This window comes from Dactylosporangium thailandense (assembly GCF_059739745.1).
Genome location: NZ_AP029195.1, coordinates 5,237,993 through 5,350,144, shown reverse-complemented (window position 1 = coordinate 5,350,144; position 112,152 = coordinate 5,237,993). Strand labels below are relative to the sequence as shown.

The 112,152-nt window shown below is 72.9% G+C and carries 112 protein-coding genes (3 of these 112 cut by a window edge); 66 read left to right on the top strand and 46 right to left on the bottom strand.

The annotated features are described in order from the left end of the window. From AC6JBM_RS23265 to AC6JBM_RS23235, 7 genes are all read left to right on the top strand, one after another. Positions 1–1,270: the 3' portion of a hypothetical protein gene (locus AC6JBM_RS23265; RefSeq protein ID WP_497985683.1), read on the top strand. It extends 134 nt beyond the left edge of the window; the window shows 1,270 of its 1,404 coding nt (coding positions 135–1,404); the start codon falls outside the window, past its left edge; its stop codon occupies positions 1,268–1,270. A gap of 121 nt (positions 1,271–1,391) precedes the next feature. Then, entirely contained in the window at positions 1,392–2,675 is a 1,284-nt protein-coding gene (locus AC6JBM_RS23260) for an ABC transporter substrate-binding protein (protein WP_497986515.1), read from the top strand. A 77-nt stretch (positions 2,676–2,752) separates the two neighbouring features. Next, entirely contained in the window at positions 2,753–3,637 is an 885-nt protein-coding gene (locus AC6JBM_RS23255; RefSeq protein ID WP_497985682.1) for a carbohydrate ABC transporter permease, read from the top strand. A 3-nt stretch (positions 3,638–3,640) separates the two neighbouring features. After that, complete coding sequence (locus tag AC6JBM_RS23250; RefSeq protein WP_350610481.1) at positions 3,641–4,543, top strand: carbohydrate ABC transporter permease; 903 nt, start codon at positions 3,641–3,643, stop codon at positions 4,541–4,543. Then, positions 4,540–5,391: an amidohydrolase family protein gene (locus tag AC6JBM_RS23245; protein ID WP_497985681.1), complete on the top strand. Its 852-nt coding sequence runs from the start codon at positions 4,540–4,542 to the stop codon at positions 5,389–5,391. Before AC6JBM_RS23250 ends, AC6JBM_RS23245 begins: the two co-directional genes overlap by 4 nt. Then, the gene (locus tag AC6JBM_RS23240) at positions 5,388–6,455 is read left to right on the top strand and encodes a hydroxyacid dehydrogenase (protein WP_497985680.1); all 1,068 of its coding nucleotides are present in this window, start codon (positions 5,388–5,390) and stop codon (positions 6,453–6,455) included. Before AC6JBM_RS23245 ends, AC6JBM_RS23240 begins: the two co-directional genes overlap by 4 nt. 22 nt (positions 6,456–6,477) lie before the next feature. Continuing rightward, complete coding sequence (locus AC6JBM_RS23235) at positions 6,478–7,512, top strand: LacI family DNA-binding transcriptional regulator (protein ID WP_497985679.1); 1,035 nt, start codon at positions 6,478–6,480, stop codon at positions 7,510–7,512. Positions 7,513–7,533: 21 nt separating this feature from the next. Here AC6JBM_RS23235 and AC6JBM_RS23230 read toward each other — a convergent pair whose 3' ends face one another. The 5 genes from AC6JBM_RS23230 to AC6JBM_RS23210 are packed head-to-tail and all read right to left on the bottom strand — an operon-like array spanning position 7,534 to position 12,178. Next, a complete protein-coding gene (locus AC6JBM_RS23230) occupies positions 7,534–8,391 on the bottom strand; it encodes a phosphogluconate dehydrogenase C-terminal domain-containing protein (protein WP_497985678.1) in 858 nt (285 codons plus the stop codon). Then, a complete protein-coding gene (locus AC6JBM_RS23225) occupies positions 8,384–9,196 on the bottom strand; it encodes a sugar phosphate isomerase/epimerase family protein (protein ID WP_497985677.1) in 813 nt (270 codons plus the stop codon). The genes AC6JBM_RS23230 and AC6JBM_RS23225 overlap by 8 nt, the downstream gene beginning before the upstream one ends. Beyond that, positions 9,193–9,972, bottom strand: a complete 780-nt coding sequence (locus AC6JBM_RS23220) for a triose-phosphate isomerase (RefSeq protein ID WP_497985676.1) — start codon at positions 9,970–9,972, stop codon at positions 9,193–9,195. The genes AC6JBM_RS23225 and AC6JBM_RS23220 overlap by 4 nt, the downstream gene beginning before the upstream one ends. Continuing rightward, positions 9,969–10,439 carry a ribose-5-phosphate isomerase gene (locus tag AC6JBM_RS23215; RefSeq protein ID WP_497985675.1) on the bottom strand — a complete coding sequence of 157 codons (471 nt, stop codon included), beginning with the start codon at positions 10,437–10,439 and terminating at the stop codon, positions 9,969–9,971. The genes AC6JBM_RS23220 and AC6JBM_RS23215 overlap by 4 nt, the downstream gene beginning before the upstream one ends. Then, entirely contained in the window at positions 10,436–12,178 is a 1,743-nt protein-coding gene (locus tag AC6JBM_RS23210) for a dihydroxyacetone kinase family protein (protein ID WP_497985674.1), read from the bottom strand. The genes AC6JBM_RS23215 and AC6JBM_RS23210 overlap by 4 nt, the downstream gene beginning before the upstream one ends. Before the next feature lie 100 nt (positions 12,179–12,278). Here AC6JBM_RS23210 and AC6JBM_RS23205 point away from each other — a divergent pair, with 100 nt between their 5' ends. The 10 genes from AC6JBM_RS23205 (at position 12,279) to AC6JBM_RS23160 (ending at position 22,073) form a co-directional block, all read left to right on the top strand. Further along, positions 12,279–13,034, top strand: coding sequence for a FadR/GntR family transcriptional regulator (locus AC6JBM_RS23205; RefSeq protein WP_497985673.1), 756 nt, complete (start codon positions 12,279–12,281; stop codon positions 13,032–13,034). Between the two features lie 93 nt (positions 13,035–13,127). Continuing rightward, a complete protein-coding gene (locus tag AC6JBM_RS23200) occupies positions 13,128–14,012 on the top strand; it encodes an SMP-30/gluconolactonase/LRE family protein (RefSeq protein ID WP_497985672.1) in 885 nt (294 codons plus the stop codon). Positions 14,013–14,067: 55 nt separating this feature from the next. Then, complete coding sequence (gene aceB / locus AC6JBM_RS23195) at positions 14,068–15,669, top strand: malate synthase A (RefSeq protein ID WP_497985671.1); 1,602 nt, start codon at positions 14,068–14,070, stop codon at positions 15,667–15,669. Positions 15,670–15,747: 78 nt separating this feature from the next. Further along, on the top strand, positions 15,748–17,061 hold the full coding sequence (locus tag AC6JBM_RS23190) for an FAD-binding oxidoreductase (RefSeq protein WP_497986514.1): 1,314 nt from the start codon (positions 15,748–15,750) through the stop codon (positions 17,059–17,061). Beyond that, a complete protein-coding gene (locus AC6JBM_RS23185) occupies positions 17,058–18,326 on the top strand; it encodes an MGH1-like glycoside hydrolase domain-containing protein (protein WP_497985670.1) in 1,269 nt (422 codons plus the stop codon). The genes AC6JBM_RS23190 and AC6JBM_RS23185 overlap by 4 nt, the downstream gene beginning before the upstream one ends. An 88-nt stretch (positions 18,327–18,414) precedes the next feature. Beyond that, positions 18,415–19,698: a Tm-1-like ATP-binding domain-containing protein gene (locus tag AC6JBM_RS23180; RefSeq protein WP_497985669.1), complete on the top strand. Its 1,284-nt coding sequence runs from the start codon at positions 18,415–18,417 to the stop codon at positions 19,696–19,698. 2 nt (positions 19,699–19,700) lie between these two features. Further along, on the top strand, positions 19,701–20,540 hold the full coding sequence (locus tag AC6JBM_RS23175) for a phosphoenolpyruvate hydrolase family protein (RefSeq protein ID WP_497985668.1): 840 nt from the start codon (positions 19,701–19,703) through the stop codon (positions 20,538–20,540). Further along, positions 20,537–20,956: a cupin domain-containing protein gene (locus AC6JBM_RS23170; RefSeq protein ID WP_497985667.1), complete on the top strand. Its 420-nt coding sequence runs from the start codon at positions 20,537–20,539 to the stop codon at positions 20,954–20,956. The genes AC6JBM_RS23175 and AC6JBM_RS23170 overlap by 4 nt, the downstream gene beginning before the upstream one ends. 67 nt (positions 20,957–21,023) lie before the next feature. Beyond that, positions 21,024–21,503, top strand: coding sequence for a GNAT family N-acetyltransferase (locus AC6JBM_RS23165; protein ID WP_497985666.1), 480 nt, complete (start codon positions 21,024–21,026; stop codon positions 21,501–21,503). A gap of 30 nt (positions 21,504–21,533) precedes the next feature. Next, the gene (locus AC6JBM_RS23160) at positions 21,534–22,073 is read left to right on the top strand and encodes a hypothetical protein (protein WP_497985665.1); all 540 of its coding nucleotides are present in this window, start codon (positions 21,534–21,536) and stop codon (positions 22,071–22,073) included. Positions 22,074–22,151: 78 nt separating this feature from the next. On the opposite strand, the gene AC6JBM_RS23155 is transcribed toward AC6JBM_RS23160, so the two are convergent. Beyond that, positions 22,152–22,481, bottom strand: coding sequence for a carboxymuconolactone decarboxylase family protein (locus tag AC6JBM_RS23155; RefSeq protein WP_497985664.1), 330 nt, complete (start codon positions 22,479–22,481; stop codon positions 22,152–22,154). Between the two features lie 165 nt (positions 22,482–22,646). Here AC6JBM_RS23155 and AC6JBM_RS23150 point away from each other — a divergent pair, with 165 nt between their 5' ends. Then, entirely contained in the window at positions 22,647–23,543 is an 897-nt protein-coding gene (locus AC6JBM_RS23150; RefSeq protein WP_497985663.1) for a helix-turn-helix transcriptional regulator, read from the top strand. A 21-nt stretch (positions 23,544–23,564) separates the two neighbouring features. Here the strand turns inward: AC6JBM_RS23150 and AC6JBM_RS23145 are convergent, their stop codons facing one another. Next, positions 23,565–24,125 carry a MarR family winged helix-turn-helix transcriptional regulator gene (locus AC6JBM_RS23145; protein ID WP_497986513.1) on the bottom strand — a complete coding sequence of 187 codons (561 nt, stop codon included), beginning with the start codon at positions 24,123–24,125 and terminating at the stop codon, positions 23,565–23,567. Between the two features lie 136 nt (positions 24,126–24,261). Between AC6JBM_RS23145 and AC6JBM_RS23140 the strand changes: the two genes are divergently transcribed. Both AC6JBM_RS23140 and AC6JBM_RS23135 read left to right on the top strand, forming a co-directional pair. Beyond that, positions 24,262–25,233, top strand: a complete 972-nt coding sequence (locus tag AC6JBM_RS23140) for an aldo/keto reductase (protein ID WP_497985662.1) — start codon at positions 24,262–24,264, stop codon at positions 25,231–25,233. Positions 25,234–25,250: 17 nt separating this feature from the next. Then, entirely contained in the window at positions 25,251–26,348 is a 1,098-nt protein-coding gene (locus tag AC6JBM_RS23135) for a Gfo/Idh/MocA family protein (RefSeq protein WP_497985661.1), read from the top strand. Positions 26,349–26,497: 149 nt separating this feature from the next. On the opposite strand, the gene AC6JBM_RS23130 is transcribed toward AC6JBM_RS23135, so the two are convergent. The 6 genes from AC6JBM_RS23130 to AC6JBM_RS23105 all read right to left on the bottom strand — a co-directional run bounded on the left by AC6JBM_RS23130 (position 26,498) and on the right by AC6JBM_RS23105 (position 34,143). Beyond that, positions 26,498–28,153 (bottom strand): cellulase family glycosylhydrolase, encoded by a 1,656-nt coding sequence (locus tag AC6JBM_RS23130; protein WP_497985660.1) that lies wholly within the window; start codon positions 28,151–28,153, stop codon positions 26,498–26,500. A gap of 132 nt (positions 28,154–28,285) precedes the next feature. Continuing rightward, positions 28,286–30,676: an FtsX-like permease family protein gene (locus tag AC6JBM_RS23125; RefSeq protein WP_497985659.1), complete on the bottom strand. Its 2,391-nt coding sequence runs from the start codon at positions 30,674–30,676 to the stop codon at positions 28,286–28,288. Further along, complete coding sequence (locus AC6JBM_RS23120; protein ID WP_497985658.1) at positions 30,673–31,401, bottom strand: ABC transporter ATP-binding protein; 729 nt, start codon at positions 31,399–31,401, stop codon at positions 30,673–30,675. Before AC6JBM_RS23120 ends, AC6JBM_RS23125 begins: the two co-directional genes overlap by 4 nt. A gap of 115 nt (positions 31,402–31,516) precedes the next feature. Continuing rightward, positions 31,517–32,179: a response regulator gene (locus AC6JBM_RS23115; protein ID WP_497985657.1), complete on the bottom strand. Its 663-nt coding sequence runs from the start codon at positions 32,177–32,179 to the stop codon at positions 31,517–31,519. Continuing rightward, entirely contained in the window at positions 32,176–33,354 is a 1,179-nt protein-coding gene (locus AC6JBM_RS23110) for a sensor histidine kinase (RefSeq protein ID WP_497985656.1), read from the bottom strand. Before AC6JBM_RS23110 ends, AC6JBM_RS23115 begins: the two co-directional genes overlap by 4 nt. A gap of 48 nt (positions 33,355–33,402) precedes the next feature. Then, the gene (locus tag AC6JBM_RS23105) at positions 33,403–34,143 is read right to left on the bottom strand and encodes an SDR family oxidoreductase (RefSeq protein WP_497985655.1); all 741 of its coding nucleotides are present in this window, start codon (positions 34,141–34,143) and stop codon (positions 33,403–33,405) included. Between the two features lie 28 nt (positions 34,144–34,171). Here AC6JBM_RS23105 and AC6JBM_RS23100 point away from each other — a divergent pair, with 28 nt between their 5' ends. Beyond that, positions 34,172–34,750 carry a TetR/AcrR family transcriptional regulator gene (locus AC6JBM_RS23100; protein WP_497985654.1) on the top strand — a complete coding sequence of 193 codons (579 nt, stop codon included), beginning with the start codon at positions 34,172–34,174 and terminating at the stop codon, positions 34,748–34,750. 15 nt (positions 34,751–34,765) lie between these two features. Here the strand turns inward: AC6JBM_RS23100 and AC6JBM_RS23095 are convergent, their stop codons facing one another. Continuing rightward, the gene (locus tag AC6JBM_RS23095; RefSeq protein WP_497985653.1) at positions 34,766–35,728 is read right to left on the bottom strand and encodes an SDR family oxidoreductase; all 963 of its coding nucleotides are present in this window, start codon (positions 35,726–35,728) and stop codon (positions 34,766–34,768) included. A gap of 85 nt (positions 35,729–35,813) precedes the next feature. Between AC6JBM_RS23095 and AC6JBM_RS23090 the strand changes: the two genes are divergently transcribed. Together AC6JBM_RS23090 and AC6JBM_RS23085 are read left to right on the top strand one after the other, a co-directional pair. Then, entirely contained in the window at positions 35,814–36,647 is an 834-nt protein-coding gene (locus AC6JBM_RS23090; RefSeq protein WP_497985652.1) for a helix-turn-helix transcriptional regulator, read from the top strand. Positions 36,648–36,656: 9 nt separating this feature from the next. Next, positions 36,657–37,085: a hypothetical protein gene (locus AC6JBM_RS23085; RefSeq protein WP_497985651.1), complete on the top strand. Its 429-nt coding sequence runs from the start codon at positions 36,657–36,659 to the stop codon at positions 37,083–37,085. A 39-nt stretch (positions 37,086–37,124) separates the two neighbouring features. On the opposite strand, the gene AC6JBM_RS23080 is transcribed toward AC6JBM_RS23085, so the two are convergent. Then, complete coding sequence (locus tag AC6JBM_RS23080) at positions 37,125–37,868, bottom strand: FadR/GntR family transcriptional regulator (protein WP_497985650.1); 744 nt, start codon at positions 37,866–37,868, stop codon at positions 37,125–37,127. A 246-nt stretch (positions 37,869–38,114) separates the two neighbouring features. Between AC6JBM_RS23080 and AC6JBM_RS23075 the strand changes: the two genes are divergently transcribed. The 15 genes from AC6JBM_RS23075 (at position 38,115) to AC6JBM_RS23005 (ending at position 57,210) form a co-directional block, all read left to right on the top strand. After that, positions 38,115–39,152 (top strand): 2-hydroxyacid dehydrogenase, encoded by a 1,038-nt coding sequence (locus AC6JBM_RS23075; protein WP_497985649.1) that lies wholly within the window; start codon positions 38,115–38,117, stop codon positions 39,150–39,152. Further along, the gene (locus tag AC6JBM_RS23070) at positions 39,149–40,516 is read left to right on the top strand and encodes an ABC transporter substrate-binding protein (RefSeq protein WP_497985648.1); all 1,368 of its coding nucleotides are present in this window, start codon (positions 39,149–39,151) and stop codon (positions 40,514–40,516) included. Before AC6JBM_RS23075 ends, AC6JBM_RS23070 begins: the two co-directional genes overlap by 4 nt. Further along, entirely contained in the window at positions 40,516–41,520 is a 1,005-nt protein-coding gene (locus tag AC6JBM_RS23065) for a carbohydrate ABC transporter permease (protein ID WP_497985647.1), read from the top strand. Before AC6JBM_RS23070 ends, AC6JBM_RS23065 begins: the two co-directional genes overlap by 1 nt. Beyond that, entirely contained in the window at positions 41,517–42,449 is a 933-nt protein-coding gene (locus AC6JBM_RS23060; RefSeq protein WP_497985646.1) for a carbohydrate ABC transporter permease, read from the top strand. Before AC6JBM_RS23065 ends, AC6JBM_RS23060 begins: the two co-directional genes overlap by 4 nt. A 5-nt stretch (positions 42,450–42,454) precedes the next feature. Next, complete coding sequence (locus tag AC6JBM_RS23055) at positions 42,455–44,491, top strand: glycoside hydrolase family 31 protein (protein WP_497985645.1); 2,037 nt, start codon at positions 42,455–42,457, stop codon at positions 44,489–44,491. Next, positions 44,488–45,336, top strand: coding sequence for an NAD-dependent epimerase/dehydratase family protein (locus tag AC6JBM_RS23050; RefSeq protein ID WP_497985644.1), 849 nt, complete (start codon positions 44,488–44,490; stop codon positions 45,334–45,336). The genes AC6JBM_RS23055 and AC6JBM_RS23050 overlap by 4 nt, the downstream gene beginning before the upstream one ends. Before the next feature lie 63 nt (positions 45,337–45,399). Then, complete coding sequence (locus AC6JBM_RS23045; protein ID WP_497985643.1) at positions 45,400–48,054, top strand: glycosyl hydrolase family 28-related protein; 2,655 nt, start codon at positions 45,400–45,402, stop codon at positions 48,052–48,054. A 29-nt stretch (positions 48,055–48,083) separates the two neighbouring features. Further along, positions 48,084–49,229, top strand: coding sequence for a galactonate dehydratase (dgoD, locus tag AC6JBM_RS23040; protein ID WP_497985642.1), 1,146 nt, complete (start codon positions 48,084–48,086; stop codon positions 49,227–49,229). Next, positions 49,223–51,046: an exo-alpha-sialidase gene (locus AC6JBM_RS23035; RefSeq protein WP_497985641.1), complete on the top strand. Its 1,824-nt coding sequence runs from the start codon at positions 49,223–49,225 to the stop codon at positions 51,044–51,046. Before dgoD ends, AC6JBM_RS23035 begins: the two co-directional genes overlap by 7 nt. Further along, on the top strand, positions 51,047–51,964 hold the full coding sequence (locus AC6JBM_RS23030; protein ID WP_497985640.1) for a sugar kinase: 918 nt from the start codon (positions 51,047–51,049) through the stop codon (positions 51,962–51,964). Position 51,965: 1 nt separating this feature from the next. Further along, positions 51,966–52,556, top strand: a complete 591-nt coding sequence (locus AC6JBM_RS23025) for a bifunctional 4-hydroxy-2-oxoglutarate aldolase/2-dehydro-3-deoxy-phosphogluconate aldolase (RefSeq protein WP_497985639.1) — start codon at positions 51,966–51,968, stop codon at positions 52,554–52,556. A gap of 26 nt (positions 52,557–52,582) precedes the next feature. Continuing rightward, a complete protein-coding gene (locus AC6JBM_RS23020; RefSeq protein ID WP_497985638.1) occupies positions 52,583–54,757 on the top strand; it encodes an alpha-galactosidase in 2,175 nt (724 codons plus the stop codon). Positions 54,758–54,914: 157 nt separating this feature from the next. Then, complete coding sequence (locus AC6JBM_RS23015; protein ID WP_497985637.1) at positions 54,915–56,006, top strand: glycoside hydrolase family 19 protein; 1,092 nt, start codon at positions 54,915–54,917, stop codon at positions 56,004–56,006. A 150-nt stretch (positions 56,007–56,156) separates the two neighbouring features. Continuing rightward, positions 56,157–56,663, top strand: a complete 507-nt coding sequence (locus AC6JBM_RS23010; protein ID WP_497985636.1) for an RNA polymerase sigma factor — start codon at positions 56,157–56,159, stop codon at positions 56,661–56,663. After that, positions 56,650–57,210 carry a permease-like cell division protein FtsX gene (locus AC6JBM_RS23005; protein ID WP_497985635.1) on the top strand — a complete coding sequence of 187 codons (561 nt, stop codon included), beginning with the start codon at positions 56,650–56,652 and terminating at the stop codon, positions 57,208–57,210. The genes AC6JBM_RS23010 and AC6JBM_RS23005 overlap by 14 nt, the downstream gene beginning before the upstream one ends. Positions 57,211–57,300: 90 nt before the next feature. Here AC6JBM_RS23005 and AC6JBM_RS23000 read toward each other — a convergent pair whose 3' ends face one another. Together AC6JBM_RS23000 and AC6JBM_RS22995 are read right to left on the bottom strand one after the other, a co-directional pair. Next, positions 57,301–57,771, bottom strand: a complete 471-nt coding sequence (locus AC6JBM_RS23000) for a hypothetical protein (protein WP_497985634.1) — start codon at positions 57,769–57,771, stop codon at positions 57,301–57,303. 120 nt (positions 57,772–57,891) lie between these two features. Further along, on the bottom strand, positions 57,892–58,539 hold the full coding sequence (locus tag AC6JBM_RS22995; protein WP_497985633.1) for a TetR/AcrR family transcriptional regulator: 648 nt from the start codon (positions 58,537–58,539) through the stop codon (positions 57,892–57,894). A gap of 119 nt (positions 58,540–58,658) precedes the next feature. Between AC6JBM_RS22995 and AC6JBM_RS22990 the strand changes: the two genes are divergently transcribed. The 3 genes from AC6JBM_RS22990 to AC6JBM_RS22980 all read left to right on the top strand — a co-directional run bounded on the left by AC6JBM_RS22990 (position 58,659) and on the right by AC6JBM_RS22980 (position 64,504). Next, a complete protein-coding gene (locus tag AC6JBM_RS22990; protein WP_497985632.1) occupies positions 58,659–59,231 on the top strand; it encodes a hypothetical protein in 573 nt (190 codons plus the stop codon). Positions 59,232–59,750: 519 nt separating this feature from the next. Continuing rightward, positions 59,751–63,119, top strand: coding sequence for a ThuA domain-containing protein (locus AC6JBM_RS22985; RefSeq protein ID WP_497985631.1), 3,369 nt, complete (start codon positions 59,751–59,753; stop codon positions 63,117–63,119). Between the two features lie 80 nt (positions 63,120–63,199). Next, the gene (locus AC6JBM_RS22980; RefSeq protein ID WP_497985630.1) at positions 63,200–64,504 is read left to right on the top strand and encodes a sugar phosphate isomerase/epimerase family protein; all 1,305 of its coding nucleotides are present in this window, start codon (positions 63,200–63,202) and stop codon (positions 64,502–64,504) included. Between the two features lie 86 nt (positions 64,505–64,590). Here the strand turns inward: AC6JBM_RS22980 and AC6JBM_RS22975 are convergent, their stop codons facing one another. Further along, positions 64,591–65,778 carry an ABC transporter permease gene (locus tag AC6JBM_RS22975; RefSeq protein WP_497985629.1) on the bottom strand — a complete coding sequence of 396 codons (1,188 nt, stop codon included), beginning with the start codon at positions 65,776–65,778 and terminating at the stop codon, positions 64,591–64,593. Then, on the bottom strand, positions 65,765–66,835 hold the full coding sequence (locus tag AC6JBM_RS22970; RefSeq protein ID WP_497985628.1) for a peptidoglycan-binding protein: 1,071 nt from the start codon (positions 66,833–66,835) through the stop codon (positions 65,765–65,767). Before AC6JBM_RS22970 ends, AC6JBM_RS22975 begins: the two co-directional genes overlap by 14 nt. Before the next feature lie 99 nt (positions 66,836–66,934). Here AC6JBM_RS22970 and AC6JBM_RS22965 point away from each other — a divergent pair, with 99 nt between their 5' ends. Beyond that, positions 66,935–67,678, top strand: a complete 744-nt coding sequence (locus AC6JBM_RS22965) for a response regulator (protein WP_497985627.1) — start codon at positions 66,935–66,937, stop codon at positions 67,676–67,678. On the opposite strand, the gene AC6JBM_RS22960 is transcribed toward AC6JBM_RS22965, so the two are convergent. Beyond that, positions 67,649–68,245, bottom strand: coding sequence for a class I SAM-dependent methyltransferase (locus tag AC6JBM_RS22960; protein WP_497985626.1), 597 nt, complete (start codon positions 68,243–68,245; stop codon positions 67,649–67,651). The genes AC6JBM_RS22965 and AC6JBM_RS22960 overlap by 30 nt on opposite strands. 130 nt (positions 68,246–68,375) lie before the next feature. Here AC6JBM_RS22960 and AC6JBM_RS22955 point away from each other — a divergent pair, with 130 nt between their 5' ends. Genes AC6JBM_RS22955 through AC6JBM_RS22935 form a run of 5 tightly spaced genes read left to right on the top strand, consistent with a single transcriptional unit; the run spans position 68,376 to position 72,312 of the window. Further along, entirely contained in the window at positions 68,376–69,581 is a 1,206-nt protein-coding gene (locus tag AC6JBM_RS22955; protein ID WP_497985625.1) for a sensor histidine kinase, read from the top strand. Beyond that, positions 69,581–70,258 (top strand): response regulator, encoded by a 678-nt coding sequence (locus AC6JBM_RS22950; protein WP_497985624.1) that lies wholly within the window; start codon positions 69,581–69,583, stop codon positions 70,256–70,258. The genes AC6JBM_RS22955 and AC6JBM_RS22950 overlap by 1 nt, the downstream gene beginning before the upstream one ends. Before the next feature lie 51 nt (positions 70,259–70,309). Beyond that, a complete protein-coding gene (locus tag AC6JBM_RS22945) occupies positions 70,310–70,891 on the top strand; it encodes a dihydrofolate reductase family protein (RefSeq protein ID WP_497985623.1) in 582 nt (193 codons plus the stop codon). Between the two features lie 58 nt (positions 70,892–70,949). After that, a complete protein-coding gene (locus tag AC6JBM_RS22940; protein WP_497985622.1) occupies positions 70,950–71,495 on the top strand; it encodes a DUF4760 domain-containing protein in 546 nt (181 codons plus the stop codon). A gap of 34 nt (positions 71,496–71,529) precedes the next feature. Further along, positions 71,530–72,312 (top strand): hypothetical protein, encoded by a 783-nt coding sequence (locus AC6JBM_RS22935; protein ID WP_497985621.1) that lies wholly within the window; start codon positions 71,530–71,532, stop codon positions 72,310–72,312. An 84-nt stretch (positions 72,313–72,396) separates the two neighbouring features. Here the strand turns inward: AC6JBM_RS22935 and AC6JBM_RS22930 are convergent, their stop codons facing one another. The 3 genes from AC6JBM_RS22930 to AC6JBM_RS22920 all read right to left on the bottom strand — a co-directional run bounded on the left by AC6JBM_RS22930 (position 72,397) and on the right by AC6JBM_RS22920 (position 74,788). After that, positions 72,397–72,888 carry a GNAT family N-acetyltransferase gene (locus AC6JBM_RS22930; protein WP_497985620.1) on the bottom strand — a complete coding sequence of 164 codons (492 nt, stop codon included), beginning with the start codon at positions 72,886–72,888 and terminating at the stop codon, positions 72,397–72,399. A gap of 681 nt (positions 72,889–73,569) precedes the next feature. Beyond that, the gene (locus AC6JBM_RS22925) at positions 73,570–74,397 is read right to left on the bottom strand and encodes a carbon-nitrogen hydrolase family protein (protein ID WP_497985619.1); all 828 of its coding nucleotides are present in this window, start codon (positions 74,395–74,397) and stop codon (positions 73,570–73,572) included. Between the two features lie 22 nt (positions 74,398–74,419). Then, positions 74,420–74,788: a nuclear transport factor 2 family protein gene (locus AC6JBM_RS22920; protein WP_497985618.1), complete on the bottom strand. Its 369-nt coding sequence runs from the start codon at positions 74,786–74,788 to the stop codon at positions 74,420–74,422. 95 nt (positions 74,789–74,883) lie between these two features. On the opposite strand from AC6JBM_RS22920, the gene AC6JBM_RS22915 reads away from it, so the two are divergent. Both AC6JBM_RS22915 and AC6JBM_RS22910 read left to right on the top strand, forming a co-directional pair. Continuing rightward, positions 74,884–75,489 carry an ArsR/SmtB family transcription factor gene (locus tag AC6JBM_RS22915; protein WP_497985617.1) on the top strand — a complete coding sequence of 202 codons (606 nt, stop codon included), beginning with the start codon at positions 74,884–74,886 and terminating at the stop codon, positions 75,487–75,489. Beyond that, complete coding sequence (locus AC6JBM_RS22910; protein ID WP_497985616.1) at positions 75,486–76,217, top strand: SRPBCC family protein; 732 nt, start codon at positions 75,486–75,488, stop codon at positions 76,215–76,217. The genes AC6JBM_RS22915 and AC6JBM_RS22910 overlap by 4 nt, the downstream gene beginning before the upstream one ends. A 28-nt stretch (positions 76,218–76,245) precedes the next feature. On the opposite strand, the gene AC6JBM_RS22905 is transcribed toward AC6JBM_RS22910, so the two are convergent. Beyond that, a complete protein-coding gene (locus AC6JBM_RS22905; RefSeq protein ID WP_497985615.1) occupies positions 76,246–76,911 on the bottom strand; it encodes an ABC transporter ATP-binding protein in 666 nt (221 codons plus the stop codon). A 108-nt stretch (positions 76,912–77,019) separates the two neighbouring features. On the opposite strand from AC6JBM_RS22905, the gene AC6JBM_RS22900 reads away from it, so the two are divergent. Continuing rightward, entirely contained in the window at positions 77,020–78,561 is a 1,542-nt protein-coding gene (locus AC6JBM_RS22900) for a HAMP domain-containing sensor histidine kinase (RefSeq protein ID WP_497985614.1), read from the top strand. Here the strand turns inward: AC6JBM_RS22900 and AC6JBM_RS22895 are convergent. The 4 genes from AC6JBM_RS22895 to AC6JBM_RS22880 are packed head-to-tail and all read right to left on the bottom strand — an operon-like array spanning position 78,528 to position 81,717. After that, the gene (locus AC6JBM_RS22895; protein ID WP_497985613.1) at positions 78,528–79,004 is read right to left on the bottom strand and encodes a hypothetical protein; all 477 of its coding nucleotides are present in this window, start codon (positions 79,002–79,004) and stop codon (positions 78,528–78,530) included. The two genes, AC6JBM_RS22900 and AC6JBM_RS22895, sit on opposite strands and share 34 nt — an antisense overlap. A 57-nt stretch (positions 79,005–79,061) precedes the next feature. Continuing rightward, positions 79,062–80,015, bottom strand: coding sequence for a UDP-glucose 4-epimerase GalE (gene galE, locus AC6JBM_RS22890; protein WP_497985612.1), 954 nt, complete (start codon positions 80,013–80,015; stop codon positions 79,062–79,064). Continuing rightward, positions 80,012–80,713 carry a polysaccharide deacetylase family protein gene (locus AC6JBM_RS22885; protein WP_497985611.1) on the bottom strand — a complete coding sequence of 234 codons (702 nt, stop codon included), beginning with the start codon at positions 80,711–80,713 and terminating at the stop codon, positions 80,012–80,014. The genes galE and AC6JBM_RS22885 overlap by 4 nt, the downstream gene beginning before the upstream one ends. Next, the gene (locus tag AC6JBM_RS22880; RefSeq protein WP_497985610.1) at positions 80,710–81,717 is read right to left on the bottom strand and encodes an MGDG synthase family glycosyltransferase; all 1,008 of its coding nucleotides are present in this window, start codon (positions 81,715–81,717) and stop codon (positions 80,710–80,712) included. Before AC6JBM_RS22880 ends, AC6JBM_RS22885 begins: the two co-directional genes overlap by 4 nt. Positions 81,718–81,815: 98 nt before the next feature. On the opposite strand from AC6JBM_RS22880, the gene AC6JBM_RS22875 reads away from it, so the two are divergent. From AC6JBM_RS22875 to AC6JBM_RS22865, 3 genes are read left to right on the top strand one after another with little or no spacing between them, the layout of a single operon-like run. Further along, complete coding sequence (locus AC6JBM_RS22875) at positions 81,816–82,649, top strand: alkaline phosphatase family protein (RefSeq protein WP_497985609.1); 834 nt, start codon at positions 81,816–81,818, stop codon at positions 82,647–82,649. A 47-nt stretch (positions 82,650–82,696) separates the two neighbouring features. Beyond that, positions 82,697–84,493: an iron uptake system protein EfeO gene (efeO, locus tag AC6JBM_RS22870; RefSeq protein ID WP_497985608.1), complete on the top strand. Its 1,797-nt coding sequence runs from the start codon at positions 82,697–82,699 to the stop codon at positions 84,491–84,493. A gap of 15 nt (positions 84,494–84,508) precedes the next feature. Beyond that, the gene (locus AC6JBM_RS22865) at positions 84,509–85,120 is read left to right on the top strand and encodes a DedA family protein (RefSeq protein ID WP_497985607.1); all 612 of its coding nucleotides are present in this window, start codon (positions 84,509–84,511) and stop codon (positions 85,118–85,120) included. Between the two features lie 58 nt (positions 85,121–85,178). On the opposite strand, the gene AC6JBM_RS22860 is transcribed toward AC6JBM_RS22865, so the two are convergent. The 5 genes from AC6JBM_RS22860 to AC6JBM_RS22840 form a co-directional block, all read right to left on the bottom strand. Continuing rightward, positions 85,179–85,367 (bottom strand): hypothetical protein, encoded by a 189-nt coding sequence (locus tag AC6JBM_RS22860; RefSeq protein ID WP_497985606.1) that lies wholly within the window; start codon positions 85,365–85,367, stop codon positions 85,179–85,181. A gap of 283 nt (positions 85,368–85,650) precedes the next feature. Further along, positions 85,651–86,196 carry a hypothetical protein gene (locus AC6JBM_RS22855; protein WP_497985605.1) on the bottom strand — a complete coding sequence of 182 codons (546 nt, stop codon included), beginning with the start codon at positions 86,194–86,196 and terminating at the stop codon, positions 85,651–85,653. After that, complete coding sequence (locus AC6JBM_RS22850; protein WP_497985604.1) at positions 86,193–87,311, bottom strand: hypothetical protein; 1,119 nt, start codon at positions 87,309–87,311, stop codon at positions 86,193–86,195. Before AC6JBM_RS22850 ends, AC6JBM_RS22855 begins: the two co-directional genes overlap by 4 nt. 21 nt (positions 87,312–87,332) lie before the next feature. Next, a complete protein-coding gene (locus AC6JBM_RS22845; RefSeq protein WP_497985603.1) occupies positions 87,333–87,722 on the bottom strand; it encodes a hypothetical protein in 390 nt (129 codons plus the stop codon). Then, positions 87,719–89,158, bottom strand: a complete 1,440-nt coding sequence (locus AC6JBM_RS22840; protein WP_497985602.1) for a DUF8832 domain-containing protein — start codon at positions 89,156–89,158, stop codon at positions 87,719–87,721. Before AC6JBM_RS22840 ends, AC6JBM_RS22845 begins: the two co-directional genes overlap by 4 nt. A 120-nt stretch (positions 89,159–89,278) precedes the next feature. Between AC6JBM_RS22840 and AC6JBM_RS22835 the strand changes: the two genes are divergently transcribed. Together AC6JBM_RS22835 and AC6JBM_RS22830 are read left to right on the top strand one after the other, a co-directional pair. Further along, entirely contained in the window at positions 89,279–90,454 is a 1,176-nt protein-coding gene (locus AC6JBM_RS22835; protein ID WP_497985601.1) for a sensor histidine kinase, read from the top strand. Further along, complete coding sequence (locus AC6JBM_RS22830; RefSeq protein ID WP_497985600.1) at positions 90,451–91,134, top strand: response regulator; 684 nt, start codon at positions 90,451–90,453, stop codon at positions 91,132–91,134. Before AC6JBM_RS22835 ends, AC6JBM_RS22830 begins: the two co-directional genes overlap by 4 nt. Positions 91,135–91,222: 88 nt before the next feature. On the opposite strand, the gene AC6JBM_RS22825 is transcribed toward AC6JBM_RS22830, so the two are convergent. The 5 genes from AC6JBM_RS22825 to AC6JBM_RS22805 form a co-directional block, all read right to left on the bottom strand. Further along, a complete protein-coding gene (locus AC6JBM_RS22825; protein WP_497985599.1) occupies positions 91,223–92,107 on the bottom strand; it encodes an ABC transporter permease in 885 nt (294 codons plus the stop codon). Then, complete coding sequence (locus AC6JBM_RS22820; RefSeq protein ID WP_497985598.1) at positions 92,104–93,015, bottom strand: ABC transporter ATP-binding protein; 912 nt, start codon at positions 93,013–93,015, stop codon at positions 92,104–92,106. The genes AC6JBM_RS22825 and AC6JBM_RS22820 overlap by 4 nt, the downstream gene beginning before the upstream one ends. A 234-nt stretch (positions 93,016–93,249) precedes the next feature. Beyond that, on the bottom strand, positions 93,250–94,479 hold the full coding sequence (locus tag AC6JBM_RS22815) for a COG4705 family protein (protein ID WP_497985597.1): 1,230 nt from the start codon (positions 94,477–94,479) through the stop codon (positions 93,250–93,252). A 33-nt stretch (positions 94,480–94,512) separates the two neighbouring features. Continuing rightward, entirely contained in the window at positions 94,513–95,388 is an 876-nt protein-coding gene (locus AC6JBM_RS22810; protein ID WP_497985596.1) for a COG4705 family protein, read from the bottom strand. A gap of 59 nt (positions 95,389–95,447) precedes the next feature. Next, complete coding sequence (locus tag AC6JBM_RS22805; RefSeq protein WP_497985595.1) at positions 95,448–96,239, bottom strand: COG4705 family protein; 792 nt, start codon at positions 96,237–96,239, stop codon at positions 95,448–95,450. 94 nt (positions 96,240–96,333) lie between these two features. Here AC6JBM_RS22805 and AC6JBM_RS22800 point away from each other — a divergent pair, with 94 nt between their 5' ends. Further along, positions 96,334–97,476 carry a hypothetical protein gene (locus AC6JBM_RS22800; RefSeq protein WP_497985594.1) on the top strand — a complete coding sequence of 381 codons (1,143 nt, stop codon included), beginning with the start codon at positions 96,334–96,336 and terminating at the stop codon, positions 97,474–97,476. On the opposite strand, the gene AC6JBM_RS22795 is transcribed toward AC6JBM_RS22800, so the two are convergent. The 4 genes from AC6JBM_RS22795 to AC6JBM_RS22780 are packed head-to-tail and all read right to left on the bottom strand — an operon-like array spanning position 97,454 to position 101,868. Beyond that, positions 97,454–100,042, bottom strand: a complete 2,589-nt coding sequence (locus tag AC6JBM_RS22795; RefSeq protein WP_497985593.1) for an ABC transporter permease — start codon at positions 100,040–100,042, stop codon at positions 97,454–97,456. The genes AC6JBM_RS22800 and AC6JBM_RS22795 overlap by 23 nt on opposite strands. After that, positions 100,039–100,683: an ABC transporter ATP-binding protein gene (locus AC6JBM_RS22790; protein ID WP_497985592.1), complete on the bottom strand. Its 645-nt coding sequence runs from the start codon at positions 100,681–100,683 to the stop codon at positions 100,039–100,041. Before AC6JBM_RS22790 ends, AC6JBM_RS22795 begins: the two co-directional genes overlap by 4 nt. Beyond that, a complete protein-coding gene (locus tag AC6JBM_RS22785) occupies positions 100,676–101,341 on the bottom strand; it encodes an ABC transporter ATP-binding protein (protein WP_497985591.1) in 666 nt (221 codons plus the stop codon). Before AC6JBM_RS22785 ends, AC6JBM_RS22790 begins: the two co-directional genes overlap by 8 nt. After that, positions 101,338–101,868, bottom strand: a complete 531-nt coding sequence (locus tag AC6JBM_RS22780; RefSeq protein WP_497985590.1) for a hypothetical protein — start codon at positions 101,866–101,868, stop codon at positions 101,338–101,340. The genes AC6JBM_RS22785 and AC6JBM_RS22780 overlap by 4 nt, the downstream gene beginning before the upstream one ends. A gap of 86 nt (positions 101,869–101,954) precedes the next feature. On the opposite strand from AC6JBM_RS22780, the gene AC6JBM_RS22775 reads away from it, so the two are divergent. After that, entirely contained in the window at positions 101,955–103,277 is a 1,323-nt protein-coding gene (locus AC6JBM_RS22775; protein ID WP_497985589.1) for a HAMP domain-containing sensor histidine kinase, read from the top strand. Here the strand turns inward: AC6JBM_RS22775 and AC6JBM_RS22770 are convergent. Beyond that, positions 103,216–103,920 carry a response regulator transcription factor gene (locus AC6JBM_RS22770; protein WP_497985588.1) on the bottom strand — a complete coding sequence of 235 codons (705 nt, stop codon included), beginning with the start codon at positions 103,918–103,920 and terminating at the stop codon, positions 103,216–103,218. The two genes, AC6JBM_RS22775 and AC6JBM_RS22770, sit on opposite strands and share 62 nt — an antisense overlap. A 66-nt stretch (positions 103,921–103,986) precedes the next feature. Here AC6JBM_RS22770 and AC6JBM_RS22765 point away from each other — a divergent pair, with 66 nt between their 5' ends. Genes AC6JBM_RS22765 through AC6JBM_RS22755 form a run of 3 tightly spaced genes read left to right on the top strand, consistent with a single transcriptional unit; the run spans position 103,987 to position 105,635 of the window. Beyond that, a complete protein-coding gene (locus AC6JBM_RS22765) occupies positions 103,987–104,292 on the top strand; it encodes a hypothetical protein (protein ID WP_497985587.1) in 306 nt (101 codons plus the stop codon). 60 nt (positions 104,293–104,352) lie between these two features. Continuing rightward, complete coding sequence (locus tag AC6JBM_RS22760) at positions 104,353–104,727, top strand: BlaI/MecI/CopY family transcriptional regulator (RefSeq protein WP_350610572.1); 375 nt, start codon at positions 104,353–104,355, stop codon at positions 104,725–104,727. Then, a complete protein-coding gene (locus tag AC6JBM_RS22755) occupies positions 104,724–105,635 on the top strand; it encodes a M56 family metallopeptidase (RefSeq protein WP_497985586.1) in 912 nt (303 codons plus the stop codon). Before AC6JBM_RS22760 ends, AC6JBM_RS22755 begins: the two co-directional genes overlap by 4 nt. On the opposite strand, the gene AC6JBM_RS22750 is transcribed toward AC6JBM_RS22755, so the two are convergent. Both AC6JBM_RS22750 and AC6JBM_RS22745 read right to left on the bottom strand, forming a co-directional pair. Then, entirely contained in the window at positions 105,621–106,322 is a 702-nt protein-coding gene (locus AC6JBM_RS22750) for a hypothetical protein (protein WP_497985585.1), read from the bottom strand. The two genes, AC6JBM_RS22755 and AC6JBM_RS22750, sit on opposite strands and share 15 nt — an antisense overlap. Beyond that, a complete protein-coding gene (locus tag AC6JBM_RS22745) occupies positions 106,319–106,630 on the bottom strand; it encodes a PadR family transcriptional regulator (protein ID WP_350610575.1) in 312 nt (103 codons plus the stop codon). Before AC6JBM_RS22745 ends, AC6JBM_RS22750 begins: the two co-directional genes overlap by 4 nt. A 79-nt stretch (positions 106,631–106,709) precedes the next feature. Here AC6JBM_RS22745 and AC6JBM_RS22740 point away from each other — a divergent pair, with 79 nt between their 5' ends. The 6 genes from AC6JBM_RS22740 to AC6JBM_RS22715 all read left to right on the top strand — a co-directional run. After that, positions 106,710–107,573, top strand: coding sequence for a hypothetical protein (locus AC6JBM_RS22740; RefSeq protein ID WP_497985584.1), 864 nt, complete (start codon positions 106,710–106,712; stop codon positions 107,571–107,573). Then, on the top strand, positions 107,570–108,505 hold the full coding sequence (locus tag AC6JBM_RS22735) for an ABC transporter ATP-binding protein (RefSeq protein ID WP_497985583.1): 936 nt from the start codon (positions 107,570–107,572) through the stop codon (positions 108,503–108,505). Before AC6JBM_RS22740 ends, AC6JBM_RS22735 begins: the two co-directional genes overlap by 4 nt. Beyond that, the gene (locus AC6JBM_RS22730) at positions 108,492–109,301 is read left to right on the top strand and encodes a DUF2705 family protein (RefSeq protein WP_497985582.1); all 810 of its coding nucleotides are present in this window, start codon (positions 108,492–108,494) and stop codon (positions 109,299–109,301) included. Before AC6JBM_RS22735 ends, AC6JBM_RS22730 begins: the two co-directional genes overlap by 14 nt. 65 nt (positions 109,302–109,366) lie before the next feature. Further along, a complete protein-coding gene (locus AC6JBM_RS22725) occupies positions 109,367–110,329 on the top strand; it encodes a lysylphosphatidylglycerol synthase transmembrane domain-containing protein (RefSeq protein ID WP_497985581.1) in 963 nt (320 codons plus the stop codon). 51 nt (positions 110,330–110,380) lie between these two features. Further along, complete coding sequence (locus AC6JBM_RS22720; RefSeq protein ID WP_497985580.1) at positions 110,381–111,055, top strand: response regulator transcription factor; 675 nt, start codon at positions 110,381–110,383, stop codon at positions 111,053–111,055. Next, positions 111,048–112,152 carry the 5' portion of a sensor histidine kinase gene (locus tag AC6JBM_RS22715; protein ID WP_497985579.1) on the top strand. Its footprint extends 17 nt past the window's final position, so the window shows 1,105 of its 1,122 coding nt (coding positions 1–1,105); it begins with the start codon at positions 111,048–111,050; its stop codon lies off the right edge, out of view. The genes AC6JBM_RS22720 and AC6JBM_RS22715 overlap by 8 nt, the downstream gene beginning before the upstream one ends. Beyond that, positions 112,145–112,152, bottom strand: partial view of a D-Ala-D-Ala dipeptidase VanX gene (gene vanX, locus AC6JBM_RS22710; protein WP_497985578.1) — the final stretch only. The gene runs 601 nt beyond the window's last position; 8 of the gene's 609 nt are visible here — the last part of the coding sequence; the start codon falls outside the window, past its right edge; the stop codon is at positions 112,145–112,147. The genes AC6JBM_RS22715 and vanX overlap by 25 nt on opposite strands.

Here is a 112,152-nt window from a genome sequence, read left to right as displayed (position 1 = left end):
CCGCGGGCTGGCCGGACGCCAGACGTGGTACCGGCCGTGGCCGGGGCACGGCCCGGAGGAGAAGGACGACGTCCACGTCGGCGGGTCGTTCGTCGAGCAGCACGCCGAGTTCTACGGCGGCACCCTCCTCGGCCCGCACCGGGCCCAGGACGCCGAGGTCGTCGGGTTCGACGCGCTCGGCGACGTGATCCCGGCGGCGCGGGAACGTGGCATCGCCGTCTACTCCTTCGTCCTGGAGAACACCCACTCCGGCCTGACCAGGCACGTGCCCAACTGGCCGAAGGTGCTCCAGGTCGATGCCTGGGGCCGCGCCGACGCGTACGCGTGCCTGCGCAACCCGGACTACCAGAACTGGTGGCTCTCGCTGGTCGAGGACCAGGTTAAGAGCTATCAGCTGGATGGCATCATGTGGGGGTCGGAGCGCAACGGCCCCCTGGACAACGCGCTCGGCGACGGCGGGTTCGCCCGCAACGGCAACCCGTACTGTTTCTGCCGTTGGTGCACCGAGGCCGGCGAGCGCGAGGGCATCGACGTGCGGCGGGCCCGCCAGGGGTACCTGGAGCTCGACCGCCTGCTCAACGACGAGGCCCCGGACGTGCCGGTCGGCGACTCGTCCTTCATCCGCTTCCTGCGGCTGCTGGGCACCTGCCCGGAGATCGTCGCCTGGGACGCGCTCTGGCACCGCGGGTACGAGGAGTTCCAGGCCCGGCTCTACGGGGCTGTCAAGTTCCTCAACCCCGAGGTCCGGGTCGGCTGGCACATCTGGCACCACAACTCGTTCTCACCCTGGTACCGGTCGCAGCTGGACTTCGCGAAGATGTCGTCCTATTCGGACTTCGTCAAGCCGGTGCTGTACAACAATTGCGCCGGCTACCGGCTGCACCATTACATCCGGACCGTCGCGGGCCGTCTCTTCCGCGGCGTGCCGGAGCAGACCGTGTACGACCTGTTCCGGACCTCGCTCGGCTACGACGAGGCCATCGCGTTCGAGGACCTGCCGAGCGTCGGGCTCTCGCCGGACTACGTCCTGCGGGAGACCCGGCGCACGGTCGCGGCCACCGCCGCCCGGGTGGCGGTGTACCCAGGGCTCGACATCAACATCCCCACCCCGGATCACGTCCGGCAGACGACGCCGGACGAGGTCCGCAAGTCGGTCCGGGCCGCGCTGGACGGCGGTGCCGACGGCGTTCTGTTGTCCCGGAAGTACTCAGAGATGACCTTCGCCAATCTCGAGGCGGCGGGCGAGGAATTGCGCTCGCGCAACGCCTGATTGCGAATCGGCCGAGGTTGTTGACCGGACCGAAACTTGCTTGTAACGTTTCATCACCCCACGCGCCCCCCGAGTTGCTCCGCTGGGCGCGGATCTTGAAGGAGCCCTGAACGTGAATCTGATGATGCGCACCATGCCCCGCCGGGCGAGCGTTCCCATCGCGTTCGCCGCCGTGACGAGCCTGCTCCTGGCCGGCTGCTCGGGGGGGAAGGACGACGCCCCCGCGGGCGGCGCCAAAGAGTTCTCCGTGCTGGTCACGACCGAGAACACCCAGACCGGCAAGATGTTCGACGACCTGAAGGCCAACCAGTGCTCCGACGCGCAGAAGCAGCTGCCGTACACGCTGTCGCAGACTCCCAGCTCGGAGATGCAGTCGAAGGTGCAGCTGCTCGGCGGCCAGAACGCGCTGCCGGTGATGTACGCCGGAACCCAGTCGCTGATCGCCCCCAAGGGTGACCTGCAGGTGTCCGGCCAGGTTCTGGACCTGAAGGAAACGTTTCAAAAGCTCGGGGTGCTGGACCAGGTGACCCCGGCCGCGCAGTCGGTGATCGAGCAGCTCTACGCCGGCAGCTTCCCGACGGTGCCGCTGCAGTTCAACATCGAGGGCATCTTCTACAACAAGAAGATCTTCGCCGACCACAACATCGCGATCCCGACCACGCTCGACGAGCTCACCGCCGCCGCCGCGAAGCTGAAGTCCGAGGGCGTCACCCCGTTCGTCGCCTCCGGCAAGACCGGCTGGACGATCAGCCGGTGGCTGGGCGCGATCCTCTACAGCCAGCTCGGGCCGGACGCGCTGCAGAAGGTCAAGGACAAGAAGGCCAAGCTCACCGACCCGCAGTACGTCGCCGCCGCCCAGAAGCTGCAGGAGCTGGGCAAGTACTTCATCGACGGCATCACGAACCTGGACTACGACACCATGAACGCGCAGATGCTCAACGGCAACGCGGCCATGATGTACATGGGCACCTGGTTCCTCGCCGCGGTCAACGACCCCAAGCAGAACAAGGTCGGCGACAACATCGGCTTCTTCGGCGTCCCCGGCATCAAGGGCTACCCGGCGAACGTCGGCTCCCCGAACGCCGTCAACGCCAAGCTGTACAACGACGGCGTCGGCTCGTGGCTGACCTGCATCGCCAAGAACTGGGGCTCGGAGTCGCTCAAGAAGCAGGGCACGTTCTCCGGCTTCAAGGTGAACACCCCGGTCGACAGCCTGCCGGCGCTCACGGCCGACATCCAGAAGAAGATCGACAACGCGCCGGCCAGCGTGCTGTGGTTCGAGGGCCTCTTCACCCCGAAGGCCAACAACGACTCCAGCGCGAACGCGGCGCCGCTGCTCACCGGCGCGATGTCCGCCAAGGACTTCATGACCCTCATCCAGTCGGACCTCGACGCCGAGTCGTAATCCGCCCGGTCCATGCCCCGGGGTGGCGGCGTCCGAGCCGGGCGCCGCCACCCCGCCCTCAACGGAGAGGACCTCCCGTGAAGCACGTCTTCGGGAACAAGAAGGCCATCGTGACCTTCCTGCTTCCCGCGCTTCTGATCTATCTGGGAGTCATGGTCGTCCCGGCGGTCTGGTCCCTCTTCCTGGCCTTCATGCACGGCAACCCGGTCCGCGGGTTCGAGTTCACCGGCATGAAGAACGTCGACCGGCTGTTCAGCGATCCCCAGGCGGGGCACGCGCTGTGGTTTACGCTCAAGTACGCGATCGTCATCACCGTGGGCCAGATCGTGCTCGGCTACGCCCTGGCGCTGCTGTACGTCTTCGTCCTGCGCAAGGCCTCGACGTTCGTCCGCACGCTGGTGTTCTTCCCGGTGGTGGTGCCGACCGTCGCCGTCGCCCTGCTGTTCAACCGCATGTTCGCCTCCTCGCCGCAGGAGGGGCCGGTCAACGCGCTCCTCGGCCTCGTCGGGCTCGGCGGCACCGACTGGTTCGCCGACGGTAACAAGGCCTTCATCGTCATCGTGATCATGGATCTGTGGCGCACCATGGGCTTCTTCGCCGTCCTGCTCTACGCGGGGCTGATCGAGATCCCGGAGGAGATCATGGAGTCGGCCCGCCTGGACGGCGCCGGCACCTGGCGGCTCGTGCGGCACATCGTGCTGCCGCTGTCGATGCCCGTGCTGCTCGCGACCGTCATCTTCAGCCTCAACGCGTCGCTCAAGGTCTTCGACTCGATCGTCGCACTCAACAACGGCGGCCCCGGCTACCAGACGACGCCGCTGAACCTGCTCATGTTCAAGACGGCCTTCAGCTTCGGTGACTTCGGCTACGGCAGCACGCTCGCGCTCGTCATCACCCTGGTGTGCCTGACCGTGACCCTGTTCGTCTTCCGCTCCTCCCGGCGCGACCTCACGAAGGACTGAACCGTGACCGCGATCAATGTCGAAACGGCTCCGCGTCCGCGGACGGGGGCTCCGCGCCGGGAGTCCGGCACGCTCGCCGGCCGGCTCACCGGCGGCCTCCTCGTGAAGCTCCTCATCGCGGTGATCGTGATCGCGGAGATCTACCCGATGTTCTGGATCCTGACCAACTCGTTCAAGACGAAGAGCGAGATCGTCGACGAGCCCCTGTGGTCCCTGCCGGGCGGGCTGCAGTGGCACAACTACGTCGACGCCTGGACGACCGGCAGCCTCGGGCACTACGCCCTCAACAGCCTCATCGTCACGGTGCCGTCCCTGATCCTCATCCTCCTGCTGGGCGCCGCGGCCGGCTTCGCCCTCGAGGTGATGGTCTGGAAGGGCCGCAACGCCGTGCTCTTCCTGATCGTCGGCGGCATGATGGTGCCGCTGCAGATGGTGCTGCTGCCGCTGTTCACCATCTACTTCAACCTCAACATCTCCGACAGCTACCTGCCGCTGATCATCACGTACGTCGGCCACGGGCTCCCGCTGACCGTCTTCATGATGGCCACCTATTTCCGGGCCGTGCCCCGGGAGCTCTTCGAGGCGCTGGCGATCGAGGGCGGCGGGCCGTTCCGCGCGTTCTTCTCCATCGGGCTGCCGCTGATCCGCAACGGCCTGTTCACGATCGGGCTCCTGCAGTTCTTCTCGGTCTGGAACGACCTGCTCATCGCGCTGACGTTCAACGTGGACTCGAAGCTGTCGACGGTCCAGGTCGGCCTGCTGCACTTCAGCGACGAGTACGGCTCCGTCGACTACGGCCCCCTGTTCGCCGCCATCAGCATCACGGTGTTCGGCACCCTCGCCGTGTACCTCATCCTCAACCAGCAGGTCATGCGGGGCCTGACGGCCGGGTCGGTGAAGGGGTGATCGTCGACGCGCACACCCACATCTGGCCGCGCTGGCCCTACCGGCCCGACGTGCCCGACTCCGAGTCCCGCGGCCGGGCGGAGAACCTGCTGCTGGAGATGGACCGGGCCGGGGTCGGCGCCGCGCTCGTGGTGAACGCGCGCATCGAGCACGCCGAGGACAACAACGACTACGGCGCCGAGGTCGCGGCCGTCCACAGGGGACGGTTGCTGCAGGTCGCCGACATCGACAGCCGGTTCGGGCCGGACTACCACCGGCCCGGCGCGGCCGACCGCCTCCGCGCGACCATCGAGCAGTATCAGCCGGTCGGCGTGTCCCACTACCTCGCACCCGACAACGACGGTTGGTTGCTGTCGGACGAGGGGCGGGAGTTCTTCCGGGTCGCGCAGGACGCGCGACTGCTGGTGACCCTCGCGGCCCCGCCGAACTGGTACGACGACCTGCGCGAGGTCGCCCGCCGGTTCCCCGGCCTGCCGATCATGGTCAACCATCTCGCGGTCGTCATGCTGCATCCGGACGGGATCGACGCGGGCCTCCGGCTGGTCCTCGACCGCGAGGACCTGCCGAATCTGCTGGTGAAAGTTTCCGGGTACTACTACGGGCACGAGCGGCCCTGGGACTACCCGTATCTCGACCGGCTCCCCATCGTCAAGGCGTTCGCCGAGCACTGGGGTGTGGGCCGGATGGTGTGGTCGTCCGACTGGCCGTCGCTGCTGCCGCACCACAGCTACCGGCAGGCGCTGCAGGTGCTGCGGGACCACGCGGACTTCCTGAGTGCGGACGACGTCGCCCGGATCCAGGGCGGCACGCTGGAGACACTGCTACGCGAACGGGGACATCTGCGATGAGCGCGCCGAAGCCACGGGTCGGGATCGTCGTGACCGGGGCGGGCCGCCGCCGGTACTTCTTCCCCAGGGACGTCGAGCGGATGGAGCGCTTCGCCGACGTCGTCTGGCTCGAGCTCGACGGCCCCGACCGGGTGTTCGGGCCTCCGGCGGAGGACCCGGCGCTCACCGCGCGGGTCGCCGAGTTCGCCGCCGACCTCGACGCGCTCGTCGTGAGCTACGGCTGCCCGCGGATCACCGACGCGGTCATGGCCGCGGCCCCGCGCCTGCGCATGATCGGCGACACCCACGGCGACCGCTTCGGGTTCCGGGTGGACGTGGAGGCCGCGCACCGCCGCGGGATCGTGGTGTCCGACACGACCAACGGCTCGTCGGACCCGGTCGCCGAGTGGGCCCTCGCGCTGGCGATGATCGGCCTGCGCAACGCCGGCGCGCTGTTCCGCCGGCTGATCGCGGGGGAGCTGCTCTGGCCCGACCGGACCGTGTTCCTCGAGGACCCCGGCTACCTGCGCGGCGAGCTCACCGGCAAGACGGTCGGTCTCATCGCCCTCGGCAACATCGGCCGCCGGCTGCTGGAGCTGCTCCGGCCGTTCCACGTGCGGGTGCTCGCCCACGACCCGGGCGCCCCGGACGTGCTCGCCAACGCCTACGACATCGACCTGACGAGCCTGGACAACGTGCTCGAGCGCTCCGACGTCGTCATCTGCCTCGTGCCGCTGACGCAGGCGACGGCCGGCCTGGTCGGGCCGGAGCAGATCGCCCGGCTGCGCCCCGGGGCGGTGTTCGTCAACGTTTCGCGCGGCGCGGTGGTGCATACTGAGGCCTTGGTGGACCGGCTGCGCCGGGGCGACATCATCGCCTGCCTCGACGTCGTCGAGCCCGAGCCCTTGCCGACCGACTCGCCGCTGCGCACAATGCCTAACGTGTTCCTGAGCCCGCACATCGCCGGCGTGACGGACGCCGCGGAGCCGAGGTTCTTCGAATATATGGTGGACGATGTCGAGCGTGTCCTCGCCGGGGTGCGCCCGCGCTACCGGCTGGTGCCGCGCGAGCCCAGTTCCGCGTGAGACGTTGTGGAGTAGTCCGACAGTGAGTGAACGAGGCAACGGCGCGGCGAACAAGGCCGGCATTCGCGAGGTGGCGCAGCACGCGGGTGTCGCGCTGGGCACGGTGTCGCACTTCCTCAACCATCCGGAGCGGGTGTCGGAGGAGAAGGCCGAGCGCATCCGCCGGGCCATCCAGGAGCTCGGGTTCGTCCCCAACATCGTCGGCCGCCAGCTGCGCCTCGGCGAGAGCAACGCCATCGCCTACATCGCGCCCGACTTCAGCAACCCGTTCTTCTTCACCCTCGTCGAGGGCGTGGAGGCGCGGGCGGCGGAGCACGGGCTGGCGGTGTTCGTGGTCAACGCGCACGGCAACCGCGAGCGGGAGGACCAGTACATCGGGCTGTTCGAGCGCTACCGGGTGCGCGGCATGCTGGTGGCGTCGTTCGAGCGGCTGGAGGACCGGCTGGCGGAGGTGCGCCGGCGCGGCACGCCCAACGTGCTGATCGGCGGCCGTGCCGTCTCCGAGCAGCAGCCGTCGGTCTCGGTGGACGAGGTCGTCGGCGGGCGGCTCGCGGGGGAGCACCTGCTGTCGATCGGGCGCCGGCGCCTGACCTTCGTGGGCGGGCCGCTGTCGATCCAGCAGGTCGCCGGGCGGCTGCAGGGGGCGAGCCTCGCGGTGCGGGAGGCCGGGACGGCCACCCTCGAGGTGGTCGACATCGCCGAGCGCACGATCCGGGCCGGGCGGGCCGTCGGGCACCGCATCGTGGCCCGCGACCCGGCGCTGCGGCCCGACGCCGTGTTCGCGGTCAACGACCTGCTCGCCATCGGCATCATGCACGCCTTCGTCATGGCCGGCCTGCGGATCCCGGAGGACATCGCCGTCATCGGCTATGACGACATCGAATATGCCGAGTCGTCGATCGTCCCGCTCTCCTCGATCCGCACCCCGCACGAGGATTTCGGCTCGGTGGCGGTGGACCTGCTGCTGAAGAACATCGAGTCGGGTGCGGTACAGCACGAGGTCTTCACGCCCGAGCTCGTCATCCGTGCCAGCACGAGCGGCCCGGCTCCCGCCTGATCCGGGCCGCTCGGCCGTCGCTTATCGGGCGATCTCCTTCAGGTGCAGCATGCGGGCCAGCACGTGGTCGAGCTCGTCGTCGCGGAAGACCTTCTTCCAGTCGTCGCGCAGGATCGACTCGCGGCCGTAGTCCATCGCGATGAGGCAGGCGTCGCTGAACGGGTTGTCACCCTTCAGCGTGTTCGCCAGCGCGACCTGGGTGTGCCCGAGCAGGATCGCCCGGGCCGCCGGCTCCGGGACACCGAGCTTCACCGTCTCGTCCAGCGCCTCCTTCAGCAGCGAGCCGACCATGCAGGCGATGGTCTCGACCAGGGTCGGCTCCAGCTGGGCGAGCTGCTTGACCGTCACCCAGTGCACGTCGCCGACCGGGGCGAAGATGGCCCGCACCACGGTCTCCACCCGGTCCTTGACGGCAGGGTCGTCCGACTCGACCGCGGCGATCGCGTCCTGGAGGGCCGCGATGCCGCCGAACGTGTCCGCGTACTCCTCGGGCGTGTGGCGCTGCACGAAGACCGAGGGGTGACACGGGTGCGTGACCGCCTGGACGATCTCGTCGCGGCGGGTGAGCAGGCCGGCGTAGGCGGCCGCCGGGTCGAGCGTGAGCACGACGCCGCCCGGCTTCATCAGCGCGACCAGCTCGGCCGACACCGACTCCAGCGCCAGGTCGGGCACGGCCAGGATCACGACGTCGGCATCGGCGACGGCGGCGGGGGAGTCGGTGAGGGTGCGGCCGGCCGCCGTCACGCGGTCCCGCCCGGCGGGGGAGTTCTCGCTGTACCACACCTGGTGGGCCGTCTTGACGAGGTTGTCGGAGACCCGCATCCCCATCTTCCCGCCCGCCCCGATCACCGCGATCTTCAGCGCCTCGGTGTCACTCATGGTCGTGCTCCTTCTGGTAGTCGCGGAGGTATTCGAGCGCGACGGCCGTCCACCGCTGCTCTTCGGCCGCGGTCGCCGCGGGGTCGCCCTGCCAGGGCAGCCAGTGCTCGACGATCTGGGAGATGCCGTTGGGCTCGGACCGCACCGCGCGCTCGAGGTGCGCGTAGTCCAGCAGCCCGGTGCCGAGCGGGGTGCCGGTGTACTGGAACCCGACCCAGCCCTCGCTGCGGGTGAACGCGAAGTCCTTGACGTGGACGTCCTTGACGTACGGCGCGCACCGCTCGACGGTGTCGCGGGGCAGGTCGAGCGCGGCGACCCCGTTGCCCGGGTCCAGGCAGATGCCGAGCCGGTCCGAGCCGACCGCCTCGACGAGTCTCCGCAGATTCCGCACGGGTACCCGCTCGTAGGTCTCCAGCGCGATCGTCACCCCGGCCCGGTCGTAGTCCGGCAGCACGGCCCGCAGCCGCCCCTCGGACTCCTCCAGCGGTGCGTCGTCGCCCACCGGGTTGAGCATCGTGCGCACGACCGCGGCCTCGAGGACGTCGGCGAGGCGCAGGAACGCGGTCAGGTGGTCGGTCGTCGTGCCGCGGGTGCCCAGCTCCAGCCGCAGGGCGAGGTCGTCCGCCCGGCGGCGCAGGTCGCGCAGCTCGCCCTGGCCGAACGTGAGGATCTTCGGGTAGTCGCAGATCTGGAACATGCCGACGCCCTGGGCCGCCGTGCGCTCCAGGGCCTGGGCGAGCGTGAGCGGCCGCGGCATCCGGTCGGACAGCTGCCAGAAGAACGCGTAGGTGCCGAGCCCGATCATGCCCGCGCCTCCGATGCCTCGTCGAATGCCTCGTCGAATGCCTCGTCTAGTGCCTCGTCCGATGCCTCGTCCAGGACCTTCGCCAGGTTCGCGGGATCGTGGGCGAAGCGGCCGAGGAACAGGCCGTCCACGCCGTCGCCGAGCTCGCCGAGCAGGCCCGGGCCGGCGCTGCCGCCGTAGAGCACGGCCCCGCCCGGGGCCACCTCGGCGAGCACCCGGCGCAGGTGCCGGGTCACCGACGTGATCTCGGCGGCCGGCGCGGGCCGCGCGGCGCCGATGGACGCGAGCGGCTCGTAGGCGACCCACACCGGTCCGGCGGGTGCCTGTGGCAGGGCCGCGCGGAGCTGGGCCTCGGCGACGGCCGCCGCGTCCTCGTCCGGCCGCGCGCCGACGCAGATCAGCGGGGTGAGACCGTGCCGGGCGGCGACCGCGACCTTGGCGGCCACCGTCTCGTCGGTCTCGCCGTACAGCCGGCGCCGTTCGGCGTGCCCGATCTCGACCACGGCGACGCCGGCCTCGGCGAGCTCGGCCGCGCTGACCTCGCCCGTGTACGGCCCCGGCTCGCCGGCCGCCACGTCCTGGGCGGCCAGCCGGACCGGCGTGCCCGCGAACGCCGCGGCGGCGCCCGGGATGGCCAGGTGACTGGGCGCGACGAACAGCACCGTGCGCCCGTCCTCGAGCTCCGGCCGGTCCGCGGCCAGCGCGGCCACGGCCCGGCACCAATCGTGGGCGGCGCGCAGCCCGAAGTACATCTTCAGGCTCACCCCGACGATCAACAGGCTTCCTTCATCTCGTACCGGCCCAGCACGGCGAGCTTGTCGGAGCTCGCGCTGGTGGGGTCGAAGCGGTACCCGAGCCACTCGCGGACGAGCCGACGGGCCAGCTCGATGCCGATGACCCGCTGGCCCAGGCACAGCACCTGGGCGTCGTTGCTCAGCACGGACCGCTCGACGGAGAAGCTGTCGTGCGCCGTCACGGCCCGGATGCCGGGCACCTTGTTGGCCGAGATCGCCACGCCGAGCCCGGTGCCGCAGACCAGCAGGGCCCGGTCGGCCTCGCCGCGGGCGATCATCTCGGCGGCCTCGATGGCGACGCGCGGGTACGGCGTGTGGCCGTCGGACCCCACCCCGACGTCGACGACGGAGGCGACGAGATCGCTCGCCTCGAGGTCGGCTTTGAGCAGCTCCTTGTAGCGGTACCCGGCGTCGTCGCCGCCGACGACGATCCGCAGGCGATCGGTCACGATGTCTCCTCGAGTTGCGTCAGGCGATCGGCGGCGGCCGTCATGGCGATGGCGAAGGACCGCGCACCCGGGTCGGGGGTGCCGAGGCTGCGCTCGGCGTGCGGCCGGGCGCGGCCGAGCCGTGGCAGCAGGTCGGCGGTGGCGTCGGCCGCCTCGGTGGCCGCCCGGGCCGCCGCGCGCCAGGCCGCCGCGAGCGAGCCGCCGCCGACCGTCCTGGACAGCTCTTGCGCGAACGGTGCGAAGGCGTCCACGAGCGTCTTGTCGCCCGGAGCCGCGCCGCCTTGGTGCCGCACGGCGGCCAGTGCGTCGGCTACCGCCGCGGCCATGGCGCTCGGCGTCGGCGCGTCCACGTCGCCCAGGCGGTGGCCGGCGGCGCGCAGCGCGGTACCCCAGAGCGCTCCCGAGGTACCGCCGCCCTTGTCCGCCCAGGCGTCGCCGGCAACGACCAGGACCGCCCCGCAACCCAGGTCCCGAGCGTGGCCGGCGCGGGCCGCCGCGGCCGCGGCCAGCGACCCCCGGCGCATGCCGATGCCGTGGTCGCCGTCGCCGGCGACCGCGTCGAGACGGCCCAGCTCGTCGGCCGAGCCGTCCAGCGCCGCGGCGACGGCGTCGAGCACCGTGCAGGCGGTCGCGGCGGCCGCGCGCGACGCCTCGGACCCCGGCTCGGGCCCGGCGGCGGCCGGCTCGGCCGTCGTCGCACCGGCCGGCGCGTGTTCCCGCCGGGTCAGCGCCTGTGGGGCCTTGCGGTAGGCGGGCGTGTCCGCGGGGGACCGCCAGAGCTCCTCGAGCTCGTCGTCGAGCCAGGTCAGCGTGAGCGAGGCGCCGGCCATGTCGAAGCTTGTGCAGAACTCGCCGACATCGGGGTCGACGGCCGTCAGTCCGGCTGCGGCGAGGCGGCGGGCGATTTCGCGGTACACCACGAAAAGCTCTTCGTATTTGACCGAGCCGAGACCGTTGAGGATCACGGCCACCCGCCCGCCCGCCGGCGCGGCGACGTCGCCGGGCAGTTCCTGGAGGAGGCGGTCCACGAACAGGGCGGCCAGCTCGTCGGCGCTCGGCAGGCCGTCGTCGGAGATCCCGGGCTCGCCGTGGATGCCCATGCCGACCGCCATGCGGCCCGCGGGGACCCGGAACAGCGGCGCGGATGCGCCGGGCAGCGTGCAGCCGGAGAACGCGACCCCGAGCGTGCGGGTGCGATCGTTGGCCCGCCGGGCGACCCGCTCCACGTCGTCGAGCGAGTCGCCCCGGGCCGCGGCCGCGCCGGCCAGTTTGAACACGGCCAGATCGCCGGCGATGCCGCGGCGGCGCCCGGACGATTCGGGCGGCGCGCTGGAGACGTCGTCGGTGACGAGCACGGTCCGGACGTCGACGCCGTCGGCCCGCAGCCGCTCCTGGGCCTCGGTGAAGTTCAGGACGTCGCCCGCGTAGTTGCCGTAGCAGAACAGGACGCCGGCGCCGCCGTCGGCGGCCTGCGCGACCGAACGCACGCGGGCGGCGGACGGCGAGGCGAACAGGTCGCCCATGGCGGCGCCGTGGGCCAGGCCGGGGCCGACGAGGCCCGCGAACGCCGGGTAGTGCCCGGAGCCGCCGCCGACGACGAGCGCCACCTCCCCGGCGGCGGTGCCTTCGCGGCGGACCACGCCGCCGGGGACGCGGTGGACGAACCGGGCGTAGGCCGCGGCGAAGCCGTCGGTCATCTCGTCGGCGAAGTCGGCCGGATCGTTGAACAGCAGGGTCACGGACCCTCCTCAAGCAGGGGTGGGCCCGATCATAGCAACCGGTTGACCGGTTTTGGGAAGGGCTGATGGGTGCCGTTCCGCGCTCGGCTATCGTGTTGGGATGCCCGCGTACCGCGATGACCGCTCGGCGGAGATCGGTGCCGCACTCGGCACGCTGCCGTCGGGGAGCGCGGTGTCCGCGGTGGCGACGAGCCTGCTCGACCTGTTCACCGGCGGCAGCCTGGAGCCCGGCACCCGCCTGCCGCCCGAACGGCAACTCGCGGCGACGCTGGGCGTTGGCCGGTCGGCGGTCCGCGAGGCCCTTGCCGCCCTCGAGATCCTCGGCATCGTCGAGGTGCGCGCGGGGGCCGGCACGTTCCTGCGCGGCAGCACCAGTGAGCTGCTGCCGCAGAGCCTCAGCTGGGGCATGCTGATCGGGCGGCGCAGCACCGAGGACCTGGTCGAGCTGCGCGGGGCGCTCGAGATTTACGCGGCCCGGCTGGCCGCCGAGCGGATGAGCCCGGAGAGCGTCGCCCGGCTCGGTGCCCATCTGGAGCGGATGCGTTCGTCGCGGGCGGACGTTCCGGCCTTCGTCGAGGCGGACCAGCGCTTCCACCAGGAGCTGGCCGACGCGACCGGCAACGCGACGCTGATGGACCTGCTCCGGATCATCCGCTCGTTGCTGCGCGTGTGGGTGGACCGGGCGGTGCACGAGCCCGAGCAGATCGATGTCGCCATCGCCGAGCATGTCGCGGTGCACGACGCGATCGTGGCCGGCAACGGCGACACGGCCGCGTCGGCGATGGCGGTGCACATGGTCACCGCGGGCCGGCGGCTGCTGGCCGATGCGAGCACCGCGGAGTCCCCGGCCCGCTGACGCCGCCGGCCGGTCGGCCGGCGCGAATGAAACGTGTCAAAATCTCGGGCGAGTGGCTTTTAAAACGTATCAACGGCCTGTACGGTCACCAGCGTGACGGACCTTTTCCCGCCAGATGCGGTCCTCGAGCGCCTGTTCACCGGGGCCACCTGGAGCGAGGGTCCCGTCTGGCTGCCGTCGCCGCGCCGGCTGCGCTGGAGCGACATCCCCGCGAACCGCATCCTCGAGTACGACGAGGCGACCGGCGCCACAAGCGTCTTCCGGGCCGAGGCCGAGTTCCCCAACGGGCGGACCCTCGACCTCCAGGGCCGCGTCGTGCAGTGCAGCCACGGCCGGCGGGCGGTCGAGCGGGAGTCGGAGGACGGCCCGCGGACGCTCGTCGACCGCTGGGCCGGCGGGCGGTTCAACTCGCCCAACGACGTCGTGGTGGCGAGCGACGGCGCGATCTGGTTCACCGACCCGCCGTACGGCATCCACGAGAGCGGGCGCGAGGGTCATCCGGGCCGGCCGGAGTACGGCGGCTGCTTCGTCTTCCGCTTCGACGAGGCCGCGGGCACGATCGAGCCGGTCGTCACCGACATGGTGCACCCCAACGGTCTCGCGTTCTCGCCCGACGAATCGATCCTGTACGTGGCCGACACCGGCTACCTGCAGGTCCCCGGCGCCCCCGGCGGCATCCGCGCCTATGACGTCGTCGGCGGCACCCGTTGCACCGGCGGCCGGGACCTGGTCGAGGTGCGCCCGGGCGCGACCGACGGCCTGCGGGTGGACGTCGAGGGCCGCATCTGGAGCTCCAGCGCCGACTCGGTGCAGGTGTTCACGCCGTCCGGCGAGCGGCTGGCCGTGGTGCCGGTGCCCGAGAAGGTGGCGAACCTGTGCTTCGGCGGCGACGACGCCCGGACGCTGTACATCACCGCCTCGACAAGCCTCTACCGAATCCGGACCACCACGACGGATGCGCGCCGAGCGGCCCGATGAGGCCACCGCGCGAAGCGCCCCGCGAGCGGTCACACAACAGCAAAGGAAGAGCCACATGGCAGGGTTGCAGACCACGGCCGGCGACGTCGCGGGAAGCGAATCGGTCCTGACTTCCGAGGCCCTCGAGTTCGTCGCGGGGCTGCAGCGGACCTTCGGCGAGCGCCGGACGGCGCTGCTGGCCGAGCGCCCCACGCGCCGGCAGAGGATCGCCGCGGCCGGCCGCGACGGGGCCCGATGGCGCGCCGACACACAGGCCATCCGCGACGACCCGAGCTGGCGGGTCGCGCCGATCCCGCCCGCCCTGCGCCGCCGGCGGGTGGAGATCACCGGGCCGACCGAGCGGAAGATGGCGATCAACGCGCTCAACTCCGGTGCCGACGTGTGGCTGGCCGACCTCGAGGACGCGAACACCCCGCACTGGGACAACGTGGTGAGCGGTCAGGTCAACCTGCGCGACGCGGTCCGGCGGACGATCGCCTTCCGCGCGCCGGACGGGCGCGAGTACGCGCTGCGCCAGGACGAGGCCGGACGGCTGCCCGTCATCGTCGTGCGGCCCCGCGGCTGGCACCTCGACGAGCGGCACGTCCAGGTCGACGGCCGGCCCGCCGCCGGTGCGCTCGTGGATTTCGGCCTGTTCTTCTTCCACAACGCGCACGTGCTGGCCGAGCGGGGCGACGGACCGTTCTTCTACCTGCCCAAGCTGGAGAGCGCGGACGAGGCCCGCCTGTGGGCCGACGTCTTCCGCCACGCCGAGGAGGCGCTCGGCGTGACCGCCGGGACCGTCCGGGCCACCGTGCTCATCGAGACGCTGCCGGCGGCGTTCGAGATGGAGGAGATCCTCTACGAGCTGCGGGAGTACATCGCGGGTCTGAACGCCGGCCGCTGGGACTACCTGTTCAGCATGATCAAGGTGTTCAAGGACTCGGGGGCCGAATACGTGCTGCCGGACCGCAACGCGGTCACGATGACGGCCCCGTTCATGCGGGCCTACACGGAGCTGCTCGTCTCGACCTGCCACCGGCGGGGCGCGATGGCGATCGGTGGCATGGCCGCCTTCATCCCGAGCCGCCGCGACGAGGCGGTCAACGCGACGGCGCTCACGAAGGTCCGCGACGACAAGCGGCGCGAGGCGGGCGACGGGTTCGACGGCTCCTGGGTCGCCCACCCGGACCTGGTGCCGCTGTGCGCCGCGGAGTTCGCGGCCGTGCTCGGCGACCGCGACAACCAGCTCGACCGGCAGCGCCCCGATGTGGACGTCAAGCCGGCCGAGCTCGTGACCATCGCCGGGACCGGGGCCGAGGCCACCGAGGCGGGCCTGCGCAACGACATCTCCGTGGCGCTGCGGTACCTCGCGACCTGGCTCGCGGGCAACGGCGCGGTGGCCATCTACAACCTCATGGAGGACGCCGCGACCGCCGAGATCGCCCGGTCCCAGGTCTGGCAGTGGCGGCGCAACACTGTGGTGCTGAACGACGGCCGGCCGGTGACGGCCGAGCTGGTGCGCCGCTGCATCGCGCAGGAGGCGGCGGCGGCCCGGGCCGAGCTCGCCGGCGGTGCCGCCGCGAAGATCGATCAGGCGGTCGCCGTCGTCGAACGGCTCGTGCTCGACGAGGAGCTCGCCGACTTCCTCACCGTCGCGGCCCTCGAGCTGATCTGATCCACAGTGGACACCGCAGACTTTCCGGCGCTCACCCGGGCGCTCCCCGAGGGCGCGGTCATCGTCGACCCGGACGTCATGGAGCGCTACCGCCAGGACTGGGCCCGGGACCGCTCGGCCGGAAGGCCCCTCGCGGTCGTGCGCCCGGCCGGCACGCAAGACGTCCAGTCGGTCCTGCGCTGGGCCACGGCCGCGCGCGTCCCGGTCGTGCCGCGCGGCGCGGGCACCGGCCTGTCGGGCGGGGCCACGGCGGTGGACGGCGGGCTGGTCCTGTCGCTGGAGCGGATGCGGGCCGTCGCCGTCGACCCGGTGGCCCGGGTGGCGGTGGCCCAGCCGGGCGCGCTGAACGCCGACGTGAAGCGGGCGGCCGCCGCGGCCGGGCTGTGGTATCCGCCCGACCCGTCCTCGTTCGAGTCGTGCTCGATCGGCGGCAACGCGGCCACCAACGCGGGCGGGCTGTGCTGCGTGAAGTACGGCGTCACGGCCGACTACGTGCTGGGCCTGGAGGTCGTGCTGGCCGACGGCACCGCGGTGCGGCTCGGCGGCCCCCGCCTGAAGGACGCCGCCGGGCTGTCGCTCACCAAGCTCTTCGTCGGCTCGGAGGGCATTCTCGGGGTGATCACGGAGCTCACCCTGCGCCTGCTGCCGGCCCCGCCGCCCGCGTCGACGCTCGTCGCGACGTTCCCGACGGTCGAGGCGGCGGCCGCCGCCGTGCTCGGCATCACCGCGCGACTGCGCCCGGCGATGCTCGAGCTCATGGACCGGACCGCCATCAACGCCGTCGAGGACCACACGGCCATGGGCCTGGACCGGACCGCCCGCGCGCTGCTGCTGGCCCGCAGCGACGCGCCCGGCCGCGCCGCCGCCGAGGAGATCGCCGCGATGGAGGCCGCGTGCGCCGACCATGCGGCGACGGAGATCTTCACGACCGACGACCCCGACGAGGGCGAGGCCTTCGCCGCTGCCCGGCGGCTGGCCTTCCCGGCGCTGGAGCGCCGCGGTGAGCTCCTGCTGGAGGACGTCGGCGTCGCCCTGCCCGACCTGCCGCGGCTGGTGAGCGGCATCGAGGCGATCGCGGCCGCCCACGACGTGACCATCGCACTGGTGGCCCACGCGGGCGACGGCAACACCCATCCGGTGATCGTCTACGACGGCCGCGACCCCGCCCACGCGGCCCGCGCCGAGCGGGCGTTCGCGGCGGTGATGGACCTCGCGCTCGCCCTCGGCGGCACCATCACCGGCGAGCACGGCGTCGGGCGGCTGAAACGGCCCTGGCTGCCGGAGTACCTCGGGGACGGCGCCCTCGCCCTGACCCGCCGGGTGAAGCGGGCCCTGGACCCGCTCGGCATCCTGAACCCCGGGGCTATGCTCCCGATGGAAGGAACACGATGATCGACCGCTACGCGGAACTGCTGAGCGCGCACGTCCTCTCCAAGAGCGGCGAGATGATGCGTGAGCCGGTGGGCATCCTCCGGCACCCCTTCCTCGTCCCGGCCAGCCCGGACTCGCCGTACTACAGCGGCCACCTGTGGGACTGGGACTCCTGGTGGGTGAGCGTCGTGCTCGCCCAGGTCGAGATCGAGACCGGGCAGCGCGGCCGGTACGCGCAGTACGAGGAGGGCAGCATCCTCAACTTCCTCGACCACAGCACCGACGGCTCCGTGCCGATCCAGCTCAACCCCGAGGGCAGCCTCCGGCACGGCGACTTCGGCAGCGACGAGGAATACGCCCGCCAGCAGAACACCCACAAGCCGGTGTTGGTACAGCACGCCGCCCTCCTGGCCCGCCGGCGCGGAGACGCCGAGTGGCTGCGCCCGCACCTCGGCAAGCTCGAGGCGTTCCTCACCGGGTACCTCACCCGCCACCTCCACGCCGAAACCGGCCTCCTGTACTGGCAGACCGACTTCGCGGTCGGCGTCGACAACGACCCGTCGGTGTACTACCGCCCGGCGAAGAGCACCGCCGCCATCTATCTCAACAGCCTCATGTACCGCGAGCTGCTGGCGTACGGCGAACTGCTGGAGCGGCTCGGCGAGGTGAAGGAGTCGGTGCGGTGGAGGCGCCGTGCCCAGGACCTCGCCGATGCGATCAACCGTCACTGCTGGGACGAGCGCGACGGCACCTTCTACAGCGCCGACCTCGCGCTGCGCCCCGTCGACCCGGCCGACTGGCTCCACAGTGGAGCGCCGCGGGCCTGGTCGTCACTGCTGCTGCGGATCGACAGCTGGTCGAGCTTCCTGCCGATGTGGGCCGGGTTCGCGTCCCGGGAACAGGCGGAGCGGATGGTCGAGCGGATCCGCGACCCCCGCACGTTCGCCGCGAGCTACGGCATCCGGTCGCTGTCGCGGCTGGAGAAGATGTACGACCTGCGCGCGTCCAACAACCCGTCGAACTGGCTCGGCCCGGTCTGGGGCATCAGCAACTACATGGTGTTCCGGGGGCTGGTGAAGTACGGCTTCACGGAGGACGCCCGCGACCTGGCCGAGAAGACGGTCCGGCTGTTCGGCCACGATCTGGAGACCAACGGCTGCCTGCACGAGTTCTACCACCCGGACAGCGGCGAACCGATCATGACGCGGAACTTCCAGAACTGGAACTTCCTGGTCCTGCAGATGATCGCGTTCCTGGCCGGCCGCCCGATGGCGACCGAGTTCTGAGGGCCGCGCCGATGGTTGACACGTTTCAAAAGCGGATCCAGGATGGGCGAGTGAGCCTATGCATACCGCCGACACCCCAGGCCCGGACATGACCGAAACCGCCGACAAGCCGACCGTCGCCCTGGTCGGCACGCTCGATACCAAGGGCGCCGAATACGAATGGGTGGCCGAGCGCCTGGCCGCCCACGGCGTGGGCGTGCTCGTGCTCGACGTCGGAATCCGCCCGCCCGCCGGCCTGCCGGCGCCGCTGACGCCCGGGGCGCCGCCGGTCGTGATCGGGCAGGACGAGGTGGCGGCCGCCGCCGGCACCAGCATCGCCGCGCTGCGCGACGGCAACGACCGCGGCGTCGCGGTCACCGCGATGGGGGAGGGGGCGGCCGCCGTCCTCGGCCCGCTCGTCGCCCGGGGCGCAGTGCACGGCGTGCTCGCCCTCGGCGGCAGCGGCGGCTCCTCGATCGCCGCCCGGGCCGTGCGGGACCTGCCCGTCGGCCTGCCGAAGCTCATCGTGTCCACGATGGCGGCCGGCGACGTGTCGCCGTACGTGGGCGCCGCCGACGTCACCATGATGTACAGCGTCGTGGACATCTCCGGCATCAACCAGATCTCCCGCGCCATACTCGGCAACGCCGCCGCCGGGATCGCCGGCATGGCGACGGCCTACGCGCGGCGGGCGCCCGTCGCCGGCGACCGTCCGCTGATCGCCGCGTCGATGTTCGGCGTCACCACGCCCGCCGTCGAGGCCGCCCGGGCGCGGCTGGAGGAGCTCGGATACGAGGTGCTGGTGTTCCACGCCACCGGCTCCGGCGGCCGGGCACTGGAGGGCCTCGCGCGGTCCGGCCTGCTCGCCGGGGTGCTCGACCTGACGACCACGGAGCTCGCCGACGACCTCGTCGGCGGCGTCCTCACGGCCGGGCCGGACCGGCTCACCGCCGCGGGTGCGAACGGGACACCCCAGGTGGTCAGCCTCGGCGCATTGGACATGGTGAACTTCGGGCCGGCGGACACGGTACCCCCGAAATTCGCCGATCGGCAGTTCTTCGTGCACAACCCGACCGTCACCCTGATGCGCACCACCCCGGAGGAGAACGCCGAGCTCGGGCGCCGGATCGGCGGCAAGCTCGCGAACGCCGCCGGCCCGACCGTGCTCGCGGTGCCGCGCGGCGGGGTTTCCGCGCTGGACGCGCCCGGCATGCCATTTCATAATCCAGAGGCATCGACGGTACTGTTCGAGGCCGCGCTCGCCGCGGTCGCGCCGAGCGGCGTCGAGGTCGTCGATTCGCCGTTGCACATCAACGATCCGCAGTTCGCCGTCGCGGCCGCCGACCGGCTGCACGCGCTCGTCGCGGCCCGGCACGCGGCGGCGGTGAGTTGAGCATGGACCGCACCACCGCGCTGGCCCGGCTCCGGGCCACCGTTGCGGCCGGCAGACCGGTGATCGGTGCGGGCGCCGGCACCGGCATCTCCGCCAAGGCCGCCGAGGCCGGCGGGGCCGACCTGATCATCATCTACAACTCGGGCCGCTACCGGATGGCCGGCCGCGGCTCGCTCAGCGGCCTGCTCGCCTACGGCGACGCCAACCAGATCGTCGTGGACATGAGCCGCGAGGTGCTGCCGATCGTGCGGGACACCCCGGTCCTGGCCGGCGTCAACGGCACCGACCCCTTCCGGGTGATGGGCCGCTTCCTGGACGAGCTCAAGGCCCTCGGCTTCGCCGGGGTGCAGAACTTCCCGACCGTGGGGCTGATCGACGGGGTCTTCCGGCAGAACCTGGAAGAGACCGGCATGAGCTTCCGGCTCGAGATCGACATGGTCCGGCTGGCCCGCGAGCGGGACCTGCTCACCGCGCCCTACGTGTTCGACGTGGAGCAGGCCGCGGCCATGGCCGACGCCGGCGCCGACGTGCTCGTGCCGCACATGGGACTGACCACCAGCGGCTCGATCGGCGCACAGACGGCGCTGAGCCTGGATGAGTCGGCCGAACGGGTGCAGGCCATGCGCGACGCCGCGACGGCCGTCAACCCGGACATCATCGTGCTCTGCCACGGCGGCCCCATCGCCGAGCCGGCCGACGCCCGGTACATCCTCGCCAACACCACCGGCATCGTCGGCTTCTTCGGCGCCTCCTCGGTCGAGCGCCTGCCCACCGAGCGGGCCATCGAGGCCCAGATGGTCGCCTTCAAGAACATCACCGCCACCGATCAGGAGCCCGCATGACGACCTTCCGCCGCCCCGACGAGAACCCGACCCGCGTCTTCGACTGGGGCACCATCAAGTGGCTGGTCACCCCGCACCTCGACGAGGGCGCCGGGCTGACCACCGGCGAGGTGATCGTCTACCCGGCGCAGGGCCACGCGCCGCACGTGCACCCGAACGAGGAGGAGGTCATCTACGTGATCTCCGGCGAGGGCGAGCAGACCGTCGGCGACGGCCCGGCGTTCCCGATCCGCGAGGGCGACGCCGTGTACATCCCGGCCAACACGCTCCACTCGACCTACAACACCACGTGGCGTCCGCTGCGGCTGGTGGTCGTCTACACCCCGGGCGGCGCCGAGACCGGCCTCGACGGCCTGCCCGACGCCCGCGTCATCGAGCCCGGGGTCGCCCCGGCCTGGAGCCAGGTGCGCCAGTAACCGGACCGAGGGTCCCCGCGCCCGGGGACCCTCGGCTCTTGCCGGGAGCGCTGGCAGACTGTCCGCCATGAGCGAAGTGCTGTTGCGGGACCTGGTCGAGGCCGACCTCGAGGTGCTCTACGAGCAGCAGCGAGAGGAGGAGGCGGTGCGCCGGGCGCAGTTTCCCGCCCGTGAGCGGGAGCCGTTCATGACGCACTGGCGCACCAAGGTGCTTGCCGACCCCGCCAACCACGTCCAGATCGCCGTGGCCGGCGGCGAGGTCGCCGGCAGCTTCATGGCCTGGTGGAGTGACGATCGGCGCTTCATCGGCTACTGGCTCGGCCAGCGTTTCTGGGGACGGGGCATCGGCACGGAGGCCCTGCGCGAGTTCCTGCGGCGCGAGCAGATCCGGCCGCTCTACGCCGACCCGTTCATCGGCAACACCGCCTCCGTGAAACTCCTGGAACGGTGCGGCTTCCGCCAGGTGGGCACCGACCACGAGGGTGATCTCGAGTTCGCGGTGCTCATGCTCGCCGACTCCGCCCTCGCGGACATGCCGGAGGCGTAGCGGTTCGCGGCGGCGTGGCAGAGTGATCCCGTGCGTGCCGTCGACGTCGCGGTGGTGAGCGCGGCGCCCGCCCTCCTGAGGCTGCTGCCCGGTGACCGCGAGACGGTCCACCATCCGGGCGGCTCCGCCGTCGTCGTGCCCATCGGCCCGCTGCTCGTCGCGGTCGAGCCGCCGCCGGCGTCGTCACCGCCCAGCGGCGTCCCGTACGCGCGTCACCGGCTGTTCGCCGGCGTGGCCCGCGGCTTGCCACCGGTGCGCCCCGGCGACGTCCTGGTCCCCTCCGAGGTCGTCGGACGGCCGGCGTACCGGCCCGACGCCGGGCTGCTCGCCCTGGCCCGAGCGATGCGGCCCGACGACTGGATTCCGGACCACTTCGCCCACAGCCCGGCCGTGCACCTCGGATCCGTGCTGGGCCGGTCCGAAGAGCGGTCCCTACCGGCCGGCGGCTTCTCGCTCATCGTGCTCGGCGCGCTCGATGCCGGCACCGACCCGGTGCCGCGGGCGGACGCGCTCGACGCGGCGGCGGCTTTCACACTCGCCCTGTTGCGCCGCCTGGCCGGCCTCGGCTGAGCAGCGGCAACGAGCAAAACCACATCCGCAAGCCGGAGTCCGAACCGGAGGGGCTCCGGCACTTGATCGGACCGCGTGTCAGGTGTCTCCTCGGAAGATCTTCTTGGCGACGGTCATCGCGGACATGGCCTTGGGCCAGCCGGCGTAGAAGGCGAGGTGGGTGATCGCCTCGATGAGCTCGGTCTCGGTCAGGCCGTTGTCGCGGGCCTTGGCGAGGTGGAAGGTGAGCTGTTCGGTGCTGCCGCTGGTGAGGAGGCTGGCCACGGTGATGAGGCTGCGGTCGCGCGGGGCGAGCTCGGGTCGTTCCCAGACCTGCCCGAACAGGACGTCGTCGGTGTAGTCGACGAGCGCCGGGGCGAAGTCGCCGAACATGCGCTCGGCGCCGGACGGCGCGGTGTTCTCTGTCATGATCGCTGGTGTCCTTTCGTGGGTCAGCGGACCCGAGCGGCCGGCTCGGGACGCATCGCTCATGCCACCCATACAAGCCGCGGCTCCGGGCAGGCGGGAGGGTTTGCCGAAGCAGGTAATGCCAGCACCCCTTTTCACCCGGGGCCGGGGTCGTACGGTGATGGCATGGACAACCGGGCCGAAGTGCGGGAGTTCCTGGCCAGCCGCCGGGCCCGGCTCACGCCGGAACAGGCCGGGCTGCCGCAGTACGGGGGCGCCCGCCGGGTCCCCGGACTCCGCCGGGCCGAGGTCGCGCTGCTGGCCGGGGTCAGCCCCGACTACTACGTCCGCCTCGAGCGCGGCAACCTCAGCGGCGTCTCCGACAGCATCCTCGAAGCGATCGCCCGCGCGCTGCGGCTCGATGACGCTGAACGCGCCCACCTGCACGACCTCGCCCGCGCCGCCAACACCACCCCACGCGCCCGCCGGCGCCCGGCCCGGCAGCAGATCCGGCCCGCCGTACGGCGGCTGCTCGACGCGATGACCGACGCCCCCGCCTTCGTCCGCAACGGCCGCCTCGACATCCTCGCGATCAACTCACTCGGCCAAGCGCTGTACAGCCCGGCGTTCACCGGCCCGGACCGGCCGGTCAACCTGGCCCGGTTCTGCTTCCTCGACCCCGCCGCCGGGACCTTCTATCCCGACTGGGACGACGCCGCCAACACCACCGTCGCGCTGCTGCGCACCGAAGCCGGACGCGACCCCTACGACAAGGCCCTTACCGACCTCGTCGGCGAGCTGGCCACCCGAAGCGACGACTTCCGAACCCTCTGGGCCGCGCACAACGTCCGGCTGCACCACACCGGCGTCAAACACTTCCACCACCCCGTCGTCGGCCCGCTCAGCCTCGGCTTCGAAGCCATGCCCATGCCCGCGGACCCCGGCCTCACGATGACCGCCTACCACGCCGAACCCGCCGACCCCTCCCACGACGCCCTCCGTCTCCTCGCCAGCTGGGCCGCCACCAACACCCGCACCCAACCCCCGGACCAGACGCAGCAGCGCCGAACGCAGCGGCGATGACACCTGATGCGGGCTGGGCCCTCACGCGCTGTCGTCCACGTCGGAACTCCCGCGGTTGATGGCGGCGTTGACCGCGGTGCCGATGCGGCGCAGTGCTGCCAGGTCGCGGGGTTCGAGTCCGTCTATCAGGTACTCGCGGACCGCTGCGACGTGCCCCGGTGCCGCCGCCACGACCACCTGGTAGCCGGCCTCGGTCAGCTTCGCGACGGTGCGTCTGCCGGCGCCGGGAATTCGGGCCCGCTCGAGCAGGCCGCGTACCTCCAGCCGTCCGACGACATGTGAGAGCCGCGACAGCGACGCCGATGTCCGGGTGGCCAGATCGCTCATCCGCAGCGTGCGTTCCGGCTCCTCGGAGAGCACCGAGAGCACCATGTACTCGAAGAACGTCAGGTGCGCCTCGCGCTGCATCCGCGCGTCCAGGGCGGCCGGCAGGCTGATCATGATCGCCGAGTTCGCCAGCCACGCCGCCAGCTCATCGCGGCTCAGCCAGCGCGTTTCGGCTACGGGTTCAGCGGACCGCGCCGCCGCGGACGCGTTCGCGCCGGCGCCCGGGTCCTTCGCTCCTGCTGTGGTCCTCGCCATGCTGCCCACCCTATCGCACGTTGTTGACGCATCAAGTTCGGGCATGTTTTGATGTTGACGCGTCAAGTTCGAGACCTTCCTGTGCGCCGGCGCGGTGACGTGCGGCGCAGGCGGTCGATCTGAAGGAGGACCAAGGATGCGAGTCACACGCCTGGGCGGGCTCGAGGTCTCGCGCATCGGCCTCGGGGTCATGGGGATGTCGGCGTTCTACACCGGCGCGGGCCGCGACGACGGCGAATCGATGCGCACCATGCGGCGCGCCCTGGATCTCGGCGTCACGCATCTGGACACCGCCGAGGTGTACGGGCCCTATGCCAACGAGGAACTGGTGGGTCGCGCCGTCAGGACCCGGCGGGACGAGGTCGTCATCGCGACCAAGTTCGGCCTCGTCTCCCACACCGGTCGGCCGGGCCCGGACAGTACACCCGCCAACATCCGCGCGTCCGTCGACGGCTCCCTGCGGCGGCTCGGAACCGACCGCATCGACCTGTACTACCAGCACCGGGTCGACCCCGGCACGCCCATCGAGGAGACGGTGGGAGCGCTGAGCGACCTGGTGGCCGCCGGAAAGGTGCGCCACATCGGACTGTCGGAGGCGGCTGCGGCGACGATCCGCCGGGCCCATGCGGTGCACCCGCTGGCCGCCGTCCAGAGCGAGTACTCGCTGTGGACCCGCGATCCCGAGGCCGACGTCCTGCCCACGCTGCGGGAACTGGGGATCGGCTTCGTTCCCTACTCGCCGCTCGGGCACGGCTTCCTCACGGGCCGCATCCGCTCCCTCGACGGCCTGGACGCCGGCGACTGGCGCCGTAGCAACCCCCGGTTCACCGGCGACAACCTCACCCGGAACTTGCGCATCGTCGACGAGGTACGCGAGATCGCCGGCGAGGCCGAGGCGACACCCGCGCAGGTCGCTCTGGCCTGGCTGCTCGCTCAGGGGGACGGCATCGCGCCCATTCCGGGCACCAGGCGCGCCGACCGGCTCGAGGAGAACAGCGCCGCCGACGACATCCGGCTCACCGCCGATCAGATCACGCGCCTGAACAACCTGACACCGGCGTCCGGCGATCGCCACGCCGAGGCCGACATGGCCGCCATCGACCGCTGAGAACGGAGCAGTACAGCATGACAAGCAATCCGATTCGCGTCGGCATCATCGGTGCCGACACACAAGCGAGCTGGGCCGGTGCGTCGCACATCCCCGCGCTCGCGGCGCAACCGCAGTTCACCCTCGCGACGGTGGCGACCCGGCACGCGGACAGCGCCCGGCGCGCTGCCGAGACCTTCGGCGCCGGGCGCTGGTTCGCCGATCCCCTCGCGCTCATCCACGAGCCGTCGATCGACCTCGTCACCGTCGCGGTCAAGGTCCCGGCGCACCGCGAGCTCGTGCTCGCGGCCCTCGCGGCGAACAAAGCCGTCTACTCGGAGTCCCCGCTCGGCGCGACCCTCGCGCAGACGGAGGAGATGGCGGCCGCGGCCGGTGCACTGCACACGGCAATCGGCCTGCAGGGCCGGCTGAACCCCTCGGTACGCCGCGCGGCCGAGATCATCGCCCAGGGCCGGCTCGGCCGGCTGCTCTCGGCCCGGGTCGCCGCGACGACCTTCGGCAACGGCCCGGAGTCGACGAGCGCATACGAGTACTTCGACAAGGCGGCGGCCGGGGCCGGCTTCCTGCCGATCGCGGCGGGGCACGTGCTGGATGTGGTCGAGGCGGTCCTCGGCGACATCACCGAGATCGACGCGCGCACCGAACTCCTCTGGCCCCGGGTGAAGCTGGTGGACACCGGTGCGACGTCCGTCCGGGAGGTCCCGGACCACCTCGACGCCATCGTCAAGACCGCATCCGGCGCCCCGGCCGGGGTGCAGATCCTGGCCGGCGTGCCCGTGCCCGATGCCCACTTCAGCCTGGAGGTCCGCGGATCGGACGGCTGGCTGAAGCTGACCGGCAACCACCCCGCGGGCGTCCAGGTCGGCGACCTCACACTCTCGTCCAATGTGGACTTCACGGCACCCGACCGCCCCGTCGCCACCGGCACCGGCACCGGCCCCACCGCCGCCGAGATCTGGACGGGCGCGTCCATCAACGTGGGCGAGGTCTACGCCAGCCTGGCCCGCGACATCACGAACGGGACCCACCACACCCCCGGATTCCAGCTCGCCGTCCACAACGGCCGCCTGATCGCGCGAGTGGAACAGGCCGCCAGAACCGGCGTCCGGCACTGATGCGGCGGACCAGGCCGCCGGCCTCGAGCGCGTCGCTGACAACCTCGCCGCTGTCAGGCGGGGACCGCAATCGGTGCTCGACGACTTCAACGCCGAGGCCCGGCGCGGCCGACCGCGAGGGTCGGCCGCACCGGGCCCGTGAGGGTTGATCAGGCGGTGCAGGTCAGCGTGGGGACGGCGTTCGTACCGCTCCACGTGCCCGTGAACCCGAACTCGGTCGAGCCGTTCGCGGGGATCGTGCCGTTGTACGCCGCGTTCGTGACCGTCACCGCGGAGCCGGACGTGCTCAGCGTGCCGTTCCAGAGCTGGCCGATGGTCTGGCCGTTGGCGAACGTCCACTTGACCGTCCACTTGGAGATGGCCGAGGTGCCGGCCTTCACCGTCACCGAGCCCTGGAACCCGCCCGGCGAGCCCGGCCACTGGCTCGTGACCGTGTACGTCGCGGTGCAGGCCCCCGTCGCCGGCGGCGGCGAGCTGGTCGGCGGCTGCGAGCTCGTCGGCGGGCGGGAGCTGGTCGGCGGGTTGGAGGTGGGGCCGCCGGTCGATCCGCCGCCCCCGGCGGGTGGGTTGAGGTACGGGCCGATGATGTTCATCTTCGCCTGGTTGACCGTGTTCCAGTCGTCGCCGACGATGCCGCCGGTGTCGCCCGAGTCGGGGTTCCAGGACCAGTACGTGAACGACATCCCGTTCGTGCCGGTGCCCATGTACGCCATCAGCTTCGTCATCCACTGGGTGTCCAGCGGGTTGGCGAGGGTGCTGCCGAACTCGCCGACGAGGATCGGGGCGACGTTCTGCTTGTACAGGTAGCCCCAGAAGTGGTCCCACACGTCGGGCAGGTTGTTCGGGAAGTTCGAGTCCTTGAACCACGGCTGGCGGTCGTACACCGAGATGCCGTAGTCGTGGGCCGAGTACACGAGCCGGTTGGCGACGTTGAGCCGCACGGGGTACGTGCCCGCCTTCGACAGGTTGCCGCCCCACCAGTCGCAGGCCATCGGGTCGTCGGGGATGTTGTCGTACGGGTTCGGCGAGCCGCCGTTGCCGTCGCAGCTGACGCCCTCGACGAAGATGAGCCAGTTGGAGTTGGTGCCGAGGATCGCGTTGCCGATGCGCTCGGCGGCCAGGCGCCAGTCCTTCGTAGTGTCGCCGCAGCCCCAGCAGGAGCCGGTGCCGTTGGGCTCGGTCCCGTCGGCGTGCGGCTCGTTGAACAGGTCGGCGCCGACGACCGTCGGGTTGTTCGCGTACCGCGTCGCCAGCATCTGCCAGTCGGCGATCTCGCTGGCCTCGGTCGCGGTCCCGCTGTACCAGAGCGCGGTCTGGCCGGAGGCGGTCGGGCGGTGGCGGTCGAGGATGATGCGCATCCCCTTGCCGCCCGCGTAGTTGATGACCTTGTCCAGGATCTGCAGCGGGGACAGCCCGATGAGGTCCGGGTTGGTGTCGGTGTTGATGCTCGTGGCGGTCGCCCCCGAGCGCAGCGAGTCGCCGGTGTACGGCACCCGGATCGTGTTGAACCCGAGCTGCGCCATGTGGTCGATCTGCTGCGTCCAGCTCGCCGGCTTGCCCGCCCACAGCCCGTGGAAGGTGTGGTTGTCGGTCTCCATGCCGAACCAGTTGATGCCGGTCAGCCGGACGGTCGCGCCGGTCGAGTCGACGATCTTGTTGCCGCTGGTGTGCAGGTATCCGGTGCCGGTGCCGGCGGATGCGGTTCCGGCGTTGAGCGTAACGGCGACGAGCGCGGTGGCCGCGACGGCGGCCAGGGCCACCGCGCCCCCGACAGCCCCGCGCGTCCTGATACGTCTGAGACCCACAGGGTCACACTCCGTTCCGTGACGACGTTCGTTCGCGCATCGTTTGCCGCTGGCACGATCGGCGTCAATGCGTGGGGTGCGGGGGCGGCCCCACAGGCGCGTACGGACCTGAAACTTTCCGGTCAGGCCTCGTCAGTCCTCGACCGCCAGGCTTTCGGCGATCGGCTGCCGCACGGCGCGGCGGGCCGGCAGGACCGCGGCGGCCAGCGCGGCGAGCACGGCCACGCCGAGCAGGATGCCGAGCCGGTCCCAGGGCATCACCAGGGACAGTCCCGAGCCGTGCATCTCGATGGCGCCGAGCACCGACAGGGCGATGGCGACGCTCGCGGCGACCCCGATCACGGTGCCGGTGAGGGCGAGGACGAGCGCCTCCGCCGCGAGGGTCAGCCGCAGCTCGCGCCGGGTCAGGCCGACCGCGCGGAGCAGGGCGTTCTCCCGGGTGCGCTCGACCACGGACAGGGTGAGGGTGTTGGCGACGCCGATGAGCGCGATGACCACGGCGAGGGCGAGCAGGGCCGTGACGACCTCGAGGCCCTGGTTGAGCTGGGCGTTGAGGCGTTCGACGTACTGCTCGTGGTCGTAGGCGACCGCGGCCGGGAACGCGTTCAGGGTGCGGTCGATCGCGGCGCGGGCGTCGGCCTTGCTGACCCCGGCGGCCGGGTCGAGCTGCACCTCGGCCAGGCGCGGATCGTCGAACACGGCGGTGATGTCCTCGGCGGTCAGCCACACGGTGCGGGTGCCGGGCACGACCGACGCCACGGTGAACGGGCGGCCGTGGATGGTGACGGTGCCGCCGGCCGCGACCCCCAGATCGGCGGTGACGTCCGCGGCGCCCGGCCGCGGCGCGCCGGTGTGCACCTCCAGGCCGGCGCCCTGGTCGTAGGTCTCGTACCGGGGCCGGAACCCGGCGAGCTGCGGCTGCCGCCGCAGTGCGTCGAGCAGCCCGGCCGGCAGGAACCCGAAGTCGGCGGAGTCGGTGACCAGGAACTGGGCGCGCAGCTTGGCGTCGGCCCGGCGCTCGGCCGGGGCCTCGGCGCTCTTGGCGATGAGGGTGAAGGTGCCGACCAGGGTCACGCCGACGACGAGCGCGTTGGTGGTGGTCGCGATGCGGCGCGGGTTGCGCACGGCGTTGCGCAGCGCGAGGGCGACGGTGGCCCCGCCGAGCGCGCCGAGCGGCCGGCCGGCGAGGCGCACCACAGCCGGTACGACCACCGGGCTCAGCAGTAAAAACCCGGCGATCGTCAGCAGGGTCCCGGCGACCGTCACCTCGGTGCGCCCGGCCGCCGTCGCTCCGGCGAGGCCCGCGAGCCCGGCGGCGACGGCGAGCACCCCGAAGACCCGGCGGACCCGGCCGGTCGGGCGGGCGACCTGCACGGCGGCGTCGGACAACGCGACGACAGGAGCCACGGTCGTACCGCGCCGGGCCGGCAACAGCGCCGCCAGCACGGTCACCCCGACGCCCACGCCGAGCGCGACGAGCACCGTCTTGAGCGAGATCAGCGGGTCGACGCGGACCTCGACCAGCACCGGAAGCCCGAACGCGACCAGCGTGCCGAGGGCGAGGCCGAGCCCGGACCCGCCGAGCCCGATGACCGCGGCCTCCAGCACCACGGACCGGAACACCTGCCGACGGGTCGCGCCCACGAGGCGCAGCAGGGCGACCTCCCGCGTGCGCTGGGCGAGCACGATGGTGAACGTGTTCGCGATGACGAACGCGGCCATGGCCACGGCGATGACCGCGAAGCCGAGCAGCCCGGTGCGGAACGTGTTCGCGTTGCCCACGGCCTCGTTCTGCGCCTGGTGTACCAGCTGATCGTGCGCCGTCGCCCGGACGCCGACGGCCGCGGAGATCCGGGCGGCGAGCTCCTTGTCGGGCACGCCGTCGGCGGCGTCGACGATCACGGTGGTCGACGGGTAGCCGGCCAGGGCCTCGACGTCGGCGCTCGTCAGGACGAGCAGGGCGCCGTCGCTGTCGAACGGGCCCCTCGCCGCCGCGGTCAGGCCGACGACGGTGTAGGTCGCGGCGTCCCCGCCGACGTTGCTGACCATCACCCCGTCGCCGATGCGCAGGTGCTCGCGGGCGGCGGTGTCCTCGTCGAGGGCGACCTCGCCGTGGGCGGACGGGAGCCGGCCTTCGGTGGCCGTGAGGGAGCGCAGGTGCTCGTCGGCGGCGACGTTGACGGCCCGGTGCTCGCCGCGGATCTTCCGGCCGTCGGCGGCGGCGAGGCCGAGGAAGTACAGCTGCCAGGTGGGCTCGGCGGCGCGGACGCCGGGGACCTGCCGGACCCGTCCGGCCAGGTCCACGGACTCGTCGGCCCGGACACTCCCGTCCGGCTCGACCTGCACGTCGACGTTGCGGTACTGCTCGGCGGCGCGGCCGGTCATCGCGGCGGCGAGCCCGTCGGTGAACATGAGGCTGCCGCAGACGAACGCGACGCCGAGGACCACGGCGAGCGACGAGAGCAGCGAGCGGGTGAGGTTGGCGCGGGCGGTGCGCAGGGTCAGCCGGAGCACGGCGGTCACCGGGCCCGGTCGAGGCGGGCCAGCGTGGCGACGATCGCCTCGGCGGTGGGGTCCTCGACGGCGGCGGCGTACCGGCCGTCCTGCAGGAACGCGACCCGGTCGCAGTGCGCGGCGGCGTGCAGGTCGTGGGTCACCATCACCACCGTCTGGCCGAGCAGGGCCACCGCGTCGCGCAGCAGGCCCAGGACCTCGGCGCCGGAGCGGGAGTCGAGGTTGCCGGTCGGCTCGTCGGCGAAGACCACCCACGGCCGGGTGATCAGCGCCCGGGCGACCGCGACCCGCTGCTGCTGGCCGCCGGACAGCTCCGACGGGCGATGACCGAGCCGGTCGGTCAGCCCGACGGCCGCCACCACCCGCTCGAACCACGCGTGGTCGGCCCGGCGCCCGGCGATCGTCAGCGGCAGCAGGATGTTCTCCCGCGCGGTCAGTACCGGCAGCAGGTTGAACCGCTGGAACACGAAGCCCACGTGGTCGCGGCGCAGCCGGGTCAGCCGCTCGTCGTTGAGCGTCGTGAGGTCGGCGTCGCCGATGCGCACGGCGCCGCTCGTGGGCCGGTCGAGGCCGGCGAGGCAGTGCAGCAGCGTCGACTTGCCGGAGCCGGACGCGCCCATGATGGCGTGGAACCGGCCCTCCGCGAAGGTGACGTCGACGCCGTCGAGCGCGGTGACGGCGGTGTCGCCGTGGCCGTACACCTTGCTGAGTCCGGCCGCCTGCAGCGCTGGCACGATGGTGCTCCCGTTCGTCGAGGATCCGTGATCCCGACGCTAGGCAGCGCCGCGGGGCGGGGCGTCCACCGTGATGCTGGTTCGCCGCGTACGACTCAGGTCGTACGGCTGCGACTCAGGTATCGCCGCCGGGGCGCACCAGGCCCGACTCGTAGGCGAAGACCACCGCCTGCACCCGGTCCCGCAGGCCCAGCTTGGCCAGGATGCGCCCGACGTGGGTCTTGACCGTCGCCTCCGCGACGTGGAGCCGGCCGCCGACCTCGGCGTTGGACAGCCCCTGCGCGACCAGCAGCAGGACCTCCTGCTCGCGGTCGGTCAGGTCGGGCGTCGCCGCCGGGTCCGAGGTCTGCGGCCCGAGCCGGCCCGCGAAGCGGTCGAGCAGCCGCCGGGTCACCCGCGGCGCCACCACGGCCTCGCCGCCGGCCACGACCCGGATCGCGGACAGCAGCTCCTCCGGCGGCACGCTCTTGAGCAGGAAGCCGCTCGCCCCGGCCTGCAGCGCGGCGAACGCCTCCTCGTCGGTGTCGAACGTGGTCAGGACGAGCACCCGCGGGGTCGGGCCGGCCGCGCAGATCCGCCGGGTCGCGGCGACCCCGTCGAGCACCGGCATCCGCAGGTCCATCACGACCACGTCGGCGTCGGTGTCGCGCAGCAGCCGCAGCGCCTCGGCACCGTCCCCGGCCTCGCCGACGACGGTGATGTCCGGCTGGTAGTCGAGCACCATGCGGAACCCGGCGCGCACGAGCTGCTGGTCGTCGACGAGCACCACCCGGATCACGCGCTGACCGCCTCGGCCGCGAGGGGGATGCGGGCCCGGACGCGCCAGCCGCCGCTCAGCGACGGGCCCGCGTCGAAGGTGCCGCCGTAGAGCGTGGCGCGCTCGCGCATGCCGACGAGCCCGTGGCCGCCGCCCGGGGACGCGGCCGCGCCGGTGCCGGAGTCGGTGACCTCCAGCTCGACGGCGCCGGGCCGGTAGGCGATGCGGACGGTCGCGGCCGGGGCCGGGCCGGCGTGCTTCAGCGTGTTCGTGAGCGACTCCTGCACGATGCGGTAGACGGCGAGCGCGACGCCGCCGGGGACCTCGGGCGGTACACCTTCCACGTGAAGCTCGACGTCGACACCGGCGGTGCGGACCCGGGCCACGACGGAGGCGACGGCGTGGTCCCGGCTCAGCTCGTCGTCGGAGTCCCCGCGCAGGATCTGCACGAGGTGCCGGATCTCCTCCAGCGCGTCGCGGCCGGTCGCGCCGATCGTGCGCAGCGCCTCCCGGGCCCGCGCGGGGTCGTGGTCGAACGCGTACTGCCCGCCGTTGGCCTGCAGCACGATCACCGACAGCGAATGGGCGACGATGTCGTGCAGCTCCCGCGCGATCCGGGCCCGCTCCTCGGCCACCGCGATCCGGGTCTGCTGCGCCCGCTCCCGCTCGGCGTGCCCGCGCCGCTCGGCCGCCGTCGCCCGCTGCTGGCGGGCGAACCGCACACTCAGCGCGGCCGCCCACACCACGGCCGCGTAGCCCAGCAGGCCGAGCAGCGACCGCCCGAGACCCCACAGGTCGACCGGCGCCCAGCCGCCCTCGAACGGGGGCCGCGCCTCGAGCAGCACGACCGCGAGGAGCAGCACGGCGAGCGCGCACCCCACCGCCGTGCGCAGCGACCGGGCGTGCGCGAGGGCGGCGTGCGTGGCCACGGCGAGCGCGACGAGCAGCATGCCCTCGTGCAGGTGCGTGCCGTGCACCATCACCGGGGCCGCGGCGGCGGAGAGCACGACCACGACGGCGAGCACGGCGATCGGCCGGCGGCGGCGCCACAGCAGCGCGACGCCGACGAGCCCGCCGTAGAGCAGCCCGCCGATGCGGAACTGGTGCCACCACCAGGTCGACAGCGCGACGACCGAGGCGGACACCACCAGATCGGCGAGAAGCCCCGGGTCGAGGCGCCGCGAGAGGAACGACATACCGCGAGGATAGTGACGCTGCGTCATGCCGGCCGGATCGGCGCGGGATCAGCCCTGGCGGGTCGGGCGGATGGTCAGGTCGCCGATCTCGACGTCGTCGGGCTGGTCGATCGCGAAAGCGATCGCGCGGGCCACGGCCAGCGGGTCGATGCCGAGGTCGGCCATGTGCTGGCGGGCCTGCTCCCGTGCGGCGGGATCGTCGACGGCGTTGTCGATGAGCTCGGTGCGCACGTAGCCGGGGGAGATCGACGTCGTGCGCAGGACGCCGTCGGTGCTCTCCTGCCGCAGGCCCTCCAGGAGGGTGCGGACCGCGTTCTTCGTGCCCGCGTACACGGCCTGGGTCGGCACGATCTTCAGGCCGGAGGTGGAGACGACGGTGACGAGGTGGCCGCGGCCCTGGCGCCGGAACACCGGCAGGGCCGCGGCGATGCCGTGCAGGATGCCCTTCACGTTGACGTCGACCATCGCCATCCAGCCCGCGACGTCGAGCTCGGCGACGGGGCCGATCCGGGTCATGCCCGCGTTGCCCACGAGGACGTCGAGGCGGCCGAACCGCTCGACGGCGGCGGCGACGAGCGCCGCCATGTCGCCGGGGTCGGTGACGTCCACGCGAACGGCCGCCGCCCGGCCGCCCGATGCCTCGATCTCGGCGACGAGCCGGTCGAGGCGGTCGGTGCGGCGGGCGCCGAGCACGACGGGCGCGCCGAGCGAGGCCAGGTGGCGCGCGGTCGCCTCGCCGATGCCGCTGCTGGCCCCGGTGATGGCGACGACCTTGCCGTGGATGGCCATGGGGATCCCCCTTGCCTAGAGTGGACACATGTCCGGTTACTCCGACTCTAGCGGACACGTGTCCGGTTCGGCACGTCGCGCCGACGCCCAGCGCAACCGGGAGCGGATCCTGCGGGCGGCGCGCGACCTCGTGCACGAGCCGGGGGAGCTGCGGCTCAACGCGGTCGCGAAGGCCTGCGGGATCGGGCAGGGGACGCTGTACCGGCACTTCCCGACCCGCGAGGACCTGCTCGCCGAGGTCTACCGCCGCGAGGTGGACGAGCTCGTGGCCGCGGCCCCACGGCTGCTCGCGGCGCACGAGCCGCTCGGCGCGCTCGCGGCGTGGTTCGAGCGGGTGGCCGCCTACGCCCGGGTCAAGCGCGACGTGTTCGCCGCGGTCGAGGCGTCGGTGTGGCGCGACCTCGCGACCCACAGCCTCGGCCCGATCGGCGAGGCGGTCGAGCTGCTGCTGGCCGCGGGGCGCTCGGCCGGCACCGTGCGCGGCGACGCCGAGGCCCGGGACGTGATCGTGCTCATCAGCTGGCTGTCGCGGCTGGACGACGCCGAGCTCGACGCGCGCGCCCCGCGCCTGCTGTCGATCCTCGTCGACGGGCTCCGCGCCCGGTGACCCGCGCCGGGGCCGTCAGCCGTCGGTCACGGGCGGCGCGTCGGGGAAGACGCAGCGGGTGAGCCGCTCCGACGCCTGCCAGACGCGGGCGGCCTCGGCCTCGCCGCGCAGGCGCGAGTACAGCTCCTGCTCGGCCGGCGGGCCCGCGAGGTGCTGGAAGCCGCTCGGGGCGTACATCCGGGCGCCCCGCGCGTCCGGGGACGTCGCGGCGTACAGGGCCGGGAGCGCGGCGGACTCGGGCGTGCCGACGAGGATGCCGAGGTTGCCGAGGGTGCGGACGACGCGGCCGCCCAGGGTGGGGCTGGGCCGGCCCGCGTCGGGCTGGGCCTGCAGGAGGTTGGTCGCGGCGACGCCGGGGTGGGCGAGGTTGCTCGTGATGCCCCAGGCGGCCGCCCGGCTGCGGCGGTCCAGCTCGAGGCCGAAGAGGCCGAAGGCGATCTTCGACTGGCTGTAGGCGCGCATGCCGTCGTACGAGCGCTCCCAGTTGAGGTCGTCCCAGTTGATGGCGTTCTGGTTCGCCGCGACGCTGATCTGGGACGTGACGGTCGCGTGGCCGGCGCGCAGCAGGGGGAGCAGGTGGCCCACGAGGGCGAAGTGGCCCAGGTGGTTCGTGCCGAACTGCAGCTCGAACCCGTCGGCGGTCTCGCGGCGGGCCGGGGGCGTCATCACGCCGGCGTTGTTGACGAGGATGTGGATGGGGCGGTTGTCGTCGCGCAGCCGCGTGGCCAGGGCGGCCACCGAGTCCAGCGAGGACAGGTCGAGGTCGCGCAGGGTGAGGGCGGCGTGCGGGTACGACTGCCGGATCCTGGCGATCGCCGCCTCGCCCTTGTGCCGGTTGCGCACCGGCATGATGACCTCGGCTCCGGCGGCCGCCAGGCGGGTCGCGAGGCTGAGGCCGACGCCGTCGCTGGCGCCGGTGACGACGGCGAGCCTGCCGGTGAGGTCGGGGACGGTGATGTCGGGCTGTCTGCGTGCCATGTGCCCAGGCTGCACGGGTTCCGCGGGCGCATCCACGGCCTGACGATCCCAGGCTGCGGTGCGGCGGCGGTGGTACAACGAACTGGTGATCGATCGAGCCGGGCTCGCCGAGTTCCTGCGGCGTCGGCGGGCGGCGCTGCAGCCCGAGGACGTCGGCCTGCCGCGCGGGCAGCGGCGCCGCACCAGCGGGCTGCGCCGCGAGGAGGTGGCCACGCTGTGCCACATCTCCGCCGACTACTACAGCCGGCTCGAGCGCGAGCGCGGGCCGCACCCGTCCGAGCAGATGATCGCCTCCATCGCCCAGGGGCTGCACCTGTCCCGCGACGAGCGCGACCACCTGTTCCGCCTCGCCGGGCACCACCCGCCGACCCGGAGAACGCGGAGCGAGCACATCGGCCCGGGCCTGCTGCGCATCTTCGACCGGCTCGCCGACACGCCCGCCGAGATCGTCACCGAGCTCGGCGAGACGCTGCGGCAGACACCGCTCGGGGTCGCGCTGACCGGCGACCAGACCCGGTACACGGGGCCGGCCCGCAGCATCGGCTACCGGTGGTTCACCGACCCGGCGTGCCGGGCGCGGTACCACCCCGACGACCACGCGACCCACGCCCGCGTCTTCGCCTCCGGGCTGCGCCGGACGGTCACGCTGCGCGGGCCGGGCTCGCACGCCGCGCACCTGCTGCAGCTGCTGCTCGCCGGCAGCGAGGAGTTCCGCCGCGTCTGGGACCAGCACGAGATCGGCGTGGGGTACAGCCACGAGAAGCGGTTCCTGCACCCCGAGGTCGGCGTCGTCGAGGTCGCCTGCCAGGCGCTGCTCGACCCGGACCAGGGGCACTCCCTGCTGGTCTACACCGCCGTGCCCGGCAGCGAGAGCTACGAGAAGCTGCGGCTGCTGTCCGTCATCGGCGCCGGCTTGTAGGGTGACCGGATGACGCGAGCGAGGTCGTCCGTCCTCCTGTCGGCCGCTGCCGCCGGGTGGTGGCTGGCCTCGCAGTTGCTCTTCCCGCCCGTGGCGGCCGGCGTCGGCGGCGCGGTGGTCGTGACCGGGTTCGCGATCGGGGCCGTGCTGCTGCTCGGCGCCCGCCGCGGTGGCCATGTCCGGGACTCGGTGCCGGCCGCGCTCGGCGTCGCCGTCCTCACGCCGCTGCTGATCTTCGCGCTCGTCACGGTGCTGTCCGCCTACGGCCCGGCGTGGGTCATTCCGGACCTCGTGCCCATGGCGCTGTCCCCCGCCGACGACCTGGCCAACAGTCGCATCGAGCTGCAGGATCCGTACGTCGCCCTGCTGCCCCTGGTCGCGCTCGCGGCCCTGGCCCTGGGCGGATCGGGCCTGCTGCGCCGGCGGTCTTCCCGGTAGCTCGGACAGCCGCCTCCGTTTGGCGGGACGCGATCGCGCCTACACCTCCGCGGGAGAGAAGGCGGTGGACCAGTTGCCCAGTGCGCGTTCGGCCTCGTTCTGGGCCTCGACGATCAGCTGGCGGGCGGTCTGCTCGATGGCGGGGTCGGAGGTCATGATGGCCTGGACGAGTTGGCGGTGGAGCAGCAGCCCGCGGCGCATCGCCTCGACGACGGGGAACACCAGCGTCTCGCGGGTGCGCACGGCGCTGGCGATGACGCTGCTGAGGCACGCGAACATGCTGTTGCCGGAGAACTCCAGCAAGGCCAGGTGGAAGTCGATGTCGGCGGCGGTGAACGTGTGGGTGTCGCGCTCGTCGAGCGCCACGTACATGGCGTCGATCGCCTTGGTCAGCCGGGCGAGGTCGTGTGGCGTGGCCCGGTCGGCGGTCATCCGGGCCGCGAGCGGCTCGACCGCGAGGCGCATCGCGTACAGCTCGGCGACCTGTTCGTCGCGCTTGTTGCTGGCCAGGCGCCAGGCGATCACCTTGGAATCGAGGTAGTTCCAGGCGGAAGGGTCCGCGACCCGTGTGCCGATCTTGGGCCGGGCGACGAGCAGACCCTGAGACTGCAGGGTTCGGAACGCCTCACGCAGCACCGGCCGGGAGACCTGCAGTTCCTCGGCCAGGCGCTCGGGGGAGACCGGCGAGCCGGGTGCGATGCGGCCGGTGACGATCTCCTTGCCGAGGTGCTCGACCACCCGGTCGTACAGGCGATCGCCAGAGGGTGCGTCGATGTCGCGCACGCTTCGCCTTCCTACGCGCCAATAATCTGATCAAACAGTACACCACGGGTCTTTGTGGCGCCGACAGCCTATCCGGTCGAAGTTGCTGTGCCCATTCGCCATGTGGCTCGGGAGTCTGCTGCCTGGATGGAGCCGGTCGGGCTCGGGTCGGACGTTGGGCGGTGAATCTTGACACCTACAGGGCTGGGCAGTTTAATCTGACTTTAACGCGATCGTTCGGCGTCGCTTACAGACAGGAGACGCAAGGTGCACGTGGTCGTAGCCGATCCCATGCAGATACGGCTGTCACAGCAGCTGACGGCGGCGGTGGGGGAGGGCGTGTCCTGGGACTTCGGCGGGTCGTACCGCCCCGGCGCCCTGCGGGGACTGCTGACTGCGGCCGATGTCTACGTCGGGTCGCAGCTGCCCGCCGCCGAGGCCGCGGACGCGGCGGCGCTCCGGCTGGTGCAGGTGGCCGGGGCCGGCTTCGAGGGCATCGACGTGACCGGCCTCCGGCCCGGCGCGATCGTCGCGAACACGCTGCACCACGGCCGGGCCATCGCCGAGTACTGCGTCATGGCCCTGCTGGCCCTCAGCCGCCAGCTGTTCGTGGAGGACCGCGCGCTGCGGGCGGGCCGCTGGCGGTCGGTGTTCCAGGACCCCGATGCGCCGGTGCACGAGACGGTGCTGGGCAAGACCGTCGGCATCGTGGGCTTCGGCGAGATCGGCCGGCACGTGGCGATGCTGTGCGACGCGCTGGGCATGCGGGTGATCGCGACCCGCCGGCGGCCCGGATCCACGCCGAGTGCCCCGGCGGCCTGGATCGGCGGACCGGACGAGTTGCCCCGGTTGCTGCGCGACAGTGACGTCGTGGTCGTCACCGTCCCGCTCAGCGCCGAGACCGCCGGCCTGCTCGACGCCGGGATGCTCGCCCATCTTCGTCCGACCGCGTTCCTGGTCAACGTCTCCAGAGGGCCGGTCGTCGACGAGGCCGCGCTCTACAACGCACTCGTCGACGGCCGGCTCGCCGGTGCCGCGATCGACGTCTGGTGGCGCTATCCGCGCTCCGGCGTACACGGTGTGCCCGCCGGCCTGCCGTTCCACGACCTCACCAATGTGATCATGACGCCGCACACGTCCGGGGTCACCAACGACGTCTTCATCAGCCGGATGCAGGACGTCGCCGCGAACATCCGCGCCCTGCGTGACGGGACGCAGCTGCGCAACGTCGTGTACCGGAGCCCGCTGGACCCTGCCGGAGCTCCTGCTGAAACACCCCACCTGCCTGCTGGAGGAATCCGATGACGAGAGTGCCGACCCGCGCCTTCGCGGGCGTCTTAGCGCTGAGTCTTGCCGCCGCCGGTGCGGCATGCTCGTCGGCCGAGCCGCAGAGCGGCGGCAGCACCACCATCACCGTGATGGGCATCCCGCCCACCACCAAAGCCGCCGCGCGACAGACCTACCTCGACCAGGTGGCCGCGTTCGAGAAGGCGAACCCGGCCATCCACATCCAGACCACCGACGCCGCCTTCGACGCAACCGCCTACATCACGCAGCTGGCCGGCGGCACGGCACCGACGATGCTGCTGGTACCGCTGACCGAGCCCGCCGGCCTGATCGCCCGGCACCAGGTCGCGGACCTTTCCACGGCGGCGAAGGACATGCCCGTGTACGGGCAGTTCGACCCGCGCGTCCTGGAGAACCTCAAGGACGCCTCCGGCAAGCTGTACGGCATCCCCACCAGTGAATACGCGCTCGGTCTCGTCTACAACCGGTCCCTGTTCAGCAAGGCCGGCCTGGACCCCGACCGGCCGCCCACGACCTGGGACGAGGTCCAGGCGTACGCCAAGCAGATCACCGAGCGCACCGGGGTGCCCGGGTTCGCCGAGATGACCGTCAAGAACAACGGGGGGTGGCGCCTGACCGCGGCGACGTACTCCCGCGGCGGCGCCATGGAGGCACAGCAGGACGGCAGGTTCACGGCCACTGTCAACAACCCGCAGGCGGTGGCGCACCTGACCCAGCTCAAGAAGATGCGCTGGCAGGACCAGTCGATGGGAACCAACCAGCTTCTCAACTACAACGACGTGAACAGCGGGTTCGCCGCCGGGAACTTCGCGATGATCATCTCCGATCCCGGCTACTACACCAGCTACATCAACCAGTTCAAGGGCGATCCGGCGAGCTTCGGTGCCGGCGCGTACCCGCAGGCCGGCGGCAACGCCACCCTGGTCGGCGGCCAGGCGGTGATGGTCAGTCCGAAGGCCACCGCGGCTCAGCGCGCCGCCATCCTCAAGTGGACCGACTTCTACTATCTGCGGCCCCAGTACGATCCGGCGGCGGGCGCCGAACGGGCGAAGTCCAACAAGGAGTCCGGGATTCCGGTCGGCGTGCCGACCGTCGCCCTGTTCAACACCGACGTCCAGCAGAAGATCGCCGACGCGATCAAGCCCTCCGTCACGGTCGACCCGAAGAACTTCGCGCCGTTCGTCTCCGGGACGGCCACGCTGCAGTACAAACCGGAACCCCCGGTCGCCGCGCAGTCGCTGTACGCGAGTCTGGACACCGCCGTGCAGGCGGTGCTGACCCGCCAGGACGCCGATCCGGCGACCGAACTGGCCACCGCGCAGAAGTCGGCGACCACGATCGTCCAGCAAGCCCAGCAATGATGACCTCCACCTCTGCCTCCGATCTCCGGGATGGTGCCTGGTCCCGGCGCCGGGACCAGGCCGCCACCCCCGCCCCGCCGGACGGCTCGGCCGGGCCGCCGCCGGGCGCCCGCCCGCGGCCGCGCCGCAACGGCCGGGTGCGCCGGCACTCCCCGCTGGCCGCGTGGCTGTTCCTGACGCCGGCGCTGCTGGCCTTCGGCTACTTCTCCTGGTGGCCGATCGTCAAGAGCGTGCTGCTGAGCCTGCAGCAGACGAACTTCGTCGACCCGCCCCGATGGGTGGGACTGGACAACTTCCGGCACGTGCTGGCCGACCCGCTGCTACTCACCGCGATCGTCAACACCGTCAAGTTCGGCGCGCTGACCATCCTGATCGGCTTCCCGCTGCCGCTGCTGCTCGCGATCGTCATGTCGGAGCTGCGCCGGCTCGGCGGCCTGTTCCGGGTCCTGGTCTACCTGCCGGTGATCATGCCGCCGGTCGTTTCGATCCTGCTGTGGAAGTTCTTCTACGACCCCGACCACGGCCTGTTCAACTCGGTCCTCGGACACCTCGGACTCGGACCGGCCCCGTGGCTGCAGACCAAGGCATCGGCACTGCCCAGCCTGGTGCTGCTGATCGTGTGGGAGAGCACGGGCAGCACTGTCCTGCTGTACCTCGCGTCGCTGTCCGGGATCCCCGGTGAGCTGTACGAGGCGGCCGAGGTCGACGGTGCCTCCGTCCGGCGCCGGGTCTGGCACATCACACTGCCGCAGCTGCGGGGCATGATGCTCATCCTGTTGCTGCTGCAGATCATCGGCACGCTGCAGATCTTCAGCGAGCCCTTCGTGATGACCGACGGCGGCCCGGAGAACTCCACCGTCACCGTCATCTATCTCATCTACCGCGATGCGTTCGTCAACGGCGACTTCGGCTCGGCCACGGCGCTGAGCGTCCTGCTGGCCGCGGCCCTCGCGGCGCTGTCCGCGGTGTACCTGCGGCTGACCCGACGGTGGAGTGCGACATGACCGGACAACTCAGCGAGGCGTCCCGCCCCGGCCGGCCCCGGCGCGTCACGAGCCGACCCGCCCGCGGCATCGTGTCGTCGGCCGATCGCAACAGTACGGGCACCCGGTGGGGCCTACTGGTGACCCAGGCCCTGCTGCTGACCGGGGTCGCGGCCGCCGCGCTCGTGCCCTTCTGGTGGCTGGTCAAGGGATCGGTCTCCGGGACCCAGGAGCTGATCGGGGACCCGACCCGGCCGTGGCCGGGCGCACTGCACTGGAGCAACCTGAGCAGCGCCTGGAACGAGCTCGAGGTCGGCCACTACCTGGTCAACACGGTGATCTACGCGACCGGCTCCTGCGCCGCCCAGGTGCTCGTCGCCACCACGGCCGGCTACGCCCTGTCGATCCTGCGGCCCCGGTTCGGGTCGCTCGTCTACGGGGCGATCCTCGCGACATTGTTCCTGCCGGGGACGGTGACGCTCGTGGCCCTGTACCTCACCGTCACCGACCTGCCCGGGTTGCACGTGTCGATCGCCAACGGCCCGCTGGCCATCTGGCTGCCGGCCGGCGCGCACGCGTTCAACGTGCTGATCGCGAAGCAGTTCTTCGACGTGCTACCCCGCGAACTGTTCGACGCCGCGGCCACCGACGGCGCGGGAGCCGTTCGTACCTTCTGGTCCATCGTGCTGCCGATGTCGCGCCCGGTGGTCGCCGCGATCGCCATCCTGTCGCTGATGGCGGCCTGGAAGGACTTCCTCTGGCCCCTGGTCGCCATGACCGATCCGGCCAAGCAGCCGCTCTCGGTGGCCCTGCCCCGCCTTGCCACGTACTCCGACCAAGCCATGCTGATCGCCGGTCTGCTGATCTCCACCCTCCCGCCGCTGGTCGTGTTCGCCATCTTCCAGCGACACATCGTGCGCGGCATCGGATTCAGCGGATTGAAGGGATGATGACGATGCCCACCGCCCAGCCGCCCGCCCTCCAACCGCGCCTCACGGTCGCGTGCGAGATCGAGTCCGGCCTGCAGATCCGGTCCGGCCGGCAGGTCACCCTCATCCAGCCCTGGGGGCCTGACGCTCTGCGCGTGCGCAGCGCGCTCGGGGCGGTCCAGGCCGGGGCCAAGCCCGGGGCGCTGCACGACCAACCTCCGGGAAGCACCGCCGACATCGTGATCGGCGCCGATGGGTCGGCGACGGTCACCAACGGTGCGATCCGGGCCGTGGTCGACCGCCGAGGCACCATCACCTTCACCGACGCGCACTCCGGCGCCGAACTCCTCGGCGAGCAGGAGCAGTGGCTGCAGAGCGTGCCGCCGCGGCACCTGCGGCCGTCGGGCGGCGAGCTCTGCCGGATCACCGCGACATTCCGGGCGTACGCGGGGGAGAAGCTCTACGGACTCGGGCAGCACCAGCACGGCCGGCTCGACCAGAAGGGCTGCGTCATCGACCTGGTCCAGCAGAACACCCAGATCGCCATCCCATTCGTGGTCTCCAGCCGTGGCTACGGGCTGCTGTGGAACAACCCCGGAGCCGGCCGGGTCGAACTCGGCCACACCAACACCCGGTGGATCGCCGAGGGCGCCCGGGAGCTGGACTACTGGATCGTGGCCGGCCCGACCGTGGCCGGCACGCTGAGCCGCTACGCCGACCTCACCGGCCACGCACCCGCCTACCCCGACTGGGCCACCGGGTTCTTCCAGTCGCGGCTGCGCTACGACAACCAGCAAGAGCTGCTCGACGTGGTGCACGAACACCTGGGCCGGGGGCTGCCGCTGTCCGTGATCGTGATCGACTTCCTGCACTGGAGCTTCCACGGCGACTGGCGGTTCGACCCGCAGCGCTGGCCGGATCCCGCCGGGATGGTCGCCCACCTGCGCGAGCTCGGTGTCGAGGTGGTCGTCTCGATCTGGCCCACGGTCAGCGAACGCAGCTCCAACTACGCCGAGATGCAGCGGCAGGGGATGCTCCTGCACAGCGACGAGCTCTCGATCGCGTCCCGGTTCGTGGACGTCGGGCACTCCGGCCCGGCGTTCCTGCACTACTACGACCCGAGCAACCCGCAGGCCCGCGCATACGTCTGGGACCAGATCCGCGCCGGGTACTACGACTTGGGCATCCGCGGCTTCTGGCTGGACGCCTGCGAGCCCGAGCTGGTGGCACCCGATCCTGCGCAGTGGCGCTACCACGCGGGCCCGGGTGTGGCGGTCGCCGGCCTGTACCCGCACTGGAACGCCCAGACGTTGCACGACGGCCTGGCCGGGGCCGGCGAGCCGGCCGCGCTCCTGCTCAGCCGCTCGGCGTGGGCCGGCTCCGCCCGCTACGGCGTGGCGATCTGGTCGGGGGACATCTCCGCGTCGTTCGAGGCGCTGCGGGCGCAGGTGCCGGCCGGGCTCAACGCCGGACTCAGCGGCATGCCGTGGTGGAGCTCGGACATCGGCGGCTTCGTCACCTGGGTCCCCAACACCGACCCGCAACTGCGTGAGCTGATCATCCGGTGGTTCCAGTTCCAGGTCTTCACGCCGCTGTTCCGGCTGCATGGGCACCGCCGGCCGGACCTCGAGGGCGAGGTGCTGCGCGGCGCCCCCAACGAACTGTGGTCCTTCGGCGACGAGGTCCTCGAGGCCGCCGCCGCGATGCTGCGGTTGCGCGAGGCGCTGCGCCCGTACATCGGGCAGCACATGGCCGAGGCCACCGCCCGGGGCATCCCGCTGATGCGTCCGCTGTTCCTGGACTTCCCCGACGATCCGGTGTCGTGGGAGGTCGACGACGAGTTCATGTTCGGCCCGGACATCCTCGCCGCGCCGGTCCTCGAGTACCGTGCGCGTGCGCGGTCCGTGTGGCTGCCCGGCGGCGTGGCGTGGATCGATCCGTGGACCGGACGCGAATACCAGGGCGGCCGGCAGGTCACGATCGACGTCCCGCTGGATCGGGCGGGGTTCTTCCTGCGCGGCGGATCGCCCGTCGCAACGGCCGTGGCCGAGGTGCTGCCGTGACCGGTCCGCGGCGCGGCGCAGATCGCGGGGCCGGTCGTGTTCTGGTCACCGGCGGGAGCGGCGCGATCGGCGCGGCGACCGCGACGGCGCTGCACCGAGCCGGACTCGAGGTGTCCACACTGGACGTCAGCGCCGCCGGCCCGGCCCCGCACATCCGGCACGTCCGTTGCGACGTACGAGACCTGGACGGGATGATCGAGGCACTGGCCGGAGCCGACGCGGTGGTGCACTGCGGCGGCCTGGCCAGCGACCGGGCCGGGCGCGAACACGACACGTTCTCGGTCAACGTCGCCGGCACCTGCACGCTGCTGCAGGCGGCGGTGCGCGCCGGAGTACGCCGCGTGGTGTACATGTCGAGCATCAACGCCCTCGGCTGCGTCGGCGGCGGCCGCCCGGAGTACCTGCCCGTGGACGACGACCATCCGCACCGCCCCGCCTCGGCGTACCAGATCTCCAAGCACCTGGCGGAGGAGGCCTGCCGCCAGTTCGCCGGCCAGCACGGCCTCACCACGATCTGCCTGCGGCCCTGCTACGTCACCCACCCCGACGCCGGTCCCGTCTCGGCACGACCGGCCGGACCCGGCGCCGCGGACCTGTTCGCCTACCTCGACATCCGGGACCTGACCGCCGCGGTGCAGGCCGCGCTGACGGCCCCGCTCACCGGATTCCACGCCTTTCTGCTGGCCGCACCAGACCCGTGGGACGGCGCCGACCCGGCTCGCGTCGCGGCCGACTACTACCCGGACACCCCCTGGCGCCACCCGGCCCCGTCCCTTGTGGACTGCCGGCGCGCCGGAAACGAGCTCGGCTGGGCGGCCCGCCACCACCGTGTTGCCGCCCCGTGACCTGATCCAAGATCACGCACCTCTCGATCAGCTGACCGCACAGCAACGGAGGTACTCACCACCATGCCCCGCGACATCTCCCGACGTACCCTGCTCGGTGCCGCCGCCGCGGCCGCCGGCCTGACCGCCCTCGGCCGCCCCGCCTTCGCCGGTCTCCCGCCGGCCCGCCCCATGCCGGCGGCGGGCAACCTCACCCCCTCCGGCGCGGTGAGCAACCTGCCGGACTCCTTCTACGACCGGCCGGGGCTGGAGGGGATGCCCCGCATCGAGTACCAGAGCCTCCCGGTCGTCAACATCAGCGACCACGGCGCGGTCGGCGACGGCGTCACCTCGGCCGTTCCCGCCTTCAACGCGGCCCTCGCGGCGCTGCGGGCCCAGGGCGGCGGGGTCATGTACATCCCGCCCGGTCGCTACCTGTTCCCGGCTCCGGCTCTTCCCGGCAACAACTGGTGGTTCCAGAACGACATCCGCAACGTCCACTTCGTCGGTGAGGGCGAATCCAGCGTCCTGCTCTTCCATCGCCCGGTGATGACCCGCAACGGTCAGGAGGCGCCGCCCTACGCCAGCGGCCAGGCCTGGCAGTTCCAGACGGCCGTCGACGTCTCGCTGCGGGACCTCGCCTTCCAGTGGGCGCCGCTGAACCTGTTGCGGCACAACGCGACCGCGACCGCGCTGATCATCCGGGCACCGCAGGCGGTGCAGATCCTGCGGGTCACCGTCGACCACTGCCAGCCCGGCATCATCCTGCCCAACGCCCGGGACTGCTGGATGGTCGGCAACGTGATCCGCAACAGTGGCTCCGACGCGTTCAACTACGGCGGCGCGAACAACTGCGTCGCCGCGTACAACTGGGCCGAGTCCATCGGCGACGACGGCATCGCCAACTGGCACGACAGCACCCGCTACCCGGACAGCACGGCGATCGCCGACGTGCGCTACGTCCACAACACGATCATCAACGCCTGCTACGGCCGGGGGATGACCCTCGGCGGCGCCCGCCAGACCATCGCGTACAACTGGATCGAATCGACCATGGGGTGCGCGGTCTTCAGCGACATCACCACCACCAACCCGGCGACGCTGATGGACGCCGTCGTCCACGGCAACGACCTGATCCGCAGCGCCATGGAGATGCGGCCGGACAACCGCATCCTGCGCCCGGGCGGCGGGTTCCACGGGGCCGTGGCGTTCATCGACAAGGTCGCCACCCTGGGCATCACCGGCAACCGGATCCGGGGATCGCAGAGCAACGACATCGCCATCGGCATCGACAACTGGCTGCCGGTGAGCGCTTCGCGGGTCACCGTCACCGGCAACGAGCTGCTCGGCGCCGGCGGGGCCGGCGTCAGGCTCTCCCCGGCAACGGTCGTCGACGGCCTGGCCATCGAGCGCAACACGGTGCTGGAGAACGACGGGCCGAGCGTCTCGGTGGCCGGTTCGGCCGGCGGCGTGGTGAGCAGCGGGAACGTGGTCACCCGGCTGCCCGAGCTCGACGGCGGGACGGTCGACGGCGACCTGACCGGCTTCCAGGTCACGCAGCGGACCCCGTACCGGGATCCGTACGGGGAGCGGCGGAGCGAACCGAGCGAGACCGCGTGGCGGGAGCCCGCCGAGCGGTCCACCCGTGGGTTGCCGGTGGCGAACGTCCGCCGGTTCGGTGCCCGCGGCGACGGGAGCCACGACGACACGCCCGCCTTCCGGGCCGCCCTGGCCGCTCTTCCCCCGGGCGGCGGCGTCATCCACGTGCCGGCGGGCCGGTACCTGCTGCGTCCCGATCCGCGGCACTCCACCTTCCGCGACACCCGCATCGAGCACCACTTCGCCGTCGCCGAGCGTGACAACGTCCACATCGCCGGCACCGGCGACGACACCGAGATCGTGCTGTCGAGCGCCGACCACCAGGGCATCCGGTTCATCGGCGGGCACGGGTGCTCGGTGTCGCGGTTGCGCGTCACCCTGCCGCAGCGCCCGCAGCTGCGACACAACCGGGCGCTGATCGAGCTCAGCGGTGTCAAGGACTGTTCGGTGACCGACGTCGGGCTCAACGGTGCCAGCGGCGCGAACCTGCTCGTCGACACCGCCACGGGCGTGCTGGTGCGCGGCGTACGCACCGAGAACGCCAACATGTACGGCATCGACGTCGAGGCGAGCCGGCAGGTCCGGATCACCGGCTGCACGGCCGTGGCCAACCGGGACGGGGGCATCCAGATCGGCTACGCCGGCACGGTCTTCCGCGACGCCCAGTACGTCCGGGTCGACGCCAACACCGTCGACGGCGTCGCCGAGGGCGGCGGCATCCAGCTCAGCAGCGGCACCGGCATCGTCGTCAGCGGCAACACGGTCCGCAACACCTGCCAGGCCGGCGTCTACCTGTGGGGCCGATCGCCGCTCTTCCCGATGTACAGCGCCGACATCGTCCAGAACCACATCTCCGCCGCGTGCACCGGCGCCCTGTGCGTGACCCCCGGCGCGATCTCCATCCACAGCATCCGGGAGTCCGCCGGCACCGGCGAAGGGTTCTTCACCATCGCCGACAACACGATCAGCGACTCGCCGTTCTCGGGCGTCTGGGTCGGCGGCCAGTCACCCATCGGCAAGATGCTCTCGCAGATCAACACCCTCACCATCGCCCGCAACGTCCTGACCGGCGTCGGTGGCAGCCCAGTGCTGATCTACCCCGACCAGCAGGCCAAGATCGCCAACCTGATCATCGGCTGAGCCGAACGCACGAGGAGAGACGCGCGCCAATGAAGATCGTCAAGGTAGCGACATACCGGGTACCGCCTCGATGGCTGTTCCTCGCGGTGTCGACCGATGAGGGCATCACCGGCTGGGGCGAACCCGTCGTCGAGGGCCGCGCCGAGACCGTGCAGACGGCGGTCGCGGAGCTGTCCGACTACCTGATCGGCAGCGACCCGCTGCGGATCGAGGACACCTGGCAGGTCTTGACCAAGGGTGGCTTCTACCGTGGCGGGCCGGTGCTCTCCAGCGCCGTCGCCGGCATCGACCAAGCGCTGTGGGACATCGCCGGAAAGGTCCACGACGTGCCCGTCTACGACCTGCTCGGCGGGCCGGTCCGCGACCGCGTGCGCATCTACGGATGGATCGGCGGTGACCGGCCCACGGCGCTCGCCGAGGACGCCGAGCGGCAGGTCGCCGCCGGTCTGACCGCGGTGAAAATGAACGGCTCCGAGGAGCTGACCGCGATCGACACGCCCCGCCAGCTGGACCGGCTGGTCGAGCGGGTCACCGCGGTACGCGACGTGCTCGGGCCCGACCGGGATCTCGCCGTCGACTTCCACGGCCGGTACTCGCCCGCGATGGCCCGCCGTGCCCTGCCGTTGCTCGAGCCGCTGCGCCCGATGTTCGTGGAGGAGCCGGTGGTGCCCGAGCTCTCCGCCGACATCGGGCGCATCGCGGCAGGCACCAGCATTCCGATCGCCACCGGGGAGCGGCTGTACTCCCGCTGGGACTTCCGTGACATCCTGGGCGCCGGCGTGGCCGTCGTCCAGCCGGACCTCTCCCACGCGGGCGGCATCTCCGAGGTGCGCCGGATCGCGGCCATGGCCGAGGCGTACGGGGTGAGCGTCGCGCCGCACTGCCCGCTCGGCCCGATCGCCCTGGCGGCCTGTATCCAGGTCGACGTGGCCACGCCCAACTTCCTGATCCAGGAACAGAGCCTGGGAATCCACTACAACGTCGGCTCGGACCTGCTGGACTACCTCGCGGACCGCTCGGTGTTCAGCGCCCGGGACGGTTACCTCGACCGGCCCACCGGTCCCGGCCTGGGCATCGAGATCGACGAGGCCGAGGTGCGCCGGGCCGCCGAACATCCGCATCGATGGCGCAGCGCCATCTGGCGGCACACAGACGGGAGCCTCGCGGAATGGTGAGCATCGCTTCTCCACAGTTGCCGGACGACCCGCAGCAGGCACGCGCGGACGACCGGCTGTTGACCGCGGGATCGGTCATCCAGGCGGACGGATACTGCGACCAGCCATACGTGGTCGTCGCGGCGGACGGTGCCTGGGTATGCGTCGTCACCAGCTCCGCCAGCCACGAAGGGGACCCGAGCCAACGCATCGTGTCGCGCCGGTCCACCGACCAGGGGCGCACGTGGAGCGACCCGGTGGACGTCGAGCCACCTACCGGCCCCGAAGCGTCGTGGGCGGTGCCGCTGGTCCTGCCCAGCGGCCGGATCTACGTCTTCTACACGTACAACTCGGCAAACCTGCGCGAGGTCATCACCGACACCGGGACCAGTCCCCGCGTCGACACACTCGGCGACATGGTCTTCCGCTATTCCGACGACAACGGCCGGACCTGGTCCACGGACCGCTACACCGTGCCGATGCGGACCTTCGACATCGACCGGACCAATCCGTACCAGGGCCAGGTCCTGTTCTGGTGGTCGGTGGGCAAGCCCGAGATCGTCGGGGACGCCGTCTACATCGGCGCGTCGAAGGTCGGCGGGTTCCGTGAGGAGCGCCTGGGCTTCCAGCGCACCAGCGAGGGCTTCGTCATGTGCAGCACCAACATCCTCACCGAGCCCGATCCGGCCCGGATCACCTGGACCACCCTGCCCGACGGCGCGGTGGGCCTGCGGGCGCCACAAGGCGACGTCGCCGAGGAACACAAGGTGATCGGGCTGAGCGACGGCAGCCTCTACTGCACCTACCGGACCGAGGTGGGCGTGATCGCGGAGGCGTACAGCCGCGATGGCGGCCACAGCTGGACCGCGCCCCGGCCGGCCACCTTCGCGACCGGCCGGCCGATCAGGAACCCGCGGGCCGCCACCTTTGCCTGGGCCTGCGGCAACGGCCGGTACCTGCTGTGGTTCCACAACAACGGCAACACCTGGTTCGGCACCTACCGCAACCCCGCGTGGCTGTCCGGGGGCGTCGAGGTCGACGGCGTGATCCGCTGGTCCGAGCCGGAGATCGCCGTCTACGCCGACGACCCGCAGACCAGCATGAGCTACCCCGACCTGGTGCACGACGGCGACCGGTTCTGGGTCACCGAGACCCAGAAGTCGGTCGCCCGGGTTCATGCCCTGGACCCGGGCCTGCTGGACGGCCTGTGGTCACAGCACCACCGCTCCGGGGTCCCGGACGACAGCCTGCTGCTGGACTACAGGGCCGGCGGTCCGGTGCCCGGGCCGGTGACGCTGCCACGGTTCCAGCTGCGCCGCGGGAACTGGCGCATCGAGGACGGCCGCGCCGGATTCACCCTCGACGCCTGGCTCACCGTCAACGACCTGTCCCCGGGCCGGATGCTGATCGAGCAGCGTGATCCGGCCGGGGTCGGCTTCGCGCTCAGCCTCGCCGAACGGGGCCGGCTCCGGCTGACCCTCAACGACGGCCGCCGGGAGTGCGGCTGGGTGTCGGAACAGGACACGCTCACCGCCGGGCGTCGCGCCCATGTCGCGATCATCGTGGACGGCGGCCCGAAACTGATCCTGTTCGTGGCCGACGGCCGGTTGCAGGACGGCGGCGACGAACGGCCCTACGGCTGGGGCCGGTTCTCCGCCGACCTGCGTGACGTCACCACCGGCGCCGACGTCGTGCTGCACGGCCGCGACCGCGACGAGGTCGAAACCCTGCGCATCCACGGGCGGGCGCTGCGGGTCTCCGAGGCCGTCGCCGCCTATCGCGCCGGACCGGCCGCCGTCGGCGCCGGTGCGGCGCCGCACCTGACCGGGAGGGCCTGAATGGCCGGTCCCTCCCCGCTCGTGGTGTGCGTGGGCGAGACGATGGCGCAGCTGAGCGCGACTCCGCCCGAGAGCCTCGCCGACGCGCGGCATCTCGCCCTGGATGTCGCGGGCGCGGAGTCCACCGTCGCGCTCTACCTGGCCCACCTCGGGCACCCGGTCGCATGGGTCTCCCGCGTCGGGCTCGACCCGTTCGGCACGCGCATCGAAGCGCTGCTCCGCGCCGCCGGCGTCGACACCAGCTGGGTCACCGGCGACCCGGGACGACCGACCGGCGTGTACTTCAAGGACCCGGCGCCCGGCGGGACGGCCGTCCACTACTACCGGGCCGGATCGGCCGCCTCGGCGATGACGCCCGCCACGGTGCCGGACGACCTGCGTGCCGCGGTCCACACGTTGCACATCACCGGGATCACGCCGGCACTGTCGGACACGTGCGCGGCGATGACGCTGTCGTTGATGGACCCCGGCCCGGGGCGCGGCTACACCGTCGCCTTCGACGTGAACTACCGCGCCGCGCTGTGGCGGCATCGCGACGCGAGCGGCGAGTTGCTTCGACTGGCCAACCTGGCCGACGTCGTCTTCGTCGGCCTGGACGAGGCACGCCTGCTGTGGGGGAGTGCCACGGCCCGTGAGGTTCGTAGCCTCATCGACGCGCCCGCCGAGCTGATCGTCAAGGACGGCGGCGTCGGTGCCACGGCATTCGTCGGCGCCGACGAAGTGTTCGAGCCCGCCGTCCCCGTGGAGGTGATCGAGCCCGTCGGCGCCGGTGACTCCTTCGCCGCCGGGTACCTCCACGAACGCCTGCGGGGCACGGCGCCCCGAGGGCGAATCCAGACCGCGCACCGCCTCGCGGCGGCCGTACTGCGGACCACCGCCGACTTCGTGCCGCCGGCCACCACGCTCGGACCGGCGTGACATGGGCATCGACAACTCGTGGTTCGCGCACGGCTTCCGCGCCACGCCGTTCATGGCGATCCTGCGCGGCTTCGGCCCGCAACGCACCCTCGACCTGGCCCGTCAGGCATGGGCGGGCGGCATCGACCTTGTGGAGGTGCCCGTCCAGCGCCCGGGGGATCTGGAGGTCCTGGGCGCCCTGGCCCGCGAGGCGGACCGCCTCGGCCGGCACGTCGGCGCCGGCACTGTGCTGACCGTCGACCAGGTCGACGCCGTCCGGCGCGCCGGTGCCCGATTCATCGTGAGCCCCGGGCTGGACCGGACGCTCGTCGCCCACGCGGCCGAGTCGGGAATCCCCGCACTACCTGGCGTTGGCACCGCCACCGAGGTCAACGAGGCCATGAAGCTCGGCCTGACCTGGCTGAAGGCATTCCCCGCCGCCAGCCTCGGCAGCTCCTGGATATCCCAGCTGCGCGGCCCCTTCCCGGACGCACACTTCGTCGCCACGGGCGGGATGGACCTCGACAACGCCCAGGCGTTCCTCGATGCCGGTGCGAAGGGCGTCGCCATCGGATCGGCCGTCGAGCGGTTCGTCCGGAGTAGACCGCAATGATGCCGGAACCTCAGGAGAGCAAGCCCGTGCCGACTGACCATCACGGACACGTCCACCTGTGCAACGGGGGCGTCAGCGTCGTCTTCGCTCTCGAGTCCAACCGCCTCCCCGCCGTCGTGTACTGGGGAGGAGAGCTTCCGGCCGCGACAGCCGGGGAAGTGGTCGCGACCGCCGCACCCGCGGTACTCAACAGCTCCTTCGATCAGCCCCGATCGGTGTCGATCGCGCCGACGACGTTCCAGGGCTGGTCGGGCACGCCGGCGCTCGTCTGCCACCGTGGCGGGGTGCCGGCATCGCGGGTCGCGCTGGTGGCGGTGGAAGCGGACCGGACATCCGCCGCCTTCACGCTGCGCGATCATGCCCTCGGCCTGGGTATCCGCCTCGAGTACAGGATCGACCCGGCGGGCGTGCTGACCGCGCTCGCCCGCATCACGAACCTCGCCCCGGCGGGCGAGCCCGTCGACGTCGGCGCCGTCCGGATCCTGCTGCCGGTCCCGGCGCGGGCGGCCGAGCTGCTGGACTTCACCGGGCGGTGGAGCGGGGAACGACGCCCACAGCGCTCGCCGCTGACCGACGGGACCCGGCTGCGGGCATCACGCCGCGGCCGGCCGGGGCACGACGCGGCGTTCATGACGGTGATCGGCACGCGCCATTTCGGGTTCAGAGGCGGGGAGATCTGGGCGGTCCACGTCGCCTGGAGCGGCAACTCCGAGCAGCTCGTCGAGCGTCTGCCGGAGGGAGCCGGTAGCCTTACGACGCTGATCGGCGGGGCCGAATTGCTGGAACCCGGCGAACTGCGACTGGCACCCGGCGAGGAATACACCGGGCCGCCCGTCCTGTTCGCGTGGTCGGACGGCGGGCTCGACGGCATCTCGCGGCGGTTCCACCAGCATGCCCGGGCCCGGCCGAACCACCCGTCGAGTCCTCGCCCGCTTGTGCTCAACACCTGGGAAGCGGTCTACTTCGACCACGACCTTCGCCGGCTCACCGACCTGGCCAAGCACGCCGCCGCCGTTGGCGTCGAGCGCTTCGTGCTCGATGACGGCTGGTTTCGGGGGCGCCGCAGCGACGCGGCCGGGCTGGGTGACTGGGCCGTCGACACTGAGGTATGGCCGCGCGGCCTGGCCGAACTGGCCGACCTCGTGCACGGACTCGGCATGCAGTTCGGTCTGTGGGTCGAGCCCGAGATGGTCAACCTCGACTCCGACCTGGCTCGCGCCCATCCTGAATGGATTCTTGGCCTCGACGACGCCATGCCGCTGTCCTGGCGCCACCAGTTCGTCCTCGACGTCGCCCAGCCCGGCGCATGGTCGTACCTTTTTCGGTCGATCGATGAGATCGTGTCCCGCTACCAGGTCGACTTCCTCAAGTGGGACCACAACCGCGACGTGCACGGCGCGGTCGACCGCGCGAGCGGCGCTCCGCGCGGACGCGCGCAAACCCTGGCCGCCTCCGAACTCATGGACGCTCTCACCCGCGCCCACCCGGGCCTGGAGATCGAGGCGTGCGCCAGCGGCGGCGGCCGGGCCGACCTCGGCATCCTCGCCCACGCGCACCGGGTCTGGACCTCGGACACGAACGATCCGATCGAGCGGCAGTGGATTCAACGCTGGACCGGACTGCTCCTTCCGCCGGAGGTCGTCGGCGCGCACGTGGGGCCGGCGCGGGCGCACACGACCCACCGGGAGTCGAGCCTGTCGCTACGGCTCGCGACCGCTCTGTTCGCCCACGCGGGCATCGAGTGGGACCTCACCGCCTGCTCCGACGGCGAGCGTGCGACGCTCACGGCGTGGGCTGCGCTCTACCGGCAGCTGCGGCCGTTGCTGCACGGAGGCGTCACGGTCCATGCCGACGACCTCGACGACGGGGCCGTACTGGAGGGCGTGGTGAGCGAGGACGGCCGCCACGCGCTGTTCGCGTGGATGCGGATCGGGACAAGCGCGACCGCGCACACACCGCGCGTACGCTTCCCCGGCCTGCGCCCCGATGTGGACTATGCGCTGCGCACCCGTACCGAGATCGGCCCGGCCAGCCGCCACCAGGTGGCCGACCCGGCCTGGTTCCCGGCACCCGGCACGAGCGCCGCGGTCTCTGGCGGATTGCTCACCGGGGCCGGTGTGCCGCTGCCCCAGCTGAACCCCGGCCAGGTGCTGCTCCTGGAGCTCCTGGCGGGCGCCGAGCCGTGTGCCGGTGGGGCGTAGCGCGCCGGGATCAACGTTCGTGTCCGCCGTTCTTCCCCGTGGTAGCACATAGTAATCAGATAAGAGTATTTACAAAATGCTAAGTCTTGTTTACTAATTGGTATGGACACCCGTCCATGCATCTATCGCCCGCGCCCTACGGGAAGGTAGCTCCTCCATGCCCAAAAAACGTCTCCTCGCGCTCGTCGCCACGGCGGGCCTGGCGATCGCCGGCGCCGCGGCGGCGATCCTGCCGACGGTCTCCGCCGACGCGGCCGTCGCCTGCGTGCCCGCCTACGTATCCAGCCAGGTGTACACCGGCGGCCAGCAGGCCTCGTACAACGGCCACAACTGGACCGCCAAGTGGTGGACGCAGTACGAGACCCCGAGCACCGGCGGGTCCGGCGTCTGGGCCGACAACGGCAGCTGCGGCGGCAGCACCGGCGGCGGTGGCGGCGGCACGACCACGTGCAACTACCCGAACTGGGTCGCCGGGCAGTACTACGCGGTCGGCGCGATCGTGCGGTACACCAACGGCCTGTACTACCAGGCGACGCACGAGAACCCCGGCTACGACCCGACGATCAGCACCTGGTTCTGGTCGCCCTACGGCTGCAACGGCGGTGGCGGCGGAGGCGGTGGCGGCACCACGACCGGCTTCGTGGTGAGCGAGGCCCAGTTCAACCAGATGTTCCCGAGCCGCAACGGGTTCTACACGTACGCCGGGCTGGTCGACGCCATGAAGAAGTACCCGGCGTTCGCCACGACCGGCAGCGACACCGTCAAGCGCCAGGAGGCCGCCGCGTTCCTGGCCAACGTCAGCCACGAGACCGGCGGGCTGGTCTACATCGACGAGATCAACACCGCCAACTGGCCGCACTACTGCGACACCAGCCAGCCCTATGGCTGCCCGGCCGGCCAGTCCGCCTACCACGGCCGCGGCCCGATCCAGCTGAGCTGGAACTTCAACTACAAGGCGGCCGGCGACGCGCTCGGCGTCGACCTGCTCAACAACCCCAACCTGGTCGCCACGAACTCGTCGATCTCGTGGCAGACCGGCCTGTGGTACTGGATGACCGGCACCGGCAACGCGGGCACCACGTCGCACAACGCGATGGTGAACGGCCAGGGCTTCGGCACCACGATCCGGGCCATCAACAGCATCGAGTGCAACGGCGGGAACCCGGCGCAGGTGCAGAGCCGCGTGAACCTCTACAACCAGTTCGTCGGCATCCTCGGTGTCCCCGCGGGCGGCAACCTCAGCTGCTGACCCGTACCCCTGTCGCATGACACCGCCGGCCGCGCATGCAGCGCGGCCGGCGGTTGTGCTGATCGACGCCGTTCGGCGGCTTGCACTCTGAGCCGGACGGAAACCTGCCTGTGACGTTCCGCGCGGGTCGCGCGTGATGTAGGTATGAGGATGAGCCGGGCTGACCGTGACGGGTTCGCCGAGTTCTACGCCGTGCAGTTCCGGCAGATCGCCGCGCAGCTCAGCGTGTACCTCGGCGACCTCGACGAGGCGCGCGACGTGACCCAGGAAGCTTTTGTGCGGGCCTGGCAGCGCTGGGACCGTATCGCGGGCTACGAGGAGCCGGCCGTCTGGGTCCGCAGGGTGGCCTGGAACCTCGCTACCTCGCGCCTGCGTCGCTGGCGCGTCGCCCGGCGGCACCAGGTCCTCGAGGTCGTCGCGCCGGTGCCCGGTCCCGAGCCGCACGCGGTGGCGATCCGCGCCGCGCTCGCCGGCCTGCCCGACGGTCAGCGACGCGCCGTCGTCCTGCACTACCTGGTCGGGCTGCCCGTCGCCGAGGTCGCCGACGTGTGCCGCGTCCGTGCCGGGACCGTGCGGACATGGCTGTACCGCGCCCGGCTCACTCTTGCCGTCAGCCTTCGCGACTTCCGAGAGGTGCACACCGATGCTGGACTCTGACACCGACCAGGTGCTGCGCGTCGCGCTGCGCGCCGAATACGACCTGTCCTACGAGGCCCTGCGCCCCGGCGGCGTCGAGGCGGTCCGCGCCGCCGCCGTCCGTGAACACCGGCGGCGGGCGGTCGGCGCCGCCGGTCTCGTCGCGCTGCTCCTGCTCGGCGGCGTCGCGGGTTGGTGGATCGCCGGCTCGGCGCCGCCGGCGCAGACCGCCGCGCCCCGGTCCTGCGAAGGGCCGGGTACTGACGTCAGCGTCTTCCTCAAGCAGGGGACCACCGATGAGCAGCGGGCCGAGGTGCGTACTGTGCTGGAGAGCTCGGCCGAGGTGTACTGCCTGCGGTTCGAGGACCAGATCACCGCCTGGCGAAACTTCCAGCGCCAGTTCAGCGACGCGCCGGACCTGGTCGGCGCCACGAAGCCGGAGAACCTTCCCGAGTCGTTCCGCTTCCGCGTCGCCGACCGCGCCGGGGCCGACGCGATCGAGCGGCTCGTCGCCCCGCTCGGCGGCGTGTCCGACGTGGTCTGCGGCTGCCAGCTCCGACCGAGCTGACATCGGCCGGCGAGACGCCGCAGGGTTGCGGTGGGCCCGTTCACCGGACGGTGGCCGGCATGCTGGGCCGGGCGCGGCGGAGCCTGCCGGTCACCGGCCCGCGGATCGCAGGCGCCCGGCGCGGGTCTTCGCCAGGTTGCGGACCCGCTTCGTGCGGCCGGCTTCGCCCAGCACCGCCAGAACCGCGGCTGAGTCGGCCTCCTCGACGAGTTTGCGCTGGAGCCAGTTGGACGCGGCCGCCAACGCCTCCCGATCCGCCGGCTCGCCGGACTGCAGCGCCTTGAACAGGGCCCATTCCTGCACGCGCCGCGCGATGAACCCATCGGCGCCCACCGCGCCCACCACCGGCTCCGCCCACGCGGCGAACGACGCCGCCGAGCTCAGCCCCTCGGCACGAGTGTCCACAAGAGACATCAACACCGACTCCGCCATGAGCCGGTCCGGCTCGGTGAGCAGGGCCGCGAGCAGCGCCGGGTCGTCACCGGGCCCGCTCTCCCGCACGGCGGCGCTGAGCTGGCGGAATCGGGCATGCCCGTCGGCCGGATCGTCGTTGGAGGTCACCCCGCGAGGGTACCGGCGCGAAACGCTGCGACCCAGCCTGTCGGGGCCATCGCCGGCGCGGCGGACGCGGCCACGACACCGTACCAAGGCGAGACATTTACCGTGGTCAGCGCGGCGGGTTCACGAGGGCGGCCGGAGCGTCGCGATGCCGGCCAGGATGAGATCGACGCCGGCGAGGAACTGGGCCCGGTCGTCGTGCGCGCGCAGCTGGGCGGCGACGGCGCGGGCGAACGGGTACTCGGCCGGATCCAGGTCTGCCCAGCGCGCCGCCACGGTGCCGATCACCTCGGCCCGGCTCGTGCCCGGGGGCTGCGAGCGGGCGTTGGCCGCGTTCTGCCCCGCGACCCCGAGGATGTAGTTCAGCAGCGCCGACGCCGCGTCGAACTGCGCCGCGTCCGGTACCCCGAGCGCCCGCACCTGCTGCCCGATGCGCTCGAACACCCGCAGGGTCGTCGCCTGGGACGCGAGGCGGGCCAGCTGGGTGCCGATCCACGGGTGCGCGTCGACCGCGTCGAACACGCCCAGCGCGAGCGTGCGGATCGCCTCCCGCGGCGGGTGGGCGGCGGCGTCGGCCGCGAGGGCGTCGGCGAGCACGGCGTCGGTGGCGGCGACGAGCAGGTCGCTCTTGTTCGCCACGTGCCAGTAGATCGCGCCGGGGCCGGTCCGCAGCCGCGCGCCGAGGGCCCGGAAGTTCAGGCCGTCCTCGCCGTCGGCGTCGAGCAGCGCGACGGCGGTGGCGACGATGCGCTCCCGTGACAGGGCCCCCATGCGCCCATCCTGACATGGCTGGAACGCCGTTCCAAGGCGCCACGATGAGCAAGATCACGTCATGGGGTACGCGCTGGTGGGGCACCATGATCGAAAAACGGCGCTCCAGGAAGTACACGATGAAATTCCGGCAGATCGTCGACGGCATCGCGACCACGCTCACCGCCGCCGGCTTCGAGGAAGTCCGGCCGCATCCCTCGTATGCGGCGGCGACCCACGTGGTGTTCGTGCGCGCGGAGGCGGACGAGCTGCTGTCGGTCGCGTTCGAGCCGATGCGCAACCCGCCCGGCCGCTACGACTTCACGGTCCGGCTGCGCGCCGCCACCGCGAACTGGATCCGCTTCGCGGCCCTCGAGCGCCCCGACGCCCCGGCCGAGGCGCACGCGAACCTGTGGGAGCACGCGCTCGGCGTCCTGCCCGGCTTCGAGGGCATCGGCCACGAGATCTGGGCCGTGGTGGAGGGCGACGATGTGGTACCGCTGCAGGCGGCGCTGTCCCGTGAGCTCGCCACGCGGGCGCTGCCCGGCATGCGGGCCGAACTGCGCCACCTGCACGCCATCGAGGACGCCGTCCGCCGCGGCGACGACGCGACCGCCCAGCGGCTCGTGAACGCCCCGCGCAGCCGCAACCTCTGGCACGGCGCCGGGCCGGAGGTCCGCGCCTTCATCGCCTGGCTCCGGCAGGGCCGGTAAACGCTGGCTCAGGCATTGTGGTCGTCTGCGACCTGGCTATCTGCGTTATTCATTTCGCAATCCGGCCAACAGCATTCGTGCATTCGATGACCAGGCCGTAGATGGCCCTGGGTGCTTTGGCGCGACCTGATGAAACGGACAATACGCAGGCCCGGGGCCGCTGGCCTAGGCTTTTACCTGGGAACATGAGAACTTTTGACATTCTTAACAGAAGTTCGCGTCCGCGATGGAAAACTTTTGTCGGCAGTCCTCTATCTTTCGATAATCGCGGCGGATAGGGTCGCGGCTATGCGTTGATCGAGTCAGCGCCAGCCGGTCCCACAGCATCCCGGCGGGCGCTGGGCGCAGCTCGGTACGACGCCGTCCGTAATTGTCACGCCAGGACTCTGGCGTACGCCTTCCCTCCAGGCGTACTGCACCCACACCCGAGCCGACCCCCTGGTCGGACGTGCCCGCCTAGCCGCCACCCCCGGCTCGGCGAACCCCGGCACGCCCGGCAACACGCACGGAGGAGGTTTCATGTTCAACGCACCAGGCCGGCGCCGCGCCGCGTTCGGCGGCGTGCTCGCCCTCAGCGCTGCACTGCTGACGGCCGCGCCACCCGCGCCGGCGCTCGCCGCGCCCGCCCCGGAGAGCAACGGCAGCCAATTCAAGGTGCTCGCCTTCACCAAGTCCGCCGGTGCGCCCAGCCCGGCGACCACGGCCGGTGTCGACGCGCTCAAGCAGCTGGGCAACCAGCTGCGGTTCACGGTCGTGAGCACCGACGACGCCGGCAAGTTCGACCGCGCGCACCTGCAGCAGTACCGCGTCGTGGTGTTCCTCAACACCGAGGGCGACGTGCTCAACGCGGCCCAGCGCAGCGCGTTCGAGGAGTACTACCGGGCCGGCGGCGGCTTCGTCGGCGTGCACTCGGCGATCGAGACCCAGAAGGACTGGTCGTTCCTCACCGACGTCCTCGGCACCCGCGCATCCGGCTCGTCCGCCGTCACGCAGGCCAGGATCAAGGTCGCCGACCGGGTCCACCCGGCCTCGAAGGACCTGCCGCTGTCGTGGAACCGCACCGACCAGTGGTACAACTTCACCTCCAACGTGCGCGGCTTCTCGCACGTGCTCGCGACCGTCGACGAGACCACCTACGCCGGCGGCTCGATGGGCAACGACCACCCGATCACCTGGTGCAAGGACTACCAGGGCGGGCGCTCCTTCTACACCGGCCTGGGCGCCACCGCCGCCAGCTTCGGCACGGCGGACCTGCGGGCGCACCTCGGCGGCGCGATCCAGTGGGCCGCCGGCCGGACCGACGGTGACTGCGGCGCGACCGTGCTGGCCAACTACCAGATGGACACCATCGCGGCCCCGCCGAACCTCGGCGAGCCGATCGGCTTCGACGTGATGCCCGACGGCCGGGTCCTGCAGACCGACCGCAGCGGCATCCTGCGGATGCACGACCCCGCGGCCAATACCAGCCACGTGCTGGCCCAGATCCCGGTCTACACGGCGAGCGAGGACGGCCTCTACGGCCCGGCCATCGACAACGACTTCGCCAACAACCACTGGGTGTACCTGTACTACTCGCCCCGGACCCAGGACGCGCCGTTCCCGGCGACGACCCCCACGGCGAACTCCCCGACGACCGGCGCCGACCCGAGCGTGTGGGATCCGTGGAAGGGCTACTTCCAGCTGTCGCGGTTCAAGTTCGTCGACGGGCCCAGCCCGAAGATCGACCTCGGCACCGAGCAGAAGATCCTGAAGGTGCCGGTCGACCGGGGCGCCTGCTGCCACGTCGCGGGCGACATCACCTTCGACTCGAACAACAACCTGTGGATGGTGACCGGCGACGACACCCCGGCGGGTGGCGGCAACTCCGGCGGCTTCGCCCCGTTCAACGACATGATGACGACGACCGGGCAGTACAACGCGCCCTACGTCGACGCCCGGCGCTCGGCGCTGAACACCAACGACCTGCGCGGCAAGATCCTGCGCATCAAGGTCCAGGACGACGGCTCGTACACGATCCCGTCGGGCAACCTGTTCACCGGCAATGAAGAGGGCGGCGGCAAGACCCGGCCCGAGATCTACGCGATGGGCTTCCGCAACCCGTTCCGCATCACCGTGGACAACGCCGGCGTCGCCTACGTCACCGACTACTCGCCGGACTCCTCGACGCCGCAGGTGTACCGCGGGCCGGCCGGCACCGGCCGGATGGAGATCGTGCGCAAGCCGGCCAACTACGGCTGGCCGCTGTGCTACTCGCCGAACCTGCCGTACTACCGGTGGAACTTCAACACCTCGACGCCGCTGGACGAACCCGCGCAGGCGTTCGAGTGCAACAACCCCGACCACGGGCCGGCCAACACCTCCCGCTGGAACACGGGCCTGACCTACGCGCCGCCGGTCGCGCAGCCTGACATGTGGTACTCCTTCCAGGACAACAACGCGGCCAACCCGCTCGGCACGCCCTGCGCGGCCTACTACATGCAGAACCCGCCCGGCAAGTGCCCGCAGCTCTTCCCCGAGCTCGGCACCGGGGGCGTCGGGCCGCACGGCGCGGCCAAGTACGACTACGACGCGAACAACCCCAACCCGACGAAGTTCCCGGCGTACTACGACCAGTCCATCTTCTTCGGCGAGTTCACCCGCGACTACCTGCGGGAGATCCGGCTGGACGGGTCGGGCCAGGTCTTCAAGATCAACGATCTGCTCAGCTGCGGCCAGGGACCCCAGACGCCGGCCCGTCCGTTCCTGTGCGACAACCCCATGGACATGAAGTGGGGCAAGGACGGCAGCTTCTACCTGCTGACCTACGGCGACGGCTTCTTCACGGCCAACCCCGACGCGCTGCTGGTGAAGTTCAGCTACGTGAAGGGCACCCGGCCACCGGTCGCGAAGCTCGCCGCGACCCCGACCGACGGCGTCGCCCCGCTGACCGTCGCGTTCTCCAGCGCCGGCTCGAACGACCCGGACCCGGGTGACTCCATCAAGTTCGCCTGGGACTTCGACGGCAACGGCACGGTCGACTCGATCGATCCGAACCCGACGTTCACGTACACCACGAACGGCGTCTACACCGCACGGCTCACGGTCACCGACTCCAGCGGCAAGACGGCGTCGGCGAACACGACCATCACCGTCGGCAACACCTCACCGACGGTGCGGGTCAACGTGCCGGTCGAGGGCGGGATGTTCGCCTTCGGCGACACGATCCCGTTCAACGTGACGGTCACCGACCCGCAGGACGGGGCGATCGACTGCTCCCGCGTCCAGGTGACGTTCGTGCTCGGCCACGACAGCCACGGCCACGCCGAATCCACCGCGACCGGCTGCTCCGGAACGCTGCCCACGCTCGAGGAGGACAACTCCCACGGCGGCAACGTCTTCGGCGTCATCAGCGCCTCCTACACCGACAAGGGCGGACCCGGCGGCGTGCCGGCGCTGACGACGGTCGCGCAGACGACCATCCGGCAGAAGAAGCAGGAGGTCGAGTTCGCCGTCGACCAGTCCGGCACGACCACCGCGGCGACCACCGACACCGGCGGCGGGCTGCAGCGCAACGGCATCGGCAGCGGCGACTGGATCGCGCTCAACGGCACGATCAACCTGCAGAACATCAACTCGATGACGCTGCGCACGTCGGGTGGCAGCGGCGCGGCGGGCACCGGGTCCGTCGAGGTCCGCATGGACGCGGTCGACGGGCCGGTGCTGACCACCGTCACGGTCGCGCCCACCGCGAACGCGACCACCTACGCCAGCCAGACCTTCCCGATCACCGATCCGGGCGGCGCACACCGGCTCTACCTGGTGTTCCGGCCGGTCGCGGGTGGGCCGACGAACAACTTCTTCAACCTCAACTGGGTCGAGTTCGGCGGCCAGGGCGTGAGCACGCCCTAGCACCGCACCGGGGCGGGGTCCGTCACCCCGCCGGGCCCCGCCCCGGTCTGAACCACACGCACATCAACAGAGGAGCAACCGTGTCCAAACACCTCAGCCGCCGCCGGTTCATCGCCGGCGCGGGTCTCACGGCGGCCGCCGCGTTCACCCCGCTCGGTCCGGCCTCCGTCTTCTCCCCGACGTCGGCGAGCGCGGCCAACGGCCGGCTCATCCCCGACGGCAAGGTCGGCACGATCACCTACACCCAGCGCGACGTGCCGACCCGCATCGGCATCGCCGCGAGCCGCGCGCTCGGCGTGTCCCCGACGATGGGCTACCTGGGCGGCCCGAACTTCCCGAACGACCTGAGCGACCTCGGCCCGCTGGTGCCGCTGCCGGGCGGCTGGCTGGAGCTGTTCGAGTTCCTGGCCAAGTGCGGCTACAAGCAGATCGAGTTCGCCGGCTACGGCCAGCACGCCTCCAACCCGGGCGGGGCCGCGCCCAACCCGGCGCCGAACAACGTGACCACCGCGGAGTCGCGCGCGGCCTACCTGGCCTACGCCCGCACCCTGCGCGGCTTCCTCGACGCGTTCGGCCTGCAGGCCATCGGCAACCACGGGTACGTTCCGAACACGTGGAACGGCCCGGGCAGCGCCGGCGGCAAGATGACCACCGCGGACTACGACCGGCTGCAGACCGAGCTGGAGTTCGCGTCGATCCTCGGCATGCCGTTCATGGGCACGGGCAGCGACCCGACGAGCGCGAACAACCGCAACATCGAGCCGTGGACCCTCGCGGGCGAGAAGTGGCAGGCGCTGAACGAGATCGCCGTCGGGCAGTGGGGCATTCACATGTACACCCACAACCACTCGCCGGCGTACAACTTCCTGCAGGACGGCCCGATGGTGACCGTCACGCAGGACCGCATCACCGGTGCGCCGATCGCGCCGACCCAGGTCCGCGGCGAGTCCGGCAAGCGGCTCATGCAGCACTACCTCGACATCACCGACCCCAGCCTCGTCGTCATCGAGATGGACGTCTACTGGGCGCACGTGGCGCAGCACCAGCACCGCTGGCGCTACGACTGGAACGGCAACCGCGTCGAGGACATCTTCGACCCGACCGCCCAGGTCGCCAAGCAGACCCAGCGGTACGCGCTGTTCCACGCCAAGGACGGCGACGCCACCGGCCAGCCCGACGGCGTGGGCGACGGCTACAGCTGGATCCCGTTCGGTGACGCCCGCAGCGACATCAACTACAAGGGCTTCTACCGCGGCATCGGCGCCAAGGGCTACCACAACTCCAACTACGAGCAGGACAACGCCCCCGGCGGCAACGCCGACCCGGGCCAGTCCCTGCGCTTCTCCAAGATCAGCGCCGCGGGCATGAAGGGCCTGCGCGGCTGATCCCAGCCGCGAGAACAGGGCCACTGACGCGACGGTCCGGGGGCGGCGCCCCGGACCGTCGCCGGCCTGTGCGCGGACCCGTTCGTTCAGGCGGTGCGTAGGGCGTCGGTCGGCGGCAGGCGCGCGGCTCGCAGCGCCGGATACAGGCCCGCCACGGCGCCGGTGGCGACGGACACCAGCAGCGCACCGCCGAGCGACTCGGGCGGGAGCAGGGTCGTCCAGCCGCGCGCCGTCGCCAGGCCCGCGGTGACCGCCCCGCCGAGCGCGATGCCCGCCAGCCCGCCCAGCGTCGACAGGATCACCGACTCGGTCAGGAACTGGGCCGCGACATGGGTCCGGGTGGCGCCCAGGGCCCGCCGCAGACCGATCTCGGTGCGGCGTTCGAGGACGGCGATCACCATGACGTTCGCGATGCCGATCGCCCCGACGAGCAGGGCGACGGCCCCGAGTCCCAGGATCAGGCCCGCGCCCGCCCGCTGGACCTGCAGCTGGGCGGTCAGGGCGTCCGACGGGCGGCTCACCGACACGTCCGACGGGTGCTCGGGGTCCGCCGTCGGCGCGAGCAGCCGGGCCACGGCGGCGGTGTGCTCGGTCTCGGCGCGCACGTAGATCCGGCTCGGGTGGCCGTCGTAGCCCAGCAGGTGCCCGGCCGAGGCGAAGGACACGAGCGCGGCCTGGTCGATCTCCGGCGCCAGGACGAACGGCCGCAGGATGCCCACCACCGTGTACCAGTGGCCGCCCAGCCACACGCGGTCGTTGCCGGTGACGTCGGTGATGCCCAGCGTCGTCGCCGCGTTGTAGCCGAGGACCGTCACCGGGGACTCGTCGTCGGCCAGGAAACGGCCGGCCAGCAGGGCGCCGTCCAGCGTGGCGAGCAGGGTCGCGTCGGCGGCCCGCACCGAGCGGCTGCCGGTCCGGCCGAACGGGGTGTGGTCGTTGCGGTACACGTTCGCGTCGGCGATGCGGGCCGTCGGGGCCACCGCCGCCACGTGCGGCAGCCGGCCGATCATCGCGGTCGCGGTCGCCGGCAGCACCTGCTCCGCGCCGGAGCCGTTCATGCCGTTGGCGACCGTGAGCAGGTTGGTGCCGAGCCGGTCGATCTGGGCCAGCAGGGCCGACTGGCTCGAGCGGGTGACGCCGAGGACCGCGACGATCGACGCGATGCCGATGGCGATGCCGAGGCCGGACAGCACCGCCCGCAGCCCGAGCGGGCCCGCGGGCGGCAGGTCGCGGACGCGCAGCCGGCTGCGCAGGGGCCGCTCACGCGTCGTCACGGGGCACCCGCACCTTCTGCCCCTCGGCCAGGCCGTCGCCGCTGACCTCGACCGTCGCGGTCAGATCGTCGAACAGGCCGGTGCGGACCGGGACGCGCCGGGTGCTGGCGCCGTCGACGACGATGACCTCGTACCGCCCGTCCGCGACGGCGTTCAGCGCGGCGATCGGCACCGTCAGCACGTTGTCGTGCCGCGCGCGGATGACCCAGGCCGGCACCGTGGCCCGGTCGGCGAGGCCGGTGAGGCCGGTGAGGTCTCCGTCGACGCGCACGGTCACCGTGACGGTGGGCGGGTTCTGGTCGCTCGCGGCGGCGACGGTGCGCACCGTGCCGTTGCGCGTCTTCGAGCCGGGCAGCGTGACCAGGACGGCGTCCCCGGCCTTGACCCAGCCCAGCTGCGAGGCGGCAGCGGTGAGGAGCACGACGGGCTCGTTCCTGGTGGCGTACTCGACCGGCGCCCCGGCCGCGACCGGCGCGCCGAGCCGTAGCTCGTGGCCGCTCACCCGGATCGGCCCGGGCAGGAACGCGACCGACCCGAGCGGCAGCTCGCCGGTCACCGCCCCGCGCCCGGCCCGTTGCCATCGCCGGATCGCGTTGGAGGTGGCGCTCGTGAACCGCCGGTCGACGGTCAGCCCGTCGCCGAAGCCGAGGTCGCGCAGGTTCGTCTCCAGCTGCTCGACGTCGGCGCCGTCGGTCATCCCGCCGGAGAAACCGCGCCAGGCCGGGCGGTCCCCGTAGAGCAGCGCCACGGGGCGGCCGTCGACCTCGTACACGGCGTCGCCGGCGTTGACGACGGTGCCGGTCGGCGGCAGCCACGTGAGCGTGCCCTCGCCCGACCCGGGCACGACGAAGGCGTCGGCGTACCCGAGCGTGCCGTTGACGAACTGCCGCTCGGCGACGCTCGCGCGGGTCACCCCGGCGGTCGAGGTGCTCACCGCGGCCGGCTCCGGCGGCCCGCCGGGCGGCGCGAGCTGGCGGGCCGTCACCAGGGCGGCGGCGCCCGCGACGCCGGCCAGCGCCACGCCGGTCACGACCTTCGTCGTTCGGCTCACGGTCATGGCAATACGATCGCCCGCACCGCCGCCCGGCGCTCCCCCCAAAGGTTGGCGGTGCGGCACCGCCCTTTGCGGGAGGCCCCGCGGACTACCCTGGGCCGCATGGTCAGGGTGCTGATCGTCGATGATCACGAAGTCGTACGGCAGGGACTGCGCTTCATGCTCGCCCAGGAGCCCGGGCTCGAGGTCGTGGGCGAGGCGGCCGACGGCGTGCAGGCGCTCGCCGAGATCCGCCGGTGCCGCCCCGACGTGATGCTGCTCGACCTGATGATGCCGGGCCTGGACGGCCTCGGCGTGCTGCACGCGCTGGCCGGCACCGAGCCGCGGCCCGCGGTCATCGTCCTCACCTCGCTGCGGGACGAGCAGCGGGCCATGGAGGCCGTGCGGGCCGGCGCCCTGTCCTACCTGCCGAAGACCACCACGGCCGACCGCGTCACCGAGGCGATCCGCGCCGCGGCGACCGGCGGCAGCGTCCTCGACCCCGGTGTGGCCGCCGCGCTCGTGCAGGGGCCGTCGGCCGCCCCGCCCTGGGCCTGGTCCTCACCGCCGTCACCGCAGCCGCCTCGCCGGTGTCGTGCTGGCGGGCGGGTGGGCTGGCGGGCCCACGAGCGCGACGGGCGCCTCGGCCGCCTCTCACCCCGCGAGCGCGACGTGCTCGTCGAGGTCGCCCACGGCCGCTCGAACCGGGAGATCGCCCGGTCGCTCGCGCTGGGGGAGCAGACGGTGAAGTCGCACGTGTCGAGCATCCTGACCAAGCTCGACCTGCAGGACCGCACCCAGGCCGCCATCTTCGGCCTGCAGCACGGCCTGGTCGCGCTAGGCGAGGCCCTGCGCGGCGATCGCTGAGACCCGCGGCGCGGCGGCGCGGTGCACGAACGCGGGCGGCAGGTTGCGCCACACCACCCGGCTCGTTCCCGTGCGGCCGAACCGCTGCCGGAGCTCGTTCGCGAAGCGGCGGCCGGGCGGCGTCCAGGCCGCGTGGGCGTACGCGAACGTGGTGAACGCGCCGGTGGGCGTGAGCACCGCGGTGACCGCGTCCAGGATCCGCCGCCGGACCGGCTCGGCCATGACCGTCCACGGCAGCCCGGAGACGACCACGTCCACCGGCCCCGGCACCAGGCGCGCCACGTCGGCGGCGGAGCCGTGCACGACCTCGACCGGCCCGCCGCGGTAGCGGTCGGCGAGGCGCCCGGCGAGATGGCCGTTGAGCTCGATGGCGACGATCCGGGTGCCCGGCGCCACCCGGCCGAGGATCGCGTCGGTGAACACGCCGGTCCCGGGGCCCAGCTCGACGACGGTCCGGGCCCGCTCCAGGCCGATGCCCTCGGTCATCTGGCGGGCGAGCGCGGGCGAACTGGCGGCGACCGCCCCGGTCAGCAGCGGGTGCCGGAGGAACTCGGTGAGAATGGACATGTCCGGGACGCTAGGGACCATGATCGTCGCCGGTCGTCCGGCCACCGGGCGGTCGTCGTCCTACCGCGGGAGGACCCGTGTCGCCGAGCGGGAGGACGCCCGGCCAAGCCCCGGTCGGTACGGTGGGGCGGTGTTCGCAGTGAGGTGGCGCCCGCGCGCGTGGGCCGGGATCGCCACCGCGGCGCCGGCCGTGCTCCTCGCGGTGCCCGTGATCGTGGACCCGCCGACCGACCGGCCGTTGTGGGCGGCCGTCGTCCTGGCCGGGCTGCTCCTGCCGCTGCTGTGGCGCCGCCGCCGGCCCGGGGCGATGACCTCGATCGCCCTCACCGCCGCCTGGCTCGGGCTGCTCACCCACGCCTGGGCGGAGCATCTCCCGGCCGCGCACCTGTCGCTGCACATCATGCTCTACACGCTGGTCGTGCGCGGCCGTCGCCGGGCGGCCCTGCTCGCCGGGGCCGCCGTCGCCGCCTTCTTCGCCGCCTGGTCCCTCACCGCCGGGGCCGGCCCGGACGCGGCCTGGGGCGTGCTCACCTACGGCCTGTCGATCGCCACGGTCTGGCTGCTCGCGGAGTGGGTGCACGCCCGGCGCGCCTACATCGCGTCGATCGAGCGGCGGGCGGAGCTGGCCGACTCCGAGCGCCGGGCGCTGGCGCGGGCCGCGGCCGCCGAGGAGCGGACGCGGATCGCGCGGGAGCTGCACGACGTGCTCGCGCACAGCGTGAGCGTCATGGTCGTCAACGCCGAGGGCGCGCAGCTGATGCGGCACACCGACCCGGCCGTGGTGGACCGGACGCTGCAGTTCGTGAGCACCACCGGGCGGGAGGCGCTGGGCGAGCTGCGCCGCCTGCTGGCGGTGCTGGAGGCCGGCGGGGCGGTGGTCGCGCCGCAGCCGGCCCTGGCCGACCTGCACCGGCTCACCGAGGGGCTGCCCGGAGCCACCCTGCGCGTCACCGGCAGCGGTGCCGGCGTGCCGGCCGGGGCCGCGGTGCAGACGTACCGGATCGTCCAGGAGGCGCTGACCAACGTGGTCAAGCACGCCGGCGCCGGGGCCTCCACCGAGGTCACTGCCGAGGTCACAGTCGACCTGGGCGCGCCCGGGCCGCAGCGGGCGATCCGCATCGAGGTGCGCGACGACGGGACCGGGGCGCCCGGAACCGTGCCCGGGCTGCCGTCGTCCGGGCGCGGGATCGCGGGGATGCGCGAGCGCGTGGCGATGTTCGGCGGGACGCTGGACGCGGCCCCGCGAGCGGAGGGCGGGTTCCGGGTCGTCGCCGTGCTGCCCCTCGGGCCGGCCGTCACAGCGATTCCACAGGCGGCGGGCGACAGTATGGGCTGATGGGGGACCGGTCGCCGTCGCGGGTGCTGATCTGCGACGACCAGGAGATGATGCGGGTGGGGCTCCGCATGGTGGTGGAGAGCCAGCCGGACCTGACCGTCGTCGGCGAGGCCGGCGACGGGGTGGAGGCGGTCGCCGCCGCCGTCGAGCACCGGCCGGATGTGGTGCTGCTGGACGTACGGATGCCGGGTCTGGACGGTGTGGCGGCGGCCGGCCGGATCCGCGCCGCGCTGCCCGCCACCCGCATCCTGATGGTCACGACCTTCGACCTCGACGAGTACGCCTTCGCGGCGCTGCGGGCCGGCGCCGACGGCTTCCTCGTGAAGGACGCGCCCGCCGCGGAGATGCTCGTGGCGATCCGGGGCGTGCTGCGCGGCGACCCGATGGTCTCGCCGTCGGTCACCCGGCGGCTGCTGGAGCGCTACGTGACCGCGGGCGCCGGCCCGCTGCCCGACCCGCGCCTGGAGCGCCTGACCGACCGGGAGCGGGAGGTGCTGGGCCTGGTCGCCCAAGGGCTGAGCAACGCCGAGATCGCCGAGCGGCTCCACCTCGGGGAGACCACGGTGAAGACCCATGTGAGCCGGATCCTCGGCAAGCTCCAGGTGCGCGACCGCATCGGCGCGGTCGTCCTCGCGTACGAGAGCGGAGTGAGCCGGCCCGGCTCCTGTCGTCCTTGACAGCCTCAATATAGTAGTTGCGGATTGCAATCACTATGGGAAGATGGGCTGATGGGCCGCTTCGTGTACTGGATGAACGTGTCCCTCGACCTGCGGATCGAGCAGGTGCCGGGGGACAACGGCGCGGGCGAGTGGCTTCGCATCACCGAGGCGCTGCACCGCGACTTCAACGCGCGGGCGCGGGGGCTCGCGGCGATGGTCCAGGGCCGGGTCATCTACGAGACGATGGAGGAGTACTGGCCGCGGGCGCGCGAGGACGTGTCGCTGCCGGACTTCATGCGCGAGTACGGCGAGATCTGGACCGACGCGCCCAAGGTGCTCGTCTCCCGCACCCGCCACAGCGCCGAGCACAACACCCGGATCTTCGGCGGCGACGACGCGATCGACCAGCTCGCCGCCCTGCGCGCCGAGACCGACGGCGACATCGGCGTGGGCGGCGCGACGCTCGCCACCCAGCTGCTGCGCGCCGGGCTGCTCGACGAGCTGGTGCTCTACACCCATCCCGCGATCCTCGGCTTCGGCCGCCCGCTCTTCGACGACTACGACATGCCGATCGACCTCGCCCTGCTCGAGCAGCGCTCGTTCGAGCAGGGCGTGACGATGCACCGCTACGCGATCCGCAACGAGCCCTAGCCCTAGCCCTAGCCCTTGCCGCTGTTTCATACAGTCGGCTCATGAGCGAAGGGCTCCGGTGACCACGACCATGGTGCTGAACCTCGCGACGCTGGCGATCTCCCTCACGGCGCTCGTCATCTCCATGCTCCTGACCCTCCGGCAGCTGCGCGTGGCCAGCGGCGGCAACCATCTGCCGGTGGTCCTGAACGCCTTCCGGGAGACGCGGGGCGCGGCCTGGTTCGAAGCGCAGGAATACGTGCTGACGGACCTGGCCGGGGACTACGAGCGCGACGGCGGTTTCCGGGGACTGCCGGAACCGGCTCGCACTCACGCCAACACCATCGGCCTGTTCTACGACGACCTGGGCAAGCTCGTCGCCCACGGCATGATCGACCAGAACCTGGTCATCGGCGCCTACGGGACGAACATCGTGCGCCTGTGGGACGCCCTGGCCCCGTACGTCTACGCCGAACGCCGAAACCACGGACTGCACTTCTGGATCTACTTCGAGGACCTCGCGGCCCGGACGGCCGCCCGGCATCCCGAGACCGTCTACGCCGCTCTGGGCCTGCGTTCGCGCCCGCCGGGCCCGGAGCCGGACGCGCTCGAGCCGGTCGGCTGACCCGCCTACGCTGAACGCGGCGGGGTGGTCGGCGGTGGCACGCGCGCACGTGGAGTACCGGGCGCAGCAGGGGCTCGACCTGGCTCTGCGCATGTCCGCCGCGGGCGAGCACGCCTGGGCGATCGACGCCGCCAAGGACGCCGTCGAACTGCTCACCCCGGACGCCGACCGGCATCCCGCCGCGCTGGCCCGGGCGCTCGCCGTCCGTGCCGCCTGCCTGCATGTCCGCGGCCGCACCGAGGACGCCGCCCGCGACGCCGCCGCCTGCGACCGCCGCTTCGCAGAAGCCCTTTCCCGCGGCAGCGCCGGTGCCGACCAGTTCGACGATCTCGCCGACGCCGCGGTCAACCTGGCGGTCGCGGGCCGGGACGAGCGGGCGGCGGCGCTGATCGACCAGTGCCTCGAGCGCCGCCGCGCCGCCGTCCGCCGCACGCTGTCCAGGGCCGTCGCGGCGGTGGGGACCGTCGCCCGCCTCCACCCCGCGGACTACCTCCCCGATGCCGTCAACATCGGCCGCGTCGCCGCGAAGGCCCGCGCCGCCCGCGCCGAGGCCGAGATCCGCCGCCTGGCCGGTACCGATGACCCGCGCCGACTCACCCGGGCCTGGGGCGCGCTCGCCAACGCCCGCTGGCAGTCCGGCGGCCGCCGCAGCGATGCCCTGCAGGCTCAGCGCACCGCCCTGGCCGCCGCGCGCCGCTGGGCCGAGGCCGACCCTTCGTCCGGCACCGCCGACCTCGCCGTCACCATCGGCCTGCAGACCGACGCCGAGGCCGCCCGCGCCGAGGCGGCGACACTTGACCAGCGCGAACGTGGTTGACCGAACGGTCTGTTTCCGGACATCTCGCCCCATCCGGTGGTGTCCGGCACGTCCGGCCGCTCGTCCTGACGTCGTGTCGCCGCGTCAGACGCCGTCGCCGCCGAGGACGTAGTGGCGCAGCGTGGCCGGCCTGCCTTCGGGGGTGGTCCAGTCGGCGTCGGTGGTGTGGGAATGTCGCCAGCCGGTGGCTTCGTAGAAGGCGACGGCGCCCGAGCGGCGCTCGTCCGCGACGTTCAGCGTCAGCTCGTAGCCGTGCTCGGCGGCCCACGACCGGGCGTGGCCGACCAGCGCGCGGGCGAGCGATCGGCGGCGGGCCGCGGGGGTGACGAAGAGCCGCGACAGTTCGGCGTGGCCGGTCGGGTCGCTGGGCGGGCGCTGGACCGCGACGTGGCCGGCAACGGCGCCGCCCGGCTCCTCGATGATCCATGCCTGCAGGAGCCGTGGTGGGTCGAGCCACGCGCGTGGATCCGCCGGCCAGTGCAGCGGATAGGAGTCGGCCTCGTGCACCGCGCGCAGAGTGACGACGCATCGGTCGAGGTCGGTCGGGTGTCGAGTCAGGATCCTCGGGCGGGACATCGGCTCATGTTCGGCCACGCCGTGACGCCCGGCGTGGGCGCGCTTGTGGCCGCTTCATATGCTGCGCTCCAGGGAGGTGTCATGCCGGATGCTGAACTGATCGGCCGGCTGATCGAGGAGGCGGCACAATCGCCTGACTGGCTTCCAGGGCACCTCCCGGTGTTCAACCTCTGGGGACCATCATGTACCTGACTCCGGCCGGCGATGTCGTCAGGAACGACGAAGAGGGCGGCCCGTTGCGGCCGGCCGATCGGGCCGAACGGGACTTCGCGCTGGCCCGAGCCGCCGAGCGGTATCCGGAACTCGCTCACCTGATGCCTGCGAGGCCGCGGACCGCGACCACCTGCGACCAATGCGACGGGCGGGGCCGGGTGACGCTCGCCCAAGGGAAGATCTTGCCGTGGCAGGCCGAGCAGTTCATGTACTGCCGGGCGTGCGACAGCCTCGGATGGACCGGAAGCACACCCTAGCCCTGCGCCCCGGACGGTATGAGTGCAAGGTTGTGCCGTGGTGCGTCAGCGCCGGCGAGGCCTGGTGCGCCGGCGCCACACCGCCGGGGAGGCCGGAATCTCCGCGGCCGCGGCTGTGCCGTGCGCTCATTGCTCTCCCGGCGGAGCTCAGCCCTCATCGCGGACGGGCATGGGCAGTTCGATGGGGCACCGTCGCGGTGACGTTAGCGGATCAGATGGCGGTTCGGTCGTCGCTGCGCGGGTCGTCGACGCGGCGGCTCCGGTAGATGTCGCCCTGGTTCGCCTCGGCTCGCCAGGGGCGAGCCAGGTGCAGCGCGACGTGGAACTGTGGATCGTCGCGATCCAGCGTGGCGACGGCGAGTTCCGCTGGGGCGTGCACCGATGCCGACTCGCTGCCGTCCGGGCCGATGATCGCCGAGGGCATCAGCGTCGCGCTCTGGGCCGGGACTGACAGGCTCAGCCAGGAGTTGTGGATCGCGGCGTGTGATCGAGCCTTGAGGAAGAAGATCGAGTCGACGGGCCAGGCCGAGAGCAGGAGGCAGTCCACGCCCAGGTTGCCGTACTCGATGAAGAGGCTGGGGAAGTTGACCTCGATGCAGATGGCGCAGCCGAACCGGTAGCCGTCGACGTCGAACACGACGGGGGCGAAGCCGGGGCTGTAGAAGCGGGTGATCTCCGTGTTCGAACAGCGGCGCTTGTCGTAGCGGGTCGCGACCTCGCCCCGGTCGGAGATCACGTAGAGGCTGTTGTGCGGGCGGTGCGGTGCGGTCAGCGGGTGCGCCGAGCCGAGCACGACCCACATGCGCAGCTCGGCCGCCAGCCGGGCCGTCGCCCGGAGTTCCTCACGGACGCCGGGCCAGTCGACGTCGTTCCAGTCCGCGATGAGTTCCTTGGCGTACCCGGACAGGAATCCTTCGGGGAAGTGGATCAGTCTGGTGCCGTCGGCGGCCGCCTGCCGCATCAACCCGCGCGCCCTCGATCCGTTCTCACGGGCATCCGCGGTTGCGACCGGCTGGGTGGTGGCGATCCGGATCGGCATGTCGTTCGGACTCCATGAAAGCTCAAGCGGGTTCGCGGATGTCCATCTCGGCCACCAGTCCGTCGTGGAGGCGGTAGACATGGGTGACAAGGTGATCGGAGAGCAGCGTTCCGGTCTTGTCGCGGACGACCTGATGGACCGTGACGGCGATGCGTCCGTCGGCCTCGGCGGTGAACGCGGTGGGCACGACCGTCGGATCCAGCCGCTCCCATTGCCGGCGCCAGTAGCGGGCCACCTCGTCGCGGCCGTGCACGACGCCTCCCTCCCAGCCGTTGGGCCACGAGACGTCCGGCGTCATGGCGGCCAGCAGCGTCGGGATCTCCCGTGCGTTGAACGCCGAGTAGAGCCCCGTGAGCAACGCCTGCGAGGTGCTGAGGTCCGGCGACGTCATACCGCAAGTGTGGTGCCTGACCGGACGTCCGGTCAGCCCGGTTCGCGGTGGGCGGAACCCTTGACAAAAAAATTTGTCGGTGACAGATTGGGGGCATGCAGGACGTTGCCGTGATCGAGGACGCCGCCGCCGCGGAGGTTTCGCTCGATCCGATCCGGGCTCGGATGCTCGCGGAGCTCGCCGAGCCGCACACCGCGACCACGCTCGCGGCCCGGCTGGGCCTCGCGCGGCAGAAGGTCAACTACCACGTGCGGACGCTGGAGCAGCACGGCCTCGTGGAGCTGGTCGAGGAGCGGCGCAAGGGCAACATGACCGAGCGGGTCGTGCAGGCGTCGGCCGCGGCCTACGTCATCTCGCCGGCCGCGCTCGCGGCGGTGGCGCCCGATCCGGCGCGCTCGCCCGATCGGCTGTCGGCCCGGTGGCTGCTCGCACTCGCGGCCCGGCTGGTCCGGGAGGTCGGCGCGCTCATCACCGGCGCGGCGCGGGCCGGCAAGCCACTGGCCACGTTCGGGCTCGATGCCGAGGTGCGCTTCGCCAAGCCGGCCGATCGGGCCGCGTTCATCAACGAGCTCACCGACGCCCTCATCAAGCTCACCAGCAAGTACCACACCGAAGCCGGCCGGCCGCATCGCGTCGTTGTCGCGGTGCACCCGAGCATCACCGAAGACGCCGACCCACCAGTAGAGGAGCAGCAGCGATGACCCATCCGTTCGAGGTCCGCGAGGAGTTCACCGTCGACGCCACACCCGAGCAGGTGTGGGCGGCGATCACGTCGGGGCCCGGGGTGGACTCCTGGTTCATGGGCCGCTCCGAGATCGACGGCGACGCGCGCACCGCCACGTTCGAGATGTTCGGGAACACCGCGAAGTCGGTGATCACCGAGTGGGAGCCGGGCAAGCGGTACGCCACGCGCGAGGAGCCCGCGCCGGACGGCACGTTCATGGCCTTCGAGTGGCTCATCGAGGCGCGCGACGGGGGCGGCTCGGTGATCCGGGCCGTGCACAGCGGGCTGCTCGGCGAGGACTGGGAGGCGGAGTACAACGGGCTGTCGATCGGCGACCACGCGTACATGACGAAGCTCGCCGTCTACCTCGAGCACTTCGCGCCGCGCACGGCGACCAGCTCGATGTTCCTGCCGGGGCCGGTGCGCGAGGACGTCTGGGCGCAGTTGACGGCCGCGGTCGGAGCCGGCCCCGACGCGGCCGACGGCCAGGCGGCGCGGCTGTCCGTGCCCGGGATCGAGCCGGTCGACGGCACCGTCGAGCATGTCGTCGCGCAGAAGTTCGTGGGCATGCGCACCGCCGACGCGACCTACATGCTGATCCACGGGTACAACGACACGGTCGTCGCGACCGCGCACTTCTACGACGAGCGGGACCGCTCGGCCGAGATCGAGGCGTGGCAGGCCTGGCTGGAGACGGTCGGGTAGCCGATACCCGACGCTTCAACCGACCGCTTCAACCGACTAGGCGGCCGTCGCGCATGACCACGCGGCGTGTGCAGGCCTCCGCGACGGCCGCCTCGTGGGTGATGATCACCATCGTGGTGCCCGCGGCGTTGAGCTCGGCCAGCAGGGCCATGATCTCGCCGCTGGTGCGCGAGTCCAGGTTGCCCGTCGGCTCGTCGGCGAAGACGATCGCCGGGCGGCCGGCCACGGCCCGGGCGATCGCCACCCGCTGACGCTCGCCACCGGACAGCTTCGTGACCCGGTGGCGGGCGCGCCCGGCGAGTCCGACCCGCCGCAGCGCCGCCTCGGCCGCCGCCCGCCGCTCGCTCGCCGGCAGCCCCCGGTAGAGCAGGCCGGTCGCCACGTTGTCCACGGCATCGAGGGACTCGAGCAGGAAGAACTGCTGGAACACGACGCCGACGCGGTGGGCCCGCACCCCGGCGAGCCGCCGGTCGGAAAGCCCCTCCACCGCCTGCCCGTCGATGACCACCGAGCCGCTGGTGGGCCGGTCGAGGGTCGCCATGAGGTGCAGCAGGGTCGACTTGCCGGAGCCGGACGGCCCCGAGACGGCGAGCATGTCGCCGGCCTCGACCCGCAGGTCCACGCCGCGCACGGAGTCGACGGGCGGCTCCCCGGGATACCGCTTGTGTACCGCGCGAAGCTCCAGAACGGCCATGCGCCAACGGTGCCGGAGCGGGCCGCGACCGCGCATCCCCCAAAGGTCACCGTCACCCGCCCCCAATTCGGGGGCCTGGCGCGACCGCCGCCGTGGGTACGCTGGGCCGTGTTGTCCCGACTCGGCCTGCGCTCCCGGATGGCCGTCTCCTACGTCCTCGTGTCGGCCGCGGCGGTCATCCTCGTCGAGGCCGTCCTGCTGGCCGCGGTGCTTCCTCGTGTCCGGGCGGCCGACCGCCTCGCCCAGGACGCCCAGCAGCGGGCGGTCGACGCCGAGCAGGGCCTGAGCCGGCTCACGGTCCAGTCGCTGGCACGGAACCTGGCCGCCGCGATGGCCAAGTCGGTGACCGTGCGCGCGGGCGACGGCGAGCCCCGCTCCGACCGCGCGGCCCTCGCCGGCACGGCCGCCGGGAGCTTCGTCGCCTACACGCGCGGCGGCGCCTCGAACGACCCGCGCACCGGTCTGCTCGTCCAGGTGCTCGCCGGCGCCGACGGCCGGATCCTCGCGACCAACCCCGCCGACGCCTACCCGCCGGGCGCCGAGCTCCCGTCCGCCGCCCGCACCGCGGCCCCCGCCGACGGCCGCACGGACGCGAAGGGGCGCATCTTCAATTGGGCCACCGCCCCGATCGACCTCGCGGACGGCCCGACGACGCGGACCATCGGCATCGCGTACGTCGAGCTGGACCTCAAACCCGGGTCCCCCGAGGGACAGGGGCCGGCGTCCACCGGCGGGTCGTCCGGCAGTCAGGACATCAACTCGCTGGTCTTCTTCGGGGCCGCGGCCCTGGTGCTGCTCATCCCGGTCGGTGCCGTCTTCGGCCTGCTGAGCACCGGCCGGCTCATCCGGCGCATCCGGCGGCTGTCCGACGGCACCGCGGCGATGGCCGGCGGCGACCTGCGCGTGCGCATCCCGGTCGCGGGCGGCGACGAGGTCGCCCGGCTGGAGGAGGCGTTCAACACGATGGCCGCACGCCTCGAGTCGGCCGTGGCCGAGCAGCGCGCCGCGGCCGGGGCGGAGGCGCGGCGGGCCGAGCGCGACCGGATCGCGCGGGAGCTGCACGACTCCATCTCGCAGGAGCTGTTCTCCGTGAGCCTGGTCGCGGGCGGGATGCGCAAGGCGCTGAGCCCCGGATCGGCCCTGCGCGAGCAGGCCGAGGCGATGGAGCGCTCGCTCGCCCGCACCATGCGCGAGATGCGGGCGCTGCTGCTGGAGCTGCGGCCCGTGCGGCTGGAGGATGCCGGGCTGCTCGCCGCGCTGGAGGAGCTCTGCCGGGCGTACGAAATCCGGATCGGCATCGCGGTGACGGCGGATCTGGAGTCCGTGGCGCTCGACGCGCCGGCCGAGCACGCGGTGCTGCGGGTCGTGCAGGAGGCGGTCGGCAACGCGGTGCGCCACGGCGAGCCGGCGTCGATCGAGGTGCGGCTGCGCAACACCGGCGAGCGGGTCGAGGTGACGGTCCGCGACGACGGCCGCGGCTTCGACCCGGGCGACGCGGGCGGCCGGCGCGGGATGGGCCTGGACCTCATGCGGGAGCGGCTCCGCGAGGTGGGCGGCTCGGTGGGGGTCGACAGCGCGCCCGGGCGCGGCACGACGGTCCGGGCGACGCTTCCCGCTCAGTCGTCGAAGTTCGCGCCCGGCCACTCGTAGGCCCGGCAGGCCTCGCGCGCGGCGGCCCAGCCGGGCTGGGCGCTGATCGGCTGCAGCGCCGGCGGCAGCTGGAAGTTGCCGTCGCTGTCCGGGTCGGGGACGGCCGGGATGCCGTTGCGGCGGACGCACTCGGCCCACTTGCGGCGCTGGGCGATCTCGTCCGCCGTCAGCTGCCGTTGCGGCGGGCGGCCCTTGGCCCCGCGGAACAGCTCCAGGCACGCCGGCGGCGGTGTGAGGCCCGCGGCCGGCGGCGGGATCACCCAGCGGCCGTCGTCCTCGACGGGATCGGGGAAGTCGGGGTAGCCGTGGTCGCGCATGCATCGCACGGCCTGGACGAGCTTGTTGTAGTCGGTGCCCGTGGACGGGCCGGCGGCGGGTTCGCCGGTGCCGCACCCGGCCACGGCGAGCAGCACGGCCGTCAGGGCGAGCAGGTATCGCTGCATGCCGCCGATGCTCGCGCCGTCGAGGGCCGGCGGGATACCCCCGAAGGTTGGCGTCCGTCACCCCGAGTTCGAGGGAACGCCGAGCCAGGCGGAGCGCACGGCGTCGTCGAGGGTGTGCCGGGCCCGCCAGCCGAGCTCGGCCTCGATGCGGCGCACGTCGGCGACGACCGCGGCCGGGTCGCCGGGGCGGGGCGGGCCGGCGAGCCACGGTACCGATGCGGCGGTCATGCGTTCGGCCGCGTGGATCACGTCGAGGACCGAGTGCCCGGTGCCGGTGCCGGCGTTGTAGACGCGGGCGCGGCGGCCCGTCGTGACCGCGGCCCCGGCGGCCAGGTGCGCGGCGGCGATATCGGCGACGTGCACGTAGTCGCGGATCGCGGTGCCGTCCGGTGTCGGCAGGCCGGTGCCGGTCACGGTGAGCGGTTCGCCGGTGCGGGCGGCGTGCAGGAGGCGGGGGAGCAGGTTCGTGGTGCCGTGGTCGGCGAGGTGCGGGGCGCCCGCGCCGACGGCGTTGAAGTAGCGCAGGGCGATCCAGGAGACGCCGGGGGAGTTGGCGACGGCGCGTTCGGCGTCGAGCTTGCTGTGGCCGTACGGGTTGAGGGGCCGGGCCGGGGCGTCCTCGGCGACGCTGTCCGAGCCGGGCAGTCCGTAGACGGCGGCCGAGGACGAGAAGACCAGCCGGGTCACGCCCGCCTCGGCCATGGCGCCGAGGACCGTCTCGACGACCGTGACGTTCTGCCGGTGGTACCACTGCGGCTTTTCCCACGACTCCGGGACCGACTTGCTGCCGGCCAGGTGCATGACGCCGGTGACGCGGTGCCGGTGCAGCACGTCGCGGACCGTGGCCGGGTCGCCGGCGTCGCCGCGCAGGAACGGCACGCCGGCGGGGACGCGGCGGGCGTCTCCGGTGGACAGGTCGTCGAGGATCACGACCGTTTCGCCGGCCGTCAGCAGCGCGGCGGTGACGTGCGCGCCGATGTATCCGGCACCGCCGGTCACGAGCCAGGTCATCGCGAAGCCGCCGTGTGCTCGGCGAGCGGGCCGACGCTCAGCCCGCGCTCGCGGGCCCAGCCGAGCAGTTCGGGGAGGGCGGCGGCGGTGCGCTGCCAGGAGCCGGGAGCGGAGGTGACGTCGGTGTCGTGCAGCAGTACCGTGCCGCCGCCGGACAGCCGCCGGGTGACCGTGCGCACGATCGAGTCCGGGGTGGCGCCGGCCTCCCAGTCGCGGCCCCACGCGGTCCACAGCACCGGGGTGAGCGCGAGACAGCGGCAGGCGCGCAGGGCGGCGAGGGTGAACACACCGTACGGCGGGCGGTACCAGCGCGGCGACCGGCCGGTGACGTTCGCGATGAGCATCCGGGCGCGGGTGATGTCGAGGTCGGTCGCGGCCGGGCCACGGCGCAGCAGCAGCCGGTGGTGCCAGCCGTGGACGGCGACCTCGTGGCCGGCGTCGACGAGCTCGCGGCCCAGTTGCGGGTCCTCGGCGAGCATCGAGCCGAGCAGGAAGAACGTCGCCCGCACGTCGTGCTCGCGCAGGATGCGCAGGATGTGCGGGGTCGAGCGGCGGTCGGGGCCGTCGTCGAAGGTGAGCGCGACGTGGCCGGGCCGGCCGATGCCCGCGAGGTGCGGCATGTAGGCGCGCCGCAGCGGCATGATCGCGGTCAGCGGCGGGGCGAGCGTCGCCGCGAACTCCACTGTGGACGGTCTCATGCGGCCAGCTCCGCGATGACGTCCTCGGCCTGGGCCGGGGCCGGGGAGAAGCGCTCCGGGCCGTTCAGGGCGCGGCGCAGCCCGGCGGCGAGGTCGGCGCGGTCGCGGATCCACGGCACCCAGCCGATGCGGTCGAGGACCTCGGCGTTGGTGCGGCCGTGGCCGGGGATGCAGCGGTAGGTGAGCACCGGCAGTCCGGCGGTGAGCGCCTCGAGGGAGGAGAGGCCGCCCGCGTTCTGGACCACGACGTGGCAGGTGCGCATGAGCGCGGGCATGTCGTCGACCCAGCCGAGCGCGATCGCGTCGCCGCGGCGCTGGATGCGCCCGCGGAGCCGCTCGTTGCGGCCGCACACGACGACCGGGGTCGCCACGCCGGTGGCCGCGATGTCGGCGGCCGCGCGTTCGATCGCGCCGACGCCCCAGGCCCCGGCGACGATGAGGGCTCGCGGCCGGCCGCCGGCCCGGGGCGCGGGGGCGAAGCCGGGGCCGACGGCCGGGGCGGTGACGCGGACGTCCGCGGCGCCGAGCTCCTTCGCGTGGCGGGCCACGTCGTCGTGGAGTCCGATGTGGACGTCGACGCCGGGGTGGATCCACAGTGGATGGACCGAGAGGTCGGTGAGGTACGTGCAGACGGGCGCGGCGATGCGGTGCTGCGCGCGCAGGCGGCCGAGGGCCTGGCTCGCGAGCGGATAGGTGGACACGACAGCGGAGGCGTCGCCGACCGCCTCCAGCAGCGCCCGGTCGGCCAGGGCCGTCATGCGGGCCGCGGTCGCCGAGCCGGCGCCGGCCGCGGCGAGCAGCCAGCCCCAGGTGCGCGGGGCGGTGGTGAGCTGCCGGTGGTACCCCTCGCGCAGCAGCCGGCCGAGGTGCCCCGGCACCAGGTCGACGAAGTCGTGGCGCCGGACGTCGAAGCCTCGTGAGGTCAGGCGCCGGGTCAGCTCCGAGGCCACGCCGTCGTGGCCGGACCCGAAGCTTGCGGACACCACCGCGATGGGCTGATTCATGCGGCGAATGGTAGGGAAAGGGCTGCTGAAAGAAGCCTGAATACGCATTCGGCGTGTCCGGTTCATCCCTTTTGTGTGCTGTCCGACAAGATGTAGGTATGCGAATGACCACATTGCCGATCGCTGCCGCGCTGCCCCTGCTCGCCGCCCCGGTGGCCCTCGCGTCCCCCGCGCCGCGGCCGGACCACATCGTGGTGGTGGTGATGGAGAACAAGCGGTACGACTCCGTCATCGGCCACCCGCGGACGCCCTACATCTCCTCGCTGGCCCGGCGGGGCGCCAACTTCACCGACGCCTACGGCGAGACGCACCCGAGCCAGCCGAACTACCTCGCGCTGTTCTCCGGCTCCACCCAGGGCGTGACCGACAACACGTGCATCCGGCGCACCTTCGACGCCCCGAACCTCGGCCGCCAGCTGCTCGACGCCGGCCTGACCTTCACCGGCTACGCCGAGGCGCTGCCGTTCGCCGGGTACACGGGCTGCTCCAGCGGCACCTACGTGCGCCGGCACAACCCCTGGGTCGACTTCGCCGATGTGCCGTCCGGGCTGAACCGGCCGCTGACCGACCTGCCGTCGAGCTGGGACCGGCTGCCGACGGTCGCCTTCGTCGTGCCGGACCTGTGCCACGACATGCACGACTGCCCGAAGGGCGACGCCGACGCCTGGCTGCGGCATACGCTCGGCTCCTACGCGGACTGGGCCGAGACGCACAACAGCCTGCTGATCCTCACGTTCGATGAGGACAACGGCACGGACGGCAACCACATCCCGACCGTGGTGCTCGGCGCCGGCGTGCGGCCCGGCGACCGGGCCGGGCGCGTCGACCACTACGCCATCCTGCGGACCATCGAGGACGCCTACGGCCTCCCGCCGCTCGGTGCGGCCGCGCAGGCGGCGCCACTCAAGGTTCTTTCAGGAATGGATGGGTAATGTTCCATCGAACATGACCTACAACGTGTCGGAGGATGGTTTCCGCCGTGTATTTCGCCGGACCGATCGTCGTCGCGGCCCTGATGACGTTCCTGAGTAGGACCGGGCGCCGTGACCGGCTGCCGGCCGTCGGATTCGGTCTGCTCAGTGCCATCCCGGCGTCGGCGGCGGCCTGGGTGGCGGCCCGCGGACGACCGGAGCTGTTCGAGGCGATCGCGTCGCTCGCGGCCGTCGCGGCTATCGCCGTGCTGATCCTGTGGATGCGCCGGACCGTGCGGACGTTGCGAGGCGAGCCCACCGGCCGGCTCGAGGACGCGCTGGGCGTCAGCGGCTGGGCGGTGGCCGCGATCGCCTTCCTCGCCGCGCTGAGCACGGGGGCGAGCGTCACGTCGGTCATCGGTGCGGCCGCTGCGGTCGGACTCGGCTGGGTCGCATCGACCGCCACCGCCGGGACCGATCCCCGTCGCCTGCTGACCTGCACCGGCACGATGCTCATCCCGATGGCGGCGGGCCTGCTGACACACGGCGTGCACGGGCTGCAGCACGCGGGCGCCCTGCCCGGCGCCGACCGTGTCGCGTTCGACCTCGGCGCCGACCCGGCCTCGTGGTACGCGACCCTGCTGACCGGCACCGTCGGCCTGACCACGCGTTCGACCGTGCTCGAGGCCGGCGCGTGGCTCGCGTTCGCGATGGTCATGACGGCGGTGTTCTGCCGGCCCGCGCACGCCGCACCGCGGCCGCGCGCGCACGGCGTCGTCGTGCTCGCCGCGTTCGCGGTGCTCGTCTCGGCCTGCGGTGCGGCGGCCCCGGCGGCCGACGCCGGGGCCGTCGCCGTCACGGCCACCGACACGGAATGCCGGCTCAGCACCGACCACGCCACCGCCGGGCCGCGGGTCTTCGACGTGCGCAACCAGGGCGCCAAGGTCACCGAGTTCTACGTGTACGCGGCCGGCGACCGCGTCGTCGGCGAGGTCGAGAACATCGCGCCGGGCGTCAGCCGCAGCCTGCACGTCGACCTGCCAGCCGGCACCTACACCACCTCGTGCCGGCCCGGCATGACGGGCACCGGCATTCGCGGCGCGTTCACCGTCACAGGATCCGGCGGCGGTACCTCCAGTGCCCCCTCGGCCGACCCCGCGCTCGCGGCGGCCGCGGCAACCTACCAGGACTACGTGCGGCAGCAGGCGGCCGCATTCGTCGACCAGACCACCGCGTTCGTGGCCGCCGTGAAGTCCGGCGACCGGGCCAAGGCCCAGGCACTCTACGCGCCCGCCCGCGCGCCCTACGAGCGGATCGAGACCGTCGCGGAGAGCTTCGGCGACCTCGACCCGAAGATCGACGCCCGTGACGGCGATCTCGACCCCGGCGTCGCCTGGACCGGGTACCACCGCATCGAGCAGCAACTGTGGAGCGGCGCGGACCTGGCCGCCGTCGCCGGCGTCGCGGACCAGTTGCTCGCCGACGTCACCGAGCTGCGCACGCGCCTCAACGGCGTCACGCTCACCGCCCTGGAGATCGCCAACGGGGCCAAGAGCCTCCTCGACGAGGTGGCCACGAAGAAGGTCACCGGCGAGGAGGACCGCTACTCGCACACCGACCTGTGGGACTTCGCCGCCAACGTCGAGGGCTGCCGGGCCGTGATCGCCGCGCTCACTCCCGCCTACGACGCCCACCTGGACGACAAGTTCGCCGCGGTGGACGCCGAGCTCGCGCTGTATCGGCAGGGCGGGGGCTTCGTGCGGTACGACACCCTGCAACCGGCTCAGGTCCAGCGCCTCGCGGCCGTCGTCAACGCACTCGCCGAACCCGTCAGTGCCGTTCCCGCTGCCGTCGCCCACCGATAACAGATTGGTCCCCTCGTGCATTTTCTGGATCCGCAGTACCTCATCTCGACGTTCGGCCTGATCGGCATCCTCGCGATCGTCTTCGCCGAGTCGGGCCTGCTGATCGGGTTCTTCCTGCCCGGCGACTCCCTGCTGTTCACCACCGGCCTGCTGGTCGCCTCCGGCACCTACCTGCACCAGCCCCTGTGGCTCGTGTGCCTGCTCGTGTCGATCGCGGCGATCGCCGGCGACCAGGTCGGCTACATCTTCGGCCGCCGCGTCGGCCCCGCCCTGTTCCGCCGCCCCGACGCACGGCTGTTCAAGCAGTCGAACCTGACCAGGGCGCAGGAGTTCTTCGACAAGTACGGTGCGCGCTCGATCGTGCTCGCGCGCTTCGTGCCGATCGTGCGCACGTTCACGCCGATCGTCGCGGGCGCGAGCCACATGCACTACCGCACGTTCGTGCTGTACAACGTGATCGGCGGCGTCCTGTGGTCCTGCGGCGTGACGATCCTCGGCTACTTCCTCGGCCAGATCGCCTTCGTGCGGGACAACATCGAGCTCATCCTCATCGGCATCGTGGTGCTGTCCGTCGTCCCGATCGCCATCGAGCTCCTGCGCGCTCGCGCTCGCTCACGAGCCCAGTAGCCGCGGCGTCTCGTAACGGGAGCCGCGGCCGCGGGCCGGCGTGATCTGGGCCGAGTCCTCACCGGGCTCGGCCAGTCTGCGCGAGCGTCGCCGCCAGCGCGACCGTGGCGAGCGGTGCGCCGCTGCGCATGCTCCGGCCGGCCGCGAGCGCGGTGCCCGCGCCGACGAGCAGCCGGGCGCCGCGCGGCCGGTGCCGGGTCGGCACGGTGGCCGGCGGTGCGCTGCTGCGCCGCTGCCTGCCGCTCACACGATGACGACGTTGCGGCACAAGCGGGTCCGGCTAAGAAGTCGCTAAGAACGGTTGCCGATGCCGTCTAAGAATCGGCGGTGCCAGGTCCACGGCAGATCCCTGGCAGCATTCGTTCAGGTTCGCTCCCGACGCTGGCTCGGCGCGGTCGTGACGGTCGCCGCCGCGAGCCGTCGCGACCGCGCCGCGCCGTGCCGTCAAACTGCCACACGCCACACCTGCCTTCGGCGGCGGCGACCGGAGCGGTCCACAATGGACCGTAACCGGCCGCCGTTGTGCACGATCAGCCCGGTAGCGGCAGGAGGTGCCGTGACGGACGGTCCCGGCGCCAGGCGATGACCAGGAACGCGATCAGCGCCGCGAGCGGTATCGCGCACACCGCCCAGCTCAGTGCGGGCGGCGGGCCAGGCTGGTCGAGGACCGGGAGGCCGCGCAGCGCGCCGGTGCCGTGGCCCTGCGGCCCGTCGACGTCGAACGTGAACGTGTAGGCGCCGGGACTGTCGAGGGACTTGACGTCCAGGCCCCACACGTCGAGCCGTCGCGGGTGGCGGACCAGCGGTTGATGCGCCTCGTCCGCCGGCACGTCCGGGCCGGCCAGCGACAGCGTCCCGGACTTGCCGGCGATCCCGCCGTCGGGGATGAAGACCCAGTCGAGGGAGCGCTGCGCGCGCAGCGGCCACACCGAGAAGCCGATGGTCAGCGCGTAGGGGCCGGCCTCGACGTGCTCGGTGTGCACGATGTTGACGGGCTGATAGGCCAGGGCCGCAGTGGCCGGGCCGAGCACGAGCGCGGCGACGACCGCCACGGCGGCGAGCAGGCGAGCGGTCATGGGTGCAGTCCTTCGACGGTCAGAGCGGGTACCAATGCGGGAACACGCTCCGCGTCACCGCGCAGCATGCCGGCGAAGCGCCAGCCGAGGAATGCGCCGAGCGCGCCGAACCCGGCGGCGGCGAGCGCACCGACGGCGAGTCGCGGGCCGGCGGGGGCGGGATCGCCGCCGATGAGCGGGCCCTGCAGCGCGAACGTGACCGCGGCGATGACGCCCGCGAGGGCGCCGGCGATCGAGGGCGCCCAGCGCGGTGACCAGCCGCGCCGGCGGGCCAGCCACACCACCCCCTCGAGCGCCGCCGCGGCCACCAGCAGGAACATCGGAATGCCGGCGGGCAGTTCGGGTGGCTTGCCGCCGAGGTCGTCGCGAAGCGGAAGCCCGACTGCGCCGGCGTAGGCGTGCGCGGCCCAGGGCGCGAACAGCCAGAGTGCGGCCTGCATCGCCCCGAGGACGGTGGCGACGGCGATCGCGGTCCCGGGCCGGCCGACGGTGGCCAGTCCGACGACGAGCAGCATGACGTTGAAGAACGCGATCCCGGCGGTCATCGGATCGAACGGCAGTGGCAGGTCCTTGACCGCGTTGGTGGTGATGGGGCTGAACATCATGAGGATCGGCAGGCTGACCAGGAGCCCGGCCCGGCCCCACGGCTGCCGCCCGGCCGAGCCGAACACGATGACGGCGCCGACCATCGTCACCGTGATGGCGCTGAACAGCGCGATGTGCGGTGGCGAGGCGAGGGTCGCGTCGAAGCCGTAGACGGAGTGCCAGTACAGGTCGACGAGGCCGTACAGCAGGAACGAGGCCGCGCCGACACCGGACACGAGATGGCCCAGCGGCGTTGTGAACACCCCGAGCACGCGCACCGGCGGCCCGCCGGCGAGACCGGTCACGTCCCGGCCGGCTCGGCGGTCGGCCGTCGCCGTGAGGACCATGGCGAGGCTGGCCAGACCGGACACGGCGCTGCCGGAGTACAGCAGCAGGTGCGGCAGCGTGAAGAACGTGTCGGGGCCGACGTCGACGTGCCACTGGACATCCCAGGTGATGCCGACGAGGGACAGCGCGGTGCCGAGCAGGACGGTCGCCGCGCCGAGCCGGCCGACGGTGGTACGGGTCATGCGTGCTCCAATCGTGTGCGTTCACGGCCGAACGGTCAGGGGCAGGACGTGAGCGGTACCAGCGGCGGTGACCCGAAGCAGCCACTCGCCGGGGCTCATCAGGGGGACCCGGGCGGCGCGGAACCGGCCGCCGCCGAGCGGTGTCGCCGCAACCGGTGCGGCGCAGAAGCCCATCGCCGGCAGCACAACGGTGATCTCGACCGGGCCGGTGGCGTCGGGCCGGCCGGTCCGGTCGGTGACCACCACCGCCACATCGCGCTCGCCGGCGCGGGGCTCAGCGACGGCCACCGTGACGATGTACCGCGTCGAGCCGACGGTCAGCTCGACCGGGGCGGCGCCCGCCGGCCACAGCAGCCACCCGAGCGCCGCGGCGGTCAGCACGGCCGCGAGGGCCGTGGCGAGCCGCCTCACGCGGCACCGACCGTGACGGTGAGCGGGATGGTGAAGATGGTGTACTGCCGCTCCACCTGGACCCAGGCGCGGTAGGTGCCCGGCAGCGGGAACGTGAACGTGAACGCGACCACGGGACCGTAGGCGGCGACGGTCTCATCGGGTGCGCCGTCGACACCCGGCGGCATGAGCATGGTCGCGCCGTCCGCGCCCATGTCATGCCCGGCCATGTCCGAGGCCAGGCCCATCGAGTGGCTGTGGGCCCAGACCGGCGCCGTGGCCGGTGCACCGGGACCGACGACGATGAGGTGGCCGAGCATCCCCAGCCACGGCTGCAGGTCCGCGTGCGGCCCGGCGCTGGCGAGCACCGTCACCGGCCGTCCGGCCACGGCCGGCCCGGCGCTCACGCGGAGGTCGCCGGCGCCGGTCGGCGGCCGGGCGGGGCTGCCGCCGCCGGCGAGTTCCAGCTGGGCGCGGACGAGTTGCACCCCGCCGCCCAGGCGCTCGAGCTCGGCGGCGGCCGCGTACCGCCCGGCCGCCGGCGGGTCGAACGACGCCCTGTAGTCACCCGGCCCGACCCGGACCGGGTGCAGGTGCCACAGCGTCCCGTCCGGGCCCGTGACCATCAGATGGACCAGTGCCCCGTCGTGCACCACGAGGTCGTCGGCCGGCAGGCCGGTCGCCGCGTCGGTCAGCCCCAGCCGCAGCTCGCCGGGCTCGGCCCGCAGCGCGGCGTTGACCGGCGGCCGGGACGGGTCCCCGGCGCGGACGGCGACGGCGTACGGGTCGGTGGCGTTGGCCACCGTCGCCTCGCGCTGCAGGCCGGGCTGCGCAGGTACCGGCAGTGACGCCGACAGCGCCGCGCCGGTCGCCGCGACCGCCAGCCCCGCCACGGCAACCGCGGCCGCCAACGCCGTCCACCACGGTCGCCGTCCGGCCGCGGCGACGAGCAGCGTGGCGACCAGCCCGGCTCCGGCGACGGTGAAACCCAGGTACGCGGCGCGTTCCGGCGGGCTCACCACCGGCGCGAAGACGATGAACGGGATGGTCGCGGTGCGGGCTGTGTCGTCGAGCGACAACTGCCAGGGACCGGCCCGGTCGACGCGCAGGGTGATGCCGGTGGGTCCCGGTCGGTCCGGCAGGGTGAGCGTCGCCGATGCGGTGATCGCGCCCGCCGCCGGCCGGTGGGCGCCGGGCCGGTCGGCGCCGGTCGGGGTGACCGCCACACGGATCTGACCGGCCGGCGAGCCGGCGTGGGTGATGACGTCGACGCGGACCGGGCCCGGCACCGCGGTGACGCGCCGGATGGTGACGGTCAGCTCGCGTGGTCCGAGGCTCTGCGCGACGCTGACGTCCGCCCCGGCGCCCGGCGTGTCGGCCCGTGCGGCGGCGGCCGGCCCGAGCACGACGGCGAGGACGGCGGTCAGGGCCAGGACTGCTCGCGATGCGGTGTTCATCGGGGCCGACGCTAGGTGTCGCCGGGCCGGGGATCGTCCCGGTGGCGAGTGACGGACATCCCCCGGCCGGGGGACCCGGCGGGTCTGGCCGCCGGGCATGATCGGTCCGGGGGTGAGCCTGTGACGCCGACCGCGCGTGATGCGCACGATTCGTTGCGGCGGCAGTCGCTGCTGGTCGCCGGGGCGTGCCTCGCCGCCGACGGGCTGGGCTTCGCGCTGTACGGCGACGGGGCCGGGGGCTGGCGCTGGTGGGCGGTGCTCGCCGCGATCGGGCTGGCCGATGCCGCGCTCGCGACCGCGGCACGGCTGTCCGGCGTGGTGGCGGTCGTCGCCGCCGCGGTGCGGTTGCTCGGGCCGCTGTTGCTCGGTGCCCCGGCCGGGCTGGAGGTCAACGATGCCGGCACGCTGATCGCGGGCTACCGGGCCGGTGCGTGGCTGCGCGGGCCGCAGGCGGTCGCCGCGCTCGCGGTGCTGTGCGCGGGCATCGCGGGGTCGTCCGCGGTCGGCGGCGAGCACCCCGGCGGCCTCGCACCGCTGGCGGTGCTGAGCAACGGCGTGCTGCCGTGGCTCGTGGGGCGGTACACCACAAGCCGGCGCGCGTACCTCGACGAGCTCGAACGGCGGGCGGAACAGCAGCGCCGCGACGCCCGGGACGCCATCGCCGAGGCGGTGGCCCAGGAGCGCAGCGCCATCGCCCGGGACCTCCACGACGTGATCGCCCACCACGTCAGCGCCATCAACGTGCACGCCGGCGCGGCCCGCCTCGGCCTGCGCGACACGGACGCCCCCGCGATCGGTGAGTCGCTGCGGGCGGTGGAGACGGCCAGCCGGTCGGCGATGACCGACCTGCGGCGGCTGCTCGACGTGCTGCACAGCGACCCGCAGGAGCCGGCGCGGCAGCCGGGCCTGTCGAATCTCGACGAGCTCGTCGATGCGGTCCGCGCGGCCGGGGTCCCGGTCGCGGTGCTGGTGACCGGGGACGCCCGGCCGCTGCCGCAGTACCTCGACGTCGCCCTGTACCGCGTGGTGCAGGAGATGCTGACCAACGCGCTGCGCCACGGCGACGGCTCCGGCGTCGACGTGTTCGTGGACTACGGGCCCGCGGCGCTCACGGTCGCCTCCGACAACCGAATCGGTCCGGTCGCGGCCGCCGGTGCCGACACCGCGGTGCCGCGTGGCCTGAGCGGCATCCGCAACCGGATGCGGACGTTCGACGGCCGCGCCGAACACGGTCCCGGGGCGGACGGCCGCACCTGGCGCACCGTGGTCGTCGTTCCGTGGGACACCCCGGCATGACCGGCCCGGACGGCGAGCCGCTGCGGGTGTTCCTCGCCGACGACCATGCCCTGTTCCGGTCGGGCCTGCGCACCCTCATCGGCACCCAGCCCGACCTGGCCTGCGTCGGCGAGGCGGCCGACGGCCGGGAAGCGGTGGCCGGCATCGCCCGGTCGCGGCCCGACGTGGCCATCCTCGACGTGCGCATGCCACGCCTCGACGGGCTGGGCGCGACTGAGGCCGTCCTGGCCGCGCCCGGCAACCGGACGAGGGTCCTGGTCCTGACGACGTACGACAGCGACGAGTACGTCTATCGCAGCATCCGGGCCGGGGCGAGCGGCTTTCTGCTCAAGAGCCTGCCGCCGGAGGAGCTCATCGCCGCGATCCGGGTCGCGGCCCGCGGCGACGCGCTCATCGATCCGTCCGTGACCCGGCGGCACATCAGCCGCTTCGCGACCAGCCTGGCCCCGCCGCCGGAGCCGCCGGAGCTGGCCCGCCTGACCGGCCGTGAACGGGAGGTGTTGCTGCTGCTGGCCGAGGCGCACAGCAACGCCGAGATCGCCCGGCGCCTGCACGTCGGCGACGAGACCGTGAAGACGCACGTGTCCCGGATCCTGGCCAAGCTCGGGCTGCGGGACCGCATCCATGCCGCGGTGTACGCCCACCTCAACGGGCTGGTCACAGATCGCGGAGCACCGTGAGGGCGGGGCGCCGCCGCGAGGCAGGCGATGCTGAGCCGAGCCCGCCGGCCAGGGGATCGTACTGCGGAATCCGGGCGGGTATCACCCTTCAGGAGATGTCGCGGGTCCGGAGCAGCCGCGTGCCCGCCAGGGCGGTCACGACGCCGTATCCGAGCAGGACCGCGGCGCCGACCCACTGGGCCGGGCTCTGGTCGAAGGTCTTCGTCGGCGAGATCATGACCGTGGACGCCACGGACGGGACGATCACCTGAGCGGTGAGAATCCAGTCCTGCTTGATGACGTACGTGTAGAGCAGGTCGAACACGCCGCTCGCGGCGGCGGCGCCGACGAGGTACAGCACGGTGGCGGCGACGGTCGCGGCGAGCTGGCTGCGGATGAGCGCACCGAAGCCGACGCCGAACACGGCCCAGATGGCGTAGGCGGCGAGGTTGAGCAGGATCGCGCGGACGACGCCCCACTGGCCCAGCTGGGTGCCGTAGCCCTCGCCGCCGAGGAAGATCGCGCCGACGACGAGCGCGAGCACGGTGGAGGCGAGCCAGGACGCGGCCGCGACGATGACGGCGGTGACGAGCTTGGCCGCGATGACCGCGCCGCGGTGCGGGGTGAACAGGAACGTGGTGGTCGCGGTCTGCTGGTGGAACTCGCTGGTGATGAGCACGATGCCGAGCAGGCAGGCCAGCAGCACCCCGATGAGCTGCCCCGCGGTGAAGATCGTGGCGGCCTGGGTGACCGCGCTGTGGCCCAGCTCCCACTCGCCGCGCAGGCGGTTGAGGAACTCCGGCGGCATCTGCGCCACGTTGCGGCCGTGCGCGTGCAGCGCCACGAACTTGTCGAACGGCTGCAGCAGCTCGTGGGCCTGCACGAGGTTCACGGCGAGCATGACGGCGGTGCTGAGCAGCGTGGCGCCGGCGAAAAGCCACCACAGGCTGGTCGTGCGCAGCTTGAACAGCTCCGCGCGGACGAGTCGCGTCATCGGATGGCCGCCTTCGCCTGGGTCAGGTCGAGAAACACGTCCTCGAGGTCGGGTTGCTCGGTGGTGAGCTGATGCAGCGCGATCCCGGCCGCGAGCGCGGCGTCGCCGACGGCCTCGGCGACCATCCCGGTGACGCACAGCCGGTTCGGTCCTTCCGGAGTGACCGTGCCGCCGAACTGCCGCAGCGCGATGCTGAGCTTGTCCGGCTCGGGGGTGCGCGCGTGCACGCGGGCGTCGCCGCCGACCGAGCTGAGCACCTCGGCGACCGGCCCCTGCCGCATCAGCTTCCCGGCCGCGACGATCACGACGTCGTCGGCCAGGGCCTGCATCTCCGACAGCAGATGGCTGGAGACCAGTACCGTGCGGCCTTCGGCGGCCAGTCCCTGCAGCAGTTCCCGCATCCAGCGGATGCCTTCGGGATCCAGGCCGTTGGCGGGCTCGTCGAGGATCAGGACCCGTGGGTCGCCGAGCATGGCGGTGGCGATCCCGAGCCGCTGGCGCATGCCGAGCGAGTAGCCCTTGAAGCTGCGATCGGCGGCGGGGAGCAGCCCGACCAGGTCGAGGACCTCATCGGCCCGGGCACGGGGCAGGCCGGCGATGATGCAGCACGCCCGGAGGTGGTTGCGGCCGGTGCGGCCCTTGTGCGCCGATGACGCCTCCAGGACCGCGCCCACGATCCGCGCCGGCTCGGCGAGGTCGGTGTAGCGCAGGCCGCCGATGGTCGCCGTGCCGGCGGTCGGCGCGACGAGGCCGAGCAGCATGCGCAGTGTGGTCGTCTTGCCGGCCCCGTTCGGGCCGAGGAACCCGGTCACCCGGCCGGGCTCGACGGTGAACGACAGGCCGTCCACCGCCACGACGTCGCCGTACTGCTTGCGCAGCCCGGACACGTCAATACGAACGTCGTCCATGATTCCTCTCCAGTACCAGCGACGGTCACGGGCAGGTATGCCACGCGCAACCGCGGACGAGCCGCCGACGTCGACAGCGGACGGGGCCTCGGTCATTCTCGGCGGCGATGCGGAGAGCGTCGCCCCGAACCGCTTAAGAATTGCGTGAGAATGCGTTGAACGCCCGGTGTTCAGGGCCGCAGGACACGAGGCCGCCGGTCAAGCCGTACCTGACCGGCGGCGCCCGGTCCGCCGTCAGACTCCGTCGAACTTGTTCAGCGTGCTCATCAGCGTGCCGACGGCAGCGGCGCAGTCGGCCTGCGCGGGGCTCGCCGCGCGCAGCGCCGTGAGCACGTCGTCGATCTGGCCGTCGAGCTGGTGCCACTTGGCGGAGTCGCGCGGCTTGAGCCCGGCCTCGGCGTCGTCCCAGGCGACCTCGAGGTCCTTGACCCGGGTCTTGGCCCCGGCGAGATCGTGCTGCGTGACCTTGGCCTGGACGTCGGACACGATCACCGCGAACCTGCCGAGGTCGCCCAGCTTGGTCGTCGGGTGGACCGGCTGCGCCGCGGCCGAGCCGGTGACCGTGTCCTGGGCCACGTCGGCCTGAGCGTCCGTGGTCTGCGGCGATCCCTGTGCCAGGCTGAGCCCGAAACCGGCGATGACAACGGCCAGGGCCGCGGCACCGGCCCACGCGTAGTCCCGGCCGCGTCCGCCGTTCGGGCCGGCGCCCTTCTCGGCGACGCCGTGCCGGCTCACCAGCACCTGCTCGCGCACGACGAGCACGACGATCGCGGCCAGGAACAGCACGCTGGTGGCGCTCGCGCCCAGGGCCAGACCGCCGAGGTCCTTGTCCTGGGTGAGCAGGTCGCCGAGCGAGGCGCCGAGCGGGCGGGTGAGCACGTAGGCGATCCAGAAGGTGAGCACCTGGCCGGCGCCGAGGCGCAACGCGATCCACGTGGCCAGGATCAGACCGCCGAAGACGAGCGCGCCGTTGCGGAAGCCGAGGTCGAGGGCCTCGGTGGCGAAGTCGCCGGCGGCGGTGCCGAGCGCGAACGTGGTCAGGATCGCGGCCCAGTAGAAGGCCTCGCGGCGGGGCGTGTTGATGGAGGCGATCGCGAGGGTGCGCTCCTGGCGGTACCAAATCGTGAAGACCGCGGCGAGAACGACCGCGAAGACGGCCGTGCTGACGGCGAGCGGCACGCCCAGGGTGTCGGTGAAGAAGTCGGTGATCTGGGTGCCGACGATGCTCACCAGCACCACGCACAGCCAGTAGATCCACGGGGTGTAGGCGCGGGTCCGCAACTGCATGATCAGCGCGCCCACGAGGAAGGCGAACATGATCCCGTCGGTCACGGCGGGGCCGAGGCCGACGTTGACGTTCAGGTAGTCCGCGAGCGTCTCGCCGATCGTCGTGGACAGCACCTTGATGACCCAGAACGTGGCGGTGATCGCCGGCACCTTGGTCAGCCAGCCGCGTGAACGCACCGGCCTGCTGGCGGTAATGGACACAGCTCTCCCTCACGACTGCGTTACGGATGTCGTTTCCCCAGAAATCGGTGCAAACGTAGGCCTATCGTCCTGAACGCCCGCTGAAAGCGGGGGCTCGGTGTCGGTGCGGGTCACGGCCAGATATCCGACCAGGACGACGATGAGCACAGCCCAGGCCGCGGTCACCGGCCCGGTGCCCAGGCCCAGGCCGCCGCGTTCGTGCGAGACCCCCATCCAGTCCGCGAACGAGGCGCCGAGCGGCCGGGTGATCACATACGCGGCCCAGAACGCGGCCACCGCATTGAGCCTGCCGATGCGGAAGGCGAGCGCCGGCACCGCGATCGCGACGGTGAAGATGACGCCGGACAGCAGGTAGCCCCAGCCGAACGTCATGGCGGTGAGGTCGCCGGCCGCCGTACCCAGCGCGAACGTGGCCAGCACGGTGGCCCAGTAGAAGCACTCCCGGCGCGGTGTGGTGATGCTGTGGATGGACAGCGTGCGTTCGCTGGCGTACCAGACGACCAGGATCGCGGCGAGCGCGATCGCGAAGCCGATGGTGGAGAGCAGGTACGGCACGCCGAGCCCGACGTGGAGCACGTCGGCGGCCATCGTGCCGAAGACGCTCACCATGATGACGGCGAGCCAGTAGACGCCGGCCAGGTAGCGGCGCACCCGGAACTGCAGGATCAGCGCGGCGGCGAAGCCGAGCCCACCGAGCCCGACTGCCACCGGCGGCGCGATGGTGTGCGCGAGGAAGTCCGAGGCCGTCTCACCCATTCCAGTGGTCAGGACCTTGATGACCCAGAACAGGGCCGTCACCTGCGGCACCTTGGCCAGCCGGTTCTGGACGGCGGGGTGTGCGGGTTCGCCGGCAACGACGGCACCCGGCGACGAAGTCGAACGCATGCGCGCCAGACTGTCGGTTCGAAACTGAAAGCGCGCTGAGGCGCCGAGGGCCGGGCCGGCTACGCCGGGGCCGAGAAGTCCTCGGTGGCGATCTGGTCGCGGCGGGAGGCGGTCAGATACCCCACGAGCACCACCACGGCGAGCAGGCATACGACGCTCGGGCCGACGGTGCCGAGGTTCAGCCCGCCCGAGTCGGTTGGCTGGGCGACCCAGTCGCCGAGGGACGCGCCGAGCGGGCGGGTGAGCACATAGGCCGCCCAGAACGCGAACACCCCGCCGAGCACCCGCAGGCCGTAGAAGAGGCCGATGAACGCGATGACGGTCGCGAACAGCGCGGCGGACAGCAGATAGCCCAGGCTCAGGCGCTCGGCCAGCAGGTCCCCGGCGGCGGTGCCGAGGGCGAAGGTGACCAGGATCGCGGCCCAGTAGAAGGTCTCCCGGCGCCGGGTCGTGATCGAGTGGATCGACAGGGTCCTTTCGCTGCGGTACCACCAGAAGAACACGATCGCGAGCGCCACCGCGAACACGGCCGTCGTCGCCTCGAGCGGCACGCCGAGGGCGTCCGTGAGGTTGTCGGTGATCAGGGTGCCGGCGATGCTGACGAGGATGACGACGAGCCAGTAGCGCCACGGGATGTACTTCGGCGCGCGGTACTGCAGCACCATCGCCACGCCGAGGACGACGAACATCGCGATCGTCGTGCCGGCGAGGCCCAGGCCCAGGTTGAAGTTCAGCAGATCGGCGGCGGTCTCGCCGACGGTGGTGGCGAGCACTTTGATGATCCAGAAGTAGACGGTGACCTCGGGGACCTTGCTCGCTATACGGACAAATTCGGATCTTCTCGGCTCCATGCTGGGATCGTCACAGCCCCGGGCTGAAGGCCCGCTGAATGCCGGACTGGCGCGACTCAGCGCGGGTTCAGTTTCGCGCGCCTAGCGTGCGGCGATGCTCGGACGCCTGCTCTCCACGCGCACGATCGGCTATCTGGTGCTGGGCTGGGCCGCGGCCTGGTTCGGCATCATGGCCGTCGGGGGCGGCTCGTCGTGGCACTTCTTCCTGCAGGGGGCGACCGCGCTCGCCGACGCCGACGATCCCGTCAGCGGAGGGCTGCACCTGTACGCGGCCGCGCCGATCCTGCAGATCGGGCCGCTGAGCTTCCTGGCGGTGCTGGCGCTGCTCCCGGCCGGCCACGGGCTCGCGCTGCTGGGCGGGCAGATCCTCGGCGCCGCCGCCGGGCTGCTGCTGCTGTGGCTGGTGCGCGGGCTGGTGCCGCCGCTGCGGCGCGACGACGCCCGGCTCGCCATGGCCGCGGCGTACTTCCTGCCGGTGTGGATGTTCCTGGCGGTCGGCGTGGCCCACCTCGACGACGTCCTCGCGCTGCTGCTGTCGGTCGCCGCGCTGCGCACCGCCCGGGCCGGGCGCGCGTGGCCCACCGGTCTGCTGCTGGGCCTGGCCACCGACGCCAAGCCGTGGGCGCTCGGCTTCGCCGCGCTGCTGCTCCTGCTGCCCAGCCGGCGCCCCCGGTTCGCGGCCGTGGCGGCGCTGGCCGGTGCGGTGGCCGTCGCGTGGGTGCCGTTCTTCCTCGGGGACCCGGGGACGAGCAATGCGTTGCGGTACACCATCCAGAACGCTCCGGTCTCGGCGCTGCACGCGCTCGGCATCCACGACGCCCGCACGCCGGTGTGGGACCGCCCGGCCCAGCTCGCGCTCGCCCTGAGCCTGGGCGCGCTCGCCGCGTGGCGGGGCCGATGGGCGGCGATCCCGCTGCTGACGGTCGCCTCCCGGCTGGTGCTGGAGCCCGGCGGCAACAAGTACTACATCGCCGGCGTCGTCGTGGGCACGATCATCTGGGACTTCGCCGGCGCCCGGCACACCCTGCCGTGGTGGACGATGTCGGCGTCCTTCGGCCTGTTCGTGGCCCGCTGGATTCCCATGCCGGCGGTACTGCACGGGTGGCTCCTGGTGGCGCTGTTCGTCGCCGCCTGCGCCCTGCTGCTCGGCCGTTCCCCCGCCGGCGGGCGGGACGGGTCCACAGTGGACCCGGCCGCCCGCCTCGACGGGATGGTCAAAGGTCGCGCAGGACCGTGAGGGCCGGGCGCCGGGCGGCGAGCACCGTTGCCGCGCCCGCCGCGGCGAGACAGGCGACGCTCAGCGCCAGCCCGGCGCCCAGATACGGCCACGGGATCGTCAGCCGGTCGGGCGGCGGGTCGAACACGCCGGTCAGCAGGGCGGCGAGCATCCGCGACAGCGCCGCGGCCAGGAGCGCGCCGAAGGCGAGCCCGCACACCCCGACGACCGCGATCTCGGCCCAGACGAGGTTCGCGAGCTGCCGGGGCCGCGCGCCGATCGCGGTGGCCAGGGCGAACGTCCGGCGGCGCTCGGCGAACCCGAGGACGAGCAGGAGCCCGGCGGTCGCCGCGATGAGGGCGAGCGCGAACCCGAGCTCGACGTTCGCCAGCGCGGACAGGTCCACGGCCGACAGGCTCGACCCGACGACGCGGCGGGCGGAGTCGATGTCGGTGATCTGCGCGCCGGGGCCGAGCCTGGCCCGCAGCCGGGTGGCGACGTCGGCCGGGCGGGCGCCGCGGGCCGCCGTGACCAGCAGCGTGTTCGGCGCGTCGCCCGTCTGCCGGGCGAGGTACCCGGCGTTGGCGACCAGGAAGCTGTCCGTCGGGGCGGTCGGGAACTCCTTGACCACGCCGGCGTAGCGGAACGGGACGGTGACCGGCCCGCCGCCGTGCGCGCCGGGCAGCCGGAGCCTCAGCGTGTCGCCGGGGTTGAGCTGGAAGTCCTTGACCGTCTCGGCGCTGACGAGCACCGCGTCCGGGCTCTGGGCGAGGCGGTCGAGCATCTGCCGGGCGGTGCCGCCGGTGAAGTACGAGTCCTGGAGCGTCACGTGGCCGCCGATGGTCGTGGCGTCGATCCCGTACATGTCCTGCAGATCTGAGCCGACGTAGGCGAAGCGGTGCACCATCGGCTCGGCCGCGGCGACGCCGGGCACGCCCGCCGCGGCGGACGCGTCGACGCCGCCGGGCCGGTTGACGGTGACGTCCGCGCCGTTGGTCAGCTGCGCGTCGACGCCCGCCTGATGACGGTAGGTCTCGGCGAACACGGCGGTGGACGCGGCGAACGCGCCGGCCAGCGCGATGAACACCACGGTGCGGGCCGCCTGCCGGTGGCCCCGGGCGAGGGTCGCGGCCGCGGTCGCGGCGAGGGAGCCGGCCAGGGGCCGCAGGAGCCGGGCGGTGAGCCGGCGGCCGGGCACCAGCAGCAGGTAGGCCAGGCGCCAGGCGAGCAGCGCCCCGCCCGCCCACAGCAGGGCCGGGCCGGCGAGCGCCCAGTAGTCGACGGAGACCTGCGGGACGCCTTCGGGGGCCAGTACCAGTTGATAGCCGTTGCGACCGGCGGCGAGGACGATCGCGGCGCTGGCCGCCAGCAGGACGAGGTCGAGGCCGTAGCGCATCCAGGCCGGAGCCCGGCGGTCGCGGCCGGTGGGCCGCCGGGCGCCGGCGACCGTCGTGCGGGAAAGGTCGCGCCAGGCGGGCACCACGACCGTCAGCACGGCGATGAGCAGGCCGGCCGCCGCGGCACCCGGGGACCAGGCGGTGACGGCCAGCCCGGCGGCGGCGCCGGCGATGCCCACGACGGCGGCCTCGGCGGCCGCCAGCCGGAGCAGCTGGCTCGCGGTGGCGCCGCGGGCGCGCAGGAGCGCCTGCTCGCGGCGGCGGCGGGCGGCGCCGGACGCGGTCACCGCCGCGGTGAGCAGCGCGGCGACGACCGCGCCGGGCAGCCCCAGGAACAGGAACAGCAGGTCGGCGTAGCGGGCGTCGGAGCGCGCGGCGGCGAGGGTCGTGCCGAGGTTGTCGCCGACCAGGCCGCCGCCGGAGAGGTCGGCCTCGAGGTGGTGAGCGGCGGCGGTGACCGCGGTGTACGCGGCGGCCGGGTCGGGCGGGAGGTCGTGCCGGATCCGGGCGTGCAGCTGCACGCGGACCAGGTCGGGCCGCGACGCGGCGAGCGGGTCGAACAGGGCGTGCCAGCGGTCGGCCGGCAGGAGCAGGACGTTGTCTGGTGGGGCCTGCGGCTGGGCGCCGGGCGGGGCGCCGACGTTCTGGAACAGCGAGTCGAGCGCCGGCAGGTCGACGACGCCGTCGACGGTGAGCGTGACGTCGGGCAGGCGGGGCCGCTGGACGGTGACCTGGCCGCCCGGGACGGCGTGCAGGTTGGCCGCGGTCTGCTGGGCGAGCAGGACGCCGGTGGTCGCGCCGGCGAGGCCGCGCAGCTCGCCGGGGAACGTGGCGGCGTAGCCGTCGGGCAGGCCGAGGACCCGGGCGGCGCCGGTCGCCTGGGTCGTGCCGCCGGCGGCCGAGGTCAGGGCGGGGCTGGTGGCGAAGCCGACCGGCAGCGCCGTGTCCACGCCCGGCTCGGCCCGCACCGCGGAGCCGACGGCGGCCGGGTCCGCGCCCGGCTGCACCTCGACCTGCCAGTCGGCCGCCACCCGTTCGATGGCGCGCTGGGTCATCGTGGCCCGGGCGTCGCGCAGGAACACCCCGAGCGAGGCGATGAGGGCCACCGCGACGGCGATGCCGCCCGCGACGGCGGCCAGCCTCGCCGCCCGGTGCCGCAGCTGCCCGCCGATCCAGATCGTCGTCATCATGCCTGCCCCACCTCCCGGAGGCGTCCGTCGTCCATGGCCCAGCGCTGCGGCAGCCGGTCGGCGACCCGGGCGTCGTGGGTCGCGATGAGCAGCCCGGCGCCCAGCTCGGCGGCCGCCTCGAGCAACAGGGTGACCACCGCGTCGCGGTGCTCGGCGTCGAGCTGGCCGGTGGGCTCGTCGGCAAGGATGAGCCGCGGCGAGCCGGCCAGGACCCGGGCCACCGCGACCCGCTGGGCCTGCCCGCCGGAGAGCTCCTCGGGCAGCTTCCCCGCCAGGTCGGCGACGCCGGCCCGGCGCAGCGCCCCGGCCGCCCGCTCGGCCGCGTCGGCCGGGCGGCCGCCGGCCAGCAGCAGCGGCAGCGCGACGTTCTCGGCGACGTCGAGCGGGGCCAGCAGGCTCGGCCCCTGGAAGACGACCCCGATCTCGCCGCGGCCGGGCCGCCGCACGACGCCGGTGGTGGGCTCGTCGAGCCCGGCGAGCAGGTGCAGGAGCGTCGACTTGCCCGAGCCCGAGCGGCCCATCAGCGCGACGCGGCTGGCCGGGTGCAGGACACAGTCGACCGTGTGCAGGGCGACGACGGCGGTGGGGCCGGTGCCGTAGGTGCGGCTGACGCCGACGCACCGGGCGAGTTCCTCAGTCACCCGTGACCCGCCCGTCGACCAGCTCGATGCGCCGCTCGGCGATGCCGGCGACCGAGGGGCTGTGGGAGACCACGACGACGGCGAGGCCGCCGCGGGCGCGTTCCCGCAGCAGGTCGAGGACCCGCAGCTCGGTCGCGTCGTCCAGCTCCCCGGTCGGCTCGTCGGCCAGGAGCACGACGGGTTCGGCGGCGAGCGCGACGGCCAGGCCGGCCCGGGCCGCCTCACCGCCGGACAGCCGGGTCGCGGGGGTGCCGGCCCGGGCGGCGAGGCCGAGCTCGTCGAGCAGCCCGTCGCGGTAGGACCGGTCGACGTGGCCGGTGAGGTGCTGGACGAGGTCGACGTTGCCGGCGACCGTCAGGTGCGGCAGCAGGTTGTCGGACTGCAGGAGCATGCCGATGCCGCGGGCCCGGATCGCCGCGCGTTCCCGTTCGGGGCGGTGGCTGAGCCGGACGCCGCCGACGCGCACCTGGCCGCCGTCGGGCTCGTCGAGCCCGGCCAGGCAGGCCAGCAGCGTCGACTTGCCGGATCCGGACGGGCCGACGACCGCGACCAGCTCGCCCGCATGCACGCGCACGCTCACGCCGCGCAGCGCGCGGGTCTCCTCCTCGCCGGCCCGGTAGAAGCGGTACAGCTCGGTGGCCTCGATCGCGACGGTCACGACAGCCACGCGAAGGAGTCGGTCACCGTGCGCCAGGGGTCGACGTTGTCCGCGCCGACCGGGCCGCTCAGCGTCACGACCGCCTCGGTGCCGTCGCGCCAGAAGGCGTACCGCTCCACGGTGTCGGGCACCACCTTGCCGGTGACGGGATCGGCGGCGCTGTCGGCCCGGTAGACGACGAGGATCGCGTCGCCGCCCTTGCGCTGGACGGATTCGGCCCGCTCTACTGCGGCGCCGGGGACGTCGGCCTTCGCGGAGGCGACCGTCGGCGCGGCCGCCGCCGGCCGGGTCTGCACCCGGATGGCGTTGAGCTTGTCGGTGAAGGTGACCACGGCGCCCGACTCGGTGCGCTGCCAGCCCTCGGGAACCTTGATCTCGTAGCGCTGCCCGGCCGGGCGGAACGCGACGAACGCCGTGTTGTCGGGGATGTCGCCGGCGGGACTGTTGTCCGGGGCGGATCCGGACGAGCCGCAGCCGGCCGCCGCCAGGGCCAGCGCGACGGATGTGACGAGCAGGGAAACGCGCATGATCCGGACGGTACGGACGGCCGGGTTAGCGGCGGCTCCGGTGCACGTTAAGGCTGCGCTTACCTTTCGCCGTCCAGGATGGTGCGGTGACATCGCTGCGGGCCCGGATCCGGGCGTCGATCACCGGTGTGGCGGCCGGCGCGGTCGCGCTGTTCGCGCTGCCCCTCGCCTACGCGCTCGCCGCCGGATACGACAACGAGGCGGTGATCGGGCTGCAACGGGACGCGGCGCGGGTGGCGGCGACCGTGCCGGACTCCTACGGCACCGACGCCAGCACGGTCGAGCTGCCGCCGGACCTGTCCGCGTCGGTGACGGTCGGGGTCTACCGCGTCGACGGGGTGCGCCTCGCCCACGGCGGGCCCGAGCGCTCCGCGGTCGCCGCGGCCGCGGCCGATGCCCACCTGCACCACGCGATCGAGGACGGGCAGCTGGCGGTCGTGGCGCCGGTGCCGTCGGACGGGGGCGTCACGCTCGCGGTGCGCGCGTCGGAGCCGTACCGCATCGTCCAATGGCGAACCGCGCGCGCCTGGGGCCTGATGGCGGTCTCCGGCCTGCTCGTCGTCGGGCTCGCCGCGCTGCTGGGCCGGCGGCAGGCCACCCGGATCGCCCGGCCGCTGCAGGAGCTCACCGCGACCGCCCGCGCCCTGGGCGAGGGCGACTTCACCGTCCGCGCGGCGCGCAGCGACCTCGAGGAGGCCGACGCGGCCGGCCGGGCGCTCGAGGCGACCGCGCGGCGGCTCGGCACCGTGCTGGAGCGGGAGCGGGCCTTCAGCGCCGACGTGTCGCACCAGCTCCGCACGCCGCTGACGGCACTGCTGCTCGCCCTCGAGTCGGCGCTGCGGGACCCACAACCCGACCCGAGGCGGTTGCGGGCCGCGGCCGCGAACGCCCTGCGCCGGGCGGAGCGGCTGCGCGACACCGTCGAGGAGCTGCTCGACCTGGCCCGAGACACCCACGTGAGCGCCGAGCCGCTGGACGTCGCCGGGCTGCTGGCGGGGGCGCGCGAGCGGTGGCACGGCGAGTTCGCCGCGCGGGGCCGGCGGCTGGTGCTGCCGTCGCTGCCGCGGCTGCCGGTGGTGCCCGCGAGCAACGCCGCGGCCCGGCAGATCCTCGACGTGCTGCTCGCCAACGCGCTCGCGCACGGGGCCGGCACCGCGACGGTGGCCGTGACCGAGCTCGGCCCCGGAGTGTCGATCGAGGTCGGCGACGAGGGCCCGGGCATCACCGGCGACCCGGAGCGGGTCTTCGCCCGGCGGGCGCGCGGCATCGGGCTGTCGCTGGCCCGCAGCCTGGCCGAGGCGGAGGGCGGGCGGCTGCTCGTGCGGCGCGCGGCCCCGAACCCCGTCTTCAGCCTGCTGCTGGCGCCGGCGCCGTCTCAAAGCGATAGCCCCGGCCCCGCACCGTCGTGATCCGGGTGAGCGGCTCACCGGCCTCGGCGAGCTTGCGCCGCAGCACGCTGACGTGCACGTCGAGGGTCTTCGTGGGCCCGAACCAGTGCTCGTCCCAGACCTGCGCCATGAGATCCTCGCGGGTGACCACCTCGCCGGCCCGGGCCGCGAGCGCGACGAGCAGGTCGTACTCCTTCGGGCGCAGCACCAGTTCCCGCCCGCCGACGCTGGCCCGGTGCGCGGCCACGTCGAGCGACAGGCGCCCGACGGCGATCGGGGCGTCGCCCGGGGCCGCGGACCGCCGGCGCAGATGGGCGCGCAGCCGGGCGAGCAGCTCGGTGAGCCGGAACGGCTTGGTCAGGTAGTCGTCGGCGCCCGCGTCGAGCGCGACGACGACGTCGAGCTCGGCGGTGCGGGCGGTCAGCACCACGATGACGGTGTCGAGCGCCGCCGCGCGCAACCGCCGGCACACCGCGACCCCGTCGAGGTCGGGCAGCCCGAGGTCGAGCAGGATCAGATCGAAGGGCTGCGACTGTACCGCCAGCAGCGCCCCTGCCCCGTCGCGCGCCGCGCTCGCCCGGTAGCCGCCGGCCCGCAGCGCCTGCACCAGCTCCTCGGCGATGTCCGGGTCGTCCTCGACCACCAGGATCGCCGCGCCGTTCACGCCCCGATCGTAGCCCCGCTCGAACCGGCCCGCGCCTCCGTCTGCGCGTGCACGCGGCCGTCCGACATGACGACGCGCCGGTCGGCGGTGAGCGGATCGGTACACGAACCCGAACGCGGTGCGCCGCAGCAGCGTGCGGGCCGGCTCGGGCAGCGTGTCGAGCCGGCGGCCGTCGAAGTACACCTCGCCGTGGTCGGGCGCGCAGATGCCCGCGAGGCAGCGCAGCAGCGTCGACTTGCCGGGGCCGGGCCGAACGACCGGGCGACGTCGCGGGCCTCGATCATGCTCATGCCCGGACGCTCTGCGCCGCCGGTGTCGTGCCGCGTCGACCTGGGCTACGACATCGAGCGCGCCGTGCGTCCGGAGATGTAATGGGGTCCTTCCCTGGAGGTACCCTGTCGCCATGCGTTCTCACCAGCCCCGGGCGCGGCGATGAGCCCGGAACGGCGCGCGTGGGGCTCGCTGGAGTCGGACGTCATGACGGTCCTCTGGGCCGCGGCCGGCCCGCTGAGCCCCGCGCAGGTCCAGCAGGCGCTCGGCCGCGACCTGGCCTACAACACCGTGCAGACGATCCTCACCCGGCTGCAGGAGAAGGGCCTGGTGCGCCGCCGGGTCAGCCTGGCCGGCGGGCGGGGCTACGAGTACTTCCCGGCCGAGGACCAGGCCAGCGCGGCGGCCCGGCGGATGCGGGCCGTCCTCGACGGGCCCGGCGACCGGCACGCGGTGCTGCGCCAGTTCACCGCCGGTCTCGAGCCCGCCGACGCCGAGCTGCTGCGGGCCCTGCTGCGCGACGCGGACCCGGCGTGAGCTGGCTCGTCTACGTCCCGGTGCTGCTGCCGGCGCTGCTGTGGCCGCTCGCCCGCGTCGCCACCCGCGCCGGGCGGCCCGAGCGCGCCGCGCGGGCCCTCGCGGCCGGGGCGCTGGTGACCGCCGTCTCCGGCGCGGTGTGCCTCGTGCTCGTGGCCGCGACGCTGGCCGACGATCTGCCGGCGGTCGAGCGGTACGCGCGGCTGTCGGTGACGCAGGGCCAGCCGCTGCCGGAGCCCGTGCCCGACCCGATCGCGTTCGTCGCGGCCGCGGTGCTCGTGTGGATCGCCGCGCGGATCGCCGTGCGGGTGCGCCGGCGCCGGGCCGTCGCCGGCGAGCTGCACGCCGCCGGGCGCCCCGAGGGCGGGCTGGTCGTGGCCGACTGGGACAGCCCGCGGGCGGTCGCCGTGCCGCCCGGCCGCGGCCGCCGGGGACACATCCTGGTGACCAGCGGCCTGCTGCGCCTGCTCGACTCCCACGAGCGCGCCGCGGTGCTCGCGCACGAGCGGGCGCACCTGGAACGCCGGCACCACCGCACGGACGCCCTCGCCGCGCTGGCCACGGCCGTGAACCCGCTGCTGCGCCCGGTCGAGTCGGCGGTCGGCCTGCTCGTGGAGCGCAGCGCGGACGAGGACGCGGCCCGCAGCGTCGCCGACCGCCGGCTCGTCGCGCAGACCATCGCCAAGGTGGCGCTGGCCGCGCACGGCCCGGCCACGTCGCTCGGCTTCGACGGGTCCAGCACCGTGCGCCGGGTCGAGGCCCTGGTGCGGCCGGCGTCGGCCCGGCTGCGGCGCGGCGGGCCCACGGTCTCCGGCTCGGCGGCGGTGTCGACGCTGTCGTTGCTGGTCGCGGCCGCGGCGGTGGTCGAGTTCGTCGAGCTGCTCCGGGCCTGGCTACCGGCCGTGTAGGTCCTGGCCCGCGTGCAGGGCCGCCACGGCCGGCAGGAGCAGCGCGGCCGCGATGAGCAGCGTGCCGCCGAGCAGGCTCTGGCCGGCCGCGAGGGCGGTGCCGGCGCCGACCAGCAGGAGGGCGGCGCGCAGCCGGCGGCGGCTCGGTGCGGTGCCCATGCGCACGATCTGGGCGGTCAAAGCCCACAGCCGCAGGGTGATGAAGGTGAGCGCGCCCCAGTAGGCGGCGACGAGCAGCACCCGGGCGGGTCCGGCCGGATGGTCGACGAGTCCGCTGTTGGCCAGCAGGAGCAGGGCCAGACCGGCGGTCGCGGGGGCGGCCAGGGTGCGGATCGCGGCGGCGGCGACGGCCCGCAGCGCGCGCCCGCGCGACGGCGGCCGGGGCGCGGCGAGCAGGGCGCCGGCGAGGATCAGCCCGAGCCATCGGCCGGTCGCCGGTTCGGCCGCCCGCAGGAGCAGCGCGTCCGCGCCGGTGACGGCGAACAGGGCCACCGCGAGCACCCGGCGGGTCTGCCCGGCGGCGGTCTCGGGCCAGTCGCTCGGGTGCAGCCAGAGCCGGGCGGCGCCGCCGATCGCGTCGGGCCAGGAGCGCGCGCCGCGCTCGGCGATCTCGCGGCCGATCTCGTCGCCCCACCGTTCGCGCACCGCGGGCGGGTAGAGGGCGACGATGAGCGCCGGGGCGCTCATGCCGGATCGGCCCCGAGGGCGCGCAGGCCGGCCCGGGCGACGCGGGCGAGCTGCTCGAGCTCGGCGCGCAGGCTGGTGCGGCCGGCGTCGGTGATGCGCATGGTGCGCTGCCGGTCCTGGCCGTCGGCATCCCCGGTGACCGGCTCGATGAGCCCGCGGGCCTCGAGCCGGCTCAGGGCGCCGTAGAGGCTGCCGGGGCCGAGCCGGCGGCCGGTGAGCTCCTCGATCGCGGTGTTGATGGCGTAGCCGTGGCGAGGGCCGTCCGCGAGCACGGTGAGCACGACCATCTGGGCGTCGGTGCTGTGCACCCACTTACCGTACTACACGTCGAGTACTACATGCTGTGTAGTACTTGTCGTGTACTACGAGGCGCGTACTATGGCTGCCATGAGGTCCTTGAAGCTGATCCTGGCGGCGCTCGCGACCGGCGCCGCGTTCGAGGCGATGACGCTCCTCGCCACGCGGGACAAGGCCGTCCGCGCGGTCAGCCCGTGGCAGGACGACCCCTACGACGTGCTCGTCTCGTTCGCGCTCTTCGCGGTGCCCATGCTCGGCCTGGCGATCGCCGTCGGGCTGCCGGCCTGGCGCCCGCCCGGCGGACCCGAGCGCGAGCAGCGGGTCCTGCGCGCGGCCGCCGCGCTCGTCGCCGTCGTCGGGCTCACGCTCGCCTTCGAGTGGGCCGCCGTCGCCGCCCGCGCGCACGCCCGCGTCTGGAACGGGTGGACGACCGCGCTCATCGCCGGGCTCGCGGCCCTCACCCTGGCGGCCGCCGGCGTGGGGGTCGCGCTGTGGCGGCGGTGGTCGCCGCTCGCCACCGGGGACTGGCTGGACGACCTGCCCCTGCTCGGCCGCCGGCCCGGCCTGGTCGAGCGCATCCGGGCCCGGGCCACCGCGCTGTTCGCGGCGCTGAGCCTGTTCGCCGCGGCCGGCATCGTCGGCGCGCAGGCCGTCGGCGAGCGCTGGAGCGACCCGCTGCTCATCGCGTGGGCGCTGCTGGTCGAGACAGCCACCCTCTTCGCGTTCTGCGTCGCCGCCAATGCCGCCGCCGGGTTCATCCGCCGGACCCGCCCCCGGGCCGAGACCCCGATCCTCGCCGGGACCGCCGGGCTGGTGCTCATGACGGCGTTCCGGGACCCGGTGTGGAGAGCGATCACCCACCGGCCGGTGACGTCCGTGCCGCTGCTCGTCGCGCTGACCGTCGGCGCCGGCCTGCTCGCCGCGGCCGTCACGCTGGTGCGGAGGCCGGCGTGATCCGCGTCGAGGCCCTGTCGAAGCACTACGGCCGCCACGTCGCCGTCGACGATCTCACCTTCTCGGTCGACGGCGGCCAGGTGTGCGCGCTGCTCGGCCCGAACGGCGCCGGCAAGACGTCGGCCATGCGCGTCCTCGTCGGGCTGTCCAGGCCGACCGGCGGCCGCGTCGGCATCCTCGGCGAGCCGGTCCGCCTCGGCGCCGACGTGCTGCGCCGGGTGGGCGTGCTCATCGATGGTCCGGCATTGGTACCGCACCTGACCGGCCGAGCCAACCTCCGCCTGCTCTGGACGGCCACCCGCCGCCCCTGGCCGCCGCCCGCGCTCGACGAGGCCCTGGCCCTCGCCGGCCTCGGCCCGCATCTCGACCGCCGGGTGAAGCGCTACTCGATGGGCATGCGGCAGCGGCTGATGCTGGCCCAGGCCCTGATGCGGGACCCGGACGTGCTGATCCTGGACGAGCCCGCCAACGGCCTGGACCCGGCCGAGGTCCGGGCCCTGCGCGCGCACCTCGCCACGACGGCCGCCCGCGGCGCCGCCGTGCTGGTGTCGAGCCACCAGCTCGCCGAGGTGCAGCAGTTCGCGACCCACGTCGTCGTCATGGACCACGGCCGCCTCGTGACCACCGGCCCCCTCGACGCCCTGCTCGACCCGGGCGACACCTTCCGGATCAGCGTCGGCGACGCCGACCGGGCCGTGGCCGTCCTGCGCGCCGCGCCGGGTGTCGGCGCCGTCTCGGCCCAGGCGGGAGAGGTCCTGGTGACGGCGCCCGGCGTGGCGGACGGCGATCTGATCCGCGCACTGGTGACCGCCGGGGTGCGGGTCGACCGGGCGGGCCGGGCCGGACGGTCGCTCGAAGACGTCTTCATGGCCATGACCGAAGGGAACAGCAATACAGCCATGACCGAAGGGAACATCGATGCTGCGGGTTGAGCTCGCCACCCAGCTGCGCCGGCTGCGCACCCTGATCGCGCTCGCCGGCCTGGCCGCGCTGCCGGTCGTCGCCGCGCTCGCCACCGCCTCCTCGGCCGGGCACCGGCTCGGCAACCAGGACGGCCTGTTCGGCGCCGCCCCGTACTCGGCGCTCAACCACGCCATGGCGAGCCTCCAGTTCACCGGCCCGCTGCTGCTGCCGCTCGTGGCCGCCCTGCTCGCCGCCGCCATCGGATCGGCCGACCGGGACTGGGGGCTGCTGCGGTACCTCTACATCGCCCCGGTGACCCGCACCCGCCTGCTGGCCGGCCAGCTCGCCGCCGTCGTGGTCGCCACGGTCGCGGCGGTGGCCGTGGTCGTCGTCGCCGGGATGCTCGTCGGGCTCGCGACCTTCGGCTGGCACCCGTTCCACGTCATCGGCGCCGCGAACCTGTCCACCGGCGCCGCGCTCGGGCGCGTCCTGGCCGCGTGCGCGTACCAGACGCTGTGCCTGCTCAGCATCGCCGCGATCGCCTTCGCGCTCGGTGTGCTGCTGCCGCGCGGGGCGGAGGCCGTGGCCGTCGCGATCGCGTTCGTGGTCGCCGCGAGCATCCTCAACGGCCAGGCCGGCCCGCACGGCCTCCTGCACCTCGTCGCGGTGGCGCTGCCCGTGCACTATTGGCAGGACTGGCCCGGCCTGCTGGAGCGGGCCCCGGCGCCGCACCTGGGCACCGGGATCGCGGTGCAGGTCGCGACCGTCGCGGTCGCCGTCACCGCCGCGGCGCTCACCCTGCACCGGCGCGACCCCGCGGCCTGATTTCTCACGCAATTCTTATCCGCGAATCGCGCTCGCTCTTACCTTCGGTGCCGAATCTGATGGGCGTGAAACGCTACTGGCGAACCGGGCTGCTCGTGGTGGGTGTCGTCGTGGCCGCGCTGGAGTTGCGCGGCCACCTGCCGTCCCCGTCGCAGACGTGGCAGGCGCTGCGCACGGCCGACCTGCGCTGGCTGGCGGGGGCGGTCGTGCTGTCCGGGCTCGCCATGGTCGCGTTCTCCGAGCAGCAGCGCCTCCTGCTCGGCGCCTTCGCGGTGCGGATGGGGGCCGGGGCCTCCCTCGGCCTCACCTACACGCGCTCGGCGATGGCGGCCGCGCTGCCGGCCGGGTCCGCGGTGTCGGCCGGCTACGCCTTCGGGCGGTTCCGGGCCCACGGCGCGCCCCGCCCGGTCGCGGCCGCCGTGATGCTGCTGTCCGGCGCGGCGTCGGTCGCCGGCCTGGCGCTGCTGTACGCGGGCAACGTCCTGCTGCTGGCCCGCCCGTCCGCCGCCGCGCTCGGCATCGGCGCGGCCGTGCTCGTGCTCGGCGTGCTCGTCGCGCTGCACGCGAGGGCGGTGCGCCGCGCCGGCGGGCCGAGGCCGGTCGTGGAGACGGCGGACGACGGGAGTATCCGGACCACGCTGCGGCGGACCCTGGCGCTGGCCGGCTCGGTCCCGACGCGGCGGTGGCTCGCCGTGATCGGGATGGCGGTCCTCAACTGGCTCGCCGACCTCGCCTGCCTCATCGGTGCCGTGCGCGCCACCGGCCTCACGGTGCCCGTCACGACCATCGCGACCGGCTACCTCGTCGCGCAGCTCGTCCGGCAGATCCCGGTCACCCCGGGCGGCATCGGGGTCATCGAGGCGAGCCTGCTCGTCGCGCTCACGGCCGCCGGCGCCCCCGCCGCCCCGGCCGCGGCGGCGGTGCTGCTCTACCGCATCCTGTCGTGCTGGGTCGACCTGCCGATCGGCCTGGCGTGCTGGCGTGCGTCGAAGAGCCCGGTGGCCGAACGGGTCCTCGTCCCGGCCTGAGGCCCGTTTTCGGTACGCCCGCGATATGTCCCGGCTCGTAGGATCGGCTGCATGCGTGTGCTGGTCGTCGAGGACGAGCCCGATATGGCCAAGGCCATCCGCGACGGTCTGCGCCTGGAGGCGATCGCGGCGGACATCGCCGGCGACGGCGACACGGCGCTGGAGCTGCTGAGCGTCAACGCCTACGACATCGCCGTCCTCGACCGTGACATTCCCGGGCCCTCCGGCGACGAGGTCGCCGCGAGCATCGTCGCCTCCGGCAGCGGCATGCCGATCCTGATGCTCACCGCGGCCGACCGGCTCGACGACAAGACCTCCGGATTCGAGCTCGGCGCCGACGACTACCTCACCAAGCCGTTCGAGCTGCAGGAGCTCGTGCTGCGGCTGCGGGCCCTCGACCGGCGGCGCGGGCACAGCCGGCCGCCCGTGCGGGAGATCGCCGGGCTGCGCCTGGACCCGTTCCGCCGCGAGGTCTACCGCGACGGCCGGTACGTCGCGCTGACGAGAAAGCAGTTCGCGGTGCTCGAGGTGCTCGTCGGGGCCGACGGCGGGGTCGTCAGCGCCGAGGCGCTGCTGGAGCGGGCCTGGGACGAGCACGCCGACCCGTTCACCAACGCCGTGCGCATCACGGTCTCGGCCCTGCGCAAGCGCCTCGGCGAACCGTGGCTGATCGCGACGGTGCCCGGCGTCGGCTACCGCATCGACGCCGGAGGCGACCGTGGATAGGCGGCCCGGGCTGAGTGTGCGGCTCAAGCTCACCCTCAGCTATGCCGGGTTCCTCATGGTCGCCGGGGCCCTGCTGCTCGGCCTGGTGTGGGTGTTCCTCCTGCGCTACGTGCCCGACCCGGGGCGGATCACCATGCAGGTGCCGGGGATGCGCGAGGTTCCGGTGCTGCGCGGCCCCAGCCGGCACGACCTCGTTGTGGCGTTCGTCCCGCGGGCCGAGCAGGGGATGGTGTTCCTGCTGGTATTCGGGCTGGCCGGCGGGTGGATTCTCGCCGGCCGGATGCTCGCGCCGCTGGCCCGGATCACCGACGCCACCCGCGCGGCCGCGGCCGGGTCGCTCTCGCACCGGATCGGGCTGGACGGCCGGCAGGACGAGTTCCGCGAGCTCGCCGACGCCTTCGACGGCATGCTCGCCCGGCTCGAGGCGCACGTGGCCGAGCAGCGGCGCTTCGCCGCCAACGCCTCCCACGAGCTGCGCACCCCGCTGGCGATCACCCAGACCCTGCTCGACGTGGCCCGCCGCGAGGGCAACGCCGGCACCGGCGAGCTCGTCGAGCGCCTCCGCGCCGTCAACACCCGCGCGATCGACCTCACCGAGGCCCTGCTCGTGCTCAGCCGGGCCGACCAGCGCTCCTTCGAGCGGGAGCCCGTCGACCTGTCCCTCCTCGCGGAGGAGGCCGGCGAGACGCTCCTGCCGCTGGCCGAGAAGCACGGCGTCACCCTCGAGACCTCCGGCGACATCGCCCGCACGGCCGGCTCGCCCGCGCTGCTGCTGCAGATGACCACGAACCTCGTGCACAACGCGATCGTCCACAACCTGCCCGAGCACGGCCGGGTGCGGGTCGAGACCGCCGTCGGCACGGACACCGTCGTGCTCAGCGTCGAGAACACCGGCGACCGGCTCGGCCGGGAACTGGTCGCGACCCTCACCGAGCCGTTCCGGCGGGGCACCGACCGCATCCGCGGCGACCAGGCGGGGGTCGGCCTGGGCCTGGCGATCGTCAAGAGCATCGTCCAGGCCCACGACGGCACCCTCGACCTCGCACCGGGCGCGGCCGGGGGTCTGCGGGTCACGGTGCGGCTCCCGCGCTACGCGA

Coding starts and splice junctions, on each gene's coding strand:
- AC6JBM_RS23260 (WP_497986515.1), top strand. CDS start 1,392: ATGATGCGCACCATGCCCCGCCGGGCGAGCGTTCCCATCGCGTTCGCC.
- AC6JBM_RS23240 (WP_497985680.1), top strand. CDS start 5,388: ATGAGCGCGCCGAAGCCACGGGTCGGGATCGTCGTGACCGGGGCGGGC.
- AC6JBM_RS23230 (WP_497985678.1), bottom strand. CDS start 8,391: ATGAGTGACACCGAGGCGCTGAAGATCGCGGTGATCGGGGCGGGCGGG.
- AC6JBM_RS23225 (WP_497985677.1), bottom strand. CDS start 9,196: ATGATCGGGCTCGGCACCTACGCGTTCTTCTGGCAGCTGTCCGACCGG.
- AC6JBM_RS23205 (WP_497985673.1), top strand. CDS start 12,279: ATGCCCGCGTACCGCGATGACCGCTCGGCGGAGATCGGTGCCGCACTC.
- aceB (WP_497985671.1), top strand. CDS start 14,068: ATGGCAGGGTTGCAGACCACGGCCGGCGACGTCGCGGGAAGCGAATCG.
- AC6JBM_RS23190 (WP_497986514.1), top strand. CDS start 15,748: ATGGAGCGCTACCGCCAGGACTGGGCCCGGGACCGCTCGGCCGGAAGG.
- AC6JBM_RS23185 (WP_497985670.1), top strand. CDS start 17,058: ATGATCGACCGCTACGCGGAACTGCTGAGCGCGCACGTCCTCTCCAAG.
- AC6JBM_RS23180 (WP_497985669.1), top strand. CDS start 18,415: ATGACCGAAACCGCCGACAAGCCGACCGTCGCCCTGGTCGGCACGCTC.
- AC6JBM_RS23175 (WP_497985668.1), top strand. CDS start 19,701: ATGGACCGCACCACCGCGCTGGCCCGGCTCCGGGCCACCGTTGCGGCC.
- AC6JBM_RS23170 (WP_497985667.1), top strand. CDS start 20,537: ATGACGACCTTCCGCCGCCCCGACGAGAACCCGACCCGCGTCTTCGAC.
- AC6JBM_RS23165 (WP_497985666.1), top strand. CDS start 21,024: ATGAGCGAAGTGCTGTTGCGGGACCTGGTCGAGGCCGACCTCGAGGTG.
- AC6JBM_RS23155 (WP_497985664.1), bottom strand. CDS start 22,481: ATGACAGAGAACACCGCGCCGTCCGGCGCCGAGCGCATGTTCGGCGAC.
- AC6JBM_RS23150 (WP_497985663.1), top strand. CDS start 22,647: ATGGACAACCGGGCCGAAGTGCGGGAGTTCCTGGCCAGCCGCCGGGCC.
- AC6JBM_RS23145 (WP_497986513.1), bottom strand. CDS start 24,125: ATGGCGAGGACCACAGCAGGAGCGAAGGACCCGGGCGCCGGCGCGAAC.
- AC6JBM_RS23140 (WP_497985662.1), top strand. CDS start 24,262: ATGCGAGTCACACGCCTGGGCGGGCTCGAGGTCTCGCGCATCGGCCTC.
- AC6JBM_RS23135 (WP_497985661.1), top strand. CDS start 25,251: ATGACAAGCAATCCGATTCGCGTCGGCATCATCGGTGCCGACACACAA.
- AC6JBM_RS23110 (WP_497985656.1), bottom strand. CDS start 33,354: ATGTCGTTCCTCTCGCGGCGCCTCGACCCGGGGCTTCTCGCCGATCTG.
- AC6JBM_RS23105 (WP_497985655.1), bottom strand. CDS start 34,143: ATGGCCATCCACGGCAAGGTCGTCGCCATCACCGGGGCCAGCAGCGGC.
- AC6JBM_RS23100 (WP_497985654.1), top strand. CDS start 34,172: ATGTCCGGTTACTCCGACTCTAGCGGACACGTGTCCGGTTCGGCACGT.
- AC6JBM_RS23095 (WP_497985653.1), bottom strand. CDS start 35,728: ATGGCACGCAGACAGCCCGACATCACCGTCCCCGACCTCACCGGCAGG.
- AC6JBM_RS23085 (WP_497985651.1), top strand. CDS start 36,657: ATGACGCGAGCGAGGTCGTCCGTCCTCCTGTCGGCCGCTGCCGCCGGG.
- AC6JBM_RS23070 (WP_497985648.1), top strand. CDS start 39,149: ATGACGAGAGTGCCGACCCGCGCCTTCGCGGGCGTCTTAGCGCTGAGT.
- AC6JBM_RS23065 (WP_497985647.1), top strand. CDS start 40,516: ATGACCTCCACCTCTGCCTCCGATCTCCGGGATGGTGCCTGGTCCCGG.
- AC6JBM_RS23060 (WP_497985646.1), top strand. CDS start 41,517: ATGACCGGACAACTCAGCGAGGCGTCCCGCCCCGGCCGGCCCCGGCGC.
- AC6JBM_RS23055 (WP_497985645.1), top strand. CDS start 42,455: ATGCCCACCGCCCAGCCGCCCGCCCTCCAACCGCGCCTCACGGTCGCG.
- AC6JBM_RS23045 (WP_497985643.1), top strand. CDS start 45,400: ATGCCCCGCGACATCTCCCGACGTACCCTGCTCGGTGCCGCCGCCGCG.
- dgoD (WP_497985642.1), top strand. CDS start 48,084: ATGAAGATCGTCAAGGTAGCGACATACCGGGTACCGCCTCGATGGCTG.
- AC6JBM_RS23035 (WP_497985641.1), top strand. CDS start 49,223: ATGGTGAGCATCGCTTCTCCACAGTTGCCGGACGACCCGCAGCAGGCA.
- AC6JBM_RS23030 (WP_497985640.1), top strand. CDS start 51,047: ATGGCCGGTCCCTCCCCGCTCGTGGTGTGCGTGGGCGAGACGATGGCG.
- AC6JBM_RS23025 (WP_497985639.1), top strand. CDS start 51,966: ATGGGCATCGACAACTCGTGGTTCGCGCACGGCTTCCGCGCCACGCCG.
- AC6JBM_RS23015 (WP_497985637.1), top strand. CDS start 54,915: ATGCCCAAAAAACGTCTCCTCGCGCTCGTCGCCACGGCGGGCCTGGCG.
- AC6JBM_RS23010 (WP_497985636.1), top strand. CDS start 56,157: ATGAGCCGGGCTGACCGTGACGGGTTCGCCGAGTTCTACGCCGTGCAG.
- AC6JBM_RS23005 (WP_497985635.1), top strand. CDS start 56,650: ATGCTGGACTCTGACACCGACCAGGTGCTGCGCGTCGCGCTGCGCGCC.
- AC6JBM_RS22995 (WP_497985633.1), bottom strand. CDS start 58,539: ATGGGGGCCCTGTCACGGGAGCGCATCGTCGCCACCGCCGTCGCGCTG.
- AC6JBM_RS22990 (WP_497985632.1), top strand. CDS start 58,659: ATGAAATTCCGGCAGATCGTCGACGGCATCGCGACCACGCTCACCGCC.
- AC6JBM_RS22985 (WP_497985631.1), top strand. CDS start 59,751: ATGTTCAACGCACCAGGCCGGCGCCGCGCCGCGTTCGGCGGCGTGCTC.
- AC6JBM_RS22970 (WP_497985628.1), bottom strand. CDS start 66,835: ATGACCGTGAGCCGAACGACGAAGGTCGTGACCGGCGTGGCGCTGGCC.
- AC6JBM_RS22965 (WP_497985627.1), top strand. CDS start 66,935: ATGGTCAGGGTGCTGATCGTCGATGATCACGAAGTCGTACGGCAGGGA.
- AC6JBM_RS22960 (WP_497985626.1), bottom strand. CDS start 68,245: ATGTCCATTCTCACCGAGTTCCTCCGGCACCCGCTGCTGACCGGGGCG.
- AC6JBM_RS22950 (WP_497985624.1), top strand. CDS start 69,581: ATGGGGGACCGGTCGCCGTCGCGGGTGCTGATCTGCGACGACCAGGAG.
- AC6JBM_RS22945 (WP_497985623.1), top strand. CDS start 70,310: ATGGGCCGCTTCGTGTACTGGATGAACGTGTCCCTCGACCTGCGGATC.
- AC6JBM_RS22930 (WP_497985620.1), bottom strand. CDS start 72,888: ATGTCCCGCCCGAGGATCCTGACTCGACACCCGACCGACCTCGACCGA.
- AC6JBM_RS22925 (WP_497985619.1), bottom strand. CDS start 74,397: ATGCCGATCCGGATCGCCACCACCCAGCCGGTCGCAACCGCGGATGCC.
- AC6JBM_RS22920 (WP_497985618.1), bottom strand. CDS start 74,788: ATGACGTCGCCGGACCTCAGCACCTCGCAGGCGTTGCTCACGGGGCTC.
- AC6JBM_RS22915 (WP_497985617.1), top strand. CDS start 74,884: ATGCAGGACGTTGCCGTGATCGAGGACGCCGCCGCCGCGGAGGTTTCG.
- AC6JBM_RS22910 (WP_497985616.1), top strand. CDS start 75,486: ATGACCCATCCGTTCGAGGTCCGCGAGGAGTTCACCGTCGACGCCACA.
- AC6JBM_RS22905 (WP_497985615.1), bottom strand. CDS start 76,911: ATGGCCGTTCTGGAGCTTCGCGCGGTACACAAGCGGTATCCCGGGGAG.
- AC6JBM_RS22895 (WP_497985613.1), bottom strand. CDS start 79,004: ATGCAGCGATACCTGCTCGCCCTGACGGCCGTGCTGCTCGCCGTGGCC.
- galE (WP_497985612.1), bottom strand. CDS start 80,015: ATGACCTGGCTCGTGACCGGCGGTGCCGGATACATCGGCGCGCACGTC.
- AC6JBM_RS22885 (WP_497985611.1), bottom strand. CDS start 80,713: ATGAGACCGTCCACAGTGGAGTTCGCGGCGACGCTCGCCCCGCCGCTG.
- AC6JBM_RS22880 (WP_497985610.1), bottom strand. CDS start 81,717: ATGAATCAGCCCATCGCGGTGGTGTCCGCAAGCTTCGGGTCCGGCCAC.
- AC6JBM_RS22875 (WP_497985609.1), top strand. CDS start 81,816: ATGCGAATGACCACATTGCCGATCGCTGCCGCGCTGCCCCTGCTCGCC.
- AC6JBM_RS22855 (WP_497985605.1), bottom strand. CDS start 86,196: ATGACCGCTCGCCTGCTCGCCGCCGTGGCGGTCGTCGCCGCGCTCGTG.
- AC6JBM_RS22850 (WP_497985604.1), bottom strand. CDS start 87,311: ATGACCCGTACCACCGTCGGCCGGCTCGGCGCGGCGACCGTCCTGCTC.
- AC6JBM_RS22840 (WP_497985602.1), bottom strand. CDS start 89,158: ATGAACACCGCATCGCGAGCAGTCCTGGCCCTGACCGCCGTCCTCGCC.
- AC6JBM_RS22830 (WP_497985600.1), top strand. CDS start 90,451: ATGACCGGCCCGGACGGCGAGCCGCTGCGGGTGTTCCTCGCCGACGAC.
- AC6JBM_RS22825 (WP_497985599.1), bottom strand. CDS start 92,107: ATGACGCGACTCGTCCGCGCGGAGCTGTTCAAGCTGCGCACGACCAGC.
- AC6JBM_RS22820 (WP_497985598.1), bottom strand. CDS start 93,015: ATGGACGACGTTCGTATTGACGTGTCCGGGCTGCGCAAGCAGTACGGC.
- AC6JBM_RS22810 (WP_497985596.1), bottom strand. CDS start 95,388: ATGCGTTCGACTTCGTCGCCGGGTGCCGTCGTTGCCGGCGAACCCGCA.
- AC6JBM_RS22805 (WP_497985595.1), bottom strand. CDS start 96,239: ATGGAGCCGAGAAGATCCGAATTTGTCCGTATAGCGAGCAAGGTCCCC.
- AC6JBM_RS22800 (WP_497985594.1), top strand. CDS start 96,334: ATGCTCGGACGCCTGCTCTCCACGCGCACGATCGGCTATCTGGTGCTG.
- AC6JBM_RS22795 (WP_497985593.1), bottom strand. CDS start 100,042: ATGATGACGACGATCTGGATCGGCGGGCAGCTGCGGCACCGGGCGGCG.
- AC6JBM_RS22780 (WP_497985590.1), bottom strand. CDS start 101,868: ATGCGCGTTTCCCTGCTCGTCACATCCGTCGCGCTGGCCCTGGCGGCG.
- AC6JBM_RS22765 (WP_497985587.1), top strand. CDS start 103,987: ATGACGACGCGCCGGTCGGCGGTGAGCGGATCGGTACACGAACCCGAA.
- AC6JBM_RS22760 (WP_350610572.1), top strand. CDS start 104,353: ATGAGCCCGGAACGGCGCGCGTGGGGCTCGCTGGAGTCGGACGTCATG.
- AC6JBM_RS22750 (WP_497985585.1), bottom strand. CDS start 106,322: ATGAGCGCCCCGGCGCTCATCGTCGCCCTCTACCCGCCCGCGGTGCGC.
- AC6JBM_RS22740 (WP_497985584.1), top strand. CDS start 106,710: ATGAGGTCCTTGAAGCTGATCCTGGCGGCGCTCGCGACCGGCGCCGCG.
- AC6JBM_RS22730 (WP_497985582.1), top strand. CDS start 108,492: ATGCTGCGGGTTGAGCTCGCCACCCAGCTGCGCCGGCTGCGCACCCTG.
- AC6JBM_RS22720 (WP_497985580.1), top strand. CDS start 110,381: ATGCGTGTGCTGGTCGTCGAGGACGAGCCCGATATGGCCAAGGCCATC.